Below are 113118 nucleotides of genomic sequence, written 5' to 3'. Positions count from 1 at the left end.
TTCTGCGCATCCAGCACTTGCTGGTACAGCGCTTCGGTCTGGGTCTTGCTGGCCGCGCGGTCGGCTGCCACGGCAGCTTGAGTTTTCAGCTGCTTGAGTTCTTTTTCCAGGCGGTCTTTCTGATCGCGCAACGCTGCGCGGTCAGCCAAGGCTTGCAGGGCTGGTGGCTCGATGTGCGAGATGTCGATGGACAGGCCCGGCACTTCGAAACGCTCGCCTTTGAAGCCATCAAGGATCAGCTCCATGGATTTGACCCACTGACCATCCTCGTCCAGCGTAATGCCATGCTCGCCCAGCGGGAGGCTGAACAACGCGCTGTTGAACAGGCGCATCAGGCGCTCGACGTCCTGCTGCGAGAATTCTTCGCGCAAACGGGCGTAGCTGTTGTTGTCGGCATGATCGAGTTGTTGCTTGACCGACTTCAGGCGTTTTTCCAGATCCCGCAGGCGCTCTTCCAGGTCTTCGGCGCTGAACTGCCGCGACTGGGCCAGTGCACCGGCCAGTTCGTCGTGCGCGTCCTTGGCGGCCAGCAGTTGCTGCTCGAGGACTTTGACGTCATCGACCAGCGCGAAGCGATGCTTGAGCACCGACAACTCGCCGAGCCATCGCTGGATACCGGTGATTTCCCGCTCCAGACGCATCAGCTCCTGAGTGCCACCACGCTGATCGTTTTGCAGCGCGTCCTGCTCGTTGCGGTAGTGCTCGGCCTGAATCGTCAGTTCTTCCTTGCGCGCACTGGCGTAGTCCGACCAGGTGCCGAGCAAGGAATCGAGCAGCGGCGAGATCCGGTGCAGTTTACCGCGCAGGATATTGCGCTGGGCCACGCCAGCGGCCAGTGCTTCAACCAGCGGGCCAGCGGTGACCAGCGAGTTGTAATCCTGCTCCATGCGACGTACATCGCGGAACGCTTCTTCACACGCTGCGATGTAATCGACGCTACCGGAACGCAGGCTGTGTTCGAAAGCATCGAGGAACAACTGCTTGAGTTTGGCCGCGGTGATTTCGCGCATGTGCAGCAAGTTGATAAACAGGGCCCGGAAGGTCTTCAGGCTCTGCTCGCTGGTGGAGCGCAGCGGGATCAACGTCAGGTCCAGCGGAATCGAAGTGTGGCCGCCAACCAGCAAACGACGCAGTTCATCCGGCTTGAGTTCGTAGGCTTTCAGGCCTTCGCGTTCGAGGTTGTTGAACAGCTCTTTCTGCCGCAGGCAGGTGTCGTCTTTCTGGTAATGGGCCAGATCGAGTTTGCCGGCATAGGCAAAGAACTGGTGACCGAAACCGCCGCCCGGGCCGCGGCCGACCACGCCGATTACGTGCGGGCCGTGGGGCAGGGAGACTTCCACCAGGATGTAACTGGTGTCCGAAGCGAAGTAGAACCGACGGGATTGCTCCAGGCTGTACTTGCCGAAACTCATGTCCGACATGCGCGCCAGAATCGGGAACTGTAAGGCGTTGATCGAAGCGGATTTACCGAGGTTGTTCGCGCCGTAAACCGACAGCGGCTCTTCCAGCGGGAACAGGCCGAGGCTGTAACCGGCGGTGTTCAAAAGGGCAAAGCGGCGAATGCCGTAGCGTTCCTTGCTCATGCGTCAGTCTCCTGTTCTTCGGCAATGGCGCGGGCCATGGCGTCTTCTTCGCTTTCTTCCTCGAAGTCGCTGAGGTCTAGCGGATCATCGGTTTGCAGCAGCTTCTCGTCGCTGTCGTCATCGATCAATACCGGAACTGGCAATGGCAGCACGCTGTGCAGGCTGGCCGCCAGATCGCGGTCCTGCTGAACCGACAGGCAAACATCGAGGAAGCGGTGCATCGGCGGCAGGAAGCGGTAGATGCCAGGCTCTTCGCTGGCGAAACCGAGTTGGGTCATGCGACGCATGATCTTTTCTTCCAGTTCGTCCTGAGTCTGGACCTCGGCCTGGATGAACAGGTCGCGGTACTTTTCCAGCAACGATGGCAGTTCATCTCGGCCGAGACTGCCGCCGTCGAGCACGGAGATCGGGTCGCGGCCCTGGTCGGCCAAGTGCTCGACAAGGATGAAGGTGAACAGCGCCAGACGTTGCGCGGTCTTGTTTACTGCCGCCGCAGCGAGGTCCGGCACAAAGTAGTAGAAACCCCGGGTGTCGCAGACCAGTTCAAAGCCCAGTGCCTTGAACAGCGTGCGGTACTGGTCCTGGAAGTTCGACAGTTGCGCGTACAGCTCCGGATCGCGGCGGCTGACGTGGTAGCCCTTGAACAGCTCGCGAAAGATCGGTGCCAGATGGGACAGTTCGGATAGATCAAGATGCATTTGGAATGCTCGCAGAATTCTCGGCGGCGGTGTCACCGGACGAGAGCAGGGCGAAGGAGCGCAGGCTGACCTGATGCTCGTGAGTGTGGTAATCGCGGCGTTCCAGACGCTCGCGTTTGAAGCGTTTTTCCCGCGACAGACGCGAGAACCAGTAGAGCAATTCGTCGGTGGCGCCGTCCGGCTCCTGCTCCAGCAGCCAGGTCATCAGGTCCGGCATCGGCAGGGCGTCTTCGCAGCGTTCGAGCATTTCCCGAACCGTGCGTGGCGCGCGTGGGGCTTCGCCTTTCTGAGTCTTGTGAGCCTTGGGAAAGCGCGCCGGTTTCGGCTCGAAACGGGCCAGGGCGTACACGTAGGCTTCGACCTGACTGGCGCTGCCGAGGAAGGTGCTTTGCGGCCGGGTGAACATCGGCATCGCGGCTTGCGGTACCGCATCGATACCTTTACGACGAATGGCCGACAAGGCCAGCGCCGCGCCACGGGTCACGGCGTTGTGCCGGCGCGCTTCTTCACGCAACGGCAGCAGCAGTTCACGGGCATGACGCAAGGTCAGTTGGGCACTGGTCTGCATTTCGAGAATGCGCGCGTGGGTGCGCAGCAGCATGTCGTCGTCGACCAGATGGCCGAGGCGCTGCTGTTCAGTGAGCATCTTCAGCAGGACGTTTTCGACCTTGCGCACGCCTTGTTCGAAGGCGCCGTCAGCGTTCACCAACTGGATCATCGGCTCGACGTATTCATCCCAGGTCGCCAGTACTTCAGCGTAGCGTTGACGCAATGGGATCTGCCGGTCGCTGGTCTTGGCCCGCTCGGCGACGGCCACCAAGGCCTGTTCGTCGTTGGCAAGCTTCTTCAAAACGTCTCGCACGCGCATGTCGAGCAGACGCAACTGGCGCGCCAGATCGTTGCCGTCGCGAATCTCGAAGGCGTCCTGAATGTAACCGGCCAGGCGCTCGAGATGGCGCAAATAGGCTTCGATTTCCAGACACAGGCCCAGACGGTGCTCACGGCGCAGGTAAGCGAGGAAATCGTGGATCTGCGCATTGAGCTCGAAACGGTTCGGGCTTTTCGCCACGGGAACCAGAATATCGAGGCGGATCCACACGTCCAGAAGGCTGGTGATGTCCTGCGGTGTACTGTCGAGTTGCTGGGCGGCCAGTTGCGTGCGCAGTTCGTTGAGGCTCAGGGTGCCTTGGTCGAAGTGCTCGCACAGTGGCTCCAGAAGTGCCCAGTGTTCAGCGAGGGCGCGCAAGACGCGCTTGGGTTCGATCATCGGAATGGCCGGCTGGTTGGCGATTAAAAGCCGCGATTGTACTGCATCGCAGCCGTGTCGATTCACTCTCGGGATGGGCTGTCGCCATTTTTCATAGGTGGAAAGACTATCGGTGAAGTCTATCGATCAACAGCGCGGGCGATCTTGAGCGAAGGGCGGTAGAATCACTGCACTTTAGTTATCCACAAGTGGCCGACCTTTGCTTATCGAGTCCCGTCGCCGCGCTTATTTGACCGCCATGCAGGTGGTCAACTGGCTGCCGCGCACCGAATTGCCCTTTGCTGCGCCCTCGCGGCCTGAACTGCTGGAGATGCCCGAGCCGTTGGTCATCGCCAAGGTTGTACACGCTCCTGTGGCTGAGACGCCCGTGGAACCGGTGGTCAAACCTGCTGAACGGGTAAAGATCGAGGTGCCACGGCCATCGTTGGCCAGCACGCGCACGAACGCCAAGGTCGAAGAAGAGGAAGCCCCGGTCGCGGTTAGGGCGCCGGTCGTTCCGCCACCGCGCTTCGCCCTGCAATTACTGCGTGCAGGTCGTTGCCTGTTGCTGGTGGAGTTACCCACAGGCGAAAGCTTCCAGACCCGCGATCCGGCCTATCTGTTGCTCAAAGACATGCTGCGCGCCGCCGGCCTGCCAGACAGCCCGCAAATCATCGGCGAGCCGGTGCGCTGGCCGCTGCTGGCACGCGGCACCATGGATCAAGGGCCGGAAGCGGCTCGGGATTTCGTACAAGGCTTTCTGTCGGCCCGTCTGGAAGACGCTCCATGCGTCTGCCTGTGGCTGATCGGACTGCCGGCGGTGCGTTTTGCCGGTGAGGCCAACGCCGAATCCTTCAACCGTGAACTTCAGGTCGAAGGCCTGGGGTCGGTCTGGGCCCTGCCGGGTCTGGAATTATTAATGGAAGAGCCACAGCGTAAGGCTGATGTCTGGCAAGCCATGCGTCGGCTGATGGCGCGCTGGAAAGAATCGAATGAGTGACGCTGTATCGTTCCGCCCGATGATCGAGGCGGACCTGGACACTGTACTGAAAATTGAATACGCGGCTTACAGCCATCCCTGGACCCGCGGGATTTTTCTCGATGGCCTGGGCAAGTACCAGATCTGGCTGATGTTCGAAGGGCAGCAACAGGTCGGTCATGGCGTGGTGCAGATCATTCTCGATGAGGCGCATCTGCTGAACATCACCGTCAAACCGGAAAATCAGGGACGAGGCCTGGGTTTGACGCTTCTGGAGCATTTGATGTCGATTGCCTACAAGGCAGAGGCGCGGGAATGTTTTCTGGAAGTGCGCGACAGCAACCGGGCGGCGTTTCGGTTGTATGAGCGGTATGGGTTCAACGAAATCGGACGTCGGCGGGATTACTACCCGGCGGTTGGCGGGCGCGAAGATGCCGTGGTAATGGCCTGCACTTTGGTTGACTGAAACACTTTGAGCTGCCGAAGGCTGCGATCTTTTGATCTTTCCATGTCGCGGCAACAAAAGATCGAAAGATCGCAGCCTTCGGCAGCTCCTACGTTGGAATCCGGTCAGACCTGTAGATCAACGCTTGCCATCCATTGGATCGCGCCGCGCCATCTCTGCCTCGTCCAGCCCATTGCCCCCGCCGATATCGTCTTCATCGACAATGCTCAAATCCCAGTCTGCCTGGTCGCCTTCTCCCGCTTCGTGGGCATCTCGGGCACCATCTTCACGGATCAGGTTTTCCGGGCTCATGTCGTCGTCGGTGGGCTCGTGGTCATCGGTCGAGGCCCCGGTCATGCCGGCTTCACGGACGCGCTCGCTGGGCATCTTCTGCGTCCGTTCGTGTTCAGGGATCAGGTCGCCAATTCTGGCGCCAGACTCTTCCTCGTCGAAATCCAGTTCATGCACCGAACCCATGCGGTCTTCGTCGTCGATGGGCTCGGGTTGCACTGTATCGGACGGCCGTCGTGAATCAGTCATGGCAATACCTCATACTGTAGGCCTTACTACGGTTGACCCTATTGTACTCCTGAGAATTCCGCCGGCATGGACTCCGGGTATCTGCATCTCGCGCGTGACCCCGACAGGCGGTTGTCTGTCAAAGCAGCGCATCATTCTCGAGGCTTCATTGCATGAACGAATTACAAGATCTGATTGATAACAACGAGCGCTGGGCTGACGCGATCACCAAAGAAGATCCTGACTTCTTCGCCAAACTGGCCCGTCAGCAAACGCCAGAATTCCTGTGGATCGGCTGTTCCGATGCGCGTGTGCCGGCCAATGAAATCGTCGGCATGCTGCCGGGCGATCTGTTCGTGCACCGCAATGTGGCTAACGTTGTATTGCACACCGACCTCAACTGCCTGTCGGTGATTCAGTACGCGGTTGACGTACTCAAGGTCAAACACATCCTGGTCACCGGCCACTATGGTTGCGGCGGGGTACGCGCCTCGATGCAGGACCGTCAGTTGGGTCTGATCGACGGCTGGCTGCGCTCGATTCGCGATCTCTATTATGAAAAGCGCGACGAACTGGCCAAGTTGTCCACTGAAGAAGAACGGGTCGACCGCCTCTGCGAACTCAACGTGATCCAGCAAGTGGCCAACGTCGGTCATACCAGCATTGTGCAAAACGCCTGGCACCGCGGGCAGAGTCTGTCGATTCATGGTTGCATTTATGGCATCAAGGACGGTCGCTGGAAAAGCCTGAACGCCACCATCAGCGGTTTCGAACAGTTGCCACCACAGTATCGTTTGCGTCCGGTCGAAACCTTGTAAAACTTTTTCAGCGTCGACTTCGTCGACGCCACTGTTGAAAAAACTGTTCTCCACTGGCGTTCGGCGACTCGTCATAGCCGATGATCCAGCCACGGCAGCACGGGCAACCGCAGCGGCAGGCGAACTGCCGCAGCAGTTTGTCTTCTGTGGTGGCGAAGTCCATTGTCAATCGATCACCCTTTTTGATGTCTTTGAGCGCCCATAACCACAGCTCGCTCATGTCGAGAAAGACGTTGGGGTCGCAGGAGTGGCTCAGCAAGCTGCAGAAGCGCGGATCGTAGACATGGATTTCGGGTGCCAGCTGCCGGGTGTGTTGGTTGCGGTAGGGCAATAGATGCCCGGAAACCCGGCAGATTCGGCTGATGCGGGGGAACTCGCGCAGCGCCATGACAGCTATTGCGGATCCCTCTGCGTTGTTGAGAATTTCAAAGTCATCGCTGGAGGGGAATCCAAGGCGAAGGGGCAATTCTTCAAAGGGATAGATGCCATTGGATGGCGGTGGGGGTATTTTTTGTTGGTTGTGGGCTCTCATAACAATCCTTGTCAGCTGGGTGCTACAACCTCCGTCAACTGACCTCCGGTCAGCTTTGCAGCACATGGGTACGCCCCAAGCCTCTCCCAAATGAAACAACCGGTCTACTGTCAGATATGACAGGCGTAAAAGGCTCTTTCCCGCGTCAGCCATGGCTGACACGGGAAAGGCGTTCATCGTTTACAAGTGTGGCGCAGGAGCAGAGGTCGCAAGGGATGGGGTCTTCAGTTGTTTCAACTGAGATTTGACTGTCGTTGTTGCGCATTTGGCCACAGCTTGTTCGGGCGTCAGGTTGCGGATCGAGGTGTAGAACAGTTCGCAGGTTTTTTCTTTCTGGGTCACTTGCCAGGTCTGAGTACAGCTTTTCAGCTGAACGGTAGGGTCAGTACCCGGTTTGCTACCCATCCCCGCCTGCCAGCACGCGGCGCTCAAATCCTGCCCCATGACTTTCAACCCTGCGGCATCGGCTTTGGCCTGGGCATCGCTGCCGCTATAAGCCTCGGGGTCGGCGGCGTACCAGATGTAGCTCGGATGATTGGAACCCAGTACTGGCACCTTCACACCCTCGCTCGGGCTGATGGTTGCCAGGCCCAGTATGTCCACGGTCTGCCCGTATTGTTGCTTGATCCAGTTACGCACCGGTGCGCCGAAGGCAACCATTGGCAACGCCGCGCCGCTGGCGTTCTGGCTGACTTCCTTGACCATGGTGGTCTGGTAGTCCGTGAAGTAGCCGTAGACGCCTTCCAGGTCCTTGCCGGCACTGGCCGGCGCGGCAATCGGCGCGATGTCGATGATGGTTTGATAGGCCGGTGTCTGGTCGACGGGGATGCCGTTGACGGTCAACAACGTGGCCCAACGGTCGGTGGTCTTGGACTCCAGGTAATCCTGGGCCTGGGTCAGCGAGTAATCCGGCGGGAAGTGCAGCAACTCGACACTTTTGCGGTTTTCCAGCGCCATGCCCAGCGGCAGGAACAGGTACCAGTTATAGGTCCATTTACCATCGGTCCTCAACTTGCTGGCGCCGTTGTAGGCCAGATCCCCAGCCTTGAGCAAGGCGGTCAATGGCTTGTCATAACCTTTGGGCACGCCGCTGATATTGGCGTAGAGCTGCTTATTATCGGTTTTGACCAGCACTTTTGCGGTTTTGTAGCCATCGCGTTGTACGCTTTGAGTCAGGTAGTGCTCGACTGTCTGTTCCAGTGTCCAATTGCGATAGCAGATGACATTGCAGTTATTGGGATAGGCGAACAACTGGGTGACACGTTCGGTACTGCCCAGATTCAGATCGACATCGGCTTGGGCGGTGGCACTCAGGGTGAGTGCGGCGAGGGTGAGTCCTGCGAGTTTGAACATGCTCAGATCCTTTTCAGCGTGAGCCCTCGGAGGCGGGGCGAGTACATACTGAAACTACTTGTGTCGAGCGGTCCAGTGCCCTTGTGAAAAGAGTGCCAGTCAGAGCGCATCTACGGTAGGAGGCTGTCATACCGCCACTATTTTTGTAGGACAACCCTGCAAGGCTCTTAAGAAAATATCTCCAAGGCCGATGGTTAGGCTGTAAGCCGCTTTCTACCTACTGTCCATCGGTACTTTCCCATGTTCAACAAACGCTTGAAGCAGGAGCTGTCGGCTCTTCGCGAAGAACTCTTCAGCCTTCAGCAAGTCAAGGAGAGCCTGGACAGCGAGATGCTGGTCCTGACCCTTGACCCCGATGGCCGAATTCAATCGGCCAACCGGAATTTCATGGGTGAAATGTTCTACAAGGGCAACGATCTGGTCGGCAGGCACATCGAAGACATCGTCCCGGTCCATGTTAAATCGGACGAATTTCACCATCGCTTCAAGGCTGCATTGACCCGTGGCGAGCACTTTGCCGGCGCGATCCGCTTGTTGCGCGGCAATGGTGCCGAAGCCTGGTTGCGGTCGATCATACAGCCGGTGCGGTCCTCGGATGGTCGAATCAGGCACTTCGCGATTTTCTCCAGCGACCTGACCCGTACCATCGAGGCGTCCCGTGAACATGAGAACCTGATCGGCGCACTGGTACGCTCGACGGCGGTCATCGAGTTCGATCTCAATGGCAACGTACTGACGGCCAACGACCGGTTTCTCAATGGCATGGGTTACAGCCTGGCGCAGATTCAGGGTAAACATCACCGCACCTTCTGCGCGCCAGAGGAACACCACAGCGACGAGTATCAGAATTTCTGGCGCCGTCTGAACGCTGGCGAGTTCGTGGCCGACCGTTTCAAACGTATCGACAGCCATGGTCGTGTGGTCTGGCTGGAGGCGACCTATAATCCGGTGACCGATGCCAACAATAAGCTCTACAAAGTGGTGAAATTCGCCACGGTGATTACCGATCAGGTCAATCGGGAGCAGGCTGTCGCTGAAGCCGCCGACATTGCCTACAGCACCTCGCAGCAAACCGACAATAGCGCCCAGCGCGGTACCACTGTTGTCACTCAAGCGGTAAACGTCATGCGTGATCTGGCCAGGCATATGCAAACCGCTGGCGAAGGCATCGAAGCGCTGAACGAGCAATCATTGGTCATTGGTACCATCGTCAAAACCATTAGAGGCATCGCGGAGCAAACTAATCTTCTGGCGCTCAATGCGGCCATCGAAGCGGCTCGCGCGGGTGAACAGGGTCGAGGTTTTGCCGTGGTGGCTGACGAAGTCCGGCAATTGGCCTCGCGCACCAGTCAGGCGACCGACGAAATTGTCGGCGTCGTACGCCAGAACCAGGACATGGCGCGCAATGCGGTGGCCCTGATGACCGATGGCAAACTCCAGGCGGAACAGGGGCTGGCGCTGGCGGCGGAGGCGGGCACGGTGATTGTCGAGATCCAGGACGGGGCGCAGAAAGTGGTGAACGCGGTTGGGCAGTTTGCCAATCAGTTGGCGATTTAGTGCTATCTGTCCGGCTGCATAGCCCTAAAAAGGTCAGGCCTGCTTCTGCGGCTTGATCAGGCTTTCAGCGGGTATCCCGAATAGATCATGAAGCTTCCAGATCATCGGAAGCGTCAACGCGCGCTTACCGTTGAGCACTTCATAAACCCGGTTTGTCCGGCCAATGGCTGGTGCTAGATCAGCTGCGGACAGGCCGGACTGCTCCATGCGAAATTTGATCGCGTCGATAAAAACGGTTTTCATACTCTATCTAAGGGGTAGCAATTTGAGGGTAGGAAAAGGCTGCGCGAGATACCTGATCGAGATTGTTCGCTAATAAAAAAGGCCTACCTCCCGGTAAGCCGTTTCTCATTCCTGCGTACGACTCAATCCCCCAACGCTTCTCCCTCACGTCGCGGATCAGCCCCACCGTCCAATGCCCTTTTCCCTTGCGCATCCTTGACCTGAACAATTGCCTGGGTTCCGCTGGTCATGTCGATCTCGTTTACGCGGTGCCCTTTTTCCTTCAGTGCCTGAATCAGCGTCGGGCTGAACTGCCCTTGTTCCAGTTCCGTCGGGCCGTTGCGGCTGCCGAAGTTGGGCAGGTTGATGGCCGCTTGCGGGTCGAGGTTCCAGTCGAGCAGGCCAATGGTGGATTTGGCCACGTATTCGATGATCTGCGAGCCGCCGGGGGAGCCGACGGTGGCCAGGAACTCGCCGTTCTGCCGGTCGAAGATCAGCGTGGGCGCCATGGACGAGCGCGGGCGTTTACCCGGTCCGACGCGGTTGGCGACTTTTTGTCCGTTCTCTTCGGGGATGAACGAGAAGTCGGTCATTTGATTGTTGAGCAGAAAGCCCTGGACCATCAGGTGCGAGCCAAACGCTGCTTCCACGGTGGTGGTCATGGACACAGCGCCGCCTGCGTCATCGACCGCCACCACTTGTGACGTGGAAATGCGCAGCGGCGAGCGGTCGGGCGCATAAGCAACCTGAATGCCCGGCGGGGTGCCAGGTTTGGCCTGGCCCATGCTGCGCTCGCCAATCAAGGCGGCGCGGCTGCTCAGATAAGACGGGTCGATCAGACCTTTTACCGGCACGGGCACGAAGTCGGTGTCGGCGACGTACTGCGCGCGATCGGCATAAGCCAGGCGCTCGGCTTCGGCGATCAGGTGCACGGCTTCGGGGGCTGGTTCCAGGCCCGCCGGTTTTCCGGTCCTGACCGGTTTGAGCGGCGCCAGGGCAAAGCGCGGGTCGCGGGTTTCCAGGGCCTGCAAGGTGCCGAGGATTTGCGCCACGGCGATCCCGCCCGATGACGGTGGCGGCATGCCACAGACTTGCCAGCGTTTGTAGTCAGTGCACAGCGGCGTGCGTTCCATGGCCTTGTAGCCTTGGAGGTCGTTCAGCGACAGGCTGCCGGGGTTGGTATGGCCCTGAACCCTGGCGACGATCTCTTTTGCGATCGGTCCTTTGTACAGGGCATCGGGACCTTCCTTGGCGATGCGCTTGAATACTGCGGCGAGTGCCGGGTTTCTCAACGACGTACCGATGTCTTTCGGGCTGCCATCGGCATTCAGAAAATAGGCGGCCATGTCCGGTGAGCGCGGTATGAACGCGTCTGCCGCGATCAACTGATGCAGTCGTGGCGAAATGGCGAAGCCTTGTTCCGCAAGCTTGATGGCGGGCTCGAACAACTTCGCCCACGGCAGGCGACCGTGCTTCTGATGGGCCAGTTCCAGCACTCGCAACACACCCGGCGTCCCCACCGAGCGCCCGCCGATCTGTGCCTGGGTGAACGGCATCGGTTTGCCATCGGTTTGCAGAAACAGTTTCTCGGTGGCGCCGGCCGGAGCGGTTTCGCGACCGTCGTAGGTGTGCACAGTCTTGCCATCCCACAGCACAATCAACGCGCCACCGCCGATACCCGACGATTGCGGCTCGACCAGCGTCAACACCGCTTGCATGGCAATGGCTGCATCCATCGCCGAGCCGCCCTCACGCAACATCTCGCGCCCGGCTTCGGCTGCCAGCGAGTTGGCGGCTGCGGCCATGTGTTTGGAGGCGTGCCGGGTCTGCAGGTTGATGCGATAACCAGAGACAATTTCCGGCGCGGCCGGCAGGGTTGGGAGCGAAGGCGAAGAGGGCGGGGCATTACAGGCGACGAGAGTTAAAGCGGTGGCGATCAGCGAAAAAGCTGACAGGCGATAGCGACTCAAGTGGGAGGCTGAGAACACGCGGGGCACTCCGTCCATGGGATAAAAGGTCTGGGGACTTTATCGGCCGATGGAGTGGTGCGCAAATCAGGGATTTCCCATCACTCTCCTCAAGGCATAAAAAAACGGCCTACCTTTCGGTAAGCCGTTTTTAGTACTGGGTAGCTATTTTAATAGAGTTTATACGTACATATGGGCATGTACAGTGGCTTCCCTTGCCCCTCCCAAGCGTTCGATAGGGCTTCAGCCATTCGAGGTTGACCTACTCGCTCGTGTGGCATCGATTGGAGCAGTGGTAGCCTCCGATGGTTGTTCGCCTCAAGAAAGCTGCGCCAGGCGTGCAGCCGTATGCGACAGACGCCTAAGGATTCTACGAAAAATCAAACTGCGCTTCTCACTCGTGCGGCCAGGAAATAGGATTGACTGCATGATGAAGGAGATATCTGATGAAACTTATTGGCATGTTGGATTCCCCCTATGTCCGCCGTGTGGCCATCTCGCTTGATCTGATGGGCGTCTCGTTCGAGCATGCCGCACTGTCGGTATTCAGTGCGTTCGAGATGTTTTCCGCGATCAACCCGGCAGTGAAGGCACCAAGCCTGGTCCTGGATGACGGTACGGTGTTGATGGATTCGACCCTAATCATCGACTACTTCGAGGCGTTAATCCCTCCTGGTAAAAAGCTGATGCCACAGCAGGCCGTGCCCCTGGCAGCTTCGCTGCGAATTTTGGGGTTGGCTTTGGCTGCCTGCGAGAAGACGGTGCAGATCGTCTACGAATACAAGTTGCGACCTGAGGAAAAACGTCACCAGCCATGGCTGGAGCGGGTAACGGGGCAATTGCTGGCAGCGTGCCGCGAGTGGGAAATACAGCTGGTGCGGGGGCAGCCCGACGTAAAAAGCAGGCCGGATCAGGCCGACATCACCAGTGCAGTCGCCTGGTCGTTCATTCAGTTGATGGTCGCCGATGTCGTCAGGGCGGACGATTTTCAGACGTTGCATGCTCATGCGGCACGGTTGGAAGGCACCGAGTTGTTTAAACGCTATCCCCAGGTTTGAGGGCAGCGTGGCGCGCTCAGCACTCCCGGGACGATCCCCAGGGAGTGCTGTTTTTAGCTATCGGCGCATGCGTTGAGTATTAGTTGAAAATGCCTCGCTCAACATGTAACACACCGACCACTTGATGATGCTGGAAGACCCGGACGGTTTTGCGCAACGTGTGGCCGGGATCCTCGTGCAACTCGAACAACAGTCGACGCTGGCCTAGCGAACTTTGGGTGCGGGCATCAACTGCAGAGTGCTTTTCGTGTACCGGGCAATGTCCGTCGGTGAAAAGTGCAGTGCTTGATATTCGCCTTGCACGAAGGGCAGGGCCTGGTCCTGATAGTGGCTGTTGAACGGAACACCGCTTTGACCCACTGGAAGTATCCCCACCGCCTTGTCCGGCATCGCCAGGTCAATCACCCGGCGCGTCGAGGGACCGTAGGTGACCGACCAGGGCGCCGCGCTCAGCGGTGCGGAAAAATTGTTCGGAACTTCGTGGCTCCCTGGCACTGAGTAAGGGCCTACGTTGAGCAGCGGTGCCAATAGCTTTTGACTGCCCAGCGGGTGCATCTGTGTCAGGTGATGCGCCTTGCCCCATTGCCACTGCGCGGAGTCGTTGCCCAGGGTGTCGCGCAGATGCGCGATGCTGGTGTTCCAGGCACGAACGACGACATCAGCCCGCTGCTGCACCCCGGGTTGTGTCCTGTCCTTCCACCAGGGCGAATGCTCGTCGGCAGCCAGACGCGGCAACGCAGCGTCCAGCACGCGGGTGGCCAGCAGGTTCTGGAACATCACATCGCCCAGTTCATCGTGCAAGGCGCCATAGTTGAGATCATAGAGGAACTGGTTGAACAGCGTGGCGTTGATCGAGTCCAGCGGGTAATCGCCTTGCCATTTCGCAAGCCCCTCCAACCACTGTCGTTGTTGCGGATCTTCAATCGCAGTGCGCAGGATCGGTAGCAGAGGTTGCAACACGCGCTGGGCATAGCCGGTCCGGGTATCAAGCTGCAACTGCTTACTCTTTTCGATACTCCACTGACCGTCCAGGCCCAATTGCTGGTTCAGGCGTTGGCCGCGGTCGGACAAGTTGTAGTAGCCCGGTATCACCGCGCCGTCGGGTGAGACGGGCTGGGCGTTGGCGGAGACGATGTAACCCCTGGCCGGGTTTTCTTCATGGGGGTTGGCACTGAACGGGTAGTAGCCGAACTTATCAGCCTGGTCGGTGCTGCCATCGAGGATGAAGTCCGGGGTGACTTGCGGGCCACGCTTGGGCAATCCCGCGGCGGCCCACCAGGCAATGTCGCCTTGGGCATTGGCATACACAACATTGAGCCCGGGGGCCTTGATCAGGGAGGCCGCCGCGCGGGCCTTGTCCAGTGTGTTGGCGCGGTTGAGTTGATAGAACGCATCCACCACAGGGTTGGCGCCGTCCAGGTACGACCACCAGAGCGCGATGGGCCGGCCGGGGGCATTCTCGCCCAGCGCATCGTTGATGATCGGGCCGTGGGGGGAGCGCCGCAGGCGCAGCACGACGGATTCGGCATCACGCACGTCAATCCGCTGCTGTTCTTCCTTCAGGGCTACCCAGTGACCCTGATACCAGACTTCATCGGGATTGTCGGGGTTGGTGGTTTCGGCAATCAGGTCGATGTCGTCGTTCTGGAACATGGTGAGGGTCCAGGCGAAATCGTTGTTGTGTCCCAGCAAGGCGAACGGCACCAGGCTTTCATAGTCGCCGTAGAGTTCGAAACCGGGTGCGTTGAGGTGGGCTTCGTACCACACCGACGGCACGGAAAAGCGGATGTGCGGGTCACCCGCCAACAGCGGCTTGCCACTTTGCGTGCGCTGGCCGGAAATGGCCCAGGCGTTGCTGCCTTCCATTTGCGGCAACCCGGCATTGCTCACGGCCTGTTCGCTAAGCCGCGCCAGCGCGGCCATCGACTTCCAGTCGGCAGCGTTCAGTGTCTGGCTGGCAAGGGCGCCGTTGGGATTCCAACTGCGATCAAAAATGGCCAGGTAGGGCTCACCCAGAGTATCCCTGACGTAGGTCAGCAAGGGTTCGGTACGAAACGCCGCGGCAAAACTGTAGGCCATATAGCCGACCACGCTATAAACGTCCTGTGCAGTGAACGGTCTCTTTTCAATACCAAGCAGGTCGAATTCAACGGGGCCTGGGGCCTGCAGCTGATAGGCGTTGATGCCTTCCAGATAGGCCTGCAAGGCTTGCCACGCGGGGCTGTTGTGATCGGCGTGCGTCACCTGCCAGTCCGCCTGCTCACGGATACGCAGGGTCCGAAAGAGTTTGTCGGTGGGTAGCAGCTTACTGCCCAGTACCGCGGCCAGTTCGCCGCGGGCCAGACGGCGCAGCATCTCCATCTGGAACAAGCGGTCCTGGGCATGCACGTAACCCAAGGCACGGTATGCATCCGGCTCGCTGCCCGCAGCGATATGGGGTACGCCACGCTCATCGAAATGCACGTTTACCGGCGACTGTAGCCCTGGCAGATTGGCCAGGCCTTGGCGCTGCGGTTGTTTGCCGTAGAGGTAGATGGCGACGCCGGCAGCGCAGATCAGCAACACTGCAATAAGAAAAACGCCAATACGTTTGAACATGCGTGACCTTACAGCGGGAGCGGGGGGTAACGAAACGTTGATGGCTGTCATTGCATGTCCAGCCTTTGGCGAGCGAGACGCAGCCTGTCCAGCACATTGAGCAAGGGGCCGGTCATGACCGTCGTCACGACGGTCATGATGACAAAGAGGGTAAAGAGCTCCTTGCCGATGATCCCCAGGTCGAGGCCAATTTTCAGCACCACCAGTTCCATCAGGCCTCTGGCGTTCATCAGCACCCCGACACGCATGGCAACCGGTGTCGAATAACCGGCGAAGCGAGCACCCAGTGCACCGCCCAGCAGTTTCCCGATAATTGCCACCAGCAGCACCAGGCCCAGCAGGTTGACACCGACCCCGGAGAACGTTGCGGCGGTGGTATTGAGCCCGGCCAAGGCGAAGAAGCTGGGCATCAGCACGATGACCGCGATGTGCTCCACGCGTTCGACCAACATGTTCAGCAGCCGTTGGTCCCGCGGCAAGCAAGCACCGAAGAGGAAGGCGCCGAACACCGCATGTACTTGCAACCATTCGGTGATGCTGCCGTAGATCAGGGCGCCACACAGCAGTACCGCCAGCAAGGTCAGGGTGTTCGTGCCCTCAAGATGGGCGATCCACCGACTCAGCAGTGGGCGGACGCACCAGAAAGAGGCTGCGCACAACGCCACCAGGCCACACAGCCTCAAGGCCAGATCCTGCCATTGGCGATCAAGTTGCAAGCTCATCGCCGTGATGGCCAGCAACACCCAGGCGCAGACATCACTTACGGCGGCGGCCATCAGCGAGAGGGCGCCGACTTCGCTGTCGAGCATCTGCCGCTCCTTGAGAATGCGCGCCAGTACCGGAAATGCAGTGACCGAGAATACCGTCGCAATGAACAGGTTGAAGCCCAGGTGGGGGGTGCCGACAGGCGCGAAGGTGCTGTAGAGAAGGGGGGTGATCGCGATCCCCAGAGCGAAGGGCAGGGCAATGGCGCAACCGGCAACCAGCAACACTTTGCCCTGAGCGAAAGGGGTGCGCTGTTCGGGCATTCGGAATTCGGCGCCGACGACAAACATAAACAAGAGAATGCCCAAGTCACTGAGTACTTTCAGTTGTGTAACAGCGTCGCCCTGAAACAGTGCATGGTGAGCGCCGGGAAAGAAGAAGCCGAGAACTAAGGGGCCCAATACAAAACCGGCGATCATTTCGCCAACCACTTCCGGCTGCCCTAACTTTTTGAGACAGGCACCCGCAACCTTGGCCGTTAATATTATAAAAACGATTTGCAGGAAAAGCATGTGGTTACCTTGTTCAGGGAGTTGAAGGTGCGCTGCCACAAGCGTCTATTTATCGCGTGCTTGCTGGTTGGCGTTGGATCTTAGCGGAGCGCTCGGCGTTAAAAAACTACCTGATCTGATAGTTTTTTTTGTCGAGATGGACCTGTTAGATTTTGCTCACTACCGTTGTGGCACGGCTTTTAACCGCGCCCGACTCACGCTGAGTAATAATCCGGAAGGTCGATTATGAGAGACGCGATATTTACCATCATTCATACAGCGTTGATTGAAGTTAATGCCACGCGTAAAGAAAAGATTGATTTGCACAGTGTCGACATATTGGCACTTTATGGTGCCACGGGTGTATTCGACTCTATGCAACTGGTTAGTTTTCTCGCCGCGGTGGAAGAGGGGCTGGATGATGAACTTGGAATTGAAATTTCGTTGACCTCGGAAAAGGCAGTGTCACAAACCATCAGCCCGTTCAGCAGTGTGGCCTGTTTGATTGACTTTATTGTCGCCGAGCAACAGGCGCCGCTGTTGGCATCTGCCTGAACGAGCGCCACGCAGGGAGCAATAACGTGAACGTGACCGTTCGTAGAGCGCTTAGCGGTGATATGTACCCCGTGTGCAAGTTGTTGCGCGAGTCCACATTGAACTCCAACTGGATTGGCGTAAATGTGCGCAAGCGTATGTTTGCCGATGTGTGGTCTGGCGGTGAGGATTACTTCGGCTATGTGATGCTTGATGGCGACACGGTGGTCGGCTTTCTCGGTTTGCTGTTTACCACCCAGCCTTGTAACGGCCAGCAGCGTTTTTGCGAACTGCACAGTTGGTATGTGCAGGCCGAGTACCGCAAGGAAAGCCTGAAGTTGCTGCTGCCGGTATTGTCGATGCGCAAAGTGACGTTGCTCAACTACACGCCCACACCCGATGTGTATGAGATCAGCAAGAAGTTCGGTTTTACCGATCTGGAAACCGAGTTGTTGCTGATGTACCCGTTTCCCAACCCACTGAAAATGCGCCGGCGCTATCGCCTGGAAACCGACATTCATCGGGTCGGTGGCTGGTTGAATGAGCAAGAAGCCGTGATCTTCCAGGACCACGCCGAGCTTGAGTGCCGGCACCTGATGATTGTCGATTCGCAGACCTCAGAGTCCTGCTACCTGATTGTGAAGCGTATGACTCGGCGCTGGTTCGAGCCGCTCGGTCGGGTGCTCTATATCGGCAACCCTGCGTTGTTTGCGCGCAGCCTCGACAGCTGGCGATTGTCCTTGTGCCTGCGTATGCGGGTGCAATGCCTGGTGAGCAATGCCGAGGAATTGGCCGGGTTCTCCCTGAGCGGCACGCGGGTGATCAAGCGCGAAGTACCGTCGCTGGTAAAACCCGCCTCGGGCAGTTTGGCAACAACACGGATCAAACCACTTTATAGCCTGCCGTTACTCATCGGATATAAGTTGCATTGACATGATTATATTGCTGACAGGCACCCGCAAAGGTGTGGGTAAAGAAGCGGCGCTGTACTTTCTCGAACAGGGCCATGTGGTCGTGGGCTGTAGTCGTGGCGAAGGCTCAATAGAGCATGAACGGTACACGCACTTCTGCCTTGATCTGAATGATGCCAGTGCAGTAAGGAAGATGATCAAACATATCCGCTTAAACCATGCACAGTTGGATGTGCTGATCAATAACGCGGGTGAGGCGAATATGGCGCCGTTCCAGTTGACCCCGGCCGAAACGGTTCAGGGAATATTTTCCAGTAATGTTTTCGGGCTGATGAATGTTACCCGTGAAGCCGTCAAGTTGATGCAAAAGAACGAGTGCCCCGGTGTCATCGTGAACATCTCCACTGTGGCGACGCACTGGGCCATTCCTGGCCAGTCGATATATGCCGCCAGCAAGGCCGCCGTCGAACAACTGACACGGACATTGAGCAAGGAACTTTCCGGCTTTGGCATTCGCGTCAATAACTTGGTGCTGCCGCTGTACCGGAGCTCCTTGACTCGCACACTTCCTCAAGAGATCAAACAGAAGATGATTGAGCGCCAGACAATTGCCAGGCCGTGTGTGTTTGCCGACCTGATCGGGCCATTGAAGTTTCTCATCTCCAGCCAGTCGGCATTTGTGACCGGCGAAACCCTTTGCCTGGGCGGTGTGCAATGAGCCGCGAAGCCTTGCTGGCAACGCTGGCTGAATCTGCACAGCGCACGGCCTTGCTGTACGGCGAACAACGGTGCACTTACGGCGAACTGCATGCCAAGGTGCAACAGTGCCTTGCCTGGCTGGTCGATCAAGGTATTAAGCCGGGCGATGCCGTGATTCTCAACAGCGATTACGGCGTGTCTGCTGTCGCCGCGTTGCTGGCCATGTACCTGAATCGCAACATTGTCGCGCCGCTGGTGGATCTCAGTGAGCGTGCCCTGCTGACCTTGCAAGGCGCCGCACGCTGTCAGCACCGCGTCGAGATTGTCGACGATGCCTGGGTCCATCACGCGTGGGCACCGCAGGCAGCCGATGATAGCCCCGCGTACTACAACGCCCTGCGTGAGAAAGGCCGGGCAGGCCTGGTGCTGCTGAGCAGCGGCAGCACCGGCGCGCCCAAAGCGATCCTGCACGACCTGGATGACCTGATCGACACCAAGCTGGGCAAGGAGCGCAAGAAGCCTATGTCGATTTTGATGTTCCTGCTGTTCGACCACATTGGCGGGTTGAACTCGCTGTTCAACACTCTGGCAGTCGGTGGGTGCGCGGTGATGCCGGTTGATCGGGCCCCCGAGGCAATCTGCGCGCTGATCGCGCGGCATGGGGTCAAGGTGGTGCCGGTCAGCCCGACTTTTCTCAACCTGATCCTCATGGGGCGGCATCACGAACAGCACGATCTGTCGTCGGTGCGGCTGATTACCTATGGCACGGAAAGCATGCAGCAAAGCCTGCTCAAGAGGGTCCAGCAGGCGTTCCCCAAAGCCAAGATGCTGCAAACTTTCGGCACCAGCGAAACCGGTATCAGTGCGACGGTCAGCCAGTCCTCGGCCAGCACCTTCTTCAAGCTGGCCGATGCGAACACCGAATTTCGTATTGTCGACGGCGAGTTGCAGCTCAAGACCCGCAGCCAGTTCGTCGGCTACCTGAACCAGGACACCGATAACGTCACCGAAGACGGCTGGTTTCGCACCGGCGACCTGGTGGAGCAGAACGAAGAAGGCTACCTGCGCATCCAGGGGCGGCAAAAGGAGCTCATCAACGTGGGGGGGCTCAAGGTTCTGCCCACCGAGATCGAGGACGTGATGCTGCGCAGTGCGCTGATTGACGATTGCGTCGTGTACGGCATGCCCAACGCCATCACCGGCCAGGCTGTGCACATGGATGTGAAGGCCACAGGGTTCGAGTGCAAGAAGGCCCTCAAGCAGCATGTCCTTGAGCATCTGGCCAGTTGCTTGGAGGCCTACAAATTACCCGTCAAAGTTAACAAGGTCGATGAGATCGCCTTCTCCAACCGCTTCAAGAAAACCCGTGCGGTGGCTTCATGAGCGATATCGTCATCCTCGGTGCCGGGCGCTTTGCGCTGGAACTCGCCACCTACCTGCAAGACATCGAGCCGTCGGCAGTGGTGCGCCATCTGGCGGTGCAGGGGGAGGCCGAGGGCAGCGCCGCCCCCGCCCGGTCGTGGCCCGCGCAGGGCCTGGAAAGCCGATACCGCTATGTTCTGGGTGTTACCGATATTGCCTTGCGCCAAACACTGATTGACGCGTATTTCAGCGATGGTCGCTTGTCGGCACCCAACTTCATTCACCCCTCCGTCCGCCATCGGCTGGACCTGCGCGCCAGTCGCGGCAATGTCATCGCCGCCGATTGCCATGTGGGTATTAATACCCGAATCGGCTCCTGGAACATGATCAATTACCACTGCAGCGTGGGTCACCACTCGCAGTTGGGCGACAACAACTTCCTGTCACCACATTTCAATGCCGGCAACAGCATCACGCTCGGCAGTCGCTGTTTCATCGGGCTCAGTACGGTGGTCACGCCCGAAACGGTGATTGAAGACGATGTCACGGTTCAAGCCGGATGCACCCTCAGCGAGTGCATCCCGGCACATTCGCATTGCACATCTACAGCCCGCCAGAAAATCCTTCAACTGGTCTAAAGGAGTAGTACCCGCATGAACAAGTCTGCACACGTCATTATCATGGGCGGTGGTCCAGCTGGCAGCATCGCCGCGTTGACCTTGCAAAAGCTTGGGCACCAGGTGACGGTGTTCGAGAAAGAGAAGTTCCCCCGCTATCGCGTGGGCGAGTCTTTCCTGCCTGGCACATTGTCGATCCTGCATCGCCTGGGGTTGAGCGACAAGATCGAGCAAGCGGGCTATGTCCTCAAGCCTTCGGCCACCTTCCTGTGGGGCAAGACCGAAGCGCCGTGGACCTTCTCCTTCAATACGCCCAAGACCGAAGATTGGGTGTTTGACCACGCCATCCAGGTGCTGCGCTCGGACTTTGACCAGATGCTGCTCGACACCTGTCGCGAGCGCGGCGTGCGCGTGTTCGAGGAGGCCGCTGTCATCGACGTAGACACCGAGCATGCCGACAAGGTCAGTGTGACGGTACGGCACAAGGACGAGATCAGCGAGTTCACCGGCGATTATGTGATCGACGCCTCGGGCAGCAACAGCCCGCTGGTGCGCAAGCTGGAGTTGCGCGAGTACGACGAGTTCTACAAAAGTGTGGCTTTGTGGTCGTACTTCAAGACGCCTGACCCGTTCAAGAACGACCTCAATGGCACCACTTTCTCGATTACTTTCGAAGATGGCTGGATCTGGATGATCCCGCTCAAGGACGGTATTTACAGCGTGGGTACCATTGTCGATCAGAGCAAGCTGGCCGACATCAAGACCATGGGGCTGAACGCGTTCTATGACAAGACCCTGGCCAAAAGTGAACGCGCCCTGTCGATCCTCAACGGTGTAGAGCGTTCGGAGGACGTGAAGCTGGTGCGTGACTGGTCCTACGAGACCAAATGCTTCTCCCGCAACCGCTTTTTCCTCTGCGGCGATTCGGCCTGCTTCACCGACCCACTGTTCTCACAGGGCGTGCACCTGGCCTCGCAGTCGGCAGTCAGCGCCGCCAGCAGCATCGACTACCTGATGCAGCACCCCGAGCAGAGCGAAAAGGTGCATGCCTGGTACAACCGCAGCTACAGCGAGACCTACAACCAGTACCACGAGTTTCTGGCGTCCTTCTACACCTTTGCCTCGTTCACTGAACCAGCGTCCGAGTTCTGGACCAAGCGCCGCATCAGCGAGTCGGCTGACGAGCGCTTGAAGCGCAAAGAATGGTTTGAGCAACTGGTCAATGGCGAAAAACAGAATCGCCCTCAGATTGGTGATTTCAAGGACCGCGCCTCGACCATGATCGCCATCGGCCGGCACCAGCGCGATGGGTTGACCGACGAGTTCATGGACGCCGAGCTGAACCCGGCCCGCGTTCGCTGGATCTCCGACTTGACCAAGCAATTGAACCGCATTGTCAGTTTCAGCTGGTTAGGCGATCAGGTCGAGACCGCCGACTATTTCAAGATCGAGCCACTGAGCTTCAAGCTGAGCCTCAAGCAGATCCTCTCCAACGGTGCTGGCAAGGACATGACCAAGTACACCGTGAGCGGCGCCCTGGTGCAGTTGTTCAAGGACCTTAACGAACAACGCTTCGGCTACAAGGAGTTGATGGTGCGCCTCAATGAAGTGGGTGAAGTGAACTCGTCGCAGTTCGTTATCCGCCTGATGGAGGCCGGGTTGCTCGATGGCTTTGACAAGCAAGGGCAGAAAGTGTTGGTGCAGGATCGTCTGCGTTTCGATGGGGTAGGTGTCGAATATGAAGTGTGACGAGGCATTCGATTGGTTGTTCCTGGCGGGTGTCGGCAACTCCGGCGACACCCATTGGCAGCGACACTGGAGGGCCGAGCATCCTGAATCATTGTGGCTGGAGCACCGCGACTGGGATCACCCCGACTGCGAGGAGTGGGTAGTCGACTTGCAGTCGCTGCTGTCCCGCCAGCAGCGGCCGGTAATAGTCGTCGCCCACAGCCTGGGTTGTCTGCTGCTGCTGGAGTGGGCGGCGCGCTATCGCTCGGACCTTGTTTGGGGGGCGTTTCTGGTAGCCGTGCCGGACCCCGAGAGTGCCCAGTTCCCGGCAGAGGCTCGGGGCTTTCGACCGGCGGACCAACTGGCGATTGATTTTCCGATCACGATAATCACCAGCGAGAACGACCCCTACGGTGACCTTTCCTACGCACAACGCAGTGCGCGCAAGTTGGGGTGCGCATGCGCGAACCTCGGCGACTTGGGTCACATCAATGGTAAGTCACAGTTGGGCTATTGGGACCAGGGCTACAACCTCCTGCAATCCTTCGCGCGGTCACTGAGCCATTGAGTGACGATTGCACACGGGTCGCCCATGGCGGCCTGTGTTTCGTTTATCCATTAGGACGATGCTATGTCAGCGAATACTGCGTCTATGCTGCCGGGCGATGAGCTTGGCGCCACATTATCGCCGTTGATTCAAGGGGTAGCGCAGGGGCAGTGTCACCGCATACCAGTGCATGCCCGATTTGAGGGGCGCAGTGTGCCGGCCATGTTGGCGGTTCAGGGTGAGACACATTGCGTGCTTGAGTTGCCGGCGGGGGCGTACGGTTTCAGCCCCGAGCCGGTCACCGTGGCGCTGTATTTCCAGCAGTGCCTGCATCGCCCGGTCGTGCCGGTGAAAATGCAGGGGCGGTGGACGAGCACTGGCCGTCCTTGCCTGGAACTGGTGAGCAGCGGTGCCAGGCCCAGCCATCTGGACGAGCGGGAGCGCGCCGCAGGGTCACTCATGGCCTCGGCGCGAAGCCCCGTGCTGTTCAATCGTCGCCTGACCGTACAACTGCATTACCTCAGCCCGCTCAAGGGCGTGTTCGAGGTACTGGATCGGGATGTTGTAATCGTGCCCGGCATGGACCTTGAGCTGCAATTCAACTGCTCGTGGAGTGGCCTGGCCATCGTGCGGGTACAGGTGCTAGGGCGTTTCGAGGAGCAGGGTCACTTCCTGTGTAATTTCCGTGTGCTGGACAAACCATCGAGCAACTCCATTGCCTTGATGCTGTTGTGTCAGCATCGGCACTTCACGTTTGACCGCCTGCCGGCCTCGCTGCGCAAGTGTTCGGCGGTCGATCGCTTGATCAATGTCGCTATTGTCGAAGGGGCCAATGCACTGGACGAGGTGCTGGCCTGTCGCTTGGCCGCCAACCGACACTATGGACGTCTGGAGGACGTGCAGGATCCGCAAGCCTTGTGGGACGAGTGGGACCCCTATGCCATTCAGGTCTGCGCGCGTCTGGGCAACAAGTGTGTGGGGGCCGGGCGTGTGGTTGTCAACAGCAGCCACCGGGAGCGGTGCGAAATCGAAATGTCGACGCCGTTGCCAGACTGGTTGTGGGCGGCGGGGTTCGTCGAGATGTCCCGGGTTGCCGTTTTGCCCGAGTACGCCGGGCACCGCGTGATGTTGGCATTGCTACGCGAGCTGGGCAGGATCACCCTGCACCTGCAAAGCCGGTACATCGTGCTGGATGCCATCGAGATCCTGGTGCCGGTTTATACACGGCTAGGTGCGCAATGCCTGCCAATAACCAAAAAACATCCGTACAGCGGTGAAACCGTGCGCGTGATGTATTTCGATGTGGGCCATCTGCTCAGCAGCCTGAACTGGCACTTGCCCCAGTGGCTGTATGTTTTTGGGCCCGCCATCGAGCACAGTGTTCATCGTCACCAGATAACCGGCCTCGCAGCTCAATTTCGCGTGTCGTCCATGCGTATGCGGGTCAAATGGGGGATTGCGCGTGCGCTCAAGAAATTCATGGGTTAGCCCTTCGGTTGTGAGGCTTGTCAGCTCCATCGCGTCCGCCACCCTGTACGCCGGTTGGGTGGCCTTCTGTGCACGTCACCTGCCCTGGACGGCCATGGCGCAATCAGCCCTTGCGCAGTGGCTGCTCAGCTTCGCGGCGACCTTCGCGTTCTCGGCATTCATCAGTCGCCGGATCGGCAGCAGCCTCCGCCAGGCGGTTGCAGTGCGCGTAGCAGGGGGAGCGATTCTGATCTATGCGGTCGTACTGCTGAGCGTACACATCATGATTGGCACGCCAGCCCCGGTGCTGACCCTGCTCCCTGTGTTGAGCCTGGCGGGGGCTTACGCGTTGTTGTTCGCACGACTGCAAGTGCGTCATAACCTGCGTGAACAATCTGCGTGAGCGCATCGCGGCTGGTTATCTTCCCTGTGCATGCACAGGCTGATGCCGTTTGGCATTCACTGTTGGAAGCGGGGCAGCTTCAGCATGCCGCGACATTGTGCGAGCGTCGACGTGCCCGCTATATCAATGCTCGCGTTGCCTTGCGCCTGACGATAGCCGAGCTTCTGCACTGTGACCTGCAGCAGGTGGTTATCGAGCAGGAGGCAACGGGGCAGTTGCGCGTTTGTACCGAGCCGCCGCTGTTCGCCAGCGTAACTTACGCGCAACATCTCGGCCTGTTGGTTGTGGGGTCGTCCCGTTTGGGCCTTGATTATGAGGACGGCGTCGCCCCGGTATTCTGGCGCAGTGTTGTGCGCCGATACTTCTGCGACAGCGAACGCCACTGGCTCCAAGGCCGCGACAACCGCTCGCAAGAAGCCGACTTTGTCTGGCTGTGGACACGGCGCGAGAGCCATCTCAAGTACCGCGGTTCCGGGATTCGCGGGGATACGCGGTGCTTATGCCGCCTTGACGGTGCCGCCCCGCCTTACCAGCACAGCTTCAATCTGGCAGGCGGGGTGGGCACACTCACAGGTGAGGCGATGACAGTCGATCTGTCGCCCTCATTGTTGGCATTGTGTGGTGAGTGGTCGTTTGACCCTGATTTCAGTTGGCGCAAAGCGCCTGGCGGGATGGTTTGCTGCGTCAGATCTGAATGAGCTGCATAGACAGAGCCTGCACAACGGCCGCGCTACGCGTCGTCACACTGAACTTGCGTCGAATATTCTTGAAGTGAAAGTCCACATTGGCTTCCGAGCAGCAGCAGATATTCGAGATCTCCCAGCTGGTTTTGCCAAATGCACTCCAGCGCAGTACCTCCTTTTCACGTTGTGTCAGCTTGATCAGGGTAGGGGGCACCACCGGCACCACCGGCACCACCGGCATCACCAAGGTCAAGGCTGCTTGCAGGGCAGCGTCCCTGAGCATCAACAGTGTTCCCATCTGACGCCTGATCAGCGATTGGGCTTGGTCAATGTCACTCGCCTGGAGATTGAGGTTCAGTGTGCCGAACTCGCCCTGTGGGCCGTGCAGTGCGAAGGTCACGCCATATTCGAGGCCGTGCGTCAGGGCCAGCACACGCAAGCTGTGGTGCTGCGGTGAACTGTACAGCTGCTCGGTCCAGACAATCGGCGTGACATTCTGCATACAGTGCAGCAGCACGGGGTCGATCTTGGCGTAGTCGGCGTGTTCATAAGCGTCGCGCCAGGCTTGTGGGTAATCGCCAATGACCAGCTCGTTGCGCACGTGTGCGTTTTTGCTTGGGCTCAGGCACAACTGAAAGCGGCTGAAGCCTAGCTGCAGCACGCGTTCTTTCAAACAATCCATCAGATCATTGCTGGTAGTAATGCAAAGCAGGTCCAGGAAGGGCTCAAGCGCTTGCGAAATCATCTTTCATTCCTTATCAGTGATTGCCAGCTCAGCCCGGAAGGTGCTGATCAACGATTCATCAGCCATATCGAAGCCGCGACCAGCCCCCCCCCAAAACATTGCCAAATGGAGAGTTGGGTGTTCAGTACGACCCAGGACAACAGCACCGCGAACAATGGCGTCAGGAACAGAAAGCCACTAGCGCTGGCTGCATCTGCTCGTTTCAATGCAACGAACCACAGCCCGAACGAGCCGGTTGAAGCCGGTATGGCAAGCCAAACAAACCAGCCCCCCTGTTGCGCCGTGATGTGGGCTGGCCACTGTTCGCCGGTCAGGGCGGCGCAGGCGAGCGCTCCCAGGGCGCCGATGAGCATTTGCCAGAAACTTAAGGCCCACGTGCCGACCGGCAGAGGGTTACGCTTGTTGATCAGGGTCGCGGCGGCCCAGCTCAGGGCCGCACCCAGCGCCAGGATCACACCGATCCACGCACCAGGCTGCGAGCCCTGCGCAAGGTCGGCGCCAACGGCCAGCGATACTCCGATCACGCCCATGACCAGGCCGAACAGGCGAATGACCTTGAGCGGCTGCGCGTAGAGCAGCCGATTGCCCACGGCAACCCACACGGGGTTAGTAAAAAGCAGGATCGCGGCAGTGGAGGCTGAAACGTGGCGCATCGCCAGGAACAGCAGGCTCATCACGGCGGCGGTCTGGGTGAGGCCAATGACGGCGATCACCAGCATTTGTCGGGCATTCAGATGGCGGGGAAGCAGAGCGGCCCAGGAACGACCTTCCAGCATCACCAATGGCAAGGTCGCCAGCGCAGCCAAGAGGAACCGCGCGCCCACCAGCATCAAGGGTTCGAAACCCTGATTGAGCAGCACCTTGCCTGACACGAAGCTTGAACCCATCAGAAACGTGGATGCCAGGATCGTGACGGCAAAGCCCAAGTGGTTGCGGGCGCCGGTCGCGCCGGCAGTCATTGACAAGGCCATCAGCGGATTTCAATCCGCAATGGTTGGGCGTAACTTGGCAGGAACGGCGCGATCCATTTTCCCAAGCGTCTGACTGACTCCTCAGGCGCTGAAGCCAGGGCGATCTCCAAGACACCGGCGCCATCGATCAGTGCTGTGCCAGCGGTCAACCTGAGGGTCTGGTTCTGCTCCAGAAACAGGTCGCAACCTTCCCAGCTCACCCAATGACTGCCGCTTAGCGAGCGAGCAATGATGTCCTGACTGAAGCGCAACGACATCAGCTCTGCCGGGCTCAGATGGATGTAAACCCAATCCGGCTCGCAGTCTGGAGGATTGGTGCTGAAGGATACCGATAACGTACGCATCCTGATTTCCTTCTGGAAAAGTCGATGGGATGCGTTCGATACCTGAAAACTGTGGTGAATGCACCTGCGCTTACATTAAATTGGCATACGATTTTAATATATCGGTCATTTTTTTTAGTATTTGTTAGAAGGGCTTACATGTCGGTCATTCCCCCCCTTAGCTGTCTGCGCAGCTTTGAAGCCGTCAGTCGCTTGTCCAGTGTCACCCTGGCGGCGACGGAACTGCACGTCACTCATTCGGCTGTCAGCCAGCAGCTCAAGGTGCTGGAAGAGCTGTTGGGGGTGACGCTATTCGTGCGTGAGGGACGCACCTTGCGTGTCTCTGAAGACGGTCGGTTGTACTCACTGCAAGTGCGTGAGTCGTTGAAGAACATCGCTGATGCGACACGTCAGGTTAAAGCGCAGCCCAAGGCCTCGGAGTTGGTGGTTGCGGTCATGCCTTCCTTCGGCTTCTCCTGGATGCTGCCGCGCATTGGTCGATTTCAGGCGCGTTACCCGCATATCACGGTGCGTTTGCAGGCCAGTCTCGCCGTGACCAACCTGGCTCAGGAGGCAATTGACATCGGCGTACGCATGGGGCGTGGCGATTGGGATAACGTGCAACAGTTCATGATGTTCCACGACGAGATGATTGTTGTTGCAGCCCCAGGTTTCAACGGTGGGCAGTTGCCTGAAACGCCAGCACAGATCGTCGCGAGCCCGATCATTTTCACCATGGACTCGTGGCAGCCCTGGTGTGAGGCAGCGGGGCTGGACATCGAGGTCACGCGTAAAGGGTTGTGCAGCAACGATTCGAACCTGGTGCTGGAGGCCGTGCGACTCAAGCAGGGTATTGCATTGGTGCGCCGCAGTCTGGTGCATGACGCTATCGGGCGCGGTGAGCTGGTGCAGTTGAGCGAGTACGCGGTGCCGTATGCTTATCCGTACTGGCTACTGCTGCCAGACCGCGAACGCGTCGAGGCCAAGAGGCAGCAGTTTGCCGAATGGCTGGGCGAGGAGGTGGAACTGTATCTGCAAGAGGTCGAGCAGGTGCGTCAGCGGTCTGCGTACTGATTGGCAAGTGTTGATGGATTTCCAGATACAAGAAAGCCCGCACTAGGCGGGCTTCTTGAGGTGATTTATAGACATCCGTAGATCTCTATAAATCGGTACTTGGTGGCTACACAGGGACTTGAACCCCGGACCCCAGCATTATGAATGCTATGCTCTAACCAACTGAGCTATGTAGCCAAGTGGCGCGCATTATTCACCTGGAACGAAGATGCGTCAAGCGTAAATTAAAAATATTTCTCCACACTTTCAACCGCTTATCCCGCTGGCCCGAAAAATCGGGCCAGCGGATGGCGTCAACTGAGCTGAAATCTTCCGGTATTCGCACTCAAGGCCTTGCTGCCCTGGCTCAAGGTGTCCGCCGCCAGGTTCACCGCCCGTGCGCCTTCAAGCAAGCGTACCGCCGCCTGATCGACTTGCTGGATGTTGCCGCTGACTTCATCGGCGGTGCTCGCTTGCTCTTCGACAGCGGTGGCGATCTGCGCCAGGGTGTCGGTGACGCTCTGCACCGCGCTGGCGATTTCCCCCAGTCGCTCGCCGAGACCGGTGACGGCTTGCGCGTCCGATTGTGCCTGGTCGCAGGCGGCTTCCATCAGGCTTACGGCTTCGTTGACGGTGCTGCGCAGGCTGTCGACGGTGCCGGCGATTTGCGCGGTGGAGGACTGGGTACGTTGCGACAGGCTGCGCACTTCATCGGCCACCACGGCAAAGCCACGACCCTGTTCGCCGGCCCGTGCGGCCTCGATGGCGGCGTTGAGGGCCAGCAGGTTGGTCTGCTCGGCGACGCCGCGAATGGTATCGACCACCAATTGAATCTGCTGCCCTTGTTCGCTGACCCGACCCAATGCCGCTGCTGTGTCGTTCAAGCGCTGATTGAGCTGCTGAATGCTCGCTGTCGTGCGTTGACTGTCGCGGCTGCTGTCGGCGGCGATGCGCTGGGTGTGCTGAGCGCTGCCTGAGGCCTGTTCGCAACTTTGGGCGACCCCTTGAGAGGTCGCGGCCAATTGCGTGGCCGCAGCGGCAATCTGGCTGATCTGCAACTGCTGAGCCTCGACTTCGCCAAGCGCGCCGCTGGAGTGATCGTTGAGGGTGCGCACCGCATTGCTCAGTTGCAGGGTTTCGTGATCGACCCCCTGCAGGCTATTGCGCAATTGCACCACGGCGACATTCAGGGCGGTGCTGATCGCCGCCAGTTCATCGCGGCCCTGCACTGGTACTTGCAGGCTCAGGTTGCCGTCACGCAGTGCTTCGGCCAACAGCGTGATGCCGCTGGCGCTGCGACGGATCGAGGCCTGCAAACAGATGAACAGATACAACGCGGCCAGTAGCAGGCAGCCAAAAACTGTCGCCACCAGGATGAATTGGCGGATGGCCGAGCCGTGGTAGTAATCCAGCCGTTGATCCAGAGAAACCAACGATTGCTGACGCAACGAGGCGAGGTCGCCGAGGAGGGCGTCGAGACTGCGTTCAAAGTCTTCCGGCTTGAGGTTGATGCTGCCGCCGAAGACGCCGTCGTCCAGCACTTTCAAACTGGTGTCCAGGTGCTTGAGGCTGTCGTGGTATTGCCCGGCCCAGGTCAGTAACGCGCTGGGCAGACGCGCTTCCAGCAGGCCAGCCGTTTTAACAAGCTGTTCCCGGGCATCGCCGATGCGGCTGCGCAAGTCCCGCAGCTGCAGACGGCTTTGCAGGGTGAACTGCCCGGACACTACTGAGGCCTGACCGACCGCGGCGAGGCGACCGACCCGTTCGATCAGGTCCGGTGCATGCTGGGTGGAAATCTGCGTCAGCAGCCAGGTTTCCAGCCATGGGGCGAGGGTCAGGCGATTGTCCATCGCGATCTGTTCGCGCAAGGCTTGCAGGGTACTCAAGGCATGGGTGAAGCGATCGTAACCGTCCGGCCACCAACCAACGCTGCTCAGGCTCTTCGAGTCCAGGCCGGTGAGGGCGGTTTGCAGGGCTTGATAGCGGCTGAGGACTTGATCCTCGGCGCCTTCGGTTTTCAGGGCATTACCCAACTCCGTGATGGCTTGGACGACGGCCGGTTGAACCGCATCGAATGCTGCCATCGCCGCGATGGTTGCGGGTGTCGGCTGGCGATTGGTTTCGGTGGCGCGCCAACGAGCGGCGCGGTCACGCTGGGCGGCGAGCAGGTTGTCGAGCGCGTCGAGGGCGAGCAATTGACGAACCCCGGCGCGTTCGCCCGAGATCAGATTCAACTTGTCACGATAATCTTGACCGATCATCCACAGACTGCCCGCGAGTGGCAGGATAAACAGCAGAAACAGCAGCTGAAATTTGCGCGCGAAGCCGAAACGCCCCAGCAGCCCGATCCCTGGTGATAAAAAAGCCAGCATGCCCCATGACTCCTCTGGACACCACGCACCATTGGCGTGCGTCGAGATCATTGCGACCGCGACTCGTGCCCTTCTAAAAGGCCTCGAAAGTTCACCTTGGTCCGCTCTGTAGGCTGACTCTGTAGCGAAACTTCCCATTCTCGGTTCCCTTTGTAAGGGGCCGCGTTGAAGTGGATAAGCAAGGCAAGATTCAGACCATGGCGTTGCGCTACCACCCTTCTTTTCTTGAAGTCGTTAGCAGGCTAAGGGGATGGCGCAACTGCACCGAAAAATGGCACATTGACCGACCCGCCAGTGCGCCCCCATCCGCAGTACGGAAACTCTCATGGCCATCAGCAACGTTCAGTCCGCCGCAACAAAGGCGCCCGCCACTTCACAAAGCAGCCCGCTGGTCATGCGCATCATCGGCGCGGTGGCGCTGGCGCATTTGATCAACGACTTGATTCAGGCGGTATTGCCCTCGATCTATCCGATGCTCAAGGCCAGTTATGGCCTGACCTTCACCCAGATCGGTCTGATCACACTGACCTTTCAACTGACGGCCTCGCTGTTGCAGCCATGGGTCGGTTACCACACTGATCGTCATCCAAAACCCTGGCTGTTGCCAGCCGGTACTGTCTGCACATTGATCGGCATTCTGATGATGTCCGTGGTCGGTAGCTTCTCGATGATTCTGCTGGCGGCGGGGTTGATCGGTGTCGGCTCATCGACCTTTCACCCGGAAGCTTCTCGTGTGGCGCGACTGGCCTCGGGTGGGCGCTTCGGCTTGGCACAGTCGACCTTTCAGATCGGCGGCAATGCGGGCTCGGCTTTTGGGCCGTTGCTGGCGGCGGCGATCATCATTCCCTACGGTCAGAGGCATGTGGCCTGGTTCGGATTGTTCGCGCTGTTTGCGCTGTTCGTGCTATATCGGATCAGTCGTTGGTACGCCAACCACCTGAACCTGTTCAAGCTCAAACAAGGTCAGGCAGCGACTCATGGCTTGTCGAAAGGCCGGGTGATCAGCGCACTGGTGGTACTAGGGTTACTGGTGTTCTCCAAGTATTTCTACATGGCCAGCCTCACCAGTTACTTCACGTTCTACCTGATTGAAAAATTCGACCTGTCGGTGGCCAGCTCGCAGCTGCACCTGTTCCTGTTTCTCGGTGCGGTAACGGCGGGGACTTTCTTCGGTGGGCCGATCGGCGACAAGATCGGGCGCAAGGCAGTGATTTGGGTCTCGATCCTCGGTGTGGCGCCGTTCACGCTGCTGCTGCCCCATGTGGACCTGTTCTGGACCAGTGTGTTGAGCGTGGTGATTGGTTTCATCCTGGCTTCGGCGTTCTCGGCCATTGTGGTGTATGCGCAAGAACTGGTGCCGGGGAATGTCGGGATGATTGCCGGGGTGTTCTTCGGCCTGATGTTCGGCTTCGGCGGGATTGGCGCGGCGTTGCTCGGGCATCTGGCGGATATTCACGGCATTGAGTACGTGTACTTCCTGTGTTCGTTCTTGCCGCTGCTTGGGGTGTTGGCGATCTTTCTGCCACGCACGGCGGCATCGGACCGCAACGCTCGGTGTCATCCATGAATCATCAAGTCCCAAGGAATATAGGCCCATGAGCCTCTACAGTCAGTATGCGTTGGCCTGCGTGGGAATGATGCTGCTGTACATTTGCGTAAGAAGCTACGTACTCAGGAAATGGCTGGGTATTGCTCTGGTCGGTTTGGGCTTTGGCGTGATGTTTGTGCTGCCGCCCTACATTGGCGGCATCGATGTCGGGATCTTTGCAATCGCTGGAGTGGGGGCGGGATCTTCGATGTTCTTCAATCGGAGTAAGTCCCGAGTGTGAACATAGCGGTGGCGGTTCCTGATAAAGGAGCCGCCATAGCATTTGTTGTGCTGGTTTTACCCATAGGTTCAGGCGCCCGTAACCACCGAAACATCAGCCGAGGACGATGAGTGAAAACCGTAGAACAATGCCATCAGGGCCCCGACGGTGCCCATGATGACGCAATAGCCTACGCAAACCCAAGGGCTCCATGGCATCAGCCCGATCAGCAGCAGCGGCGTGGTACTGGCCCAGAGTGCATAGGCAATATTGTAAGTAAACGAGATGCCGGACACCCGGATCCGAGTCGCAAACAACCCCACCATTACCGAGGGTACGGCGCCCACCACGCCGCAGGTCAGGCCAGCCAAGGCATAGGCCCCGCCGATCCAGTAGCCGCCATTGATCAGGCTGGCGTAGAGCACCGCCGTCCCTACCGGCAGCAGCAGGCTATAAACCAGCACCGCGCGCCAGGCGCCGATTCGATCAACCAGTAATCCCGCCAGCACACAGCCGATATTCAGGAACACAATGCCCAGGCTGCTCAGCGCGAATGTATGGCTGGCACTCATGCCGAAGCTTTTCTGCATGACGGTCGGGGTAATCACCACCAGCACCACCACCGCCGAGGTCAGCACACAGGTCAAAAGCATCGCCGGCAGGATGGACTTGCGGTGATCGCGCAACACCGTCAGCAATGGCAACTCCGCATCCATCTCGCGTCGCGCCTGCAAGGCTATGAACACCGGAGTTTCGCTCAACCAGCGCCGTAACCAGACCCCGATCACCCCGAATACTCCGCCGAGCAAGAAGGGGAAACGCCAGGCAAAGTCGAGGATTTCGGCGGGGCTGTAGATCCGCGCGAGGAGGGTCGCGGTCAGTGCTCCCAGTAAATAGCCGAACGTCAAACCGGCCTGCAATACACCCAGTGCATAGCCACGATGGCCGTCCGGGGCATGCTCGGCCACGAACACCCAGGCGCTCGGCACTTCACCCCCCACCGCGGCACCTTGCAGCACCCGCAATAGCAGCAGGATCAAGGGCGCCCAGTAACCGATCTGATCATAGGTCGGCATGATTCCGATCAACAGGCAGGGCAAAGCCATCATCAGAATGCTCAGGCTGAACACCCGCTTGCGACCCACCCGATCAGCGAAATGGGCCATCAGAATGCCGCCCAGCGGGCGTGCCAGATAGCCGGTAACGAAAATCCCGAAGCTTTGCAGCAAGCGCAGCCACTCAGGCATCTCTGGCGGAAAGAACAACTGGCTGAGGGTCAGGGCAAAGAACACAAAGATGATGAAATCATAGATTTCCAGCGCACCACCCAATGCCGCCAGTCCCTGGGTCTTGTAATCAGCCCGGGAAAAGCGACCGGGTTGTGGATAAATATGGGCTGTCATAAAAGGACTCTAAACAGGTAATCATTAAAACGCTCGACTAAACAGCATGCGGCATCACTGAGAATCGATGCGGGTGCGTTGCTTGTTCGGCCAACGAGGATGCTGGTCATCGATGACATAGGGATGTCGATGATCGGTGCCACCGTACTCCCTCAGGTGTATGTGATTGTCCGGGAGGTCCTCATGGGTATGTTTGATTGATTCCAGATCATGCGCTGGACGCCAGATCACCATGCTGACCAACAATGCGCTACCTGCTAACAGGGCGAGCCCGATAAACGATGCAGTCAGGCTGATATCGGCGCCCAGCCATCCCGCCAATGGGTAGGTAATCAACCAACAAGCGTGGGACAAGGAAAATTGGGCGGCAAACAGTGCAGGGCGGTCCTCGGCATGCGCCGAGCGACGCAACAGGCGACCGCTCGGGGTCTGGGCCAGCGAATAGCCTATGCCCAGCAGCACCCACAACGGCAGCAGAAAGTTGTAGGTGGTCAGGTTGATGCCAATGGCCAGGCCGACAACCAGTATCCCTGCGCCAAACAGCATTGCCGTTCGGTCCTTGATGCCTTTCAACAAACGAGGCAACACCAGGGCAGCGATCATGGAGCCACCGCCGAACGCGGCCAGCGCCAGTGCTGTGAAGCTCTGAGGCAAAGCGAAGCGCGATTGGACCAGCACCACCGTATTGACGATGACCATGGCACTGGCGGCCGCTACCGTCAGGTTCAGCGCCAACAATCCACGCAAACGAGGCGTCGCCAGGAAGATGCGCATGCCGCGGGTCGTTCGCTCGTAAATACTGCGCCGTGGCGTCTGCTTCGCCTTCGGCAGCAGCACTGTCGAGACCAGCGCTGCCGAGGCAAGAAAACCGATGACCGTGCCGACGAACAGGCTATGGAAGCTGACCACGGTCAGCAACGCAGCGGCAAGCATTGGACTGGCGACGCTCTCGAGATCGTAGGCCAGGCGCGACAGTGACAGTGCTCGGGTGTAGTCGTCCTCATCCGGCAGTATGTCCGGAATGGTCGCTTGAAATGTCGGGGTGAACGAGGCCGAGGCCGATTGCAGGACGAAAATCAGCACGTAGACCTGCCAGATCTCTGTCACGAACGGCAGAGCAAGCGCGACCAGGGCCCGTACCAAGTCCAGTGAGACCAACATCGCCTTGCGTGGCAAGCGCTCTGCAAAAGCCGCGGCGATCGGCGCAACGCCGATATAGGCCGTCATTTTGATCGCTAGCGCTGTGCCGAGGACTGCACCCGCTTGGGCGCCTGCAAGGTCGAAGGCCAGCAGCCCCAATGCGACGGTCGCAAGGCCTGTACCTACCAACGCAATCACTTGGGCGAGGAAAAGATGACGGTAGGTTTGGTTGGTGAGGATTTTCAGCATGGCATCTCATATGGCAAGGCGTTTGATCACTTGGTTGTCGAATGTTTCTTGAAGAAAGAGAGTGACTCGTTTGCAGGTGATCTGATATCCCCCCAGGGGGGTGTTGGATCAGCCTAAACCAGGGCAGTGGCAGCTCAAGAAATAGGCGCGCAGGCTTTCATCGAATGGTGGGGAGATCACTGACTGCTTGCTGGATAAAGGCAGCGCCCTAACGCAGCAGATGCACCGCCAAACCGACGAGCGCGCAGGCCATCAGTACCTGAATCACGCCGCGCTTGAAGCGGAACAAGGCAATCGCCGCCGCAATCGCTATCAGGGCGGAAGGCCAGTCCAGACCGCCGCTGAAACCTGTTGGCCACAGCACATGGTAGCCGAAGAAACACGCCAAATTGAGGATTACCCCGACCACCGCAGCCGTAATCCCGGTCAGCGGCGCGGTGAACTTGAGTTCATTGTGGGTCGACTCCACCAGCGGGCCGCCGGCGAGAATGAACAGGAATGAAGGCAGGAAGGTGAACCAGGTCACCAGGCTGGCCGCAATGGCACCGGCCAGGAACACTTGATCGGCGCCGAACACTTGCGAGACATAGGCCCCGACAAAACCGACGAAAGCCACCACCATGATCAGCGGCCCTGGAGTGGTTTCCCCCAGTGCCAGGCCGTCGATCATCTGGGTCGGGGTCAACCAGCCATAGTGGCCGACGGCGCCCTGATAAACGTAAGGCAGCACGGCATATGCGCCGCCGAACGTCAGCAACGCGGCCTTGGTAAAGAACCAGCCCATCTGGGTCAAGGTACCTTCCCAACCAAAGAGCGCGGTCAGGGCCCCATCGGCAAGGCCCACAGCACTGCGCCGATGAGTGCCAACAGCACCAGTTTCAGCCAGCTGAAGCGGGCATGTTCGGGAGAGGGGGGGCGTCATCGATCAAGGCCGGGCCGAAGGATTTTTTGGCGGCATTATGCCCCCCGACTGTGAACTTCTCCGGCGCCAGGCGTCCGCCGACATAACCGATCAAAGCTGCTCCCAGCACGATCAGCGGGAACGGGACATTGAAGGCGAAGATGGCGGTAAACGACGCCGCCGGCATGGCCCACAGCCAGTTGTTCTTCAGCGCCCGTGAGCCAATTCGATGAGCCGCCTGCACGACGATGGCCGTCACCGCAGGCTTGATGCCATAGAAGAGTCCGGCCACAACAGGCACTTCGCCGAAGGCAATGTACATCCAGGATAAAGCGATCAGGATGAACAGCGAGGGCAACACGAACAGCGCTCCGGCGATCAGGCCACCCCGGGTTCGATGCATCAGCCAGCCAATGTAGGTCGCCAACTGCTGGGCCTCGGGCCCAGGCAGCAACATGCAGTAATTGAGGGCGTGTAGAAAGCGCCGCTCGGAAATCCAGCGCCGGCGTTCCACCAGCTCTTGATGCATGATCGAAATCTGCCCCGCTGGCCCGCCGAAGCTGATGAAGCCGAGCTTCAGCCAGAACCAGAACGCCTCACGCAAACTGATCGCTTCGGGCCTCGACAGATCCACTTCAACCGCTGATTCGCAAACCTTACTCATTGGGTTGTTCCTCTTTTACAAACTCGGCGAGCAGGCCGTCGAAGATGGCGCTTGCAGCGGCCAACAAGGTGATCGTCATGGGTAGTGGTTTTGCGCAATTCTGCCAGACCTAAAAACGGTCTGCCCAAGAATCATATACACCGGTGTAGTCGTTTTTTTCTGCATGCTGCTGCAATCTCATGCATGCCATAGAAACGCGAAAGCCCCCATAAATGGGGGCTTTCGGGATGATTAAAGGACTGTCTCGCAACCCTAAGCAATCACCTGCAATGCCAGCTACAAGTTAGACGTTGAAACGGAAGTGCATCACGTCGCCATCTTTAACGATGTAGTCCTTGCCTTCCAGGCGCCATTTACCGGCTTCTTTGGTGCCGGCTTCGCCCTTGTACTGAATGAAGTCGTCGTAGGCGATGACCTCAGCGCGGATGAAGCCTTTTTCGAAGTCGGTGTGGATCACGCCGGCGGCTTGTGGTGCGGTGGCACCGACGCGGACGGTCCAGGCGCGGACTTCTTCGACACCGGCGGTGAAGTAGGTCTGCAGGTGCAGCATGTCGTAGCCGGCGCGGATTACGCGGTTCAGGCCAGGCTCTTCGAGGCCCAGGGCTTCGAGAAACATGTCTTTCTCTTCGCCGTCTTCCAGTTCGGCGATTTCAGCTTCGATCTTGTTGCAGACCGGAACCACCATGGCGCCTTCTTCTTCGGCGATGGCTTTGACGATGTCCAGCAGCGGGTTGTTCTCGAAACCGTCTTCAGCGACGTTGGCGATGTACATGACCGGCTTGGTGGTCAGCAGGTGGAAGCCACGAATCACCGCTTTGTCGTCGGCGCCCATGTTCTTCATTAGCGTGCGCGCTGGCTTGCCGAGGGTGAAGTGAGCGATCAGCTGTTCCAGCAGGCCTTTCTGGACTACGGCGTCCTTGTCACCACCCTTGGCGTTGCGGGCAACTTTCTGCAGCTGCTTCTCGCAGCTGTCGAGGTCGGCGAAGATCAGTTCCAGGTCGATGATTTCGATGTCGCGTTTCGGGTCGACGCTGTTGGAGACGTGAATCACGTTCTCGTCTTCGAAGCAGCGGACCACGTGGGCGATGGCATCGGTCTCGCGGATGTTGGCGAGGAATTTGTTGCCCAGGCCTTCACCTTTCGAAGCGCCAGCAACGAGGCCAGCGATGTCGACGAATTCCATGGTGGTCGGCAGGATGCGCTTGGGATTGACGATGACCGCCAGGGCATCCAGGCGCGGATCCGGCATCGGCACGATACCGGTGTTCGGCTCAATGGTGCAGAAGGGAAAGTTTTCGGCCGCGATCCCGGATTTGGTCAGGGCGTTGAACAGGGTGGACTTGCCGACGTTAGGCAGGCCGACGATGCCGCAATTGAATCCCATGGTGTTTCCCCTCGGGTAAAAGTCAGGCCTTCTGGCTGTGCAGGTTTTTCATCGCGCGGTTCCATTCACCGGCGAGGATATCCGGCAGCACGCCGAGGGCAAAGTCGATGCTGGCATCGAGTTTTTCCTGTTCGGCGCGTGGCGCACGACCCAGGACGAAATTTGAAACCATACTGGCAACGCCCGGGTGGCCAATGCCAAGCCGCAAGCGGTGAAAGGTATTCTGATTGCCCAGTTGCGCGATGATGTCGCGCAACCCATTGTGACCGCCATGGCCGCCGCCCTGTTTGAGCTTGGCAACGCCCGGGGGCAGATCGAGTTCGTCATGCGCCACCAGGATTTCTTCAGGCTTGATGCGGAAGAAGCCGGCAAGTGCCGCGACGGCCTGGCCGCTGCGGTTCATGTAGGTGGTGGGAATCAACAGACGAACATCCTGACCCTGATGCGAATAGCGCCCGGTCAGGCCGAAATATTTGCGATCGGCCACAAGGTTGACACCCTGCGCGTGCGCGATGCGCTCAACAAAAAGGGCCCCTGCGTTATGCCGGGTCTGTTCGTATTCAGCACCTGGATTTCCCAGGCCAACGATCAGTTTGATGGCAGTCACGATAGGGGCCCTTCCTTGGAGTGGTGGATAACGTCGCCGCAATCAGGGAGTGCGGCGAAAGTGGACGACAAGTGCTCATTTACCATTATGTAAACTCCGCGTTCTCGCCCGCTTTCTCGCTACGCTCTAGTCCGCGATGTTTCCGGTCACTCCGGCGAACAGAGTGAAATTACTCTGCTGCGCCTTCAGTAGCTTCTGGAGCAACACGTGGAGCGTGAACGTTGGCAACAGCCAGGTCGTTACCGTGAGCCAGAGCAACAAACTCAACGCCTTTAGGGGCGGTGATGTCGGACAAGTGAATGATCGCGCCGACTTCGGCGTTAGCCAGGTCAACTTCGATGAATTCAGGCAGGTCTTTTGGCAGGCAAGACACTTCGATCTCAGCAACAACGTGCGAAATCTCGCCGCCTTTCTTCACCGGAGCAGCTTCGTTGATGAAGTGCACTGGAACGATAGCGGTCAGCTTTTGGCCGGCAACTACACGTACGAAGTCAGCGTGCATCACGTGGCCTTTGGCCGGGTGACGCTGCAGAGCCTTGATGATTACGTTTTGCTTGGTGCCGCCAACGTTCAGCTCGATGATGTGGCTGTAAGCCGCTTCGTTTTCGAGCAGTTTGGCAACTTCTTTAGCCAGCATGCTGATGGATTCAGGGGCTTTTTCGCCACCGTAAACTACAGCTGGAACCAGGCTTGCGAGACGACGCAGGCGGCGGCTCGCACCTTTCCCCAGGTCGGAACGCACTTCAGCATTCAGAGTAAAATCGTTCATGTTGTATCTCCAAAATAACCACATTCGCCCCAGCGTTTGCGACCAGCGCTAAAGGCGATATGGGCAAAAAAGCCCCGCCCCGACAGGAATGCCGGGGCGGGGCGCTTTTCGTCAACGAGATGTAATGAAAAGGGCAGGGCCCTTAACGGAACATCGCGCTGATCGATTCTTCATTGCTGATGCGGCGGACCGCCTCGGCAACTACCGGTGCGATATCCAGTTGACGGATACGTGCACAGGCTTGTGCTGCAGCGGACAGCGGGATGGTGTTCGTCACCACCAGCTCATCCAGCACGGAATTTTCAATGTTTTCGATCGCCCGACCCGACAGCACAGGGTGCGTGCAGTAGGCGAAAACCTTGGCAGCGCCATGCTCTTTCAGGGCCTTCGCCGCGTGGCACAGAGTGCCGGCGGTATCGACCATGTCATCGACCAGAATACAGGTACGCCCTTCGACATCACCGATGATATGCATCACTTCAGAGTGATTGGCTTTCTCACGGCGTTTGTCGATGATCCCGAGATCCACGCCCAGGGATTTGGCAACAGCCCGTGCACGCACGACGCCGCCAATGTCCGGGGACACGATCATCAGGTTTTCGAAGCGCTGATCTTCAATGTCATCCACCAGTACCGGGGAGCCGTAGATGTTATCTACCGGAATATCGAAGAAACCCTGAATCTGGTCAGCATGCAGATCAACCGTGAGAACACGGTCGATGCCGACTACGGTAAGCATGTCAGCGACAACCTTCGCGCTGATAGCCACACGTGCGGAACGCGGACGGCGATCCTGACGGGCATAACCAAAGTAAGGAATAACAGCAGTGATACGAGTAGCCGAGGAGCGGCGGAAGGCATCAGCCATCACTACCAGTTCCATCAGATTATCGTTGGTCGGAGCGCAAGTCGGCTGAATAATGAAGACGTCTTTACCGCGGACGTTTTCATTGATCTCGGCTGTAATTTCGCCGTCGGAGAATTTACCGACAGAGATGTCACCGAGAGGGATATGCAGCTGACGTACAACACGCCGAGCCAGATCGGGGTTAGCGTTCCCCGTAAAGACCATCATCTTGGACACGCGCAGTACCTGAAGGCTGAGGGTAACCTGGATGAGTATAGGAAAATGGCAGGGGCGGCTGGATTCGAACCAACGCATGGCAGGATCAAAACCTGCTGCCTTACCGCTTGGCGACGCCCCTGTATCTGTTGCAACGAGTACCCAGTACTCGATTCCTTTTAGAGCAGACTTTGCAGCTTGCGATGCAACATCGAAATGTTGCTTCCTTTTGCTACAAACCCTGTAAGGGTCTCTGTCAGAAGGGCCGAGACTTTATCAGCTTCAGCTTTGCTTGGGAAGCCCCCAAACACACAACTTCCAGTTCCGGTGAGTTTTGCTTCGGTAAATTTACCTAACAAATCCAATGCGTTACGTACATCTGGATAACGCCTTGCGACTACCGGTAAGCAGTCATTTCGACTGTTTCCCTTGGGAACGGGGCGCACTTTAATGGGAGGAGTGTTGCGTGTCAACAGTGGATCTGAAAAAATTTCTGCTGTACTTACAGATACTTGCGGCACCAGCACGAGATACCACGGCTCGATGGGCTCTACAGGGGTGAGTTTCTCCCCCACGCCCTCGGCGAAAGCCGCGTGACCGCGCACGAAAACCGGGACGTCGGCGCCAAGTGTAAGGCCCAGTGCGGCCAGCCGATCCTCATCCCAGCCCAGTTGCCAAAGATGATTGAGGCCCAGCAATGTGGTCGCCGCATTCGAGCTGCCGCCACCGATTCCACCGCCCATGGGCAGGATTTTTTCGATCCAGATGTCGACACCCAGCGAACAGCCGGATTGTTCCTGAAGTTTTTTTGCGGCTTTGACGATCAGGTTGCTGTCGTGAGGGACGTCGGCGAATTCGGTGTGCAACCGAATCACACCATCGTCGCGAACGGCGAAGGTGATTTCATCGCCGTAATCGAGGAACTGAAAAATCGTCTGCAACTCGTGGTAACCGTCTTCACGGCGACCCAGGATATGCAGCATCAGATTGAGCTTGGCGGGCGAGGGCAATGTCAGGCGTGGCGCAGTCATGTTCATTGCCCCAGTTTGCGTGGTTGCCATTCCTTGATCACCAGCGTGACATCAAGGTCGGTGCCATGCAGTTTGATTCGCTCGGGCAACCAGTAGCCGTTTTGCTCGGCATAACTGAGGTATTCGACCTTCCATCCGTCCTGTTCGAGATTGGCCAGGCGGCTGTCGACGTCGAGGGTCAGGCGACTTTTGCTGTCCGGGGCCGGGAGCCCGCGAACCCACCACGCCAAATGGGACACCGGCAATTTCCAGCCCAGTTGTTCTTCAACCAGGGCTTCCGGGGTTCGCGCGTCATAGCGGCCCTGATTGGCCACTTCCAGCGAGACTTTGCCGGGGCGACCGGTCAAGCGGGCCGCGCCACGGCCCAGTGGTCCGGAGAGGCGGATGTCGTAGTAATCCTGGCGTTGCAACCAGAACAACGTGCCGCTGCCCGAATCTTTTGGCGCGCGGATGCCGATCTTGCCGTTGATCTGCCAGCCGTCGAGGCCGGTCAGTTGCTGTTTGTGCTCGCGCCATTGGGCCGTGTTGCCTTGGCCCTGGACCGACTCACGGGCGCCAAAACCCGCGCAACCGGCGAGCAAGGCGATGAAACTGAAAATGATGAAGTGGCGCAAAAACATAATCTTAAAGAGTCTCTGATCCGGTCAGGCGCTTAATGGTGCCGCGCAGGGTAGGGCTGTCGGGCTGTTCCTTGAGGAACTTGCTCCAGATTTTCTTGGCTTCGCGCTGTTTGCCATTGGCCCACAGGACTTCACCCAAGTGAGCGGCGACTTCCTGATCGGGGAAGCGTTCCAGCGCCTGGCGCAAATACCGTTCGGCTTCATCGAGGTTGCCCAGGCGGAAATTCACCCAGCCGAGGCTGTCGAGCACTGCCGGGTCTTCCGGGTTGAGCTGGTGCGCCTGTTCGATCAAGGCCTTGGCTTCGGCGTAGCGCGTAGTGCGGTCGGACAACGTGTAGCCAAGGGCATTCAATGCCATTGCGTTGTCCGGGTCGCGTTTGATGATCAGTCGCAGGTCTTTTTCCATCTGCGCCAGATCATTGCGTTTTTCTGCCAGCATGGCCCGGGTGTACAGCAGATTCAGATCATCCGGGTATTGTTGCAGCGCTTGCTGCAAGACTTTCCAGGACTGGTCGCCTTGTTTATTGGCAGACAAGGTTTCGGCTTCGATCAGGTACAACTGGATCGCGTAATCGGGTTGCTCGCCGCGCTCGGCGGCCAGGCGCTTTTGGGCTTCGGCGGTCTTGCCATTGCTCATCAGGATATCGGCCTGACGCAATTGCGCCGGCAGGTAATCGTTGCCCGACCCGACCCGGGCATATTCGATCAGCGCGCCTTGGGGATCGTTACGCTCCTCCGCAATGCGCCCCAGGTTCAGGTGTGCCGAATCGACATGGCTTTCCCGGGCGATCAAGTCTTCGAGGTAACCTTTGGCCTCATCCCAGGCCTTGGCTTCCAGGCAGACCAGGGCCAGGGAATAACGCAGTTCGTCATCTTCGGGGTATTGCTGCACCAGGCTCGAGAACTCGACTTTGGCGTCGTCCATGCGATCCTGCTCAACCAGCATGCGCGCATAGGTCAGGCGCAGACGTTTGTCGTCCGGGTATTTCTTGATGCTTTTTTGCAGCAGCGGCAAGGCTTCATCGCCACGGTTCAGCCCTTGCAGCAGGCGCGCGCGCAGCAGGATCGGCGCTATTTCACCCTCGTCTGGCGGGTTGTCTTCGAGCAGGCCCAAGGCGCTCTTGGCATCGCCGTCCTGTTGCAGCAGCAAGGCCTTGCCGAAAATCAGCTGATTGTTATGCGGGTGGCGCTGCAACAGCCGGTCAAAACCTTTCATCAGACCGTTGCGGGTTTCCTGGTCGGTATCGGCTGCCGACAGGGCGAGGAAGTCGAAATGCGTGTCGCCTTTGCCTTGCAGGACCTTCTCCATATAAACCATGGACTCGTCGTAACGTCCGCCGCGGGCGAGTTGCACGGCAGCCGCTCGTTGCGCCTCGAGATCGTCCGGGGCGTTTTTCGCCCAGGCCAGTGCGGTGTCGAGGGCGGCCTGATCGGCGCCCAGGTACTCGGCAATGCGAAATGCCCGCTCGGAGATGCCCGGATCCTGGGTGTTGATGGCCTGGGTCACGTAGTTGTCCAGGGCAATGTCGTAACGATTGCGCTGGCCAGCCAGTTCGGCGCTCAACAGGCTGAAGATGGTTTCTTCACTGAACGAGCTGTAAACCTTGGGCTTTTCAGGGGCCGGAGTGCTGTCTTCGACCGGCGGCGTACCGTCCGACGAAACGGGTGCCAAGGCCTGGCAGCCGCTGAGGAAGACTAAAGCGAGGAGCAACGCGGAAGATCTATTCATATAGGAGGAGGACGACTAACCTGCGGTCGGATCATCATGACACAAGCCTTCGGCCAAACATAACCGCCCGGCCAATTTACCCGTGCGGGCAATCCCCATAGGTCCGGCGCTCTTGTAAACGAGAACGGATCGCAGCCTTCGGCAGTTCTTATAGAAACGATAGAGATCGAGTGGTTGTTCTGGCTCTGTCGAAGTAGGACAATTACCGGCTTCACGTCACCATCAGCGACTTTGAATGGCCTTCCTTGCACTCGGTATTAACCACAAGACTGCTTCAGTAGACGTCCGCGAGCGCGTGGCCTTTACCCCTGAGCAGCTGGTTGAGGCCTTGCAGCAGCTCTGCCGACTCACCGACAGCCGCGAAGCTGCGATCCTCTCCACCTGCAATCGCAGTGAACTGTACATAGAACAGGATCATCTTTCGGCTGACATCATATTGCGCTGGCTGGCCGATTATCATCATTTGAGCCTCGATGAGCTGCGCGCGAGCGCTTATGTGCACGAAGATGATGCGGCAGTTCGTCACATGATGCGGGTCGCCTCCGGGCTCGATTCGCTGGTGTTGGGCGAACCGCAGATTCTCGGTCAGATGAAGTCGGCCTACGCCGTAGCGCGAGAAGCCGGCACCATCGGCCCACTGCTCGGGCGGCTGTTCCAGGCCACATTCAATGCGGCCAAACAGGTGCGAACCGACACCGCCATCGGTGAGAACCCGGTGTCCGTGGCGTTTGCCGCGGTCAGCCTGGCGAAACAGATTTTCAGTGATTTGCAACGCAGCCAGGCTTTGCTGATCGGCGCCGGCGAGACCATCACCCTGGTCGCCCGCCATCTGCATGAGCTGGGAGTGAAGCGAATCGTGGTCGCCAACCGCACCCTGGAGCGCGCGAGCATTCTGGCCGAGCAGTTCGGCGCCCACGCGGTGCTGCTCTCGGACATTCCGGCAGAACTGGTGCGCAGCGACATCGTCATCAGTTCCACCGCCAGCCAGTTGCCGATTCTCGGTAAAGGCGCGGTGGAAAGTGCCTTGAAATTGCGCAAGCACAAGCCGATTTTCATGGTGGATATCGCCGTTCCTCGGGATATCGAGCCGGAAGTCGGCGAGTTGGACGACGTTTACCTGTATAGCGTCGACGATCTCCACGAAGTGGTCGCCGAGAACCTCAAGAGCCGTCAGGGCGCAGCCCAGGCCGCCGAAGAGATGGTGTCGATTGGCGCCGAAGATTTCATGGTTCGCCTGCGCGAACTGGCGGCGGTGGATGTGCTCAAGGCCTATCGTCAACAAAGCGAGCGTCTGCGCGACGAAGAATTGCAGAAAGCCCAGCGTATGCTTGCCAATGGCAGCAGCGCTGAAGACGTATTGGTGCAGTTGGCCCGCGGCCTGACCAACAAACTCTTGCATGCTCCGAGCGTGCAATTGAAAAAGCTCTCTGCCGAAGGCCGCCTCGATGCGCTGGCCATGGCCCAGGAACTCTTTGCCCTCGGTGAGGGCTCATCGGATAGCTTTTCGGATAAAAAACCGCAATGAAAGCGTCACTGCTCAATAAGCTGGACATCCTCCAGGACCGTTTCGAGGAATTGACCGCCCTGCTTGGCGACGGCGAGGTCATTTCCGATCAAAACAAGTTCCGCACCTATTCCAAGGAATACGCGGAAGTCGAGCCGATCGTCGGCACCTATAAACAGCTGCTTAAAGTGCAGGGCGACCTCGAAGGGGCTCAGGCGCTGCTCAAGGACAGCGACCCGGACATGCGCGAAATGGCCGTGGAAGAAGTCCGCGAAGCCAAAGAGCAGTTGATCGAAATCGAAGCCAGCCTGCAACGCATGCTGCTGCCCAAAGATCCCAACGACGGGCGCAACGTATTCCTCGAAATCCGTGCCGGCACCGGCGGCGATGAAGCGGCGATTTTCTCCGGCGACCTGTTTCGCATGTATTCGCGTTACGCCGAGCGACGTGGTTGGCGGGTAGAGATTCTCTCGGAGAACGAAGGCGAACACGGCGGCTATAAAGAAGTCATTGCCCGGGTCGAAGGCGAGAACGTTTACGGCAAGCTGAAGTTCGAATCCGGTGCGCACCGCGTACAGCGGGTTCCGGCCACTGAATCCCAGGGCCGCATCCACACCTCGGCCTGCACCGTGGCCGTGTTACCCGAGCCGGACGAGCAGGAAGCGATCGAGATCAACCCGGCGGATCTGCGAGTCGACACCTACCGCTCCTCCGGTGCCGGTGGTCAGCACGTCAACAAGACCGATTCGGCGATTCGTATCACGCACTTGCCGTCCGGTATTGTCGTCGAGTGCCAGGAAGAACGTTCCCAGCACAAGAACCGCGCCCGGGCGATGTCCTGGCTGTCGGCCAAGCTCAACGACCAGCAGACCAGCGCCGCCGCGAACGCTATCGCGAGCGAGCGTAAATTGCTGGTAGGTTCAGGGGACCGCTCCGAGCGGATTCGTACGTATAACTTTGCCCAGGGCCGGGTTACCGACCACCGGGTCAACCTGACCCTGTATTCCCTCGACGAAATTCTCGCCGGTGGCGTGGATGCGGTGATCGAACCGTTGCTGGCCGAGTACCAGGCCGATCAACTGGCGGCGATAGGTGAGTAAATGACGATTATCGCCAGTTTGCTGCGCGCAGCCGATTTGCCCGACTCGCCCACCGCGCGTCTGGATGCCGAATTGTTGCTGGCGGCGGCCTTGGGCAAATCCCGCAGCTTTCTGCACACCTGGCCCGAGCGTATCGTCCCGAGCGAAGCGGCACTGAAGTTTGCCGAGTACCTACAGCGCCGCCGTAGCGGTGAGCCGGTGGCCTACATTCTGGGGCAGCAAGGCTTCTGGAAACTCGACCTGGAGGTCGCACCCCACACGCTGATTCCGCGTCCCGATACCGAATTGCTGGTAGAGACCGCGCTGGAACTGTTGCCGGCCACACAGGCCTTGGTGCTCGATTTGGGCACCGGCAGTGGCGCCATCGCCTTGGCCTTGGCCAGCGAACGTCCGGCCTGGAAAGTCACCGCCGTGGATCGCGTGTTGGAAGCCGTAGCCCTGGCCGAGCGCAATCGCCAGCGGCTGCACCTGAACAACGCCACAGTGCTGAGTAGCCATTGGTTCAGCGCTTTGGAAGGTCAACGCTTTCAATTGATCATCAGCAATCCGCCCTACATTGCTTCGACCGATCCGCATCTGGCGGAGGGCGACGTGCGCTTCGAGCCAGCCAGTGCCTTGGTGGCCGGTGTCGATGGGCTCGACGATTTACGTCTGATCGTCGATCAGGCACCGGATCATCTTGAGGCGGGTGGCTGGTTGATGCTCGAACATGGTTACGATCAAGCCGAGGCCGTGCGCGATTTGCTGCTGACCCGCGGCTTTGAAGAGGTCCACAGCCGCACCGATCTGGGCGGTCACGAACGCATCAGTCTGGGGCGCTTGCCGTGCTGAATGATCAGGAATTACTGCGCTATAGCCGGCAGATTCTGCTGCAACACGTCGACATCGATGGCCAGTTACGGCTCAAAGAAAGCCGCGTGCTGATTGTCGGCCTCGGTGGTCTCGGCTCACCGGTTGCGCTGTACCTGGCGGCGGCCGGTATCGGTGAGTTGCATCTGGCGGACTTCGACACGGTTGACCTGACCAATCTGCAACGCCAGATCGTTCACGACACCGACAGCGTCGGCCTGAGCAAGGTCGATTCGGCGATCCGTCGCCTGACCGCGATCAATCCCGAGATTCAGCTGATTGCCCATCGCACCGCCCTGGATGAAGATTCCCTGGCGGCAGCCGTTGCGGCGGTGGATCTGGTGCTGGACTGTTCCGATAATTTTTCCACCCGCGAGGCGGTCAACGCCGCGTGTGTGGCTGCGCGCAAACCGCTGGTCAGCGGTGCGGCGATTCGGCTGGAAGGGCAATTGTCGGTCTTCGACCCTCGTCGTCCGGAAAGCCCGTGCTACCACTGTTTATATGGGCACGGCAGCGAAGCCGAGCTGACCTGCAGCGAGGCCGGTGTACTGGGTCCGTTGGTGGGCCTGGTCGGTAGCTTGCAAGCCCTCGAAGCGCTGAAATTGCTGGTGGGATTCGGTGAACCGCTGGTGGGGCGTCTGTTATTGATCGATGCCTTGGGCACACGCTTCCGTGAATTGCGGGTCAAGCGTGATCCGGGTTGCAGCGTCTGCGGGTCAAGCCATGCGTGAAGCGCCGATTGGAGTGTTCGATTCCGGTGTCGGTGGGCTGTCGGTGCTGGCCGAGATCCAGCAGTTGCTGCCCAACGAATCTTTGTTGTACCTCGGCGATTGCGGGAATATTCCCTACGGTGAGAAATCCCCGGCATTCATCAGTCAGCGTTGCAGTGTCATGGCGCAGTTCTTTCAGCAGCAGGGCGCCAAGGCGCTGGTGCTCGCTTGCAACACCGCGACCGTCGCGGGTGTTGCGGACTTGCGGCGCGATTTCCCCGAGTGGCCCATCGTCGGCATGGAGCCCGCGGTCAAGCCGGCTGCAGCGGCGACGCGCAGCGGTGTAGTTGGCGTACTCGCCACCACCGGCACATTACAGAGTGCCAAGTTCGCCGCCTTGCTCGACCGTTTCGCCGCCGATGTGCGAGTCATCACTCAGCCATGCCCTGGGTTGGTGGAGCTGATTGAAAATGGCGATTTGCACAGCGAGGCATTGCGTCAGTTGCTGCAAGGGTATGTCGATCCGCTGCTGGCTGCAGGTGCAGACACGATCATTCTTGGCTGCACGCATTATCCCTTTCTAAAACCGCTGCTTAAGCAGATGCTCCCCCCGAGCATCAGCCTGATCGATACCGGTGCCGCTGTGGCCCGGCAGCTTCAACGATTGTTGGCAGAGCGTGAGTTGCTAGCCGAGGGACCTGCTCGCGCTGCCCGGTTCTGGACGAGTGCGGATCCGGAGCGTTTCAGAAATATCTTGCCGGTTTTATGGCATTCGACGGGTGTTGTGCAAAGCTTCGACTTGTAGATAAAAAAGAGATCACACGAATAATTGAGCTGAGCTTCTGATCAAGCTTCAACTTCTATAGCTTTGTCTGTTGGGCAGCATAAAAACCATACGAAATTGTTCGGAAAAGGATGTTTCTAATGAAGCGACTATTCTGCTTGGCCGCGATTGCGACCGCATTGATGGGGTACAGTTTTACCGCGCAGGCAGCAGGGGTGGAATTCGGGGTTGGCCAGACCAGCGATTCGACCATGACTTACCGATTGGGCATGCAATTCGACTGGGACAAGAGCTGGTTGCAGAGTGATATCGGTCGCTTGACCGGCTACTGGAGCGGCGCTTACACCTATTGGGAGGGCGATGAAACGTCGAGCAATCACAGTTTGTCATTCTCGCCGGTGCTGGTGTACGAGTTTGCCGGTCAGACCATCAAACCCTACGTTGAAGCGGGTATCGGTATCGCGGTGTTTGCCAACACCGAAGTCGAAGACAACAAACTGGGTAGTGCCTTTCAGTTCGAAGACCGTTTCGGGTTTGGTCTGCGCTTTACCGGCGGACATGAAGTCGGGATTCGCGCCACGCACTATTCCAATGGCGGGATCAGCAGCCCGAACGATGGTGTAGAGAGTTACTCGCTGCATTACACGATGCCGTTGTAACGTCAAAAATCGTGGCGAGGGAGCTTGCTCCCGCTGGGTCGCGAAGCGGCCCCACTCTCTTCCTAAAAGAACGGGACTGCTGCGCAGTCCAGCGGGAGCAAGCTCCCTCGCCACAGGTTCAGTGTTTTGACTTGCTACCTGAAATGCATCGATGCGGATTACCGATACGCCGTCGCAATCCCCTGGCGTTCGGCGATGCATTCCGGTGCGCCCATTTCGAACTCCCGGCAGATCAGCGGACGTTTTTCGTAGATGGTGCACATCATGCTGTTGCGATCCAGCGCAGCGCACCAGCCGTCATCCAGTCGCAGCATGACTTCCCCACCCCAATCATCGGTATCGATAAAACGCTCGGGCACACCGGTGTCGGTGATCAGCATGACCTCAAGCTGACAGCAGCAGGCAGCGCACGTCGAGCAGGTGACCGCAGGTTCGGCAATTTGCGTATGGGGAATGGTTTTCATGGAGCGCAGTGTAAGGCAGTGGGTCTGCGCTGTGTGAAAGGTCTGACGGACGCTCAGACTCTATGGCAAGTCTTCGATCGGCGGAATGCTCGCCCGTTCGTCGATTGCCAGACCTGTCTGGTCGAGCAGTGGCGACAAGGGCCAAAGGACGGGCATGAGTAGCTCCGGTAAAGGAAGCTCCAGTGGACGATGCTTTAACATATCGAAGAGGTATCGTGCGGCGTCGTCTGCCGACCAGTCGAGGTATTCTGAAATTCTGTTGCTCAGGGGCATATCAATAAGCCCTGGACTGACCACGGTCATTTCGATGTTTTCCGGCGCCACTTCGCTGCGCAAGGATTCGAATAGATGATGCAACCCGGCCTTGGAGTTGCCATAGGATTCGGCCCATGGCAGGGGCAACCAGGTCACCGAGCTGGCCATGCCCACCAGATGTGGCGCAGTGCCTGCTCGCAATAGAGGCCGAGCAGCTTCGATGCAATAGCTACTGACCAGCAGGTTGGTACGCACGATGTGCTCGATGATTGATGCGTCGAACTGATGGGTTTCGACGTATTCGCAGGTGCCAGCGTTGAGGATTATGGTATCTAGAGAACCCCATTCCAGGGCAATCTGCTCGCCGATTTCGCGCACCCGTTGGCCGTTGGTCAAATCGCCCGCGAGCACCAGCACTTGTCCGGGATAACGCTCAGACAAGGCTTTCAATGGCGCCAATGAGCGGGAACTGACAGCCAGATGGGCACCGGCTTTCAGTATTTCTTCGGCCAGCGCGGCACCAATACCGTTGCTGGCGCCGGTCAACCAGTATCGCCTTGGAGGTGTGTGACTCATGCCGATCCCCTTGTTAACCCGATAATTTTTCCGGGCAATACCGTGTTCATTGCGATAAACCTCGTCGTGATGGCAGGTTCTTGAAGGCGGCCAAGGCTCGTTCGCGCGAAGCGCTCAGGTTGACGATCGGCAATGGATAATCCGTCATACCGAACAATCCGTCGAGTCTCGCGGGATAGTGCAGGTCTTTTTTGTTCATTTCATTGATCTGCGGCAACCAATGCTTGATGAAAACCCCTTCGGCATCGAACTTTTCCGACTGGCTCAGTGGGTTGAAAATCCGGAAGTAGGGTGCCGAATCGGTGCCGGTGGACGCACTCCACTGCCAACCACCGTTGTTCGCCGCCAGATCGCCGTCAATCAAGTGCCGCATGAAGAAACGCTCGCCTTCACGCCAGTCGATCAGCAGGTTTTTGGTCAGGAACATTGCCACGACCATGCGCAAGCGGTTGTGCATCCAGCCGGTCTCCAGCAATTGGCGCATGGCGGCATCAATGATCGGCAGGCCGGTACGGGCTTGCTGCCAGGCTTTGAGGTCTTCCGGGGCGTCACGCCAGGCGAGGGCTTCGGTTTCCGGGCGAAAGGCGCGGTGCCGAGAGACCCGTGGGTAGCCCACCAGAATGTGCTTATAGAATTCGCGCCACAGCAACTCGTTGATCCAGGTGACGGCACCGACCTTGCCGCTTTCGAACTCCCCCTGATTGCTTCGCAACGCAGCGTGCAGACACTGACGAGGGGAGATGACCCCGGCGGTGAGATAGGCCGAGAGCTGGCTGGTGCCGGGTTTTGCCGGGAAATCGCGCTCGCTGTGGTAATAGTCGATCTGTGCGTCGGTAAAGGTCTCGAGGCGGCGTCGGGCTTCGGTTTCGCCGGCCGGCCAGAGAGCACGTAAACTGTCGCTGGGCGTGTCGAAACCCTCGACACGGGAGGGCGGTTCGTCGCTGGCGATACCCAGTGGAGCCTGGACGGCGGGGGCGGTAACCAATCTCGGCAATGATGCATGCAAGCGTTCGTAGCAGACCTTGCGGAACTGGCTGAAAACCTGGAAATAGGTGCCGGTTCTGGTCAGCACGGTGCCGGGCTTGAACAGCAGTTGATCGAGGTAGCGGTAAAAGTCGATGCCTTGGGCTTTCAGGGCTTGGGCCACCGCGACATCACGACGGGTTTCATGAATGCCGTATTCCTCGTTGGCATGCACTGCGTCGATCTTCAATTGCTGGCACAACTCGAGCAGGACCTTCGGTGCCTCATCCCAGCGGGACGCCTTGCGAATCAGCAGCGGGATGTTCAGGGCGCCCAGCGCATGGCGCAATTCTTTCAGGTTGCGCAACCAGAAATCCACTTTGCACGGCGCATCGTCATGCGCCAGCCATTGCTGCGGACTCAGCAAATACACCGCCACACTCGGGCCGCGGGCTGCGGCGGCCGAGAGGGCGGTGTTGTCGTGTAGACGCAAGTCGCTGCGCAGCCAGATCAATTGCATGGTGGTATCCGCACGATCCATTAAAAATGTGCCATTAAATAAGCCCACGCTGAATCAGGCCCTGATGGGCCGACAACGGGTCTTCGGCCAGGGACAAGTCAGCAATGGCGGCGGTTCTTGCGGACAACTCGGTGTGGTGAATACGCACCGTTGATCCGGCAATCATTTTTGGGCAGCTGACACCATTCAAAAGTTTCGTCAGCTGCGAAAGATTCATGGCTTTGCTGGAATACAGCAGTACGCCGCGGGCTTGCAGGTGATCGACCGCCAGCGCAAGTTCGCCAGCGGGGAGTGGCCAGTCGAAGACTTCCACTGGGCAATCGACGCTGCTGATCAGCCAGGCGGTGAGCCATAAATGAGGCTCCAGCGGCAGGTCCGAATGATTGATCAGCAGCAGCGGCGCGGTGCGCAACTGACGATTGTTAAGGTAGACTCTCGCGCCGAATTTGCTGCGCAGCCAGGAATAAACAAACACCCGCTCCATCTGTGCGCCGAACTGGCCTTGCCAGCGCTGCTCCAGTTCTGCCAGCAACGGCATCAACAATCGTTCACACAAGGTGCGTGGCGGATACAGCGCCATCGCCTGGTTCACCGTGTCATCGAGGGTGCGTTCGGCCAGCTGAGTGACCGCCTGCAGCAGTGTCTGGCGCAGCACCAGCCAATCGTTCCCGACGGGGTCGGTAAGCCCCTGAGGCGTGTCGAGCAGTTGTTTGACCTGGCTGACAGCCACGCCGCGATTGAGCCAGGTAAGGATGGTCAGAATCCGTTGAACGTGTTCGGCACAGAACAGTCGATGCCCCTTGGGCGTACGCTGAGGCACGATCAACCCATAGCGCCGTTCCCAGGCGCGTAAGGTGACGGCATTGACCCCGGTCTGCCGGGACACTTCACGAATGGGCAGCCAGCCAGCGTCGAGGGCCTTCTTGAAGTCGATGCCGAGGTCTTCGCTGGCGCTGGTATCCGGTGGATTTTTCATTAAATCGCGTTTCGCAGGCTGAGGTTTTCCGGGTGCGGTTGCAGGTAAACCTGTTGCGCAATGTACGGGTCCGGGTGTTGGCGAAAGTAGTGTTTGAGCAATGTCAGTGGTACGACCAGCGGCACGATGCCATGGCGGTACTGCCCGATGACGTGCTGCACTTCCTGTTTGTCTTCAGCGCTGACGGCGTGTTTGAGATAGCCGCTGAGGTGTTGCAGTACGTTGCTGTGGGTGCCGCGTGTGGCGCATTTTTTCAGGGCCGCCATCAGTTCGCTGAAATAGCGCGGGCCCAGCACTTCGGGATCGATCTGGCCCATATTGCCCAACAAATTGCCCAGGGTTTTGTATTGCACCGGGTTGTGGGCCATCAACAGGTATTTGTAGCGCGAGTGAAAGTCAGTGAGGCCGCGCGGGGTCAGGCCTGTGTGCAGCAACTGCTGCCAGGCGCTGTAGACGAACACACGGGTGAGGAAATTTTCTCGCAGCACCGGGTCGTTGAGGCGGCCGTCTTCTTCCACCGGTAGATCAGGGTGCAACGCGCAGAAGGCCTGGGCGTAGATACCACGGCTACCGCCGTCCACTGGCGCGCCGTTGGCGTGGTAGACCTTGACTCGCTCCAGCCCGCACGAAGGGGATTTCTGCATGAAGATATAGCCGCAGATGTCGCCCAGTTCCACCGCCATTTTCTGAGCATAGTCGGCCAGCGGCCGGGTGACGTTGATCTCAGGGTGGAGGGAGCCGACAGCCTCCGGCTGTTCGGGGTTGCCGACCAGACGGATCGGTTCGCGAGGGATACCCAGGCCAATGGCGACTTCCGGACATACCGGGACGAAATCGAAATAATCGGTGAGGGTAATGCTGCACAGCCGCGAGGCTTTGTGCCCGCCGTTGTAACGCACTTCGGCTCCCATCAGGCAGGCGCTGATGGCGATTTTGGGTTTCATGGCTGTGTGGGGCATCGGAGCGCCTCGAATCCAGACCTGTACAGATTACTAGATCTGTACAACATGACTTCATCATAGATTCAAAGGCGTACAAGTCAATTTTTTTGTATAAGTTTTTGCGGGGCTGCTGCCCATGTCGACAGCAGCGATGGGCTGGACTTGAATCAATTCACTGCAGGTGTTCATGCAACCGGCGGGCTGCTTCCTGACCACTGAGCCAAGCACCTTCGACACGGCCAGACAGGCACCAGTCACCGCACACATACAGGCCCAGATCGGCATCGGCCAGGGCACCCCATTCATGGCTGCTGGCCGGCCGGGCGTACAGCCAGCGGTGAGCGAGGCTAAAGGTCGGAGCAGGCATGGCGTCGTGCAGCAGTTCGGCAAAGGCACCGTGCAATTGCTCGATCACCGCTTCCTTGGGCAGGTCGATGTGCTGCCGGCTCCAGGCACTGGTAGCGTGCAGCACCCAGGTATCGAGGGTGGTGTCGCGTCCCGGCTTACTGCGGTTGCGCGCAAGCCAGTCGAGGGGGCTGTCCTGCACAAAGCAACCTTCGATGGGGGTTTCCAGTGGTGTGTCGAACGCCAGCGCGACAGCCCAGGTAGGTTCCATTTTTACCCCGGCGGCGGCACCGGCGAGTTTCGGTGCGGCCGCCAGCAGCGCGGTCGCCTGAGGGGCGGGCGTGGCAATGACGACATGACTGAACGGACCATGGGTGAAGCCTTCGGCGTCTTGCAGATGCCAGTGCTCTTCACCGCGATAGACCTCGGTGATGCGGCAAGCGAAATGCACTTTCAGATCACCGAGCAGGCCGCGCGTGATCGCGCTCATGCGGGGTGTGCCGACCCAGCGTGTCTGTTCGTCCGGTGACAAATTGAGTTGGCCACCGTGGAAGGTATAGAGCTGTGGCGTCCACTCAGCGACCCAGCCGTTGGTTTGCCAGCGCTGGACTTCGGTGACGAAGCGGCGATCGCGAGCAGTGAAATACTGCGCGCCCATGTCCAGAGCACCCGCATCGCTGCGCTTACTCGACATGCGTCCGCCACTGCCACGGCTTTTATCGAAAAGTTGAACGACATGCCCCGCTTCCGTAAGGGCCTGGGCGGCTGAGAGTCCGGCGATGCCGGTGCCGATGATTGCGATAGGTACAGTCATAGGGGCCTCGTTTACCTGTCTGTACAGACTACGCCGTGGTTCAAACCTGTACAATATTGTTTTTTGGTATAACTTTTAGCGTCCTCGTTCTGACAGCTTGGCCTATTGTTAAGCACAGAGCCTGCCCAATACCAAAGATCCCTGCTTATAAAAATAGACTAGTGATCAGGGTAAAACGCCACGCGAGGAAGAAGTCATGCACATATTGCTGACCGGCGGTACTGGTTTGATAGGACGTCAACTCTGCCGACACTGGTTGAGCCAGGGGCATCACCTGACGGTATGGAGTCGCACGCCTGCCAAGGTCACCGATGTCTGTGGCACTCAGGTACGGGGAATCGCACGGCTTGAGGACCTGGGTCAAGAACCGGTGGATGCCATTATCAACCTCGCGGGGGCACCGATTGCCGATCGGCTCTGGACCCACAAACGCAAAGCGTTGTTGTGGAGCAGCCGGATCACCCTGACCGAAACCCTGCTGGCCTGGCTCGAAAGTCGGGAGCAGAAGCCTCAGGTGCTGATCTCCGGCTCAGCCATAGGTTGGTACGGCGACGGTGGCGAGCGAGAGTTGACTGAAAAGTCTCCACCGGTCATCGATGATTTCGCCAGTCAGTTGTGTATTGCCTGGGAAGAAACCGCGCAGCGCGCCGAGGCTTTGGGCATACGCGTGATCCTCATTCGTACCGGATTGGTGCTGTCCGCCGAGGGCGGCTTTTTGTCGCGGTTGCTGTTGCCGTTCAAACTGGGGCTGGGCGGGCCGATCGGCAATGGTCGGCAGTGGATGCCGTGGATTCATATCAAGGATCAAGTCGCCCTGATTGATTTTCTTCTGCATCGCAATGAAGCCAGCGGTCCCTATAATGCCTGCGGGCCCAAACCTGTGCGCAATCGCGAATTCGCCCAAACGTTGGGTAGCGTGTTGCATCGTCCGGCGTTCATGCCGATGCCGACTCTGGTGTTGAAGGTGTGCCTGGGTGAGTTGTCATTGTTGCTGCTGGGTGGCCAGAAGGCCATGCCGGCTCGCTTGCTGGAAGCGGGCTTCACTTTCCAGTTCACTGATTTGCGCGCGGCATTGGACGATCTGTCCAGCCGCCTTTGAAATAGGATGTTGCATGACCGATCACGCGTTGCTTCTGGTCAACCTGGGTTCACCTGCTTCCACCTCGGTGGCGGATGTGCGCAGCTACCTCAATCAATTTCTGATGGACCCGTATGTGATCGACCTGCCATGGCCGGTGCGGCGTTTGCTGGTGTCGTTGATTCTGATCAAGCGCCCGGAGCAATCGGCTCACGCTTACGCGTCAATCTGGTGGGAGGAGGGTTCGCCGCTGGTGGTGCTCAGCCGTCGTCTGCAACAGGCCATGACCGCGCAGTGGACCCACGGGCCGGTGGAACTGGCGATGCGTTACGGCGAGCCGTCGATTGAATCGATGTTGGTTCGTCTGGCGGCTCAGGGCCACAAAAAAGTCACTCTTGCGCCACTCTATCCGCAGTTTGCCGACAGCACCGTGACCACGGTGATCGAAGAAGCCAAGCGAGTGGTGCGGGAGAAGAAGCTTGATCTGCAGTTCTCGATTCTCCAGCCATTCTACGATCAACCGGAATACCTCGAGGCCCTGGTGGCCAGCGCCAAACCTTATCTGCTGCAGGATTACGATCACCTGCTGCTGAGCTTCCACGGTTTACCGGAACGGCACCTGAAGAAGCTCAACCCGGGTCACAGCTTCGAAGGTGGCGGCGATTGCTGCGCCGGGGCGCCGCCGGAAGTGGTCGCGACCTGTTATCGCGGTCAGTGCCTGCGCACCGCCGCAGAGTTTGCCAAGCGCGTGGGCTTGCCGGACGGCAAGTGGTCGGTGTCGTTCCAGTCGCGTTTGGGCCGGGCCAAGTGGATCGAACCCTACACCGAAGCGCGCCTTGATGAGTTGGCCAAAAGTGGCGTGAAGAAAGTCCTGGTGATGTGCCCGGCGTTTGTCGCCGATTGCATCGAAACACTGGAAGAGATCGGTGATCGCGGGAAGGAGCAATTCCGCGAAGCGGGAGGGGAGGAGTTGGTGCTGGTGCCGTGCCTCAACGAGGATCCGCAGTGGGCGCGGGCGTTGAGTGCCTTGTGCGAAAGAGCGCCGATAGCCCTGTAGTCATGATCAGTTCACTCAGAGCAGCGATTCATCCGCCTTCTTGTGCTTCGAGCTGTTTGCCGGGCAACAACAGGTTCAGCACAATCGCCACCACCGCCCACAGCGCGGTACCCTTGAGGCCGCTACCGGAACAATGAACAGAATCGCCTGCCAATTGAATTCCGGCGCGGTGAAGTTTGGAATCGCTCAAGCGTCCTTCTGCTTGGTGCCGAAGATCTTGTCACCGGCATCGCCCAAGCCTGGGATGATGTAACCGTGTTCGTTCAGTTTCTGATCAATGGAGGCGGTATAGATCATCACGTCCGGGTGAGCCTTCGCAACGGCGGCGATGCCTTCAGGAGCGGCTACCAGCACCATGGCGCGGATGTCCTTGCAGCCGGCCTTTTTCAGCAGGTCGATGGTGGCGACCATCGAACCACCGGTGGCGAGCATCGGGTCGATGATCATTGCCAGGCGCTCGTCGATTTCCGGCACCAGTTTTTCCAGGTAGGTATGGGCTTCGAGAGTTTCTTCGTTGCGGGCCACGCCCACGGCGCTGACTTTGGCGCCCGGGATCAGGCTCAGCACACCTTCGAGCATGCCGATACCGGCACGCAGGATCGGCACCACGGTAATTTTCTTGCCGGCGATTTTCTCCACCGACACCGTGCCGCACCAGCCTTCGATGTCGTAGCTTTCCAGCGGCAGGTCTTTGGTGGCTTCATAGGTCAGCAAGGCACCGACTTCCTGAGCGAGCTCACGGAAATTCTTTGTGCTGATGTCGGCGCGGCGCATAAGGCCAAGTTTATGGCGGATCAGCGGATGGCGGATCTCGAGAATGGGCATGGAAAGGCTCCGGGGGCGGGCAAAAAACGGCCCAGATTAATCTGTCCGAGAGTGTTGTCCTATAGACATATAGAACGTTAGTCCACAAACGCTTGATCTGGTCGTGCGGGATGCGTACCTTTGCCCGCTTTTCCCTTTTCCTCTGTCCGTCCCCCTTGGAGAGCGCCATGTCCGCTGATCTCGAGCATATCCGTCAAATCATGCGAGAGGCTGACTGCCTGTACACCGAAGCTGAAGTCGAGGCGGCCATCGCCCGCGTCGGTGCACAAATCAACGATCAGCTGGCCGAGAGCAATCCGGTAGTGTTCTGCGTGATGAACGGTGGGCTGATTTTCTCCGGCAAGCTGCTGACGTATCTGAATTTCCCGCTGGAAGCGTCCTACCTGCATGCCACCCGTTATCGCAACGAAACCAGCGGCGGCGACCTGTTCTGGAAAGCCAAGCCGGAAGTCTCGTTCATCGACCGTGACGTGCTGATCATCGACGATATTCTCGATGAAGGTCACACCTTGGGCGCGATTATCGACTTCTGCAAACACGCTGGCGCCCGCGCCGTGCACACCGCCGTGCTGATCGACAAGGACCACGACCGAAAGGCTCGCCCGGACCTGAAAGCCGATTTCGTCGGCCTGCCGTGCATCGACCGTTACATCTTCGGTTACGGCATGGACTACAAAGGCTACTGGCGTAACGCCAACGGGATTTTTGCCGTTAAAGGCATGTAACCAGGATGACTGTCTCGGGGCGATTGGCCGTCAGGCACGTTGAGGCTTGAATGCAAGGCCTCACCTCGGGATGCGTGCGCAGTTTGCTTGAACTACGTGCTCAGTTCTGTCCGGCAAGCCAGCGTTCGCTTTTGCGTCGAGCCTGTTCCAGGTTATTCACGTAGGCCAACTTGCGCTGTTCCCGATGGATGCCCGCCCGCCTGAGTTTCAGGCGTACCCGTGGAGCGGTTCCGACCAGAATCAGGCCGATGCCGTCGGTAAGGTAATCCCTGAGGATATTGTCGAAGGCAGCCAGCGCTGTCATGTCCAGCATGGGCACGGCGCTCATCTCGACGATCACCACTTTGACCTCGGGGCTGAATTTGCGCAGTACGCCCAGGGCTTTTTCCGCCGCGCCAAAAAACAGCGGCCCACGTATCGCATAGCAACGAACATGCTCCGGCATATCCTGCAAGGCTTGATGGAACTCGCGAGGCAGTTCGGCGGTGTCCGTGAGGTCGCTCATGCGTTTGATGAACAAGCCGGCGGCCAGCAACAGGCCGACGGCGACGGCCAGCACCATATCGAACAGCACCGTCAGGCTCAGGCAAGTCAGCAAGACCAGTACATCGCTGCGTGGTGCGATGCGCAGGGTATGCACGACGTGCCGGGCCTCGCTCATGTTCCATGCCACCATCACCAGCAATGCCGCCAGCGCCGCCATCGGCAAGTAGCTGAACAGGGGCGCGAGGGCGAGTATCGCCAGCAATACCACTGCGCTGTGGATAATCGCCGCCAATGGTGAAAACGCCCCGCTGCGCACATTGGTGGCGCTGCGGGCGATCGCCGCGGTGGCGGTAATGCCGCCGAACAGCGGTGCGACCAGGTTACCCAGGCCTTGACCCAGGAGTTCGGCATTGGGGTCGTGTTTGCTGCCCGTCATGCCATCGGCCACCACCGCGCACAATAACGATTCGATGGCGCCGAGCATGGCAATGGCGAAGGCTGGTGCCATTAATTGGCGGATCAAGTCGTAAGACAAGTGCAGCGGCTGGCCGTAGGGCCCCGGCAGATTCCACGGCCAGTCGAAGCTCGGCAGAAACGGCGGTATGCCGGGATGGCTGACGCCATCGACGATATAGCTGAAGCGCTCCCCCAGCGTCGCAACCGGTAACCCGCCGCTTTCCAGCGCCACCCCCAGCAATGCGCCGACGGCCAGCGCCACCAAATGCCCCGGAATCCTCGGCACAAAACGCGGCCAGACGATCAGAACCGCCAGGCACATGGCACCGATGATCCCGTCCCCCAGACGAGCGCTGGGTAACGCCTGGAGCAGTCCGCCTAATTGCTCGATGTAATGTTCGGCATGCCCGGTGGTACTCAGGCCCAGCAAATCCTTTAATTGAAGGGTGGCGATAACAATGCCGATCCCGGCGGTAAAGCCCAAGGTCACTGGATAAGGGATGTACTGAATCAGCCGTCCGGCCCGAATCAGCCCCAAGGCAATCAGGATTGCCCCGGCTAGCATGGTGCAGAGCAGCAGGCCACCCAGACCATATTGTTGGGTGATCGGCAGCAGTATCACTACGAATGCGGCTGTCGGCCCGCTGACATTGAAGCGCGAGCCTCCCGTCAGGGCGATCAGGGGCGCGGCGATCAGCACCGTATACAGACCTTGCTGGGGCGCTACCCCCACCGCAATCGCCAGGGCCATGGCCAGAGGGATGGCGATAATCCCGACCGTCACTCCGGCACTGATGTCGCCGCGCAAGCGTCTGAGGCTGTAACCTGCGCGCCAGGTCTGGCGCCAGGCGGCGAACAACGGGGGCATGGAGAATGACATGGGTACTCCACAATAGAAGGCGCACTGTTGAAATAGGGCTGAAAGCTCTTTCAGTATGCCCAGCCTTGTCTTCCAGAGTATTGACCTGGATCGGTTATTCGCCCGGTTGATCCTCATGCTAGAGTGCTCGGCCCCGCCCCCGGAGCCATCCATGAGCCTATTGATCCGCAGCTGCGCCGCCCTGTTGCTGACCGTCAGCCTGCCCCTGGCCGCCGCCCCGTCGCCGATGCACGCGCAGTTTTTGCCTCCGGACGACCTGACCCTGCGTGACGCCGAGCCCGAGCAGCAGCAACTGTTGCAGATCACCGAGTACTCAGTGGTGATCGGCAGCCAGCGCCAGTCCAACCAACAGCCGATCCCGGTCACATCGCCATTGCTGATCCGCCTCAAGGGCAAATCCTTGAACAAGGGCGCGACCATCAGCCAGGTACTGGTCAACTTCGATGGCGAAAGCAAAAGCCTGAAAAAGCCGATCTACGACGAAAAAAGCAAAACCCTGACCCTCTATTACCCGCTGGCTCAGTACCGGGTGGTGATCGATTTGCTGCGCAATGACACGGTGTATTGCCAGTTCCTCAGTTACGCCAACGGCCATATCTGGGCCGATTTGCACACAGGCAGCGTTCGTCCGCGTTGAGCCTGGCGCCTGCGCAGGGGTAAACTGCCCGCCCCGTGAAATGTCTGCGAGCTGGAGTCGGCAATGCGTAAAGATAAGAAGCAAGTAATTGGTGACGAGATCGGCGATGCGCAAATCAAACTGTTCCTCGATTTCGAACCGGTTGACGCCACTTCACCGTCGCTGCACAAACTGATCAAGGCGTACCGTGGTCTGCGTATCGATGACTTCGAGCGTTTTCTGATGTTTTTTGTCGAGGCCGGCTACGATCTGAACGGCAAGGATGAGCACGGCAATGACTTCGTCGCCCTGATCAAGGATCAGCGCAATGCCCCGGATTACATTGAGCTGATCGAAAAAGCTCGTGGCTGACCGCCTGCGCGGCATGTGAACGCCGCGTACCTTGTAGGAGCTGGCTTGCCAGCGAAGGCGGTGTCATTGGCACACCACGACGTCCCCTTCGCTGGCAAGCCAGCTCCTACGACGGTCATAAAAAAACGCCCCGCCCTCAATGAGGACGGGGCGTTTTTTATGTCACCGAATCAAGCGTAGCTTTCGGTCTCGTTACTGGCTTCAACCAGTTCCAGCGCGACGTTGTTGTGCGCGTTGATCTTGCGATACAGCGCAGCATCGGTTTCCAGGACCTTTTCCCGAGCCGGGAAGATTTCCGCGAGCTTGGCAGCCCACTCGCCATGGGCTTTGTTCGGGAAACATTTCTCGATCAGCTCAAGCATGATCGAAACAGTCACCGAAGCGCCTGGCGAGGCGCCGAGCAGGGCGGCAAGGGAACCGTCCTTGGCCGCGACGAGTTCGGTACCGAACTGCAGAACGCCACCTTTCTTCGGGTCTTTCTTGATGATCTGCACCCGTTGGCCGGCCACTTCCAGGCGCCAGTCTTCGGCTTTCGCCTGTGGATAGAAGCGACGCAAGGATTCCAGGCGCTGTTCCATCGACTGCATCACTTCGCTGACCAGGTACTTGGTCAGGTCCATGTTGTTTTTGGCCACGGCCAGCATCGGGCCGATGTTGCCGGCGCGAACCGACATCGGCAGGTCCATGAAGGAGCCATACTTGAGGAACTTGGTGGTGAAACCGGCGTAAGGTCCGAACAGCAGGGACTTCTTGCCATCGACCACGCGGGTGTCCAGGTGCGGCACGGACATCGGTGGCGAACCTACCGCAGCCTGGCTGTAGACCTTGGCCTGGTGGTGCTTGACCACTTCCGGGTTGTCGCAACGCAGCCATTGGCCACTGATCGGGAAACCGCCGAAGCCTTTGCTTTCTTCGATGCCCGAAGCTTGCAGCAGTGGCAGTGCCGCACCGCCGGCGCCGAGGAATACGAATTTCGCATCGACGTCACGGGTATTGCCGCTGTTGACGTCCTTGATGCTGACAGTCCAGCCACCGTTGTTACGCTTCAGCCCCGTCACACGCTTGCAGTACTTGACCTGGGCATCGGGTGCGCTGGTCAGGTGCTGGAGCAATTGGTTGGTCAGGGCGCCGAAGTTGACGTCGGTGCCGTTCATCACACGGGTGGCGGCGATGACTTCGTCAGCCGGGCGGCCTGGCATCATCAGCGGCATCCACTCGGCCATTTTGGCTTTGTCTTCGGTGTATTCCATGTCGGCGAAGGCGTGGTGTTTGCTCAGCGTCTTGAAACGTTCCTTGAGGAAGGAGACGCCGTCGTCGCCCTGCACGAAGCTCAGGTGCGGCACCGGGCTGATGAACGACTTGCACGAGCCGAACGTGCCTTTCTTGGTCAGGTAGGACCAGAATTGCTTCGACACCTCGAACTGGGTGTTGATGTGCACGGCTTTCTTGATGTCGACGGTGCCGTCGGCGGCCTGTGGCGTGTAGTTCAGCTCACACAGCCCGGCGTGACCGGTACCGGCGTTGTTCCACGGATTGGAACTCTCCGCGGCACCGGAATCCATCAGCTCGACGACTTCCAGCTTGATCGCGGGGTCGAGCTCTTTGAGCAGTACAGCCAGGGTGGCACTCATGATGCCGGCCCCAACCAGTACTACGTCGACTGCTTCGTTATGCGCCATTTAACGCGTCTCCAAAATCTGCAGCACCAAATTGTCGGCATGGCTGCCAGGCGTTCCGGGGCGTGTCAGTGATGCCCCAGGTACCCATGGCCAGGATCGCCATGTCCGAATCTTCGCAATTTTTTGCAACTTCGACGGATGCATGCGGCCTGGCCTCAAGAGTCACATGAACTCATTTCGGCACCCGGCTGGCAATTCGACTTATGGTCGAGACATCCGTTCGTGCAACCAAATCCGTAGCGGACAGGCTTCAGGCTCCGGTGTTCGAGGAATACTCGGTCCTGTGTCGTTGGGCTGTTGTAGACGCTAATGGTGCATGTTCAGACGCAAAACTATTCATTTGCTCGCCACACTCTTGTGAAGTTGTGAAAACCCGTTTTTTTCACGCTCTTTTGAAGACGTGAACCTCAAAAAAGGGCTGTCCCAGCCTGGCACCGTGCCCGAATGGATTGCCGCCATGGGGACATGGCAGGCAAAACGGGCAAACAGCTCAGTGACCGAGCGTAATGACAGCTCTGCAGATTCGCGAGAAGTGGGGTTTTGCTTAAAGAAACAGCAAGCGCGCCAGCCTCACTCGATCTGTGTGGGCGGCTCTCTGTGGGCGGTGCGGGGTGTCAATACCGAGGCATTGACGATGCTGCGAGGCCCGATCAGGAGACGTCCTTATAATCGGGGGGAGATTGTAACGAAGAAACGCAGGGAAATGGTCGTGTTTAATGACTTTTATTAGGCGTCCGGTCAGGTGGCCAACAGTTGTTGTGCGCGCGCACGTGGCTGGCGCTGGTTGATACGGGCACTGGCGGGCAGGGGATGGTGCAGCCAGTTGAGGCGGATTTCTTCGATTTCGACCCAACCATCGCCCATTGGCTGCAGGCTGCACTGTTTGAACGCCTGGCAGCAGCCATTGCGGTCGAGCAAGGCAAAGCAGCGATGCAGTGGGCGTGGCGCGAACAGCGAGATGAGAAAACGCATGGCAAAGTACCTTGTGGGGTGACTGCTGTGCAGGTTGCCAGAGAGCCATGACGTGCATGTGTATGGGCGGTGACAGATGTGTGACAGGAACCGCGCTGCGCCGGGTTTGTCAGAGATTTCAGTAATCGTTGCGCGACGCTAGTTCGCCGCAGTGGCGCACCGCTATACTGCGGGTCTGTTTGTGCCTGATTCTGGAGAGAAGAGCATGTTGCAACGCCTGTTGTTCGGTTTGATCACTGTGACCAGTTTGACCCTCGTCGGCTGTGCCCACAGCCCGCAACAACTGAACCCGGAACCCAAGCTGACGGCTCAGCTGGCGCCGGTCGGTCGCGGTCAGCCGGTGGTGGTGCGTGTGGTGGACGGTCGTCCGTCGCCAACCCTGGGGACTCGTGGTGGTCTGTATCCGGAGACCAGTGCAATCACCGTGCAGGGCGCGCAGATTCTGCCGAAGTTGCAGGCTCAGGCTGAGGCGGCCGTGCGCTTGTTGGGCTTTACCCCGACGACCAATGCGCTGAATGCACCGCAATTGACGGTGACCCTGGCCGAACTGAAGTATCAGTCGCCCAAGGAAGGCCTGTATGTGACTGAGGCGACGATTGGCGCGACGTTCCGTTCGGATGTGCAGAATGCCAACCGTCGTTACAGCGGTCGTTACGGTGCGTCGCTGGATCAGCGTTTTGGCATGGCGCCGAATCAGGAAACCAATACCAAGCTGGTCAGTGATGTGTTGAGTGACGCGTTGACTCGCTTGTTCAAGGACCCGACGATTGGTCAGGTGCTGGCCGAGTAACGGTTTGCTTCTTGTTTAAGGAACCCGGTGTCAGTGATGGCACCGGGTTTTTTGTGCCTGCCGCTTGTAGGCTCGAGGCTTGCCCGCGAAAGTGGCGTGTCAGACGACAATGTTGAATGTGAAATCGCCTTCGCGGGCAAGTCGGATCGCCGCACCGCTCGCTCCTACAAAGGAAATCAAGCCGCCTCTGAATAAAAATCCAGAACACTCACCCCCGTCAGCAAGTCTGTTTCCGGCAAATCCGCATGTTGATGCCCTCCCAGCGCGCAATACACCAGCCAGTGGCGGTCCTGAACGTTGAAGGCGAGGCTGCCGACTAAGGTTTGTTGTTCGTCGCTCTGGGCAATGAGGTAGAGGCGGTCCTGGTTTTCGGCGTGGAGCATGACGGGGTCCGTGTCGGTTTCGAGGGGCGACAGACTGGCGGATTTCAGATGACGGCACCGTGACACAGGACAGTCATCAGCCAAATGGTTTCGTTATTTGTCGGAAAGCCGGGGCAGGTCGGAGCGCTTTCGGTAGAATCCGCGCCGTGGTCGTCGGTCCGGCGTCTGCTATACCGGTTTGCCTGAGGTTTGTGATGTCGCTGCATTTGATTTCGCTCTTTACCGCTCATCCCGCCAAATTGATCAATTTGCTGGCCTTGCTGTTCGCCTTCCCGGGCGGCTGGTTACTGCACGCCACCCGTCGTCGCGAACAACGCGCCCTGGCCAGTATCGAGGCGCAGCGCCAAAGTCGCCCCAGTGAAGAGCCAACGCTGGATTGGGCAACCCTGCGCATGAACCGGTTTTTCTACCGTTTCGGTTTCGCCTGCCTCGGGATGGCCTTGCTGGTGTCGTGGATCAGCACCCGCGTCTGAAGATCTGACACAAGCCCCTGTGGCGAGGGAGCTTGCTCCCGCTGGGCTGCGCAGCGGCCCCAACCGGCCACCCCTTGTTGTGTCAGACACACCGCGAGCGCTGGCTTTACGACTGCTGCGTCCGGGCGCGGATCGGCCGACGGGAGCAAGCTCCCTCGCCACAGGTACAGTGCCTGACTGTCTTACCGCATCAAGACAAACAAAAACGGCGCCCCGAAAGCGCCGTTGTCGTATCCAGCCAAAATCGCTTACAGCGGCAACCGGGCCTTCACCCGATACTGATTGCGCACCGGCGTCGCATATTGCAGCACCAAAAACGGACGGTGCTCCTCAGGGCAAGCCTCCAGTCGACGCTGCCATTCTTCCTGAGCCTTGGCCAGTTCGTCAGCCGCAAACACCTCGGCCGCTTTCGGCACCTGCAGTTGCGGGTCGGCGTCTGTCCACTGCGCGTACGCCAGGTAGTGCACTGGGAACAACCGGTAACCACCAAGGATCTGCTTGTCCATTTCGATCGCCAATTGCTTGGTGTCGTCGAACAGCTCGGTGATCGGCGCGGCGAAGTTCACGTGGACCCGGCCTTTGTAACCGGTGATGCCCTTGGCGATGCTGACGTCATCCTCGCCCGGCGCTTTGGTGTAGCTGCCGGTGGTGGCGCGGATGTACAACTCGCGGGCCTTGGCCTGGTCGCACGGGTCATATTCATAGCTGATCGACACCGGGGTGAGGTTCAGCGAGCGAATGACTTCGCCGAATGGCTCGTCCTTGCGACTCATGTGGAACATCTTGAGGATCGCCGACTCGGTGCGGTCGTCGCCGTCCTTGGCTCGGCCTTCCGCCTGGGCGATCCAGATCGAGGCGCAGTCGTTGCGGATCGAGTGGTTGATGTACGCTGACAGCAGCTGATACGCCGCCATTTTTTCCCGGCGACCGGTGATCGAACGGTGCACGATGAAGCTCTTGTTCAGGCGCATCAGATCGCTGACAAAAGGCTTTTGCAGCAGGTTGTCGCCAATGGCGATGCGCGGGGTCGGCAGGCCGGCGTGGTACACGGCATAGTTGACGAAAGCCGGGTCCATCACGATGTCGCGGTGGTTGGCGATGAACAGGTAGGCGCTACCGGATTTGAATTGCTCCACGCCGGTGTAGGTCACCCCGTCCGTAGCCCGCTCAATGGTATGGTCGACGTAAAACTCGACTTTGTCCTGCAAGGTGGCCACCGACGTGATGCCGGCGAACTCACGGCGCAGCCGATGCGCTATAAGAGGTTTGAGCATCCAGCCGAGGGCACCGGCATAGCGCGGGAAACGGAAGTGGATGAGGGTATCTAGAAACGCCTTGTCGCCGAGCAGCCGGTTCAGCACTGCCGGGACTTCGCTGTCGTCGTAAGGTCGGATGGCATCGAATTCGCCCATCATGCTCTCTTGTTAGAAACGGCTAGGGTAAGTAAAGGTTTTGATCGAAAACCAACGGGGCACGGTCTGAACAGGTAGTCAGACGAAAATAGCCCTGCAAATAGACCGGCGATTATACGCACAAGTCACCTGGGAGGCCGCGATGCTCGAAACTGCGCAGTATGAATGTCCGTATTGTGGTGAAGTGGTTGAGACTTCTGTAGACCTGTCAGGAGGCGATCAGACCTATATCGAGGACTGTCAGGTGTGTTGTCGGCCGATTACGTTTGTATTGCAGGTTCACGGCGAGGAATGGCATCTCGAAGTGTTCAGTGAAAACGAGTGAGGGTCTATGCAGCGCATCTACGAACCGGAAAACCTGATGGAAGGCGAACTGCTTCAAAGCATGCTCGCCAGCGAGGGTATCGAGGCGCATTTGGCAGGTCGGGATTTGATCGGCGGTACCGGGGAGTTACCGATCTTCGGCCTGCTGGGCTTATCGGTCGATAACGATCAGGCTGAATACGCCCGGGAGCTGATCACCGCGTACAATGCCGCGCTGCCGTTGTCGGGCGATGAATCGGACAGTTTTCCCGGCACGCTGGTCTGTTAGGCTGACGTTCGTTTGATCAAGAGTCGTATTGCCCCATGTGTGGACGTTATGCCCTGTTTCGCTGGAACCCCGCCTTTGCGGCCCTGCCCGGATTCCCCGCCGATCAGCAGGCCCAGTGGAATATCTCCCCCAACGATTCGGTGTTGATGCTGCGTGCCGGCGCAGACGGGCAACGTGAGTTGGCCCGCGCCCGCTGGGGGCTGACGCCGCCGTGGCTGACCGACCTGTCCCGCACCCCGGCCCATGCCCGCGCCGAAACCGTTGCCGAACAGCCTATGTTTCGCGAAGCGTTACGCCTGCGTCGTTGCCTGCTGCCGGCCAATGGTTTCTACGAATGGCGCGGCACCACCCGCAAACGTCCGTACTGGCTGACCCCGGGGGAGGGTTCGGCGCTGTTCTTTGCGGCGATCTGGGAGGCGTATCCGGTGCAGGAGCAGGTGTGGCTGAGCACGGCGGTGATCACCCAGCCGGCTTCGAGTCAGCGTCGACCGTTGATTCTGGATGCGGCGGGGCAGGAAGCCTGGCTCAACCCGCAAACGCCGTTGCATGCCTTGCAGGCGTTGCTGGCCAGCGAGCCTGCGGCGTTGCGCGAGCGGGTGCTGGCGAACCTGGTGAATGATCCGAAGCTCAATGGGCCGGAGTGTTTGACGCCTGGTTGAGCGCGTAATGATCGTTCCCACGCAGAGCGTAGGAACGATCATTGAACCCTAAACCTTGAACTGATTGATCAACCGCCGCTGCTGTTCGGCCAACTGGGTCAAATCCGCACTGGCCGCGCTCGACTCATCCGCCCCACCGGCCACTTCGTTGGCCACTTGCCCGATGTTGATCACGTTGCGGTTGATGTCGTCCGCCACCGCGCTCTGTTCCTCGGCCGCGCTGGCGATCTGGGTGTTCATGTCGTTGATCACCGACACCGCCTGCGTAATGGTCTCCAGCGCCTCGGCCGCTTTCGCGGCGTGCTGCACGCTTTCGTCGGTGCGGTTCTGGCTGTCTTCCATGACCCGCACCACATCGCGGGTGCCTTGCTGCAGATGTTGGATCATGGTCTGGATTTCTTCAGTGGCCTTCTGGGTTTTCTGCGCCAGGTTGCGCACTTCATCGGCCACCACCGCAAAGCCACGGCCCTGTTCACCGGCCCGCGCCGCTTCGATGGCCGCGTTCAAGGCCAGCAGGTTGGTCTGCTCGGCGATGCCGCGAATGGCCGTCAGGATCGCGTTGATGTTTTCGCTGTCCTTGGCCAGGGTCTGCACCACGCCGACGGCTTTGCCGATTTCGATGGCCAAAACGCCAATCGAGTTCGACGTATCCCGGACGATTTGCATGCCTTGCGCCGCTGCCTGATCCGCATGGCTGGCGGCTTGCGCGGCCTGGGTCGCGTTGCGCGCGACATCCTGGGCGGTAGCGGTCATTTCATGCACGGCGGTCGCGACCTGATCGATCTCGGCCATTTGTTTGTGCACGCCGATGTTGGTGCGGATGGCGATGTCGGCGGTGTGTTCCGAGGAATCGCTGACGCTCTGCACCGACGTCACCACCTGAGTAATCATCGCCTGCAACTTGGCGAGGAAGGTGTTGAAGCCTTTGGCAATCGAGCCCAGTTCGTCGGTGCGGTCACTGGTCAGACGGCGAGTCAGGTCGCCTTCGCCCTGGGCAATATCGTCGAGCATCGCGACCATTTGTTTGAGTGGGCGAGCAATGCCATGGCCCACCAGCCAGATCACCAACAAACCGATAGCGGCAATCAACAGGCCGACCATGGCCATGCCAAAGGTATCGGATTTGCGCTGTGCGTCCAGATCACCCTGAAGTTTTTGCAGATCGGCCATCACCGCGTTCAGCGGCAATTGCAGCATCAAGGTCCAGCGGGCATCGGTTTGGCCAATGCCGAAGGGCAGGTACAACTCGATTCGGCCCTGGGCCTTGTCGACGGTGTAAGTGACTTCGCCGCGCTTGAGGTTGGCCATGTTGGCAATTTGTTTGCTGTCGAGAATGTCGCTGACTTTCTCGCCGAATTTACTCGGGTCTTTGGTATAGGCGACGATCCGGCCGTTACTCCCGATCAACGTCATATCCCCGGCGCCGCTGTACAGTTTCTGATTCGCCGCCAGGAGCATTTCCTGGATGAAGTTCACCGACAGGTCGGCGCCGACAACGCCCTGGAACGCGCCGTTGAGCATGATCGGTTCTATGAAGGAGGCGAGCATGACGATTTTGTCGCCGACCTTGTAGGGCGCCGGATCGATCACGCAGGATTTTTTGGTTTCCTTGGCGCACAGGTAGTACTCGCTGGCGCGCACACCGGTGGACAGGGTTTTCTGGTCGTCGACGTCCACCAGTTTGTCCAGGCCCAGGCTGCCGTCTTCGTTGCGGAACCACCACGGCAGGAAGCGCCCGTTGCTGGCGTCGATGCCGACCACTGGGGTATCGACGTAGGCCGCATCGTTGTGGTCGAGTGCGTTTTTTTCCCAGGCGATGTAGGTGCCGAGAATTTTCGGGTTGCGGGCGACGTTTTCCTTGATCAGGCTGATCAGTTGCTCACGGCTCAGGCTCAGTTGCGGCTGGCCGTCGGCACCGGGGGTACCGATCAATGCGTTGACACGAACCAGGCCGCCGGCAATCAGCAGCGGTGCTTCGAGTTCGCGCTGGATCTGGCTGACCTGGGTTTGCGCCAGCGACGTCAGGCGCTGTTCGATGACTTGCTCGAACTGCGCCTGAGTCCGTTGCTGAACCATGTCTTGGGTCCGGGCACCGGAAAACAGTGCGTACAGCACCAGGGCGGCGACGACGCTGAGCACAATGGCACCGGCCAGGGCGGCAACGGAAAACTGGATCGATTTGAATTTCATGGGTGCTCCGCACGCAAGAGAACATCTGCGGTGCTGTATCGGCAGGGCGGTGCAGGGTCATGAGCGCGGTGTCACGAATTGGCTGTTCTGGAGTGCTGGATGTCGCAAATGAACCATCGCTGCCCTGTTCGGTCGTGGCGTGCGGCGAGAAATGAAATTTTTCTTACGCGTTGAAGGGATTTATCTGAAAGTGCGTGCTGCACGTCTGTTGTATCTGGCGCCGATACCTTTCACCGCCTAGGATACGCGGCATGTTTCCAGGGAGCTTTTTGATGAATAAGACATTGGTTTTGTGTGCACTGAGCGCAGGTCTGCTGCTCGCCGGTTGTCAGTCGGTCAACACCACCAGCGGTGGCGCCGTGGGCGTTGAACGCAAGCAATATATGTTCAGCATGTTGTCGACTGCCGAGGTCAACCAGATGTACGCCCAGTCTTATCAACAGACCATCGGGGAGGCGAGCACCAAAGGCGTGCTGGACAAAACCAGTAACGATGCGAAACGCGTCCAGGCGATCTCCAGTCGGCTGATTGCCCAGGCACCCGTGTTCCGTCCGGACTCAGCCCAGTGGCAATGGGAAGTGAACCTGATCAAGAGCGACGAGCTGAATGCCTCCTGCGGGCCTGGCGGCAAGATCATTTTCTATAGCGGGCTGATCGACACCCTGCAACTCACCGACGACGAAATCGCTGCCATCATCGGCCATGAAATCGCTCACGCCTTGCGCGAGCACGGTCGTGAAGCGATGTCCAAGGCTTACGGTATCGAAATGGCCAAGCAGGGCGCCGGTGCGTTGCTCGGTCTGGGTCAGGACAGCCTGGTCCTCGCGGACACCGTGGCCAAATACGGCATGACCTTGCCCAACAGTCGCGGCAATGAAAACGAGGCAGACCTGATCGGCCTCGAACTGGCGGCCCGCGCCGGCTACAACCCGAACGCGGCGATCACCCTGTGGAACAAAATGAGCAAAGCCTCGAATGGCGCGCCGCCAGAGTTCTTGAGCACGCACCCGGCGTCGGCCAGTCGGATTGCTGCCTTGCAGGCGGCGATTCCGAAGGTGATGCCGCTTTACAACAGTAGCAAGCACTAAGCTGCAAGCGTGAAGCAAGGCACACTCTGCTTCAGCTTGCGGCTGATCACTTGCAGCTTGCCGCTGCTTTAAACCCATCCACTACTCTGCATCGCCTTGTACACCGCGACCATCGCCAGGACGAAGAACGCCGACGCCGCCAGGCGACGGATCAGGGTCAAGGGCAGCTTTTCCGCCGCAAAATTACCTGCCAGTACCACCGGCACGTTGGCAATCAACATCCCGGCGGTAGTACCGATAATCACCAGCCACAGATCGGGGTATTGCGCGGCGAGCATTACGGTGGCGACTTGGGTCTTGTCGCCCATTTCCGCAAGGAAGAACGCAATCAGCGTGGTCAGGAACGGCCCGAACTTGCGGGCGGTGCTGGCTTCGTCTTCGTCCATCTTGTCCGGCACCAGCGTCCACAACGCGGTGGCGGTGAAGCTCGCGGCGAGGATCCAGTGCAACATCGCATTCGAGAAGAAACTGCCGAACCAGGCGCCTACCGCACCGGCTGCCGCGTGATTGGCCAGGGTCGCGGCGACGATGCCGGCGATGATCGGCCAGGGTTTGCGAAAGCGGGCTGCGAGAATGAGCGCGAGCAGTTGCGTCTTGTCGCCGATTTCGGCCAAGGCAACGATTGCGGTAGGAACGAGCAGAGAGTCCAGCATCATCAGGGTTTTCCTAAGGGGCGGGTCGACACGGCTATGACACGTACAGCCTTCCCGCCCCGGGTAAGGTGTTCGTGTCATAGGTCTTGTCAAACCCTGCGATCCGTCTGGTGCGGACGCTTGGGTCGCATACGCCATGGTCTGAGGACCAAGTATGTTGACGTATGCCGGACGAGCATGGCGCTCGTGGGAGACTACTCCCCTAGGACGGAGCGGATTCTGCCTAGGCAAATCCGATTGGGCAAGCCCCATGAGCCGTTTTTCGTAGGAGCCAGCGGTGCGGCGATCCGACTTGCCCTTCAAAAATATCTTCAGCCGCGCTTGGCCCGATAGATTCGGAAACCCTGTCCTTCAGCCTTGATCGCGCACACGCCCAAGTGCTCTTCGATCAGCGGTTGATACTTCAGGAAGCTGTTCGCTACCAAGCGCAGTTCCCCGCCGTTTTTCAGATGTTTGGCCGCTTTTCGCAGCAGGTTCTCGGTGGCGAAGTAGTCGGTGTGTACGCCGACATGGAACGGTGGATTACTCAGGATCGCGCTCAAACCCATAGGCGCGGCATCGATGCCATCTCCGGTCATCACTTCCGCGTCCAGACCATTGGCGGCCAAGGTCAGGCGACTGCTGGCGGCGGCAAACGCGTCGACATCGAGCAGGGTGACCTGGTTGTGTGGATAACGCCGCTTGACCGCCGCCCCCAACAGACCCGCGCCGCAACCGAAGTCCAGCAAGTGGCCGCTCGGCAGTTTGTCCAGATGCTCCAGCAGCAGGGCGCTGCCGCGATCCAGGCGACCGTGGCTGAACACGCCCGGCAGGCTGATGACTTTCAACGGGCCTTCGGCCAGTGGCAGTTCATATTCCTGGGCCAGGCTTTCCAGCGACTTGGCTTCTGGTGCATTGGCCACGGTGACCTGCCAGAGCTGGCAATGCCGTGCGCTGTCGAGCTTGCGTGGTTTACCGAAGGGGTTCAGCTGTTTGGCTGCGCCTTCGATGCCACTGCGTTTTTCGCCCACCAGGTACAACTCACGGCCGGCCAAACGAGAGGCGAGGGCGTTGAGGATGTAGTCGGTCAGGTCTTTGGATTTGGGCAGAAACACCACGGCGCTGTCGAACTCGCGCTCCGGTGCATTCACGCCGAAATGGCTGCGCTCGGCGAAACGGGCGTCCAGTGCCGCTTGATCGCCGGCGTGCCAGCACCAGCCGTGGGCATCGGGCAAGCGGCCCAGCAAATCATCGGCGGGCAAACCGGCCAGCAGCACCGAACCCTGGAATAACTCAGCCTGACGAAGCAGTACTTCACTGCGCGGATCCATACTCTGCTCCTGGAAAAAAAGTGCCGCAGTTTATCAACTGACGACTCGCAGCGCTTGACCGCTGAAGTAGCCTTGGGCGTTTTCGGTCAACTGGCCAACGATTCGCTGCCGCGCCTCGCGACTGCCCCAGGCGTTGTGCGGCGTCACGATCAACCGGGGGATATCCTGGGCCAGCAGCGGGTTGCCGGCGCTCGGTGGTTCGACGCTCAACACGTCAGTGGCCGCGCCGCCCAAGTGACCGTTGCGCAGGGCGTCGGCCAATGCTTGCTCGTCAATCAAACCACCGCGCGCGGTGTTGACCACGAAAGCACCGGGTCTCATCGAGGCCAGTTCGCGGGCGCCGATCAAGTGGCGGGTGTGTTCGTTGAGCGGGCAGTGCAGGGTCAGGGCGTCGATTTGCGGCAGCAGTTCATTCAGCGGCAAGCGATCCGGCCGGGCAGGGCGCCCCGGAATCTGCCCCAGCAACACGCGCATACCGAACGCCTCGGCCAACCGCGCCACGGCACTGCCCAGTTCACCGTGGCCAAGCAGGCCGAGGGTTTTGCCTTCGAGTTCGACGATCGGGTAATCGAGCAGGCAGAACTGTTTCGCCTGCTGCCAGCGACCTTCGGCGACAGCTTTTTGATAATCGGCCAGGCGCGTCGCCAGGTTCAGCAACAACATGATCGTGTGCTGAGCCACCGACGGTGTGCCGTAACCCTGGCAGTTGCAAACGGTGATCCCGTGAGCACGGGCAGCGGCGAGATCGATGTTGTTGGTGCCGGTGGCGGTGATCAGGATCAGCTTCAACTCGGGGCTGGCCGCCATGGCCGCCGCATTGATCAGGATTTTGTTGCTGATGGCGACAGTGGCGCCCTTGAGGTGTTCGACCACCTGATCCGGCGTGGTCTGGGCGAACAGCTGCAAGTCGCTGAAGCACTCGCGTAGCGGGTCGAGGTCGAGATCGCCGAGGTCCAGGGACGGATGGTCGAGAAAAACGGCGCGGCGAGAGTTCGTCATCAACTGTACCTTTTGTGCAGTGAACTGAAGGCGTAATCTGTCGAGCCTACCAGATGAAACAAATAGCTACTTACTGCTTGGTCTGGCCCAAAACCTGTGGCGAGGGAGCTTGCTCCCGCTGGGTTGCGCAGCGGCCCCAACCCAGGCGACCGTGTATTTTCAGACATACGTGTCATGCGGTTTACGACTGCTTCGCCCGGGCGCGGATCGGCCGACGGGAGCAAGCTCCCTCGCCACAGAGGTGAAGTCGGCCTCAGAATTTTTTATTGATCGGCCTGCACAAAAGGAGCCCCAATGTACTGGACAGAGTTCTTGACCGTTGCCCTGATTCACCTGCTGGCCGTCGCCAGCCCAGGCCCGGATTTCGCCGTGGTGGTGCGTGAGAGCGTGACCCACGGTCGCCGTGCCGGGACCTGGACGGCGCTGGGTGTCGGCTCGGCGATTTTCCTGCACGTCGGTTATTCGCTGCTGGGAATCGGGCTGATCGTGTCTCAGTCGATCGTGCTGTTCAACGCCTTGAAGTGGGCCGCCGCTGCGTACCTGCTGTATATCGGCTACAAAGCCCTGCGCGCGCAACCGGCCAAACCGGTGGCGGATGATCTGCACCAGGAAGCCGGCGAACGCACCGCGCGCGGTGCCTTCACCTCGGGCTTCGTTACCAATGGTTTGAACCCGAAAGCCACCCTGTTTTTTCTGTCGCTGTTCACCGTGGTGATCAACCCGCAAACACCTTTGGCGGTACAGGCCGGTTACGGGATTTATCTGGCCGCAGCGACGGCGGCCTGGTTTTGCCTCGTGGCGATGCTGTTCAGCCAGCAGCGCGTGCGCGCCGGTTTTGCCCGCATGGGCCACTGGTTCGACCGGACCATGGGCGCGGTGCTGATCGCCATCGGCGTGAAACTTGCGTTCACCGAAATGCATTGATCGCGCTGAACGCCTACGGGGGATTGAGTTTGCTCAATGTGTTCAACGCGCTCAGGTATTCCCGAGGGTTTTCCCCGAGTAAACGGCGAAACATCGCGCTAAACGCCCGAGCACTGCCATAGCCCAGATTACACGCCACGCTCTGCACGCTTTCTCCGGCGAGCAGGCGTGGCAGGGCTTCCATCAGGCGCAGTTGCTGACGCCAGGCATTGAAATTCATCTTCAATTGTTGCTGAAACAACCGCGCCAAGGTTCGAGAGCTGGCGCCGACTTGCTGTGCCCAGTCTTCCAGGGTATTGGAATGGTCCGGTGCGCGCAGCAGCGCCAGGCAGATGCCCAGCACGCGTCGGTCCTCGGGCATCGGAATGTGTAGCGGAAGGTTTTCCAGGCTGGCGATCTCTTCCAGCATCAACTGCTGAATCAATGAATTTTCCGCGTGTTGCGGACCTTGCACCGCGCGCAGGATCAGCTCGCGCAGCAACGGCGTGACGGCCAGCACGCAGCACTGCTGCAGCGTTGGCGGCGACAGTTCGGCGGCAATGAACAGCGACCGCATGCGTACCTCGCCCGACATGAAAATCTCATGCGCCACCCAGGGCGGAATCCACACGGCTCGGGTCGGCGGAATGACCCAGGCACCTTGTGCCGTGACCACTCGCATGGTGCCGCGAACGGCGTACAGCAACTGCGCTTCGCGGTGTTGATGCAATTGCTGGTGAGCACCGTCCACGTAATCTCGCGGGTAGGCGCTGACCGGCCCGTGCAGGAAATGGCTGATTAACATGTCAGATCCAATGACTTTTTTGTCAGGAATACGCTTTTTCGCCAACTTAGCATAAGCCGCTCACTACAACGTAAAGCGTGCCGCGATGAACCAGTCCAGAAATGTCCTCCGCTACATAAACGCAGCCCATGTGATCGATCACATGTTCATGCTTATTTTTCCCGCCGCCATTCTCGGCATGACCCAGGCCTTCGCGCTGGACTATGCCGCGCTGATCAGCCTGTCCCTCGGCGGTTTCATTGCCTTTGGCGGTTGTTCGCTGCCTGCCGGTTGGCTGGGGGATCACTGGAGCCGACGGAAAATGATGCTGGTGTTTTTTTTCGGCATTGGCGCCTCGGCGATCTTTACCGGCGTGAGCAGCAGCGCACCGATGTTGGTACTCGGCCTGACGCTGATCGGGGTTTTCGCCGCGATCTATCACCCGGTGGGCACAGCGATGCTGGTGGCTTATGCACAGAACCGGGGCCGGGAAATCGGTATCAACGGCATGTGGGGCAACCTCGGCGTGGCGTTTTCGGCGCTGATCACCGGGTTGCTGGTGACGCAGCTCGGCTGGCGCTCGGCGTTCATTTTGCCGGGCGTGGTGGCGATTGTGCTAGGCATCGGTTTCGCGCTTCAGGTGCGTGAAGAGCCCATCCCGAAGCGCCCGCACACACCGCTCAAAGGTGCGGCTGGCCAGCGGATTTCCATGGTCGTGGTGTTCGGCGTATTGGCCTTGGCTACCGCCACCGGCGGTGTGGTGTTCAACGCCACGACCATGACCTACCCGAAACTGTTTCAGGAACGCCTGCACGATTTGTTCGCTTCGCCGCAAATCCTTGGCGTCGTGGTCAGCCTGGCGTATGCCTTCGGCGCCGTGGCGCAGTTGAGCATCGGCCGGGTCTTGCATTGTTTCAGTCTGAAATGGCCGTTCATCGTGTTGACGCTGTGCCAGGCGCCGCTGTTGTTCGGGTTGGCCTATGTCGAGGGCTGGGCTGTGATAGCGCTGGGCGCGGCGTTCATGTTCGTGGTGTTTGGCCAGGTCACGGTGAATGATGCGATGGTCGCTAACTTCGTCGCACCGCAATGGCAATCCCGAGTCTTCGCGCTGCGTTACTGTTTATCGTTCGGTGCCAGTGCCAGTGCGATTCCGCTGATTTCGTTCGTCGAACCGCGCCAAGGTTTTGTAGGCCTTTACCTGATATTGGCGGGTTTTGCAGCGTTGACCTTCGTAGCCGCAGTGTTTTTCCCCCGAACGCCATCCGAGGCTGTCGTAGGAAAAACGGCGTAACGGCTGACGAATTCCTGCAAATGCTGGCGCAACGCTAGCATTTGTACGGCTGTGCAAATCATCCCTTTGGCTGATTTGACTGGCGTTCAAGGGCTCTAGAGTGCTTAGCTTTAAAAGCCAAGACCGTGCAGTCAGAAAAGGGACTCTTATGTTGCAGACTCGCGTTATTCCTCCAGCCGAGGGCGCTTACCGGTATCCGCTGTTGATTAAACGGCTGCTGATGTCCGGCGCTCGTTATGAAAAAACCCGCGAAATTATCTACCGCGATCAATTGCGCTATGGCTATCCGACCCTGATCGAGCGGGTCGCGCGGCTGGCCAACGTGCTGACGGCGGCCGGCGTGAAGGCCGGGGATACCGTGGCGGTGATGGACTGGGACAGCCATCGTTACCTGGAATGCATGTTTGCCATCCCGATGATCGGCGCGGTGATCCACACCATCAACGTGCGCCTGTCGCCAGAACAGATTCTTTACACCATGAACCACGCCGAGGACCGCTTCGTGCTGGTCAACAGCGAGTTCGTCGGGCTGTACAAGGCGATAGCCGGGCACCTGACCACCGTGGAGAAAACCCTGCTGTTGACGGACTTGCCGGAAAAAACCGCCGACCTGCCGAACCTTATTGGCGAGTACGAGCAATTGCTGGCCGCGGCGAGCCCGCGGTACGACTTTGAAGATTTTGACGAAAACTCGGTCGCCACCACGTTCTACACCACTGGTACCACCGGTAATCCCAAAGGCGTGTATTTCACCCACCGGCAACTGGTACTGCACACCATGGGCGTGTCGACCATCATGGGTTCCATCGACAGCGTACGTCTGCTGGGCACCAACGACGTGTACATGCCGATCACCCCGATGTTCCATGTGCACGCCTGGGGGTTGCCGTATGTGGCGACCATGCTCGGGCTCAAGCAGGTCTATCCCGGCCGTTACGACCCCGAATACCTGGTGGAATTGTGGCGCAAGGAGAAGGTGAGCTTTTCCCATTGCGTGCCGACCATTCTGCAGATGATCCTCAATGCCAAGTCGGCGCAAAATACCGATTTCGGCGGTTGGAAAATTGTCATCGGCGGCAGTGCGCTCAACCGCGCGCTGTACGAAGCGGCCAAAGCCAAGGGCATTCAGTTGACCGCCGCTTACGGCATGTCGGAAACCGGGCCATTGGTATCGTGCGCGCACCTTAACGATGAGTTGATGGCCGGCACCGAAGACGAACGCACAACCTATCGGATCAAGGCGGGTGTACCAGGGCCGTTGGTCGAGGCGGCGATCATCGACACCGAGGGCAATTTCCTGCCTGCCGATGGCGAGACTCAGGGCGAACTGGTACTGCGCGCACCGTGGCTCACCGAGGGTTATTACAACGAGCCGCAGAAGGGCGCCGAGCTCTGGGCCGGGGGCTGGCTGCACACCGGCGACGTGGCGACCCTGGACAGCATGGGTGTGATCGACATTCGCGATCGGATCAAGGACGTGATCAAGACCGGTGGCGAGTGGATTTCCTCCCTGGACCTGGAAGACCTGATCAGCCGCCATCCGGCGGTACGCGAAGTAGCAGTGGTGGGCATCGCCGATCCGCAGTGGGGCGAGCGGCCATTTGCGCTGCTGATAGTCAGGGAAGGGCATGAGATCGGGGCCAAGGAACTCAAGGAGCACCTTAAGCCATTCGTTGAACAGGGGCACCTGAGCAAGTGGGCCATCCCGAGCCAGATCGCCATTGTTACTGAAATTCCCAAGACCAGTGTCGGCAAGCTCGACAAGAAGCGTATCCGCGTCGACATCACCGAATGGCAGGCTAACAACAGTACCTTCCTCTCGACGCTTTAAGCGTTCGCTGGCGCGCCGAAAACGGCGCGCCAGACCCACCAAGCAAGCGCTTGACTTGTGAAATCCGAATTTTCAGCCATCCTTGCCGGGCCGACGTGTGTCGGACTGGCGAAGGACTGTTCCAGAGTGGCCGGCAGCTGCAAATCACACTTTAGAGGGATCAAGCACTACTACCTGCTGGCTATAGTCCGCTCAAGGATTTTTAAGAACGGAGCGCACGCACAAAACGGGGCGATGCAATTTTGGCGTGACGTCGGAACCACTTGGCTTGCGGTCACCCACAACGTTTTTAAAAGTACTCAGCCATAACAATAATGCACATGGAGTAGCGTCGATGACATCAGTAAACCAGTTCTGGCGCCGGGCAAAATTGCCTTTGGCGGTCAGTCTCGCCTCTTCGCTCGCCGGGCCTGCATTCGGCGTCAGTTTCAACGTCGGTGAGATCGAAGGTCAATTCGATTCATCCCTGTCGATCGGCGCCAGTTGGTCTACTCAGAGTCCCAACAAGAACCTCATCGGCGTCAATAACGGGGGCCACGGCCTGTCCCAGACGTCCGATGACGGTCACAACAACTTCAAGAGCGGCGAAACCTTTTCGAAGATCTTCAAGGGCATCCATGACCTTGAATTGAAATACGGCGATACCGGTGTCTTCGTCCGCGGCAAATACTGGTACGACTTTGAACTCAAGGATGAAAGCCGCGAGTTCAAGGACATCAGCGACAACAACCGCAAGGAAGGCGCCAAGTCCTCCGGCGGCCAGATCCTCGATGCCTTCGTCTACCACAACTACGCCATTGCCGATCAGCCGGGTTCCGTGCGTCTGGGCAAACAGGTTGTGAGCTGGGGTGAAAGTACTTTCATCGGCGGTGGCATCAACTCGATCAACCCGATCGACGTGTCCGCATTCCGTCGTCCCGGTGCCGAGGTCAAGGAAGGTCTGATCCCGGTCAACATGTTCTACGTGTCCCAGAGCCTCACCGACAATCTGTCGGCCGAAGCCTTTTATCAACTGGAATGGGACCAGACGGTTGTCGATAACTGCGGTACCTTTTTCTCCCAGCCAGACATCATTGCCGACGGTTGCGACAACAACCTGCGCGTGCTGAACAAGCGCTCGACCATTCCGGCCGCGGCATTGCCTACATTGGGCAGGCTGGGCGTCGACGTAAACGAGGAAGGTGTGCTGGTACGCCGTGGTCCGGATCGCGATGCGCGGGACAGCGGCCAGTGGGGCGCGTCCTTGAAGTACATGTTCGATCCGCTCGATACCGAGTTTGGCGCGTACTTCATGAACTACCACAGCCGGGCGCCGATCTTCAGTGCCACCGGGGCTCCACAATCGGTCTACAACGGCGTGGCGGCTTTGCCGGCGGCGTTCCGCGCGCTGGGGCCACTGGTGGTCGCGGGTAATTCCCAGTACTTCGTCGAGTACCCGGAAGACATCCGCCTCTATGGCTTGAGCTTCTCCACCACCTTGCCTACCGGTACGGCGTGGAGCGGTGAGCTCAGCTACCGTCCGAACGCGCCGGTGCAGCTCAATTCCACCGATATCCTGTTCGCTGGCGTGCGCCCATTGGGCGGTGCCCTCACCAACGCTTCGTTGCTCCCCGGTGTACCGGGTCAGGATCTGCACGGCTATCGCCGTAAGGAAATCACCCAGTTCCAGACCACCCTGACGCACTTCTTCGATCAGGTCATGGGCGCCAGCCGTATGACCCTGGTGGGTGAAGTGGGCGTGACCCATGTCGGCGGCCTGGAAAGCAGTTCCGACATCCGTTATGGCCGTGACCCTGTCTACGGGCCTGGTGAACTGCCGTCTACCGGCGGCCTCAACACCTGCTCGGCGATCCTCAACACCGGCACCATCAACGGTGCCGGCGCAGGTACGGCTACCAACAACCGCAGCCGCAATTGTGAAGACGACGGCTTTACTACGGCCACTTCGTGGGGTTATCGCGCTCGTGCCATCTGGGATTACAACGACGTATTTGCCGGTGTGAACCTCAAGCCGAACGTGGCCTGGTCCCACGACGTGAGCGGTTACTCGCCTGGCCCTGGTGGCAATTTCGAGGAAGGTCGTAAGGCGGTGAGCCTGGGTCTGGATGCCGAATATCAGAACACCTATACCGCGAGCCTGGCGTACACCAACTTCTTCGACGGCAAGTACACCACCGTGGATGATCGCGACTTCGTTGCGCTCAGCTTTGGCGTGAACTTCTAAGCATTGCATTTTCAGGACGAACACATTTATGAAACTAACAAAGAGTCTGTTCCACGTTGGCGTTCTGGGGCTTTCGATGCTGGCGACCGGTGTCATGGCAGCGGTCCCTGCGGCCGAAGCGGACAAGCTGGGCAAGAGCCTGACCCCGATGGGCGCCGAGATGGCAGGCAACGCCGACGGTTCGATCCCGGCCTGGAAACCCATGCCGAAAAACGCCGGTGCCGTAGACAGCAAAGGCTTCCTGGCTGACCCGTTCCCGAATGAAAAACCGCTGCTCACCATCACCGCGCAGAACGTCGACCAGTACAAGGACAAGCTCGCGCCGGGTCAGTACGCGATGTTCAAGCGCTACCCGGAAACCTTCAAGATGCCGGTCTACCCGTCTCATCGCGGCGCCACCGTGCCGGATGAGGTGTTTGCCTCGATCAAGAAGAACGCCACCAACACCAATCTGGTATCCGGCGGCAACGGTCTGGAAAATTTCGAAACCGCGATCCCGTTCCCGATTCCGAAAAGCGGCGTTGAAGTCATCTGGAACCATATCACCCGTTATCGCGGCGGCAGTGTGACCCGTCTGCTAACCCAGGCCACGCCACAGCCGAACGGCTCGTTCAGCCTGGTGTACTTCGAGGACCAGTTCGTGTTCCGCGACAAGATGAAGGATTACGACCCGAAGAACCCGGGCAACATCCTGTTCTACTTCAAGCAAAAAGTGACCGCGCCGGCTCGTCTGGCCGGTGGCGTGCTGCTGGTACACGAAACCCTGGACCAGGTTAAAGAGCCGCGTTCGGCATGGGTCTATAACGCCGGGCAACGCCGTGTACGTCGTGCGCCGCAGGTGTCCTATGACGGGCCAGGTACCGCGGCCGATGGCCTGCGTACCTCTGACAACCTGGACATGTACAACGGCGCGCCGGATCGTTACGACTGGAAGCTCGAAGGCAAGAAAGAGATGTACATCGCCTCCGACAGCCACAAGCTCGATTCGCCACAACTGAAGTACGCCGACATCATCAAGGCCGGTCACATCAACCAGGACCTGGCTCGCTATGAACTGCGTCGGGTCTGGCATGTGGTCGCGACCCTGAAGGAAGGTCAGCGTCACATCTACGCCAAGCGTGACTTCTATATCGACGAAGACACCTGGCAAGCGGCTGTAGTCGACCACTACGACGGTCGCGGGCAACTGTGGCGGGTCGCCGAGGCTCACGCCGAGAACTACTATGACAAGCAAGTGCCGTGGTACGCCCTCGAAACCCTGTACGACCTGCAATCGGGCCGCTACCTGGCCCTGGGCATGAAGAACGAAGAGAAGTCGGCGTATAACTTCGGCTTCACTGCCAGCACCGCAGACTTCACCCCGGCAGCTTTGCGTCAGGAAGGCGTTCGCTAATACGTTGTAAACCGAGGCCGCATCCTCGAAAGAACGCCCCGACTGGTTCGGGGCTTTTTTTTTTGGAATTGTGTATCAGGGTGCACTTGACGCGGGGCGACACGGTCTGTCGGAGAAAACTGAACCTCTGACTTGGCAACTTCTGCGCGTAGTCTTTTTGTAGCCATTTGTAGCAACAACCTTCAATAGCTCTTCGTTTACCGCTAGGCTGCGGACAGCTGTAACGCCGCCATCATGCATTTCAAACAAGAGCCGGCCATGACTGATCTGTCCCCATTTTCGGGCCCTGCAAGCGTTGCCGTCGCCGCATTGGACGGGCGCTTTTTCCGGCCTCCGCTGCCCGACGGCCATGTGCTGCGGCCGCGTTTGTGCGAGCGCCTGAGCGCCGGCCTCGGTGGCAGGCTGTTGCTGGTCAGCGCACCGGCGGGGTTCGGCAAGAGTTCATTGGCGGTGGAGTTTTGCCAGGGGTTGCCGGATCACTGGCAAAGTCTGTGGCTAGGGTTGAGCCCTCGGGACAGCGATCCCGGTCGTTTTCTTGAACGCCTGCTTGAAGGACTTCAAGAGTATTTTCCGCAACTGGGCAGCCAGGCGCTGGGGTTGCTGAAAATGCGCCAACGTCATCAGCCATTTGCCTTCGAAGAATGGCTGGACGGTTTGCTCGATGAACTGGCTGTGCACCTTTCACCCGTTACACCGCTGTTGCTGGTACTTGATGATTATCATCTGGCCCAGGGCCCGGTGCTTGATCGTTGCCTGCAGTTTTTCCTCAATCATTTACCCGATGGCCTGCTGGTCATGGTCACCAGCCGGCAACGTCCCGACTGGCATCTGGCACGCCTGCGACTGTCGCGGCAACTGCTCGAGTTGCATGAGCAGGATCTTCGGCTGACCCATGATGAAGCTCTGACCCTACTCGATCGGCACAGCATTTCATTGCGTGGCGAGGCGCTGGAGAGTTTGATCCAGCGCAGCGAAGGCTGGGTGGCAGGGCTGCGTTTCTGGCTGCTGGCGGCCTCCGAAGCGGGTAGCGAAGGCGCAATGCCCCAATCGTTGTACGGTGGGGAAGGGCTGATTCGCGACTATCTGCTCGAGGAAGTGATCGATTGCCTGCCTGCCGAGGTGCAGTCATTCCTTTACGACACCGCCCCTCAAGAGCGCTTTTGCAGCGAATTGTGCGACGCCGTGCGCGAAGCCCATGACAGCGCCGAGATCCTGCGCTTCCTGCTGGCGCATCAGGTGTTTCTGGTGCCGCTGGACGAACACGGTCATTGGTATCGCTATCATCATCTGTTTTCCGACCTGTTGCGCAGCCGGCCCACCGCCCAGGCGATGGTACCCACGGCCAGCCTGCATCTGCGTGCCTGCCGCTGGTTCAATGCCCAAGGGTTACTCGATGAGGCGGTAGAGCAGGCGTTACGTGCCGGGCATCTGGACGTTGCAGCGAATCTGGTACAAAACCTCTCTGAAGAACAGCTGCTGGCCGAGCAGAACGTTGGCATGCTGTTGCGCTGGAAAATGGACTTGCCCGACAGCCTGCTGATCAGCACGCCAAGGCTGATCGTGCTCTACAGTTGGGCATTGGGGCTGGCCTGCCAACTGGACGCCGCCGAGGAACTGGCCAACCACTTGAGCCGCTTCTTGCCAGCCCCGTCGGCCACCGCGCAAAAATCCATGTTGGCGCAATGGCTGGCCCTGAGCGGCATCATCGCCCGGGGGCGAGGCAATCGCGAGCTGACGTTGCGCTATTGCACCGAAGCGCTGGAAAGCCTGCCGGCCAAACGCTATGGACAGCGCCTGATATGCCTCTCGACCTTGTCCAATCTGGCCATTGCCGACAGTGATCTCTGGCGTGCACGGGGGTTGAATCGTGAATCCCTTGAGCTGGCACAACGGGTCGGCAATCCGCTGTTCGAGGCGCTGGCCCATTACGACCGCGCCCGCGTGCTGCAAGCGCGCGGGGAGATTCTTCGCTCACTGGACGAAGTCCGCCAAGGGCTGCAACGCCTGCAAGGCTTATCCCCGCAACGGCTTTATGCGGTGCGCGCACGGTTGACCTTATACGAGGGATTTTTGCTGGCGCTGCGCTTGCAACCCCAAGCCGCACGGGCACGTTTGCTCGCGGGTCTGGGCGAAGCGCGGGCCTGTCGCGACATCAGCGTGCTGATCGGCCACTGCGTGATTGCCCGTCTGGAGGGCAGCAGCGGCGAGTTCGCCAAAGCCTTCGCCGAACTCGCCGAGGCCGAACGCCTGATGCACATCTGGGACGTCCCGCCGATTTATTACCTGGCGATGATCACCCAGGTCAAATGCGAACTCTGGCTGGCCCAGGGCCGCACCGACCTGGCCGAAGCCTGGCTCGCGCGCCTGGGCCAGACCTACAACGGAGAAAAACCGGCAGCCCCCCCGGAATTCCATCCACAACTGCCGCTGCACATTGAACTGCAACAAGCCGTGCTGGACATGATGAAGGGGCAGCCGATGCTCGCCGAAGGACGCTTGAACGCGTTGCTTGAACACGGTCAGCGTAGCGGCCGACAGATGCTCAGCGTGATGGCGCTGAGTCAGAAAATCAGGCTGTTGCTGGCGGGCGGGCGCGAATCCGAGGCCCGCAAGGCGCTGGCCCAGGCTTTGGAAGCGGCCGCCGGTGGTGTCCTGCAACCGTTTGACCCATTGTTGACCGAACATCCGGATTGGCTACGCGGGCAACTTCAACTCTGTGCGTCGACGGCCGTTTCGCAGAGTCTCTCGGAAAAACTTCCGGTCATGGCCTCTCGACCGGTGATGGAGTCGTCTCCTGCCGCCGAACAACTCAGTACGCGTGAACTGGCCGTTCTGCGACTGATCGCCCAAGGGTGTTCGAACCAGGAAATCAGCGATCAGTTGTTTATTTCGCTGCACACGGTGAAGACCCATGCCAGTCATATCAACAGCAAGCTTGGGGTGGAACGGCGAACGCAAGCGGTCGCCAAGGCGAAAGAATTGGGTGTGTTGCAGTAATCGCCGTTTGAAGACCTCCAATTCAATGCGGGGTTTGTGATCAGAAGGTTTTCGGTCATTTTTTCTCGGAGACAGTCATACCGGGTGTGAACCCCCATCGATGGAGTGCTTCAGGATCGACAGTAATCCTATGGAGCAATCATCGCCGGTTTTAGTGGCGATGGACTGTTGAAGGTTGTCGCCCAACACGGTTCTCATTTTTTTTCTGGGTAACGTTGCATTCCATTCCAGCAGCTTTTGGATCGCCGGAGCGGGGACGCCGCTGGATTTGTGGTAGAGGCTTTCTGCGGTGCCGTCGCTCATGATCGCAAAGCCTGTCGTGGCTTCAATCTGTCCACGATATAGCCTGAGCCGCGACGCCGCTTTATGGTCGGTCAGAAACAGCGTGGTGTTGGCGAACTCGCCGTTTTCCGGATGAGAAAGGGCCTGAAGTTGTCCGTCCACATTAACGCTTGCGATGACTCCGTCGCCCAGGTGGCCTGCCAGATAGCGGCCATGAGAGTGAGCGACGAACGACAAGGTACAGGCCAGATCGTTGAGGTCGCAGCCAAGCTTTTCAGATTTGCGTCTGAACGCGTCCAGACAACGATTAACCAGTCGCTGCGCTGCCTTCGCGTTGTGTTTGTCCATGTTTTGCCAGAGGCTTTCAAAGTTTTTGCAGACAAAGGCTAGGGTCGCAGTGACCGCGATTTGGGCGCCGATTTCGGATCTGGCTCTGGAGCCAGCCCCATCGGCCAATGAAATGCAGGTCACCTCGTTCGACTCTCTGGCCGCGACATAGTCCTGGCAAGGCGTTTGAGTTTTGAGGTGTGAGCGTCCTGTCACAAAGGCGCAAGCCGTTTTACAGCGCAAGTCTACCGGGATGTCAGGCATGGCTCAGACCTGTCCCCAGGCTTCGATACCTTTAATATCCAGTGCCACCGCATCACCCGGTGTCGATTGAGATGCGCGCGAAACACTTCGGCTCAGCCAGTCAAAGAACTCATTGAAGCGCAGGCCTTTGAGGCGCAGAGGCGGGCGCGACGGGGAAAACCGGGCTAGCGATTGCACGTTCGCTGCCTCACCGATCGCGATCGGGAAAACAGTCAGTTTTCGGTTGTTGATCATGCTGGTTGCGCGAGCGGCCGCCTCACCAATGTCGTCGGTCGGCTCCCCGTCGGTCATGAGAACCATCCAGGGTTGGAAATAATCAACGCCGGCACGTTGATAATCTTCCTTGCGTGCTTCCAGCAAGTCCAAAGCGATGCCCACGGCGTGCCCCATGGGTGTCATGCCTGATGCCACCAGCGGGGGGACGTCCTGACGACTGATGGAACTGAAATCCAGCACTTTTTGCGCCGTCCCGCCGAAGGTCACGATGCAAATTTCAGCGGCATATTGCGCCACCTCATCGTCACGAATCGCCTCGAAAAACATCTGAACGCCTGAATGCAGTTCCGCAATAGGCTCGCCTTCCATTGATCCGCTGACGTCTAGCACCAGGCAAACCGGCACGCGTGTGGTCGGGTTTTCCGCGAGGTCTTCCTGACGAAGGAGAAAGTCGTCTTGCATGGGATTATCCTTTTGAGTTGAGCATTACAAAAAATGCTTCAAGAGTCGTTTGAACCAGCGCACCACCATGCCCTCTTGGTTGGGCGCGTGCGTTGGCATGGATCTATAAGGTTGTGGTCGGGCGGAAGTCGGCTGCTGTTGCTGCGGTCTTGTCGATGCCTGGCGTACGGTGGCAGTGGCCGGCGCAGTGCGTCTAGGTGCAGGTGCAGGTGCCGCTATATTACGTACCGGCGTTGGATTCGGCTGAGGCGTGGTGGCCGCCGGAGGTGGCGCCGCACGCTGTTCTGCCAGCTTGGTTTTCTTTTGGCTTTCACGGGCCAGTTTTTTCAGTTTGGATGCCTTCTGACAGTCTGCGCATTGAGTTGATCCACCCACGGCTTGTCTTTTCTTAAGCCAGGCCTTGGATTCGGTGTAAGTTTTTTTGCAACTACCGCAGACAGCCTCGACCGGGTTGTTGATATGGAAAGCGGCGGGGAACAACTCATCGCTATGCTTGCCCTTGAGCAACTCTTCGCCGTACTGAGTCAGTAGCGTCAACCAATCACCGATCGGTTGTCGCTGATTATCTTCGAACGTGTTGCTGAAGGCCTGCTTGAGCGGATACGGCAAATGACTCCAAATGTGCTGCCAAGCACCCACCGGCGTGACGCTTACCTTGCCTTTGCCACTGTCTTTTTTAAATCGATAAGGGAAATTCATGTTCTTGATGTTGTCGGCCGCCGTTCCGCCACCCTGTTGGGAATAGGGTGGTTTACCTGGCAGCATGATCATGAACAGCATGGTGGCAATGGCAAACAACTCGTGATCTTTGGTACGCAGGTAGTTGCCGTACTTTTCTCCCTGGATCTCTGGAGCGGTGAAAGGCACGGTGCCAACTTCGCAGGGAAAATGATCGATCTGAAAGCTGTCTGTATCGACCATCCAGACCTTAGTACTGTCGGGTGTCACAAGCAGGTTGTTCGGGTTGATGTCGCCCACAATGATGTTCAGCGAATGCAGGTATTGCACCTGTTTCAGAAACGCAACCGCGACATTCACCAGATCTCGTCGCGTCCAGCGCGGAAACGTTCTTGCCAACAAGGGTTTGACAAATACCGTGGCCTGAAGGGTTTTCCCCTCCGCACGAGGCATGACATAGCCGACGAACTCTTTCTGCGTATTGAAAACCAGCTCATTCGGCCAACAAATACCAGGCTCAACGACTCGGCGCGTCACCATAAGCTCGACCTTCTTGCGGCGGCGTTCAGTGAGCTTCTCCGGGTGATAGATCTTGCATACTTCTGCATTTCCTGCCACTGCGTAGATCGTTCCTTCGCCACCGGAGCTGATGGATTTGTTCAGGGTCAACCGGCGGCCGCTAGACGTCGTTACCACCGAACTTTCCGTGACGCTTGCGCCTTTGTTATGGATACGACTGTCGGCGGTAGTGAGAGGCTTTTGGGGGAGTTCGAAAGGCATGATCGGCGGCAAAGTGCCTTCCCCGTTTTTTTCCGCACGGCCGATCCAGCGTTGAGCTCTGGCGTCAGTGGCTTTGCACTGAGTAAGTTGCGCCTCATCGCAAGTCAGTAACAACAGGTCGTAGTGACGGCAAAAATCGACGGCATCACCGGAAGGAGTCTGGTCCTGTGGCTCTGTCGTTCGCTTTAGGAAGAAGATCGGATGGCCATCAAACGCGCATTCAGCCAGCAAATCACCGGGACGCAGTGCTGTACCTTTAGGGAGTGCGCGGTGCGATCGGGAAGGCTGACTGGCGAAGAATTGGAAAAACTGTCGAGCGTTTTTGTGGACCTGCTCAAGCCCTTTGGTCAGGGACTGAAGCTCTAGAAGATCGGAGTGGGAGATAAAAGGCAGTCCATTTTTGCCGCGAATGCGGTTGATAATGTCCGGGTCCAGGAAAAGGACGCTTTTATCGACAAGTACGTGTTCCATTGGAGGGGGCATTGGCTTCCTGCCATCTTGTTTCAAAATAGGCTCGACGCGAGCATAACCTACCATTTTTGCGGATCACAACCGCAGTACAGAGCCTTGGCAGTAGGATTTAACCCATGGAAACCCCGAATACGGTCCTCATCCGCGAAACCTTCCCCGTCGGCCCTTTGCAGTGCAACTGCACAATCATCGGCGACCCCATCACCAAGAAGGCCATCGTCGTCGATCCAGGCGGCAACCATGAACTGATCCTCGCGCGCCTCGACGCCCTGGGCCTGAAGGTGGTCAGCATCATTCATACTCACGCACACCTCGATCACTTTCTGGCCTCTGGTCAGTTGAAGGAAAAGACCGGCGCGACCCTGCACCTGCATAAAGAAGATCAATTCCTCTGGGACAATCTGGAGATGCAATGCCAGATGTTCGGCGTGCCTTACACGCCGGTGCCATCGCCGGATCGCTGGTTGGCCGACGACGAAGAGCTGGCTTGCGGGTGTGGCGTGGCGTTGCACACGCCGGGTCATACGCCGGGTTCCATGAGCTTTTGGTTTTCAGAGGCTAAGCTGCTGATTGCCGGTGATACGCTGTTCAAGCGCGGGGTAGGGCGCACAGATTTATGGGGCGGCGATCAGGCGACACTCGTGCGTTCGATCAAACAACGGTTGTATACCCTCGATGAAGAGGCAACGGTGGTGACCGGTCATGGTCCAGACACGCGTCTGGGCGATGAAATGCGCGGTAACCCCTTTGTGCGAGCCTGAGGATGCAGTTGTGAAGGCACGACGGAATTTTTGGCGTTGCGGATGATCCAACACCCGCAAAGGTTCATTGCTTAAGTCCGCTGCACCACAGAATGCAAAAAAAGTAGGAGCTCTCCATGTTCACCTCGCGTCGTTTGATTATTGTCGCTACTGCTGTGGCTCTGCTGTCCGGTTGCGCATCGCCGAACCCTTATGACAACCAGGGGCAGGCTGATAGCGGCTCTACGGGTATGAGCAAAACCGCCAAATACGGTGGCCTTGGCGCCTTGGCCGGTGCGCTGGCCGGTGCTGCCATTGGTCACGATAACCGTGGCAAGGGCGCGCTGATTGGCGCCGCCGTGGTGGGAGCTTCCGCCGCCGGTTACGGTTACTACGCCGATCAGCAGGAGAAAAAACTGCGAGCCAGCATGGCCAATACCGGGGTTGAAGTGCAGCGCCAGGGTGATCAGATCAAGCTGATCATGCCGGGCAACATCACGTTCGCTACCGATTCGGCGAACATCGCGTCGAGCTTCTACCAGCCGCTGAACAACCTGGCGGGCTCGCTCAAGGAGTTCAACCAGAACCAGATCGAGATCGTCGGCTACACCGACAGCACCGGCAGTCGTCAGCACAACATGGACCTGTCCCAACGTCGTGCCCAGAGCGTAGCGACTTACCTGACCTCCCAGGGTGTCAGCGGCGCCAACCTGTCGGCACGTGGTGCCGGGCCGGATAACCCGATTGCCAGCAATGGTGATGTGAATGGCCGGGCGCAGAATCGTCGCGTCGAGGTCAACCTGAAGCCGATTCCGGGTCAGGAATATCAGCAGCAGGGCCAGGTTCAGCAGTATCCGTAAGCGTCTGATTGAACCCCTGGATGTAAAAAAAACGCCCGGTCCTCACATGATCGGGCGTTTTTTTATGTCGCCTGTTCTGACGCCTTCGCGAGCAAGCCCTGACAGCCACCAGAGATACCGATGAGAAACAAAAAAGCCCTCGAACAGTCGCTTGTCCGAGGGCTTTTTGTGTCGCGCGAAACCTGATTACTTCTTCAGGCCGTAATGCTCATCGAGCATGCCCGGCGCGTTCGGCATTTTAGGGGCGTAGTCGCGAGGCGGTTCCTGATCGCGCGGTGGCGTCAGGCGTTCCCGTGGAGACTGCGCCGCGTCGGCGTGCAGGGCCGCCAGCAAGCGTTGGCGAGTCTGCTCGTCCAGGGCCAGACGGTTGGCGCCCTCGGCGAGATGATCCTGCACTTCCTGATAGCTCTGAGTCAGCTTCTTGACCAGTGTTGCAGTGCTGTTGAAGTGGGTGACCACTTCGTTCTGATAACTGTCGAAACGTTCCTGAATGTCATCCAGCTGACGTTGCGTGCGGTTAGGCGCGGCATTCGGCACCAGGCGAGCGATCAGGAATCCAATGGCGACACCCACAACCAGGGCAAGAGTCGGCAACAACCAAACTAAGAGCGAGTGTTCCACGAGTCCTTCCTCTATAAACGGCTTTGCTTTACGTTAACGGCTCGAACCTGCGCTGTATACCGCGATTCACTCGCAATAGAATTGGCACAGACAATTGGCTAGACGAATCGACCCGATTCGAGGTCACGGAGTTCCTTCCTTGCTTATGCGCGAAACCCCTGTAGTGATTGATGGCCCGGTCGGCCAGTTGGAAGCCCTTTACCTGGATAACGACCAGCCCCGCAGCCTGGCGCTGATCTGCCACCCGAACCCGGTGCAGGGCGGCACCATGCTCAACAAAGTCGTTTCGACTCTTCAGCGCACCGCGCGCGACGCCGGTTTGATTACCTTGCGTTTCAACTACCGTGGCGTCGGTGCCAGCGAAGGCACGCATGACATGGGCACTGGCGAAGTCGACGATGCCCAGGCGGCGGCCGAGTGGCTGCGAGCCAAACATCCTGACTTGCCCCTGACCCTGTTCGGTTTCTCCTTCGGCGGATTTGTTGCAGCAAGTCTCGGCGGGCGTCTGGAAGCCAAGGGCGAGCAGCTCAAGCATTTGTTCATGGTCGCCCCGGCCGTCATGCGCTTGGGCGAACAGGATCAACTGCCGCAGCATGGCGAACTGACCCTGATCCAGCCAGAAACCGACGAAGTCATCGATCCGCAGCTGGTTTACGAGTGGTCCGACGTACTCGATCGCCCCCATGAGCTGCTGAAAGTGGCAGAATGCGGACACTTTTTTCATGGCAAGCTGACCGATCTCAAGGATCTGATCCTGCCGCGTCTTTCGAATTGATTGCAGTCTGACAAGCGATTACCCATGACGACTCGTACCCGTATCCTCACCGGCATCACCACCACCGGCACGCCGCACCTGGGCAACTACGCCGGTGCTATCCGTCCGGCGATCATCGCCAGCCGTGACAGCAATGCCGATTCGTTCTACTTCCTGGCCGACTACCACGCCCTGATCAAATGCGATGACCCGCTGCGCATCCAGCGCTCGCGTCTGGAAATCGCCGCGACCTGGCTGGCCGGTGGCCTGGACGTAGATCGCGTGACGTTCTATCGCCAGTCCGACATCCCGGAAATCCCTGAACTGACCTGGCTGCTGACCTGCGTGGCCGCCAAGGGCCTGCTCAACCGCGCCCATGCCTACAAGGCCTCGGTGGACAAGAACGTCGAAACCGGCGAAGACCCGGACGCCGGCATCACCATGGGCTTGTATAGCTACCCGGTGCTGATGGCAGCGGACATTCTGATGTTCAACGCCCACAAGGTGCCGGTCGGTCGTGACCAGATCCAGCACGTGGAAATGGCCCGTGACATCGGCCAGCGCTTCAATCACTTGTTCGGCCAGGGCAAAGAGTTCTTCACCATGCCCGAAGCGCTGATCGAAGAAAGCGTCGCCACCTTGCCGGGCCTCGACGGTCGCAAGATGTCGAAGAGCTACGACAACACCATTCCGTTGTTCAGCAGCGCCAAAGAGATGAAAGACGCGATTTCGCGGATCGTTACCGACTCCCGTGCCCCGGGCGAAGCCAAAGATCCGGACAATTCGCACCTGTTCACCTTGTTCCAGGCCTTCGCTACACCGGCACAATCCGATGAATTCCGCAGCGAATTGCTCCAGGGCCTGGGTTGGGGCGAGGCGAAGAATCGTCTGTTCCAACTGCTCGACTGCGAATTGGGCGAATCCCGCGAGCGTTATCACCAGCTGATCGAACGTCCGGCGGATCTGGAAGACATGCTGCAGATTGGCGCCAAAAAGGCCCGTTCGGTTGCGACGCCGTTCCTCCACGAACTGCGCGAGGCGGTCGGCCTGCGTTCTTTCGTCGCTCAGACCCAAGTCGCAGCAACCACCAAGAAGAAAGCTGCGAAAGCCGCGCGCTTCGTCAGCTTCCGTGAAGACGACGGCAGTTTCCGCTTCCGTCTGCTGGCCGCCGATGGCGAACAACTGCTGCTGTCGCGCAACTTCGCCGATGGCAAAACCGCAGGGCAAGTGACCAAGCAACTGCAATCCGGTCAAGCCTTGGACGTGCGCAGCGAAGACTTGAGCTTCAGCGTCTGGCTGGAAGGCGAGTGCGTTGCCGACAGCCCGGCCTTCGCCGACACCGCGGCTCGCGATGCTGCCATCGACGCGCTGCGGGTTGCCCTGACACCGGCTCAGGAATAAACAACGGTTCGGTCCGACCAAGGGCCGATTGCCATTCCCACGGGCCGTCGCTACAGTGACGGCCCGTTTTTGTTGCCTTGCTAACGAATTATGACGCCCCTAGAACGATATCAAGCTGATCTGAAACGCCCGGAATTCTTCCACGATGCTGCCCAGGAAACGGCGGTGCGTCATTTGCAGCGCCTGTACGACGATCTGGTCGTTGCCTCGCAGAACAAACCGGGCCTGCTCGGCAAACTGTTTGGCAAGAAGGATCAGACACCAGTCAAGGGCCTGTACTTCTGGGGCGGCGTGGGTCGCGGCAAGACTTACCTGGTCGACACCTTCTTCGAAGCGCTGCCGTTCAAGGAAAAGACTCGCACTCACTTCCACCGCTTCATGAAGCGCGTGCATGAAGAGATGAAGACTCTGGGCGGTGAGAAAAACCCGTTGACCATCATTGCCAAGCGCTTCTCCAACGAGTCGCGAGTGATATGTTTCGATGAGTTCTTCGTCTCCGACATCACCGACGCCATGATTCTTGGCACGCTGATGGAAGAGCTGTTCAAGAACGGCGTGACCCTGGTCGCGACCTCGAACATCGTGCCGGACGGCCTGTACAAGGACGGCCTGCAGCGTGCGCGTTTCCTGCCGGCGATTGCGCTGATCAAGCAGAACACCGAGATCGTTAACGTCGACAGCGGCGTCGATTACCGTCTGCGTCACCTTGAGCAAGCGGAACTGTTCCACTTTCCGCTGGATGACGCTGCCCAGGAAAGCCTGCGCAAGAGCTTCCGGGCCCTGACGCCGGAATGCACGGCAGCCATCGAGAACGATGTACTGGTGATCGAGAACCGTGAAATCCGTGCCGTGCGCACTTGCGATGACGTGGCCTGGTTCGACTTCCGCGAACTCTGTGACGGCCCACGCAGCCAGAACGATTACATCGAACTGGGTAAAATCTTCCACGCGGTGTTGCTCAGTAATGTCGAGCAAATGAGCGTCACCACCGACGATATCGCCCGACGCTTTATCAACATGGTCGACGAGTTCTACGACCGTAACGTGAAGCTGATCATTTCTGCTGAAGTCGAGCTCAAAGACCTCTATACCGGCGGTCGCCTGAACTTCGAGTTCCAGCGCACGCTTAGCCGCTTGCTCGAAATGCAGTCACACGAATTCCTGGCCCGGGCGCATAAGCCGTAGGGCGATTCGGAAAATAAAAAAGGGCCTGCATATGCAGGCCCTTTTTTGTGCACCGTATGATCGTTCCCACGCTTCGCGTGGGAATGCCATCCCGGGACGCTCCGCGTCACATTCAGAAGCGGAAGCAGAGCGTCCATGGCGGCATTCCCACGCGGAGCGTGGGAAAGATCATTAGGAGCGGATTACGCCGCTTGCTGAAACTGCTGCCGATACTGGTTCGGCGATAACTCTGTGTGCTGGCGGAACAGCCGCGCGAAGAAGCTCGCGTCGTCGTAACCGACTTCATAGCTGATGGTCTTGATGCTCTTGCGGCTGCCGGACAACAAGCCCTTGGCGGTTTCGATGCGCAGTCGCTGCAGGTAATGCAGCGGTTTGTCGCCAGTGGCAGTCTGGAAACGACGCATGAAGTTGCGGATGCTCATGCCGTGCTCGCGGGCCACGTCTTCGAAGCGGAACTTGTCAGCAAAGTGCTCTTCGAGCCAATGCTGGATCTGCAGAATGATCACGTCTTGGTGCAACTTCTGCCCGCCGAAACCGATCCGCCCCGGCGTATAGCTGCGCTGCACTTCGTAAAGAATGTCGCGGGCCACGGCCTGGGCCACGTTGGCGCCGCAAAAGCGCTCGATCAGGTAAATGTAGAGGTCGCAGGCCGAGGTGGTGCCGCCGGCGCAATACAAGTTGTCGGCATCGGTCAGGTGTTTGTCCTGATTGAGCTGCACTTGCGGGAAACGCTCGGCAAACGCATTGAAGAAGCGCCAGTAGGTCGTCGCTTCCTTGCCATCGAGCAGCCCTGCCTCGGCCAGCCAGAACACACCGGTGGCCTCGCCGCATAACACGGTGCCGCGTGCATGCTGCTGACGCAGCCACGGCAGAACCTGTGGATAACGTTTGCAGAGGGTGTCGAAATCGTCCCAGAAGGCGGGAAGGATGATGATGTCGGCGTTTTCCAGGCCGCCGTCCACCGGCATGATCACATCGCTGAAGCTGTTCACCGGTTTGCCGTCGGGGCTGACCAGTCGGGTTTCAAACGCCGGTGTCAGGCCGTGGCCCAGTTGTTTGCCATAGCGCAGGCTGGCCAGATGGAAGAAATCCTTGGCTTGCATGAGGGTGGAAGCGAAAACCCGGTCGATAGCCAGGATGCTGACGCGCCGCAAGGGCGTGGAGACTTGGTTAGACATAATTCAACTTTATTCTTATAGGGGAAAGTGGTCACCAGACGGCTGGATCGTCTTATTTTTTGTCGGGTGTGTCCAGTGTCCTGTATCGGAAGCGAGGCTTAGTCTCTAGAGGTCAATTCCGCCTAACAATAACCACAGGTGTCGCATGATCCCCAGAACCTTGTTCAGCCCCGAGCACGAACTTTTTCGCGACAGCGTGCGAACGTTCCTCGAAAAAGAGGCCGTGCCGTTCCATGGGCAATGGGAAAAACAAGGCTATATCGACCGCAAACTCTGGAACAAGGCGGGGGAGGCGGGGATGCTCTGTTCGCATTTGCCGGAAGAATACGGCGGGCTGGGGGCCGACTTTCTCTACAGTGCAGTGGTGATCGAGGAAATCGGTCGTTTGGGGCTGACCGGCATTGGTTTTTCCCTTCATTCGGACATTGTGGCGCCTTACATCCTGCATTACGGCAGTGAAGCGCTGAAACACAAATACCTGCCAAAACTGGTGTCTGGTGAGAGGGTCACCGCGATTGCCATGACCGAGCCGGGTGCCGGTTCCGACCTGCAAGGGGTAAAAACCACTGCCGTGCTGGAGGGCGACGAATACGTGATCAACGGTTCGAAGACCTTCATCACCAATGGCTTTCTGGCTGACCTGGTGATCGTCGTGGCCAAGACCGATCCGAAGGCCGGGGCGAAGGGCATCAGTCTGTTTCTGGTCGAGGCCAACACGCCAGGCTTCGCCAAGGGCAAGCGTCTGGAAAAGGTCGGCATGAAGGCTCAGGACACCTCGGAGCTATTCTTCCAGGACGTTCGGGTGCCAAAGGAAAACCTGCTGGGCCAGGCCGGGATGGGCTTCGCTTACCTGATGCAGGAATTGCCGCAGGAGCGTCTGACGGTCGCGGTGGGGGGCTTGGCGTCAGCCGAAGCGGCGTTGCAATGGACGCTGGATTACACCCGTGAGCGCAAGGCGTTCGGCAAGGCCATCGCCGACTTCCAGAACACCCGCTTCAAACTCGCTGAAATGGCGACCGAAATCCAGATCGGCCGGGTCTTTGTCGATCGCTGTCTGGAACTGCATCTGCAAGGCAAACTCGACGTGCCAACTGCGGCGATGGCCAAGTACTGGGGCACCGACCTGCAATGCAAGGTGCTCGATGAATGCGTGCAACTACATGGCGGTTACGGATTCATGTGGGAATACCCGATCGCCCGGGCGTGGGCAGATGCGCGGGTGCAGCGGATTTATGCCGGGACCAATGAGATCATGAAGGAGATTATTGCGCGGTCACTGTAATTTGCAGGGACTGGGTGGACGCCATCGCGGGCAAGCCACAGGTTTGTGATTTCCCTATGGGAGTGTTGCTTGCCCGCGATTGGGCCTTGAATCAATCAGGGGGCAGGATTCGGCTGATCCTGGTGAATCGCCTCGATCCCCGCCAACACTTCATCGGAAAGTTTCAGGTCGAAGCTCGCTAAATTGCTTTCAAGCTGCTCAAGCGTGGTGGCGCCAATGATGTTGCTGGTGACGAACGGTTGCTGTGTGACGAATGCCAGTGCCATCTGTGCCGGATCCAGGCCATGTTCACGAGCCAGTGCCACATAACGGCTGCACGCGGCTTCCGATTGCGGATTGAAATAGCGGCTGAATCGGCTATAGAGACTCAGTCGCCCTTTGGGCGGACGCGCGCCACCTTCGTACTTGCCCGACAGGAAGCCGAACGCCAGTGGCGAGTAGGCGAGCAGACCGCACTGTTCGCGGATGGCAATTTCCGCCAGGCCGACTTCGAAGCTGCGATTGAGCAGGTTGTAGGGGTTCTGGATCGACACCGCCCGCGGCCAGCCACGGGCTTCGGCGAGGGCGAGGAAACGCATGGTGCCCCACGGAGTTTCGTTGGACAGGCCGATGTGGCGGATCTTGCCGGCCTTGACCTGTTCGTCCAGTGCTTCGAGGGTGTCTTCCAGCGGGGTGAGGTTGACTTCGCTCCTGTGCTTGTAACCCAGTTGGCCGAAGAAATTGGTGCTGCGTTCCGGCCAGTGCAATTGATAGAGGTCGATATATTCGGTCTGCAAGCGCTTGAGGCTCGCATCTACGGCCTGGACGATGTGCTCGCGGTTGTGCTTGAGGTTTTTGTCGCGGATGTAGTCGATGGTATTGCCCGGGCCGGCGATCTTGCTCGCCAGGATCCAGTCGGCGCGATCGCCGCGGCTTTTGAAGTAATTGCCGATGTAACGCTCGGTGGTGGCGTAGGTTTCGGCCTTGGGCGGCACCGGGTACATTTCGGCGGTGTCGATGAAATTGATCCCGGCGCTCTTGGCCCGTTCGATCTGGGCGAAGGCTTCAGCCTCGCTGTTTTGCTCACCCCAGGTCATGGTGCCGAGGCAGATTGCACTCACGTTCAGATCGGTACGGCCTAGCTGGCGATAGTCCATCGGGTGCTCCTTGGGCAAAACAATCATAAAAGCAGGTTGAAATATTTTTCGCAATCTGCATAATTGCGCACCTCTTTCTGCAGTGGAAGTGATGCGCCGCCGCCGAAGAATCTTGCCGTTGAACGGACGCGCCGACCCGAGCCCCCGAAAGCGTCTGTATCCGGCTGCCTTTGACTTGTCAAAGTACGCACTATTCAGTAAGATCCGCCGTCTAATTTACAGGGCGGCCCCTGAGGCTATAAAGAATGAAAACTTTTACTGCTAAACCGGAAACAGTACAGCGCGACTGGTTTGTCGTCGACGCTGCAGGTCAGACCCTGGGTCGTCTGGCCACCGAAATCGCGAGCCGTCTGCGTGGCAAGCATAAAGCTGAGTACACTCCTCACGTTGACACCGGCGATTACATCGTCGTTATCAATGCCGAGCAGATTCGTGTAACCGGTGCTAAAACCACCGACAAAATCTACTACTCCCACTCCGGTTTCCCGGGCGGCATCAAGTCGATCAACTTCGAAAAGCTGATCGCTAAAGCCCCTGAGCGCGTGATCGAGACCGCGGTCAAAGGCATGCTGCCTAAGAACCCGCTGGGTCGCGACATGTATCGTAAGCTGAAAGTCTATGCGGGCGCTGTACACCCTCATACTGCTCAGCAGCCCCAAGAACTGAAGTTTTAACGGAATAGTTCATTATGTCGGCGACTCAAAATTACGGCACTGGCCGTCGCAAGACCGCAACCGCACGCGTTTTCCTGCGTCCGGGTACTGGTAACATCTCCATCAACAACCGCTCGCTGGATAATTTCTTCGGCCGCGAAACTGCCCGCATGGTAGTTCGTCAGCCGTTGGAATTGACTGAGACTGTCGAGAAGTTCGACATCTACGTCACCGTGATCGGCGGTGGTGTAAGTGGTCAAGCTGGCGCAATCCGCCACGGTATCACTCGCGCACTGATGCAGTACGACGAAACCCTGCGTGGCGCTCTGCGCAAAGCTGGCTTCGTTACTCGCGATGCTCGTGAAGTTGAACGTAAGAAAGTGGGTCTGCGTAAAGCGCGTAAGCGTCCGCAATACTCGAAGCGTTAATTCGCTTTCACGTTCAAAAAAAACGCCCAGTTTCCTCACGGAGCTGGGCGTTTTTTTATGGGCGCGATTTATCAGAGAATTGTGCTGTGACAACTTGCCACATCCGCAGAGCCCCTATACTGCAAGGCTTGGCAGTGGAGCCCCTCGGTAATTACCTTGTCAGAATTGGGGCTTTTCATTACCATTCGGCAAAATTTTTATAAGTTCAGATTTTTACTTAGTAGACGCCTGATTTAACAGGCCACAAAGCTGATGGGAGAGGACTGAATGAGCAATGACGGCGTGAATGCAGGCCGGCGTCGCTTCTTGGTAGCAGCCACATCCGTGGTGGGTGCTGCAGGAGCGGTGGGGGCTGCGGTCCCGTTCGTGGGGTCATGGTTTCCCAGTGCCAAGGCGAAAGCTGCAGGTGCACCGGTGAAAGTGAATGTCAGCAAAATCGAGCCAGGTCAGCAAATGATTGCTGAGTGGCGCGGTCAGCCGGTGTTCATTGTCCGCCGTACCGAGGAAATCCTGGGGAATCTGAAAAAGATCGAGGGCCAGTTGTCTGACCCGACCTCCAAGAACTCGACGCAACCCACCTATGTCGATCCGGAAACGCGCTCGATCAAGCCAGAAGTTCTGCTGCTGATCGGTATCTGCACTCACCTGGGATGCTCACCGACCTTTCGCCCGGAAGTGGCGCCCGCGGATCTGGGCAAGGATTGGGTCGGGGGTTATTTCTGCCCTTGCCACGGTTCTCACTACGATTTGGCTGGCCGCGTCTACAAGTCGCAACCCGCGCCTTTGAACCTGCCAGTTCCCCCGCATTCCTATGAGACCAATGACATCATTGTCATTGGCGTCGATACGGAGAAAGCGTGATGAGCAAGTTCATGGATTGGGTTGATGCGCGCTTCCCAGCGACCAAAATGTGGGAAGACCATCTCAGCAAGTACTACGCCCCGAAGAACTTCAACTTCTTCTATTTCTTTGGCTCCCTGGCGCTGCTCGTTCTGGTCAACCAGATCGTTACCGGTGTCTGGCTGACCATGAGCTACACCCCGTCGGCGGAAGAAGCGTTTGCTTCCGTCGAATACATCATGCGCGACGTCGAGTACGGCTCGATCCTGCGTCTGCTGCATTCCACCGGCGCTTCGGCGTTCTTCATCGTGGTCTATCTGCACATGTTCCGTGGCCTGCTCTACGGTTCGTACCAAAAGCCGCGCGAACTGGTGTGGGTGTTCGGCATGCTGATCTACCTGGCGCTGATGGCTGAAGCGTTCATGGGGTATCTGCTGCCGTGGGGCCAGATGTCCTACTGGGGTGCCCAGGTGATCATCTCGCTGTTCGGTGCGATCCCGGTCATCGGCAACGACCTGACCCAGTGGATTCGTGGTGACTACCTGATTTCCGGTATTACCCTGAACCGCTTCTTCGCCTTGCATGTGGTTGCCCTGCCGATCGTGATTCTCGGTCTGGTGGTGGTGCATATTCTGGCGCTGCACGAAGTCGGTTCGAACAATCCGGATGGCGTCGACATCAAGAAGCACAAAGACGAAAACGGTATACCGCTGGACGGCATTGCCTTCCACCCGTACTACACCGTGAAAGATATCGTCGGCGTGGTGGTGTTCCTGTTCATCTTCTGCTCGATCGTGTTCTTCTTCCCTGAAATGGGCGGCTACTTCCTCGAGAAGCCGAACTTTGAAGTGGCGAACGCCTTCAAGACCCCTGAGCACATCGCTCCGGTCTGGTACTTCACACCGTTCTACGCGATTCTGCGGGCGATTCCGGACAAGCTCCTGGGCGTTATCGCCATGGGCGCGGCCATCGCTGTGCTGTTCGTCCTGCCATGGCTGGATCGCAGCCCGGTCAAGTCGATGCGCTACAAAGGCTGGCTGAGCAAGATCTGGCTCTGGGTGTTCTGCATCTCGTTCGTGATCCTGGGTGTGCTGGGTGTTCTGGCTCCAACTCCAGGCCGTACGTTGCTGTCGCAGGTATGTACCTTCCTGTACTTCGCCTACTTCATTCTGATGCCGTTCTACACCAGGCTCGAGAAGACCAAACCGGTTCCGGAAAGGGTGACTGGCTGATGAAAAAGCTATTTGCTGTACTGATTCTTGCGGCGATGCCTGTGCTGTCTTTCGCATCGACATCGAGTGGCCCGGAGCTGGAAAAGGTCGATATCGACGTTTCTGACAAGGCTGCCATGCAGGACGGCGCACGTACGTTCGCCAACTATTGCATGGGCTGCCACAGCGCCAAGTTCCAACGCTACGAGCGTGTCGCCGATGACTTGGGCATTCCTCATGAGTTGATGCTCGAGAAGCTGGTGTTCACTGGAGCGAAGATTGGCGATCACATGAGTATCGGCATGGAGCCGGCTGATGCCAAGACCTGGTTCGGTGCGGCACCGCCCGACCTGACGCTGGTGGCTCGTGTTCGTGGCACCGACTGGCTCTATGGTTACCTGCGTTCGTTCTATGAAGACCCATCGCGTCCTTGGGGCGTGAACAATAAGGTGTTCCCGAACGTCGGCATGCCTAACGTTCTGGTCGGCCTGCAGGGTCGTCAGGTGGTAGGCTGTAAACAAGTTCAAATCGTTGAAGACGGCAAGAAGCAATATGATCCGCTGACCGGTACGGGTTTGACCCATGAAGCCTGCGATCAACTGACTGTATTGCCGAAAACCGGCACGCTGAACGAAGAGCAGTTCGACGAGAAGGTCAAGAACCTGGTGACCTTCCTGGCCTACTCGGCCAACCCGGTGAAGCTGCAGCATCAGCGCATCGGTACCTATGTGTTGCTGTACCTGGCGTTCTTCTTTGTATTCGCTTACTTGCTCAAGCGTGAATACTGGAAAGACGTCCATTGATAAAGCTGTAAGCCATTGCTGTTAATCGCGCGCGCCCAGGGGCGTCTCTGAAGGTGTAACGAGTCTGGTGACCCAGGCGTTACGGGAGGCGCCCTCTGGGCGCGCGTGTTTTTCTGTTTCCGATAATTTCAACAAGCGAGGAGGACCGCCATGGGCGTGACCAATCGGTTGGCCTGTTACTCCGACCCCGCCGACCACTATTCCCACCGAGTGCGCATCGTACTTGCAGAGAAGGGTGTCAGCGCCGAGATCATTTACGTGGAGGCTGGTCGCCAGCCGCCTAAACTGATTGAGGTGAACCCTTACGGAAGCCTGCCCACCCTGGTCGATCGTGATCTGGCGTTGTGGGAGTCGACCGTGGTGATGGAATATCTGGATGAGCGTTACCCGCACCCGCCATTGCTGCCGGTTTATCCTGTGGCGCGTGCCAACAGTCGTCTGCTGATTCATCGTATTCAGCGCGACTGGTGTGGCCTGGTGGATCTGATTCTGGATTCGCGGACCAAGGAGGCCGCCCGTGTCGTGGCTCGTAAAGAGCTGCGCGAAAGCCTGACCGGCGTGTCGCCGTTGTTCGCCGACAAGCCGTTTTTCCTCAGTGAGGAACAAAGTCTGGTGGATTGCTGCCTATTGCCAATACTCTGGCGATTGCCGATTTTGGGTATTGAACTGCCGCGGCCTGCCAAGCCGCTGCTTGATTACATGGAGCGCTCGTTTGCGCGTGAGGCTTTCCAGGCGAGTCTGTCTGGTGTCGAACGCGATATGCGCTAAGGCTTAAGGAGCCGCTATGAACTCCAGTCGACCTTATCTGGTCCGTGCGCTCTATGAGTGGATTGTGGACAACGATTGCACCCCGCACATGCTGGTCAATTCCGAGTATCCATCGGTGCAGGTGCCTCAGGGTTTTGCCAGTGACGGACAGATTGTTCTGAACGTTTCCCCGGCGGCCGTGCGTCATCTGCACATGGACAACGAAGCGGTTAGCTTCGAGGGGCGCTTCGGTGGCGTGCCGCACACCCTGTACGTGCCTATCGCCTCGATCCTGGGCATTTACGCTCGGGAGAACGGTCAGGGCATGGTGTTCGATATGGAATCGCCTCTAGAGGACGAGGAAGAGATCGAGCCGGATGATGATGTTCCGCCACCCGACAGCGAGCCGCCGCGTCCCAGCGGTCGGCCGAGTTTGAAGGTGGTGAAGTAATAAAAAAGGCGATCCGGATGGATCGCCTTTTTTATTGCTGGAGCCAGGCTTGCCGGCGAAGGCGATCTCAAGGACGCCACCGCCAGCAAGGAAGTATCAGTCAATGTACTCAAACAACTTCACAATCTTCTGAACCCCGGAAACACCCTGCACCAGATTGGTCGCCTGGGCCGCTTCCTGTTTGGTCAAAAGACCCAGCAAGTAGACGATGCCGTTTTCAGTCACGACTTTGATGCGCGAGCCCGGAATGGAGGGGTCGGTGAGCATCTGGGTTTTGATCTTGGTGGTCAGCCAGGTGTCATTCTGGCGTGCCAGCAGCGAGGACGGTTGCAGTACTTGCAGCTCGTTGTGCACCTTCTTTACCCGCTGAACGGCGGAGGCAACCTGTTCGGCCTTGGCCTTGAGGTCGGCGCGAGGGGTTTGTCCGGCGAGCAGTACCACGCCGTTGAAGCTGGTGACAACGATGTGCGAGTTGTTGTCCAGGTCCGGATCGGCCTTGGCGATGTTTACACCCGCCTTGGTTTCGATCAGGGAGTCGTCGATCTTGCTGCCGAAGGTGCGGGTACCACGGTCATCGTCGATCGGTGCTTCACGGCTGGCGTTAACCACCGAGGTGCAGCCGCTGATGCCAAGGCACAGGGTCAAGGCCAGAAGGGCTAGGCGATTAGGGGTCATTCTTCACTCCCGAACAGTTGGCTGTCGATCAAATCGCAAAGGCAATGGATCGCCAGCAGGTGGACTTCCTGAATACGTGCAGTGACGTTGGCCGGTACGCGCATTTCGACGTCCTCAGGCAATAGCAATGACGCCATGCCGCCGCCATCACGACCCGTCAATGCTACGACAATCATTTCGCGATCATGTGCGGCCTGGATCGCTTGAATTAAGTTTGCCGAGTTGCCGCTGGTGGAAATCGCCAGCAATACGTCACCCGGCTGGCCGAGGGCGCGGATCTGTTTGGAGAAAATCTCGTTGTAGCTGTAATCGTTGGCGATCGAGGTGATCGTCGAGCTGTCGGTGGTCAGCGCGACGGCCGGCAGGCTCGGGCGCTCGCGCTCGAAGCGGTTGAGCAGCTCGGACGAGAAGCGCTGTGCGTCACTGGCGGAACCGCCGTTGCCGCAGGACAGTATTTTGCCCTCGTTGAGCAGGGCGTTGACCATGACCTGGCTGGCTTGCTCGATGTGCGGTGCAAGTACGTCCATCGCCTGTTGCTTGGTGTCGATACTGGCCTGAAAAAGCTGGCGAATTCGCGATTGCATGTCCATCTGTGTGACCTTAATTAGCGCGGCTACTCGGCACATGAATGTGCAGCCCGCAAAGCAAAGAGCAAAAGTGTTGGGTGAAGGTGTCCGGTTCGGGGTGCAAGCGATCAGCTGTCGAAGGCATTCTGCAACCAGTTCAGCTGATCAAGGTTGCTGTCGATGGCAACCACGTCGAAGCGGCAGGGGGAGTTGGCCCAACGCGACTCGCGCTGAAGAAAATACTGCGCGGCAAAAATCAGTTTCTGCCGTTTGCGCCCATCGATGCTATCGAGCGCACCACCCCATTGGGTGTTTTTTCTGTAGCGGACTTCGACGAATACTACTGTATCGCCATCAAGCATGACCAGATCAAGCTCGCCGCGTTTACACAACCAGTTCTGCGCCAGCAGGCGCAGACCTTGTTGCTGAAGATGCTCGAGCGCATGACGCTCGGCATCTTTACCGCTTTGCTGGCGTGACCTGTCAGGCATCAGCGCGAGGTGTCCGGCAGGCGTTGAACCTGGCCGTTGGCGAACTCTGCCCATGGCAGCTGACGCTCGACCCGTTGATTGCGATTCATGCCCAGGCTGCCCGATTGACCCTGGATGCGGCTGTCCGGCAGGGCCTTGAGTTGACCAAGGCGCGGTGCCAGACGATAGGCGTCGACGCCCATCGCGTACAGGCGGCCCAGGCTGCCGCCGGCTTGTGGCCATTGTGCAGTGACCTGTTTACGCAGCGGGTCGTTGGCATCCAGCAGCCATGGGGTTTCGCAGAAGCGAATACCGTTCATGTCGTTGTACTGGTTCTGGTCGCCGCTGGCGCTGAACACGTGGGAGGTGGCGTAAACCGGCACGTCACCCGCGTACTGGAAGTTCAGGGTTGGTTTAATCTGTTGAGCCTGTTGCGGTGTCGCGGCCAGGAAGATGAACTCGATGTCCTGACGACGCGAAGGTTGTGCGGCCACCTGTGAGCCGACGGTGCTTTGCAAGCTCTTGGCGCGGCCTTCGCTCTGGCGCAGCTGGAACATGTCGGCAATCTGTTGGGCCAATTGGACCGGTTGGTCGACGCGTTGAGTCGCAACGATGCTGCCACCATTGGCTTGCCAATCCTGACTGAACGCTCTGAGTACACGGTCGCCCCATTCGCCTTTTGGCACCATGATGGCGGCGCGGTGCAGGCCATCGGCGCGTGCACGACGGGACACTTCGCGGGCTTCGTCTTCAGCGGCAAGGCCGAACTGGAACAGCTGGGCCGGACCTTGTTCGCCTTCGCTATAGTTCAGCGCCAGGGTCGTGATCGGCAGTTGCGGGCGCGCGCTGAGCTGTTTGACCAGCGGCTTTTCCAGCGGGCCGACCACCAGTTGCACGCCATCGGCCTGGGCCTTGCGATAGAACTCGTCGAGAGAGGTCAGGCGCGAGCTGTCATAGAACTCGATGGCTGGCGGCTTCTGCCCGGCTTGTTGCGCCTGGTAGTGAGCGGCCATGAAGCCTTCGCGCAGTGCTTTGCCAACCGTCCCCAGCGGGCCGTCTTGCGGCAGCAGCAGGGCGATCTTGCTCAGGGGCTGGCTGGCCAGTTCCTTGAGTTTGGTCAGTGGCAACGGCAGCTGGATGGCAGCCGGGTGCTTTGGATTCTGTTCGCGCCAGGTGTCGATCGCGGCTTGCTGCTGTTCCAGGGTGCCGGCTGTTTTCACTGCCAGCGCCAGACGTATCCAGCCGCCGAGGTCGTCGTCGGTGGTCGGCTGCAATTGATCGGTCGGCAGCGAAGCGATCAGGGTCCAGATCGCTTCGTGGTTTTTGCTGGCTGCTTCACCTTCAAGCATCGGGGCAATAAAGATGCGCTCCCGTGCGGCGGCCAGGGTCTGGCCGTCGGCCTCAAGGGCGCGAGCATGAACGGTGCCGGTGCGAACCTGTTGTTCGACGGGCAGTTCGCTCAGGCGTTGCAGGCTCGGATGGCTCAGGGCAGTCAGCGCCGCTTTGGGCTGATTGCGGGTCATGGCCAGTTCAGCCGCCAGGGTGTTGGCGAAAACTTGTTGGCCAGGCTTGAGTTGTTCCATTGGTACTTGTTGCAGGATTTGCGCGGACTGGCCGGCATTGCCCTGACGATAAGCCAGGTCTGCCGCGCTCAAGCGCAGTAGAGCGGCTTTTTCCGGATCCTTGCTTTGAGTGGCCTGTTCGAGCAATTGCTCGATACTGGCGTCCGGGGTCCGTGGAAGTTCGCCAAGGCTGGAGGAGGGCGAGCTGGCGCAAGCCGCCAGCAAGGCAGCGAGGCAGAGGGCAGTGAGCAGCCGCAGGCAAGCGATCATGTAAGTGTTCCTGATACTCGATCAAATTAGCGTGGAATTGTACCCAAGCACTGGCCGGGGCGCGATGTTACTGGCGTGAATCGATCAATTTAGCTCGTACAAATGTTGCAGCACTGCACAAACGGCTGGAAAACCCGGGCAAGTCGAGGCGTATCGCAAGCGCTGCTACGCGCTACAATGTCGCCTTTTACCGATCATGAGGTGTGCGCTTTGACTGCTCCAGGTGCTTTGAATTCCGCTGCTGGCTCGCTTTATGTGGTGGCGACGCCCATCGGCAACCTGGACGATATCAGTGCGCGTGCACTGAAGATCCTGCGCGAGGTCGCCTTGATCGCGGCCGAAGACACGCGCCATTCCCAGCGATTAATGCAGCATTTCGGCATTTCCACGCCGCTGGCGGCCTGCCATGAACACAACGAGCGGGAGGAGGGTAACCGCTTTATCACGCGTCTGCTGGCGGGCGACGATGTGGCGTTGATCTCCGACGCCGGGACGCCGCTGATTTCCGATCCGGGTTATCACCTGGTGCGTCAGGCCCGTGCCGCGGGGGTCAATGTCGTGCCAGTTCCCGGCGCCTGTGCATTGATCGCGGCGTTGTCGGCGGCGGGACTTCCATCCGACCGTTTCATCTTCGAAGGTTTTTTGCCGGCCAAGGCTGTCGGTCGACGTGCTCGTCTGGAGCTCGTAAAAGAAGAGCCGCGCACGCTGATTTTCTATGAGGCACCGCACCGCATCCTCGAATGCCTGCAAGACATGGAGCTGGTATTGGGTGCCGAGCGTCCGGCATTACTGGCGCGGGAACTGACCAAGACCTTCGAAACCCTCAAAGGCTTGCCGTTGGCCGAGTTGCGCGAGTTCGTCGAATCAGACAGCAATCAGCAACGTGGCGAGTGTGTGGTGCTGGTGGCGGGCTGGTCCGCCCCTGAGACCGAAGACGCTGTCAGCAGTGAAGCCATGCGTATTCTCAACTTATTACTCGAAGAGATGCCGCTCAAGCGTGCGGCGGCATTGGCCGCGCAAATTACCGGCGAGCGCAAGAATGTGCTCTATCAGATCGCGCTGGATAAACAGAAGGGCGAGTAAACCGACATGCAGCGCCGGCCAGAGGCTTTTAACGCTTGTTCTTCGCTCGCTCTACCGTTAACCTTCGCGGCGGAGAGTCGATCGGACAGTCGCTGCCCTCTATGAAAATTAGGGGGGGGAGGAAAGTCCGGGCTCCATAGGGCGAAGTGCCAGGTAATGCCTGGGAGGCGTGAGCCTACGGAAAGTGCCACAGAAAATAACCGCCTAAGCGCTTCGGCGCCGGTAAGGGTGAAAAGGTGCGGTAAGAGCGCACCGCACGTCTGGCAACAGTTCGTGGCTAGGTAAACCCCACTTGGAGCAAGACCAAATAGGGTCCCAAGGCGTGGCCCGCGCTGGGACCGGGTAGGTTGCTAAAGATGTCCAGTGATGGCCATCGTAGACGAATGACTGTTCAAGACAGAACCCGGCTTACAGATCGACTCTCCACCTTTTTTTCTCTCTGCTGAATCCTTGGCTGCGATGTGTGCAAGGGCAAATTCCCTCCCTGCTAAATCAATAGCAGAAGCGTTTTTGTAATACCGAAAAAATCTTACTCTTAACAAACTACTTTAACTTCTGAGCGCAGCCTTCTGTGCTGATTCAAGTTATTGAGCGAACTCATCCGTCAGATTCTCGTTAACCCTCCTTTTACGCTCCTAAATCTCCGTTCTGTAAGGCTTTTCCTTTAATCCGCGCCTTGACGGTGTGGTGGGCGCATTCCTATAGTGTGCACAAGTGGCGGAAAGTGGCATGAAGTGGGTTTTTTGAACGCAAAACGCTAATATTTGGAGAAACGCTGACGTGTTTCGCGGAGCTAACGCTATCAGTCTCGATGCAAAAGGCCGTCTCGCCATGCCGAGCCGGTATCGTGACGAGCTTGTTTCGCGAAGTTCCGGTCAATTAATCGTCACCATCGATGCCGTTGATCCGTGTTTGTGTGTTTATCCCCTCGATGAGTGGGAAATTATTGAAACCAAACTGCGCGCACTGCCTTCGCTTCGCGAAGAGAACCGCCGCTTGCAACGTTTACTGATTGGTAATGCCGTCGACCTCGAGCTCGATGGCAGTGGTCGTTTTCTGGTTCCACCACGTCTTCGCGAATATGCCAGGTTGGATAAGCGCGCAATGTTGGTAGGCCAACTGAACAAGTTCCAATTGTGGGACGAGGATGCCTGGAATGCGGTTTCTGCCGCTGACCTAGCTGCTATTCAACAACCGGGCGCCATGCCTGATGAACTGCGTGATTTGATCCTGTGACTATTGATAGCGGCTTTAACCACATCACCGTATTGCTTGACGAAGCCGTCGAGGCTCTCGCCGTACGTCCTGATGGCTGCTATCTGGACGGTACGTTCGGACGTGGCGGACACAGTCGGTTGATCCTCAGCCAGCTCGGGCCTGAGGGTCGGCTGCTCGGATTCGACAAAGATCCCCAAGCGATTGCCACCGGGCAAACGCTAGCGGCCGAAGACGGCCGCTTTGTCATTGTGCAGCGCAGCTTTGCCGAGCTCGGTTCGGAAGTCGCTGAACGTGGTCTGACCGGTAAGGTCAGCGGTATTCTGCTTGACCTCGGCGTGTCTTCCCCGCAACTCGATGACCCGGAGCGCGGTTTCAGTTTTCTCAACGACGGTCCGCTGGACATGCGCATGGACCCGTCCCGCGGGATCAGTGCAGCCGAGTTCGTCAACACCGCGCCGGTGGAAGAAATCGCCCGTGTGTTCAAGGAATATGGCGAAGAGCGGTTCTCCGGTCGCATGGCGCGTGCCGTGGCCGAGCGTCGCGACATCAGGCCGTTCGAGCGCACTGGCGATCTGGCTGAAGTGCTGAAAGTTGCCAACCCGGCATGGGAAAAGGGCAAGAACCCGGCCACCCGTGCGTTCCAGGGGCTGCGTATCCACGTCAACAACGAACTGGGCGATCTGGAAGCCGGTCTCGAAGCCGCGCTGGAATGCCTGGAAGTGGGCGGCCGTCTGGTCGTCATCAGCTTCCACTCGCTGGAAGATCGCATCGTCAAACTGTTCATGCGCAAACTGGTGAAAGGCGAAGCCGACAACCTGCCGCGCAACCTACCGGTCCGTCACGTTGCTTTCGAACCGATCATCAAAATCCATGGCAAAGCGCAGACGGCCTCCGACGCCGAACTGAAGGCCAACCCGCGTTCCCGTAGCGCTGTCATGCGCGTTGCGGAGAAGCTGCGGTGAGTAAACTTTTCGCCAAGCCACTTCCCGGCGGAAGTTTTTTCATGCTGCTGCTGTTTATCGGCGTTCTCGTGTCGGCCATCGGCGTGTCTTATAGCGCACACTGGAACCGCCAGTTGTTGAATTCGCTGTACAGCGAATTGAGCGTGCGCGACAAGGCGCAGGCAGAGTGGGGTCGGTTGATTCTCGAACAGAGCACCTGGACTGCCCACAGCCGTATCGAAGTCCTGGCCAGCGAACAACTGAAGATGCGCATTCCCGGCGCCGCTGAAGTGCAGATGGTGGCGCCATGATGAAACTCGAAGGCGCGCTCTTCCCATGGCGGTTCCGTTTGGTGGTGGGTTTACTCGGTATCATGGTGGCGGCGATCTCTTGGCGCATCATCGATTTGCAAGTGGTCGACCGTGCCTTCCTTAAAGGTCAGGGCGATGCGCGCAGCGTTCGTCATATTCCAATTCCGGCTCACCGAGGTCTGATCACCGACCGTAACGGCGAGCCTTTGGCCGTGAGTACGCCGGTCACGACCCTGTGGGCCAACGCCAAGGAAATGCAAACGGCCAAAGAGAAATGGCCGGCACTGGCGGCTGCCCTGGGGCAGGACCCGAAAGCCCTGGCCGAGCGTCTCGAGGCCCAGGCCAATAAAGAATTCATTTATCTGGTGCGCGGGCTGACCCCCGAGCAAGGCCAGGCTGTGCTCGACCTGAAAGTGCCGGGCGTTTATGGCATCGAAGAGTTCCGGCGTTTCTACCCGGCCGGCGAAGTCACCGCCCACATGGTCGGCTTTACCGACATCGACGATCACGGGCGCGAAGGCGTCGAACTGGCCTACGATGAATGGCTGGCCGGCGTGCCCGGCAAGCGGCAGGTGATCAAGGACCGGCGCGGCCGGCTGATCAAAGATGTCCAGGTCACCAAAAACGCCAAGGCCGGCAAGCCCTTGGCGTTGTCCATTGACCTGCGTTTGCAATACCTGGCTAACCGTGAACTGCGCAACGCGATCATCGAGAACGGCGCCAAGGCTGGCAGCCTGGTGATCATGGACGTGAAGACCGGCGAGATCCTCGCCATGGTCAACCAGCCGACCTACAACCCGAACAACCGTCGCAACCTGCAACCGGCGATGATGCGCAACCGTGCGATGATCGACGTGTTCGAGCCGGGTTCGACCATGAAAGCGATTTCCATGAGCGCCGCGATTGAAACCGGTCGCTGGAAGCCCACCGATACCGTCGAGGTGTATCCAGGCACCTTGCAGATTGGCAAGTACACCATCAAGGACGTATCGAAGACCGAAGGCCCGGTGCTCGACCTGACCGGCATTCTGATCAATTCCAGTAACGTCGGCATGAGTAA

Annotated in this window: 109 protein-coding genes, 2 tRNA genes, 1 other RNA gene, 5 pseudogenes and 1 riboswitch (2 of these 118 running past the window's edge); of the genes and pseudogenes, 61 read left to right on the top strand and 56 right to left on the bottom strand. The window is 58.7% G+C overall.

Annotated elements, in window-relative coordinates:
• The 3 genes in view from mksF to mksB are tightly spaced (each overlapping or abutting the next) and all read right to left on the bottom strand, a layout consistent with a single transcriptional unit that may run on beyond the window.
• Positions 1-1583: the 5' portion of an Mks condensin complex protein MksF gene (mksF, locus tag LOY56_RS22185; protein ID WP_258617124.1), read on the bottom strand. Its footprint begins 1258 nt before the window's first position; the window shows 1583 of its 2841 coding nt (coding positions 1-1583); it begins with the start codon at positions 1581-1583; the stop codon falls past the left edge of the window.
• The gene (gene mksE, locus LOY56_RS22180) at positions 1580-2281 is read right to left on the bottom strand and encodes an Mks condensin complex protein MksE (protein ID WP_048397727.1); all 702 of its coding nucleotides are present in this window, start codon (positions 2279-2281) and stop codon (positions 1580-1582) included. The genes mksF and mksE overlap by 4 nt, the downstream gene beginning before the upstream one ends.
• Positions 2271-3548 carry an Mks condensin complex protein MksB gene (gene mksB / locus LOY56_RS22175; protein WP_048397728.1) on the bottom strand — a complete coding sequence of 426 codons (1278 nt, stop codon included), beginning with the start codon at positions 3546-3548 and terminating at the stop codon, positions 2271-2273. Before mksB ends, mksE begins: the two co-directional genes overlap by 11 nt.
• Positions 3549-3786: 238 nt before the next feature.
• On the opposite strand from mksB, the gene LOY56_RS22170 reads away from it, so the two are divergent.
• A complete protein-coding gene (locus LOY56_RS22170; RefSeq protein WP_258622836.1) occupies positions 3787-4527 on the top strand; it encodes an energy transducer TonB in 741 nt (246 codons plus the stop codon).
• Complete coding sequence (rimI, locus tag LOY56_RS22165; protein WP_048397730.1) at positions 4520-4972, top strand: ribosomal protein S18-alanine N-acetyltransferase; 453 nt, start codon at positions 4520-4522, stop codon at positions 4970-4972. The genes LOY56_RS22170 and rimI overlap by 8 nt, the downstream gene beginning before the upstream one ends.
• Positions 4973-5089: 117 nt before the next feature.
• On the opposite strand, the gene LOY56_RS22160 is transcribed toward rimI, so the two are convergent.
• Positions 5090-5491, bottom strand: coding sequence for a serine kinase/phosphatase (locus tag LOY56_RS22160; RefSeq protein WP_258617123.1), 402 nt, complete (start codon positions 5489-5491; stop codon positions 5090-5092).
• Positions 5492-5643: 152 nt separating this feature from the next.
• Between LOY56_RS22160 and can the strand changes: the two genes are divergently transcribed.
• Positions 5644-6288 (top strand): carbonate dehydratase, encoded by a 645-nt coding sequence (can, locus tag LOY56_RS22155; RefSeq protein ID WP_258617122.1) that lies wholly within the window; start codon positions 5644-5646, stop codon positions 6286-6288.
• 7 nt (positions 6289-6295) lie between these two features.
• Here the strand turns inward: can and LOY56_RS22150 are convergent, their stop codons facing one another.
• Positions 6296-6820, bottom strand: coding sequence for an SET domain-containing protein-lysine N-methyltransferase (locus tag LOY56_RS22150; protein WP_258617121.1), 525 nt, complete (start codon positions 6818-6820; stop codon positions 6296-6298).
• A 180-nt stretch (positions 6821-7000) separates the two neighbouring features.
• A complete protein-coding gene (locus tag LOY56_RS22145; protein ID WP_258617120.1) occupies positions 7001-8173 on the bottom strand; it encodes a hypothetical protein in 1173 nt (390 codons plus the stop codon).
• Positions 8174-8413: 240 nt separating this feature from the next.
• Here LOY56_RS22145 and LOY56_RS27090 point away from each other — a divergent pair.
• Both LOY56_RS27090 and LOY56_RS27085 read left to right on the top strand, forming a co-directional pair.
• Positions 8414-9142 (top strand): annotated as a pseudogene (locus LOY56_RS27090) (PAS domain-containing protein); the annotation flags it as partial.
• Positions 9122-9730 (top strand): methyl-accepting chemotaxis protein, encoded by a 609-nt coding sequence (locus tag LOY56_RS27085; protein WP_408980396.1) that lies wholly within the window; start codon positions 9122-9124, stop codon positions 9728-9730. The pseudogene LOY56_RS27090 and the gene LOY56_RS27085, both read left to right, overlap by 21 nt.
• Positions 9731-9763: 33 nt before the next feature.
• Here the strand turns inward: LOY56_RS27085 and LOY56_RS22135 are convergent.
• Positions 9764-9958 (bottom strand): annotated as a pseudogene (locus LOY56_RS22135) (type II toxin-antitoxin system HigA family antitoxin); the annotation flags it as partial.
• A 137-nt stretch (positions 9959-10095) separates the two neighbouring features.
• A complete protein-coding gene (gene ggt, locus LOY56_RS22130; protein WP_258617118.1) occupies positions 10096-11940 on the bottom strand; it encodes a gamma-glutamyltransferase in 1845 nt (614 codons plus the stop codon).
• Between the two features lie 425 nt (positions 11941-12365).
• Between ggt and LOY56_RS22125 the strand changes: the two genes are divergently transcribed.
• Complete coding sequence (locus LOY56_RS22125; protein WP_258617117.1) at positions 12366-12977, top strand: glutathione S-transferase; 612 nt, start codon at positions 12366-12368, stop codon at positions 12975-12977.
• Positions 12978-13181: 204 nt separating this feature from the next.
• Here LOY56_RS22125 and LOY56_RS22120 read toward each other — a convergent pair whose 3' ends face one another.
• On the bottom strand, positions 13182-15575 hold the full coding sequence (locus tag LOY56_RS22120; RefSeq protein ID WP_258617116.1) for a penicillin acylase family protein: 2394 nt from the start codon (positions 15573-15575) through the stop codon (positions 13182-13184).
• A 47-nt stretch (positions 15576-15622) separates the two neighbouring features.
• Positions 15623-16852, bottom strand: a complete 1230-nt coding sequence (locus tag LOY56_RS22115) for a cation:proton antiporter (RefSeq protein ID WP_258617115.1) — start codon at positions 16850-16852, stop codon at positions 15623-15625.
• Between the two features lie 225 nt (positions 16853-17077).
• Between LOY56_RS22115 and LOY56_RS22110 the strand changes: the two genes are divergently transcribed.
• From LOY56_RS22110 to LOY56_RS22065, 10 genes are all read left to right on the top strand, one after another.
• Positions 17078-17386 carry a hypothetical protein gene (locus LOY56_RS22110; protein ID WP_258617114.1) on the top strand — a complete coding sequence of 103 codons (309 nt, stop codon included), beginning with the start codon at positions 17078-17080 and terminating at the stop codon, positions 17384-17386.
• A 26-nt stretch (positions 17387-17412) separates the two neighbouring features.
• Positions 17413-18297 (top strand): hypothetical protein, encoded by an 885-nt coding sequence (locus LOY56_RS22105; protein ID WP_258617113.1) that lies wholly within the window; start codon positions 17413-17415, stop codon positions 18295-18297.
• 1 nt (position 18298) lies between these two features.
• Positions 18299-18994, top strand: coding sequence for an SDR family NAD(P)-dependent oxidoreductase (locus tag LOY56_RS22100; RefSeq protein ID WP_258617112.1), 696 nt, complete (start codon positions 18299-18301; stop codon positions 18992-18994).
• Positions 18991-20358, top strand: coding sequence for a class I adenylate-forming enzyme family protein (locus tag LOY56_RS22095; protein WP_258617111.1), 1368 nt, complete (start codon positions 18991-18993; stop codon positions 20356-20358). The genes LOY56_RS22100 and LOY56_RS22095 overlap by 4 nt, the downstream gene beginning before the upstream one ends.
• Positions 20355-20975: a hypothetical protein gene (locus LOY56_RS22090; protein WP_258617110.1), complete on the top strand. Its 621-nt coding sequence runs from the start codon at positions 20355-20357 to the stop codon at positions 20973-20975. Before LOY56_RS22095 ends, LOY56_RS22090 begins: the two co-directional genes overlap by 4 nt.
• A 15-nt stretch (positions 20976-20990) precedes the next feature.
• Entirely contained in the window at positions 20991-22703 is a 1713-nt protein-coding gene (cmlS, locus tag LOY56_RS22085) for a chloramphenicol-biosynthetic FADH2-dependent halogenase CmlS (protein WP_258617109.1), read from the top strand.
• On the top strand, positions 22693-23250 hold the full coding sequence (locus LOY56_RS22080) for an alpha/beta hydrolase (RefSeq protein ID WP_258617108.1): 558 nt from the start codon (positions 22693-22695) through the stop codon (positions 23248-23250). The genes cmlS and LOY56_RS22080 overlap by 11 nt, the downstream gene beginning before the upstream one ends.
• A gap of 63 nt (positions 23251-23313) precedes the next feature.
• Complete coding sequence (locus tag LOY56_RS22075) at positions 23314-24717, top strand: hypothetical protein (RefSeq protein WP_258617107.1); 1404 nt, start codon at positions 23314-23316, stop codon at positions 24715-24717.
• A 94-nt stretch (positions 24718-24811) separates the two neighbouring features.
• On the top strand, positions 24812-25099 hold the full coding sequence (locus tag LOY56_RS22070; RefSeq protein WP_258617106.1) for a hypothetical protein: 288 nt from the start codon (positions 24812-24814) through the stop codon (positions 25097-25099).
• Positions 25096-25797: a 4'-phosphopantetheinyl transferase superfamily protein gene (locus LOY56_RS22065; RefSeq protein ID WP_258617105.1), complete on the top strand. Its 702-nt coding sequence runs from the start codon at positions 25096-25098 to the stop codon at positions 25795-25797. Before LOY56_RS22070 ends, LOY56_RS22065 begins: the two co-directional genes overlap by 4 nt.
• Here LOY56_RS22065 and LOY56_RS22060 read toward each other — a convergent pair.
• From LOY56_RS22060 to LOY56_RS22050, 3 genes are read right to left on the bottom strand one after another with little or no spacing between them, the layout of a single operon-like run.
• Positions 25784-26527, bottom strand: coding sequence for a LuxR family transcriptional regulator (locus tag LOY56_RS22060; protein ID WP_258617104.1), 744 nt, complete (start codon positions 26525-26527; stop codon positions 25784-25786). The genes LOY56_RS22065 and LOY56_RS22060 overlap by 14 nt on opposite strands.
• A 47-nt stretch (positions 26528-26574) precedes the next feature.
• On the bottom strand, positions 26575-27453 hold the full coding sequence (locus LOY56_RS22055) for a DMT family transporter (RefSeq protein WP_258617103.1): 879 nt from the start codon (positions 27451-27453) through the stop codon (positions 26575-26577).
• Between the two features lie 44 nt (positions 27454-27497).
• Positions 27498-27842: a DUF2917 domain-containing protein gene (locus LOY56_RS22050; protein ID WP_258617102.1), complete on the bottom strand. Its 345-nt coding sequence runs from the start codon at positions 27840-27842 to the stop codon at positions 27498-27500.
• A 138-nt stretch (positions 27843-27980) separates the two neighbouring features.
• On the opposite strand from LOY56_RS22050, the gene LOY56_RS22045 reads away from it, so the two are divergent.
• Complete coding sequence (locus tag LOY56_RS22045; protein ID WP_258617101.1) at positions 27981-28895, top strand: LysR substrate-binding domain-containing protein; 915 nt, start codon at positions 27981-27983, stop codon at positions 28893-28895.
• A gap of 100 nt (positions 28896-28995) precedes the next feature.
• Here the strand turns inward: LOY56_RS22045 and LOY56_RS22040 are convergent.
• Positions 28996-29072: transfer RNA gene (locus tag LOY56_RS22040), tRNA-Met, on the bottom strand.
• Positions 29073-29188: 116 nt separating this feature from the next.
• Positions 29189-31246 carry a methyl-accepting chemotaxis protein gene (locus tag LOY56_RS22035; protein ID WP_258617100.1) on the bottom strand — a complete coding sequence of 686 codons (2058 nt, stop codon included), beginning with the start codon at positions 31244-31246 and terminating at the stop codon, positions 29189-29191.
• Between the two features lie 325 nt (positions 31247-31571).
• Between LOY56_RS22035 and LOY56_RS22030 the strand changes: the two genes are divergently transcribed.
• Both LOY56_RS22030 and LOY56_RS22025 read left to right on the top strand, forming a co-directional pair.
• Positions 31572-32813 (top strand): MFS transporter, encoded by a 1242-nt coding sequence (locus tag LOY56_RS22030; RefSeq protein WP_258617099.1) that lies wholly within the window; start codon positions 31572-31574, stop codon positions 32811-32813.
• Between the two features lie 28 nt (positions 32814-32841).
• Positions 32842-33075 (top strand): hypothetical protein, encoded by a 234-nt coding sequence (locus LOY56_RS22025; RefSeq protein WP_258617098.1) that lies wholly within the window; start codon positions 32842-32844, stop codon positions 33073-33075.
• Between the two features lie 68 nt (positions 33076-33143).
• Here the strand turns inward: LOY56_RS22025 and LOY56_RS22020 are convergent, their stop codons facing one another.
• The 12 genes and pseudogenes from LOY56_RS22020 to LOY56_RS21965 form a co-directional block, all read right to left on the bottom strand.
• On the bottom strand, positions 33144-34457 hold the full coding sequence (locus LOY56_RS22020; protein ID WP_258617097.1) for an MFS transporter: 1314 nt from the start codon (positions 34455-34457) through the stop codon (positions 33144-33146).
• 54 nt (positions 34458-34511) lie between these two features.
• Positions 34512-35846 carry an MFS transporter gene (locus LOY56_RS22015; RefSeq protein WP_258617096.1) on the bottom strand — a complete coding sequence of 445 codons (1335 nt, stop codon included), beginning with the start codon at positions 35844-35846 and terminating at the stop codon, positions 34512-34514.
• Positions 35847-36054: 208 nt separating this feature from the next.
• Positions 36055-37411, bottom strand: a pseudogene (gene chrA, locus LOY56_RS22010) (chromate efflux transporter).
• Positions 37404-37518 (bottom strand): annotated as a pseudogene (locus LOY56_RS22005) (chromate resistance protein); the annotation flags it as partial. The pseudogenes LOY56_RS22005 and chrA, both read right to left, overlap by 8 nt.
• A gap of 176 nt (positions 37519-37694) precedes the next feature.
• Entirely contained in the window at positions 37695-38795 is a 1101-nt protein-coding gene (gene ychF / locus LOY56_RS22000; RefSeq protein WP_258617095.1) for a redox-regulated ATPase YchF, read from the bottom strand.
• Positions 38796-38817: 22 nt separating this feature from the next.
• A complete protein-coding gene (pth, locus tag LOY56_RS21995) occupies positions 38818-39402 on the bottom strand; it encodes an aminoacyl-tRNA hydrolase (RefSeq protein WP_007905795.1) in 585 nt (194 codons plus the stop codon).
• A gap of 169 nt (positions 39403-39571) precedes the next feature.
• Positions 39572-40171, bottom strand: a complete 600-nt coding sequence (locus LOY56_RS21990; protein WP_258617094.1) for a 50S ribosomal protein L25/general stress protein Ctc — start codon at positions 40169-40171, stop codon at positions 39572-39574.
• Between the two features lie 142 nt (positions 40172-40313).
• Complete coding sequence (locus LOY56_RS21985) at positions 40314-41255, bottom strand: ribose-phosphate pyrophosphokinase (protein WP_003171603.1); 942 nt, start codon at positions 41253-41255, stop codon at positions 40314-40316.
• A 46-nt stretch (positions 41256-41301) separates the two neighbouring features.
• Positions 41302-41376 (bottom strand) — tRNA-Gln (locus LOY56_RS21980).
• 37 nt (positions 41377-41413) lie between these two features.
• Positions 41414-42265 carry a 4-(cytidine 5'-diphospho)-2-C-methyl-D-erythritol kinase gene (ispE, locus tag LOY56_RS21975; RefSeq protein WP_258622834.1) on the bottom strand — a complete coding sequence of 284 codons (852 nt, stop codon included), beginning with the start codon at positions 42263-42265 and terminating at the stop codon, positions 41414-41416.
• 2 nt (positions 42266-42267) lie between these two features.
• On the bottom strand, positions 42268-42885 hold the full coding sequence (gene lolB / locus LOY56_RS21970; protein ID WP_258617093.1) for a lipoprotein insertase outer membrane protein LolB: 618 nt from the start codon (positions 42883-42885) through the stop codon (positions 42268-42270).
• A gap of 4 nt (positions 42886-42889) precedes the next feature.
• Positions 42890-44614 carry a tetratricopeptide repeat protein gene (locus LOY56_RS21965; protein WP_258617092.1) on the bottom strand — a complete coding sequence of 575 codons (1725 nt, stop codon included), beginning with the start codon at positions 44612-44614 and terminating at the stop codon, positions 42890-42892.
• A 235-nt stretch (positions 44615-44849) separates the two neighbouring features.
• Here LOY56_RS21965 and hemA point away from each other — a divergent pair, with 235 nt between their 5' ends.
• The 6 genes from hemA (at position 44850) to LOY56_RS21935 (ending at position 50220) form a co-directional block, all read left to right on the top strand.
• Positions 44850-46139 (top strand): glutamyl-tRNA reductase, encoded by a 1290-nt coding sequence (hemA, locus tag LOY56_RS21960; protein WP_258617091.1) that lies wholly within the window; start codon positions 44850-44852, stop codon positions 46137-46139.
• Positions 46136-47218, top strand: a complete 1083-nt coding sequence (gene prfA, locus LOY56_RS21955; RefSeq protein WP_030129716.1) for a peptide chain release factor 1 — start codon at positions 46136-46138, stop codon at positions 47216-47218. The genes hemA and prfA overlap by 4 nt, the downstream gene beginning before the upstream one ends.
• Positions 47219-48049, top strand: a complete 831-nt coding sequence (gene prmC, locus LOY56_RS21950) for a peptide chain release factor N(5)-glutamine methyltransferase (RefSeq protein ID WP_038981578.1) — start codon at positions 47219-47221, stop codon at positions 48047-48049. It begins immediately after the preceding gene.
• Positions 48043-48798 carry a molybdopterin-synthase adenylyltransferase MoeB gene (locus tag LOY56_RS21945; RefSeq protein ID WP_258617090.1) on the top strand — a complete coding sequence of 252 codons (756 nt, stop codon included), beginning with the start codon at positions 48043-48045 and terminating at the stop codon, positions 48796-48798. Before prmC ends, LOY56_RS21945 begins: the two co-directional genes overlap by 7 nt.
• The gene (murI, locus tag LOY56_RS21940; RefSeq protein ID WP_258617089.1) at positions 48791-49582 is read left to right on the top strand and encodes a glutamate racemase; all 792 of its coding nucleotides are present in this window, start codon (positions 48791-48793) and stop codon (positions 49580-49582) included. The genes LOY56_RS21945 and murI overlap by 8 nt, the downstream gene beginning before the upstream one ends.
• A gap of 119 nt (positions 49583-49701) precedes the next feature.
• Positions 49702-50220: an acyloxyacyl hydrolase gene (locus LOY56_RS21935; protein ID WP_258617088.1), complete on the top strand. Its 519-nt coding sequence runs from the start codon at positions 49702-49704 to the stop codon at positions 50218-50220.
• Positions 50221-50378: 158 nt separating this feature from the next.
• On the opposite strand, the gene LOY56_RS21930 is transcribed toward LOY56_RS21935, so the two are convergent.
• From LOY56_RS21930 to LOY56_RS21905, 6 genes are all read right to left on the bottom strand, one after another.
• A complete protein-coding gene (locus LOY56_RS21930; RefSeq protein WP_258617087.1) occupies positions 50379-50684 on the bottom strand; it encodes a YkgJ family cysteine cluster protein in 306 nt (101 codons plus the stop codon).
• A 60-nt stretch (positions 50685-50744) separates the two neighbouring features.
• Positions 50745-51515 (bottom strand): SDR family oxidoreductase, encoded by a 771-nt coding sequence (locus LOY56_RS21925; RefSeq protein ID WP_258617086.1) that lies wholly within the window; start codon positions 51513-51515, stop codon positions 50745-50747.
• Between the two features lie 46 nt (positions 51516-51561).
• Positions 51562-52998 carry a deoxyribodipyrimidine photo-lyase gene (gene phrB, locus LOY56_RS21920; protein WP_258617085.1) on the bottom strand — a complete coding sequence of 479 codons (1437 nt, stop codon included), beginning with the start codon at positions 52996-52998 and terminating at the stop codon, positions 51562-51564.
• A gap of 34 nt (positions 52999-53032) precedes the next feature.
• Positions 53033-53974 carry a MerR family transcriptional regulator gene (locus LOY56_RS21915; protein WP_258617084.1) on the bottom strand — a complete coding sequence of 314 codons (942 nt, stop codon included), beginning with the start codon at positions 53972-53974 and terminating at the stop codon, positions 53033-53035.
• Positions 53974-54933: a DUF523 and DUF1722 domain-containing protein gene (locus tag LOY56_RS21910; protein ID WP_258617083.1), complete on the bottom strand. Its 960-nt coding sequence runs from the start codon at positions 54931-54933 to the stop codon at positions 53974-53976. The genes LOY56_RS21915 and LOY56_RS21910 overlap by 1 nt, the downstream gene beginning before the upstream one ends.
• 154 nt (positions 54934-55087) lie before the next feature.
• Positions 55088-56074, bottom strand: coding sequence for an NAD(P)/FAD-dependent oxidoreductase (locus LOY56_RS21905; RefSeq protein ID WP_258617082.1), 987 nt, complete (start codon positions 56072-56074; stop codon positions 55088-55090).
• 196 nt (positions 56075-56270) lie between these two features.
• On the opposite strand from LOY56_RS21905, the gene LOY56_RS21900 reads away from it, so the two are divergent.
• Both LOY56_RS21900 and hemH read left to right on the top strand, forming a co-directional pair.
• Positions 56271-57173 (top strand): TIGR01777 family oxidoreductase, encoded by a 903-nt coding sequence (locus LOY56_RS21900; RefSeq protein WP_258617081.1) that lies wholly within the window; start codon positions 56271-56273, stop codon positions 57171-57173.
• Between the two features lie 13 nt (positions 57174-57186).
• Positions 57187-58209, top strand: coding sequence for a ferrochelatase (gene hemH / locus LOY56_RS21895; protein ID WP_258617080.1), 1023 nt, complete (start codon positions 57187-57189; stop codon positions 58207-58209).
• Between the two features lie 28 nt (positions 58210-58237).
• Here hemH and LOY56_RS21890 read toward each other — a convergent pair whose 3' ends face one another.
• Complete coding sequence (locus LOY56_RS21890) at positions 58238-58399, bottom strand: hypothetical protein (protein WP_258617079.1); 162 nt, start codon at positions 58397-58399, stop codon at positions 58238-58240.
• Positions 58396-59034 (bottom strand): uracil phosphoribosyltransferase, encoded by a 639-nt coding sequence (gene upp, locus LOY56_RS21885; RefSeq protein WP_258617078.1) that lies wholly within the window; start codon positions 59032-59034, stop codon positions 58396-58398. Before upp ends, LOY56_RS21890 begins: the two co-directional genes overlap by 4 nt.
• 167 nt (positions 59035-59201) lie before the next feature.
• Here upp and LOY56_RS21880 point away from each other — a divergent pair, with 167 nt between their 5' ends.
• Positions 59202-59759 carry a hypoxanthine-guanine phosphoribosyltransferase gene (locus tag LOY56_RS21880; protein WP_033061274.1) on the top strand — a complete coding sequence of 186 codons (558 nt, stop codon included), beginning with the start codon at positions 59202-59204 and terminating at the stop codon, positions 59757-59759.
• 100 nt (positions 59760-59859) lie between these two features.
• Here LOY56_RS21880 and dauA read toward each other — a convergent pair whose 3' ends face one another.
• Complete coding sequence (gene dauA, locus LOY56_RS21875; protein WP_258617077.1) at positions 59860-61581, bottom strand: C4-dicarboxylic acid transporter DauA; 1722 nt, start codon at positions 61579-61581, stop codon at positions 59860-59862.
• A 151-nt stretch (positions 61582-61732) separates the two neighbouring features.
• Here dauA and LOY56_RS21870 point away from each other — a divergent pair, with 151 nt between their 5' ends.
• Positions 61733-62218, top strand: coding sequence for a hypothetical protein (locus tag LOY56_RS21870; RefSeq protein ID WP_123719506.1), 486 nt, complete (start codon positions 61733-61735; stop codon positions 62216-62218).
• 63 nt (positions 62219-62281) lie between these two features.
• A complete protein-coding gene (locus tag LOY56_RS21865; protein ID WP_258617076.1) occupies positions 62282-62569 on the top strand; it encodes a PA4642 family protein in 288 nt (95 codons plus the stop codon).
• A gap of 170 nt (positions 62570-62739) precedes the next feature.
• Here the strand turns inward: LOY56_RS21865 and mqo are convergent, their stop codons facing one another.
• Both mqo and LOY56_RS21855 read right to left on the bottom strand, forming a co-directional pair.
• Positions 62740-64248: a malate dehydrogenase (quinone) gene (mqo, locus tag LOY56_RS21860; RefSeq protein ID WP_258617075.1), complete on the bottom strand. Its 1509-nt coding sequence runs from the start codon at positions 64246-64248 to the stop codon at positions 62740-62742.
• Positions 64249-64986: 738 nt separating this feature from the next.
• Complete coding sequence (locus LOY56_RS21855) at positions 64987-65220, bottom strand: hypothetical protein (RefSeq protein ID WP_258617074.1); 234 nt, start codon at positions 65218-65220, stop codon at positions 64987-64989.
• Positions 65221-65425: 205 nt separating this feature from the next.
• Here LOY56_RS21855 and LOY56_RS21850 point away from each other — a divergent pair, with 205 nt between their 5' ends.
• A complete protein-coding gene (locus LOY56_RS21850; protein ID WP_258617073.1) occupies positions 65426-66010 on the top strand; it encodes a YajG family lipoprotein in 585 nt (194 codons plus the stop codon).
• A 176-nt stretch (positions 66011-66186) separates the two neighbouring features.
• On the opposite strand, the gene LOY56_RS21845 is transcribed toward LOY56_RS21850, so the two are convergent.
• The gene (locus LOY56_RS21845; RefSeq protein ID WP_007939788.1) at positions 66187-66393 is read right to left on the bottom strand and encodes a hypothetical protein; all 207 of its coding nucleotides are present in this window, start codon (positions 66391-66393) and stop codon (positions 66187-66189) included.
• A gap of 194 nt (positions 66394-66587) precedes the next feature.
• On the opposite strand from LOY56_RS21845, the gene LOY56_RS21840 reads away from it, so the two are divergent.
• Positions 66588-66866, top strand: a complete 279-nt coding sequence (locus tag LOY56_RS21840; RefSeq protein ID WP_217858836.1) for a hypothetical protein — start codon at positions 66588-66590, stop codon at positions 66864-66866.
• Positions 66867-67114: 248 nt separating this feature from the next.
• Here LOY56_RS21840 and LOY56_RS21835 read toward each other — a convergent pair whose 3' ends face one another.
• Positions 67115-68281 carry a 1-acyl-sn-glycerol-3-phosphate acyltransferase gene (locus LOY56_RS21835; RefSeq protein WP_258617072.1) on the bottom strand — a complete coding sequence of 389 codons (1167 nt, stop codon included), beginning with the start codon at positions 68279-68281 and terminating at the stop codon, positions 67115-67117.
• Between the two features lie 139 nt (positions 68282-68420).
• On the opposite strand from LOY56_RS21835, the gene LOY56_RS21830 reads away from it, so the two are divergent.
• From LOY56_RS21830 to LOY56_RS21820, 3 genes are read left to right on the top strand one after another with little or no spacing between them, the layout of a single operon-like run.
• The gene (locus LOY56_RS21830; protein ID WP_095051188.1) at positions 68421-68603 is read left to right on the top strand and encodes a CPXCG motif-containing cysteine-rich protein; all 183 of its coding nucleotides are present in this window, start codon (positions 68421-68423) and stop codon (positions 68601-68603) included.
• Positions 68604-68609: 6 nt separating this feature from the next.
• Positions 68610-68870: a DUF2007 domain-containing protein gene (locus LOY56_RS21825; RefSeq protein WP_258617071.1), complete on the top strand. Its 261-nt coding sequence runs from the start codon at positions 68610-68612 to the stop codon at positions 68868-68870.
• Between the two features lie 35 nt (positions 68871-68905).
• Entirely contained in the window at positions 68906-69529 is a 624-nt protein-coding gene (locus tag LOY56_RS21820; protein WP_258617070.1) for an SOS response-associated peptidase, read from the top strand.
• Positions 69530-69577: 48 nt separating this feature from the next.
• Here the strand turns inward: LOY56_RS21820 and LOY56_RS27080 are convergent, their stop codons facing one another.
• Both LOY56_RS27080 and LOY56_RS27075 read right to left on the bottom strand, forming a co-directional pair.
• A complete protein-coding gene (locus LOY56_RS27080) occupies positions 69578-70321 on the bottom strand; it encodes a methyl-accepting chemotaxis protein (protein ID WP_408980395.1) in 744 nt (247 codons plus the stop codon).
• Between the two features lie 111 nt (positions 70322-70432).
• Positions 70433-70630: pseudogene (locus tag LOY56_RS27075) on the bottom strand (HAMP domain-containing protein); the annotation flags it as partial.
• A 1361-nt stretch (positions 70631-71991) separates the two neighbouring features.
• Here LOY56_RS27075 and LOY56_RS21810 point away from each other — a divergent pair.
• Entirely contained in the window at positions 71992-72807 is an 816-nt protein-coding gene (locus tag LOY56_RS21810) for a M48 family metallopeptidase (protein ID WP_258617068.1), read from the top strand.
• A gap of 68 nt (positions 72808-72875) precedes the next feature.
• Here LOY56_RS21810 and LOY56_RS21805 read toward each other — a convergent pair whose 3' ends face one another.
• From LOY56_RS21805 to LOY56_RS21795, 3 genes are all read right to left on the bottom strand, one after another.
• Positions 72876-73460 (bottom strand): TMEM165/GDT1 family protein, encoded by a 585-nt coding sequence (locus LOY56_RS21805; RefSeq protein ID WP_258622832.1) that lies wholly within the window; start codon positions 73458-73460, stop codon positions 72876-72878.
• Between the two features lie 92 nt (positions 73461-73552).
• Positions 73553-73675: riboswitch (yybP-ykoY riboswitch) on the bottom strand.
• A gap of 96 nt (positions 73676-73771) precedes the next feature.
• Entirely contained in the window at positions 73772-74770 is a 999-nt protein-coding gene (locus tag LOY56_RS21800) for a class I SAM-dependent methyltransferase (protein WP_258617067.1), read from the bottom strand.
• A gap of 33 nt (positions 74771-74803) precedes the next feature.
• A complete protein-coding gene (locus LOY56_RS21795) occupies positions 74804-75769 on the bottom strand; it encodes a 2-hydroxyacid dehydrogenase (protein ID WP_258617066.1) in 966 nt (321 codons plus the stop codon).
• A 294-nt stretch (positions 75770-76063) separates the two neighbouring features.
• Between LOY56_RS21795 and LOY56_RS21790 the strand changes: the two genes are divergently transcribed.
• Positions 76064-76693 (top strand): LysE family translocator, encoded by a 630-nt coding sequence (locus tag LOY56_RS21790; protein WP_258617065.1) that lies wholly within the window; start codon positions 76064-76066, stop codon positions 76691-76693.
• A 13-nt stretch (positions 76694-76706) separates the two neighbouring features.
• Here the strand turns inward: LOY56_RS21790 and LOY56_RS21785 are convergent, their stop codons facing one another.
• The gene (locus LOY56_RS21785) at positions 76707-77477 is read right to left on the bottom strand and encodes a helix-turn-helix domain-containing protein (protein ID WP_258617064.1); all 771 of its coding nucleotides are present in this window, start codon (positions 77475-77477) and stop codon (positions 76707-76709) included.
• Positions 77478-77562: 85 nt separating this feature from the next.
• Between LOY56_RS21785 and LOY56_RS21780 the strand changes: the two genes are divergently transcribed.
• From LOY56_RS21780 to LOY56_RS21760, 5 genes are all read left to right on the top strand, one after another.
• A complete protein-coding gene (locus LOY56_RS21780; protein ID WP_258617063.1) occupies positions 77563-78747 on the top strand; it encodes an MFS transporter in 1185 nt (394 codons plus the stop codon).
• A gap of 148 nt (positions 78748-78895) precedes the next feature.
• Positions 78896-80578 carry a fatty acid--CoA ligase gene (locus LOY56_RS21775; protein ID WP_258617062.1) on the top strand — a complete coding sequence of 561 codons (1683 nt, stop codon included), beginning with the start codon at positions 78896-78898 and terminating at the stop codon, positions 80576-80578.
• A 334-nt stretch (positions 80579-80912) separates the two neighbouring features.
• Entirely contained in the window at positions 80913-82802 is a 1890-nt protein-coding gene (locus LOY56_RS21770) for a DUF1302 domain-containing protein (protein ID WP_258617061.1), read from the top strand.
• A 28-nt stretch (positions 82803-82830) separates the two neighbouring features.
• Positions 82831-84195 (top strand): DUF1329 domain-containing protein, encoded by a 1365-nt coding sequence (locus LOY56_RS21765; RefSeq protein ID WP_258617060.1) that lies wholly within the window; start codon positions 82831-82833, stop codon positions 84193-84195.
• A gap of 258 nt (positions 84196-84453) precedes the next feature.
• Positions 84454-87192 (top strand): LuxR C-terminal-related transcriptional regulator, encoded by a 2739-nt coding sequence (locus LOY56_RS21760; protein WP_258617059.1) that lies wholly within the window; start codon positions 84454-84456, stop codon positions 87190-87192.
• Between the two features lie 75 nt (positions 87193-87267).
• Here the strand turns inward: LOY56_RS21760 and LOY56_RS21755 are convergent, their stop codons facing one another.
• From LOY56_RS21755 to LOY56_RS21745, 3 genes are read right to left on the bottom strand one after another with little or no spacing between them, the layout of a single operon-like run.
• Positions 87268-88065: a PP2C family serine/threonine-protein phosphatase gene (locus LOY56_RS21755; RefSeq protein WP_258617058.1), complete on the bottom strand. Its 798-nt coding sequence runs from the start codon at positions 88063-88065 to the stop codon at positions 87268-87270.
• A gap of 3 nt (positions 88066-88068) precedes the next feature.
• Positions 88069-88743, bottom strand: coding sequence for a VWA domain-containing protein (locus LOY56_RS21750; RefSeq protein ID WP_258617057.1), 675 nt, complete (start codon positions 88741-88743; stop codon positions 88069-88071).
• A gap of 24 nt (positions 88744-88767) precedes the next feature.
• Positions 88768-90672 (bottom strand): protein kinase domain-containing protein, encoded by a 1905-nt coding sequence (locus LOY56_RS21745; protein WP_258617056.1) that lies wholly within the window; start codon positions 90670-90672, stop codon positions 88768-88770.
• A 116-nt stretch (positions 90673-90788) separates the two neighbouring features.
• On the opposite strand from LOY56_RS21745, the gene LOY56_RS21740 reads away from it, so the two are divergent.
• Complete coding sequence (locus tag LOY56_RS21740) at positions 90789-91433, top strand: MBL fold metallo-hydrolase (RefSeq protein WP_258617055.1); 645 nt, start codon at positions 90789-90791, stop codon at positions 91431-91433.
• A gap of 116 nt (positions 91434-91549) precedes the next feature.
• Positions 91550-92272 carry an OmpA family protein gene (locus tag LOY56_RS21735; RefSeq protein ID WP_258617054.1) on the top strand — a complete coding sequence of 241 codons (723 nt, stop codon included), beginning with the start codon at positions 91550-91552 and terminating at the stop codon, positions 92270-92272.
• A 186-nt stretch (positions 92273-92458) separates the two neighbouring features.
• Here the strand turns inward: LOY56_RS21735 and LOY56_RS21730 are convergent, their stop codons facing one another.
• A complete protein-coding gene (locus LOY56_RS21730) occupies positions 92459-92893 on the bottom strand; it encodes a YhcB family protein (RefSeq protein ID WP_258617053.1) in 435 nt (144 codons plus the stop codon).
• 145 nt (positions 92894-93038) lie between these two features.
• Between LOY56_RS21730 and LOY56_RS21725 the strand changes: the two genes are divergently transcribed.
• From LOY56_RS21725 to zapE, 3 genes are all read left to right on the top strand, one after another.
• Positions 93039-93668 carry an alpha/beta hydrolase gene (locus tag LOY56_RS21725; protein WP_258617052.1) on the top strand — a complete coding sequence of 210 codons (630 nt, stop codon included), beginning with the start codon at positions 93039-93041 and terminating at the stop codon, positions 93666-93668.
• Positions 93669-93692: 24 nt separating this feature from the next.
• A complete protein-coding gene (locus LOY56_RS21720) occupies positions 93693-95048 on the top strand; it encodes a tryptophan--tRNA ligase (RefSeq protein ID WP_258617051.1) in 1356 nt (451 codons plus the stop codon).
• Positions 95049-95138: 90 nt separating this feature from the next.
• Positions 95139-96233, top strand: coding sequence for a cell division protein ZapE (zapE, locus tag LOY56_RS21715; protein WP_258617050.1), 1095 nt, complete (start codon positions 95139-95141; stop codon positions 96231-96233).
• Between the two features lie 182 nt (positions 96234-96415).
• On the opposite strand, the gene LOY56_RS21710 is transcribed toward zapE, so the two are convergent.
• Complete coding sequence (locus tag LOY56_RS21710; RefSeq protein ID WP_258622831.1) at positions 96416-97312, bottom strand: GlxA family transcriptional regulator; 897 nt, start codon at positions 97310-97312, stop codon at positions 96416-96418.
• Between the two features lie 244 nt (positions 97313-97556).
• Between LOY56_RS21710 and LOY56_RS21705 the strand changes: the two genes are divergently transcribed.
• The gene (locus LOY56_RS21705) at positions 97557-98693 is read left to right on the top strand and encodes an acyl-CoA dehydrogenase family protein (protein WP_258617049.1); all 1137 of its coding nucleotides are present in this window, start codon (positions 97557-97559) and stop codon (positions 98691-98693) included.
• Between the two features lie 95 nt (positions 98694-98788).
• On the opposite strand, the gene LOY56_RS21700 is transcribed toward LOY56_RS21705, so the two are convergent.
• Positions 98789-99829: an NADP(H)-dependent aldo-keto reductase gene (locus LOY56_RS21700; protein WP_258617048.1), complete on the bottom strand. Its 1041-nt coding sequence runs from the start codon at positions 99827-99829 to the stop codon at positions 98789-98791.
• Positions 99830-100074: 245 nt separating this feature from the next.
• Here LOY56_RS21700 and rplM point away from each other — a divergent pair, with 245 nt between their 5' ends.
• From rplM to LOY56_RS21665, 7 genes are all read left to right on the top strand, one after another.
• Positions 100075-100503, top strand: coding sequence for a 50S ribosomal protein L13 (gene rplM / locus LOY56_RS21695; RefSeq protein ID WP_007905295.1), 429 nt, complete (start codon positions 100075-100077; stop codon positions 100501-100503).
• Positions 100504-100517: 14 nt separating this feature from the next.
• Positions 100518-100910, top strand: a complete 393-nt coding sequence (rpsI, locus tag LOY56_RS21690; RefSeq protein WP_002555064.1) for a 30S ribosomal protein S9 — start codon at positions 100518-100520, stop codon at positions 100908-100910.
• 267 nt (positions 100911-101177) lie between these two features.
• Positions 101178-101771, top strand: coding sequence for a ubiquinol-cytochrome c reductase iron-sulfur subunit (gene petA, locus LOY56_RS21685; RefSeq protein WP_223488265.1), 594 nt, complete (start codon positions 101178-101180; stop codon positions 101769-101771).
• Positions 101771-102982 (top strand): cytochrome bc complex cytochrome b subunit, encoded by a 1212-nt coding sequence (locus LOY56_RS21680; RefSeq protein WP_258617047.1) that lies wholly within the window; start codon positions 101771-101773, stop codon positions 102980-102982. Before petA ends, LOY56_RS21680 begins: the two co-directional genes overlap by 1 nt.
• Positions 102982-103764, top strand: a complete 783-nt coding sequence (locus tag LOY56_RS21675) for a cytochrome c1 (protein ID WP_258617046.1) — start codon at positions 102982-102984, stop codon at positions 103762-103764. Before LOY56_RS21680 ends, LOY56_RS21675 begins: the two co-directional genes overlap by 1 nt.
• A gap of 150 nt (positions 103765-103914) precedes the next feature.
• Positions 103915-104532 carry a glutathione S-transferase N-terminal domain-containing protein gene (locus LOY56_RS21670; RefSeq protein ID WP_007905304.1) on the top strand — a complete coding sequence of 206 codons (618 nt, stop codon included), beginning with the start codon at positions 103915-103917 and terminating at the stop codon, positions 104530-104532.
• Between the two features lie 16 nt (positions 104533-104548).
• Positions 104549-104962 carry a ClpXP protease specificity-enhancing factor gene (locus LOY56_RS21665; RefSeq protein ID WP_008004998.1) on the top strand — a complete coding sequence of 138 codons (414 nt, stop codon included), beginning with the start codon at positions 104549-104551 and terminating at the stop codon, positions 104960-104962.
• Positions 104963-105058: 96 nt separating this feature from the next.
• On the opposite strand, the gene LOY56_RS21660 is transcribed toward LOY56_RS21665, so the two are convergent.
• From LOY56_RS21660 to LOY56_RS21645, 4 genes are all read right to left on the bottom strand, one after another.
• Complete coding sequence (locus LOY56_RS21660) at positions 105059-105637, bottom strand: BON domain-containing protein (RefSeq protein ID WP_258617045.1); 579 nt, start codon at positions 105635-105637, stop codon at positions 105059-105061.
• Entirely contained in the window at positions 105634-106227 is a 594-nt protein-coding gene (locus tag LOY56_RS21655) for a phosphoheptose isomerase (RefSeq protein WP_258617044.1), read from the bottom strand. The genes LOY56_RS21660 and LOY56_RS21655 overlap by 4 nt, the downstream gene beginning before the upstream one ends.
• A 104-nt stretch (positions 106228-106331) precedes the next feature.
• Positions 106332-106694, bottom strand: a complete 363-nt coding sequence (locus LOY56_RS21650; protein ID WP_007904371.1) for a YraN family protein — start codon at positions 106692-106694, stop codon at positions 106332-106334.
• Entirely contained in the window at positions 106694-108505 is a 1812-nt protein-coding gene (locus LOY56_RS21645; protein WP_258617043.1) for a penicillin-binding protein activator, read from the bottom strand. The genes LOY56_RS21650 and LOY56_RS21645 overlap by 1 nt, the downstream gene beginning before the upstream one ends.
• A gap of 177 nt (positions 108506-108682) precedes the next feature.
• On the opposite strand from LOY56_RS21645, the gene rsmI reads away from it, so the two are divergent.
• From rsmI to LOY56_RS21615, 6 genes are all read left to right on the top strand, one after another.
• Complete coding sequence (gene rsmI, locus LOY56_RS21640; RefSeq protein WP_258617042.1) at positions 108683-109588, top strand: 16S rRNA (cytidine(1402)-2'-O)-methyltransferase; 906 nt, start codon at positions 108683-108685, stop codon at positions 109586-109588.
• A gap of 73 nt (positions 109589-109661) precedes the next feature.
• Positions 109662-110015, top strand: an RNA gene (gene rnpB / locus LOY56_RS21635) — RNase P RNA component class A.
• 353 nt (positions 110016-110368) lie between these two features.
• Complete coding sequence (gene mraZ / locus LOY56_RS21630) at positions 110369-110824, top strand: division/cell wall cluster transcriptional repressor MraZ (protein ID WP_186530428.1); 456 nt, start codon at positions 110369-110371, stop codon at positions 110822-110824.
• The gene (rsmH, locus tag LOY56_RS21625) at positions 110821-111768 is read left to right on the top strand and encodes a 16S rRNA (cytosine(1402)-N(4))-methyltransferase RsmH (protein ID WP_408980345.1); all 948 of its coding nucleotides are present in this window, start codon (positions 110821-110823) and stop codon (positions 111766-111768) included. The genes mraZ and rsmH overlap by 4 nt, the downstream gene beginning before the upstream one ends.
• Positions 111765-112058 (top strand): cell division protein FtsL, encoded by a 294-nt coding sequence (gene ftsL, locus LOY56_RS21620; protein WP_258617041.1) that lies wholly within the window; start codon positions 111765-111767, stop codon positions 112056-112058. The genes rsmH and ftsL overlap by 4 nt, the downstream gene beginning before the upstream one ends.
• Positions 112058-113118, top strand: partial view of a penicillin-binding protein 2 gene (locus LOY56_RS21615; RefSeq protein ID WP_258622829.1) — the 5' portion only. The gene runs 679 nt beyond the window's last position; 1061 of the gene's 1740 nt are visible here — the first part of the coding sequence; the start codon lies at positions 112058-112060; the stop codon falls past the right edge of the window. The genes ftsL and LOY56_RS21615 overlap by 1 nt, the downstream gene beginning before the upstream one ends.

Source organism: Pseudomonas sp. B21-048, from assembly GCF_024748615.1.
Lineage (GTDB): Bacteria > Pseudomonadota > Gammaproteobacteria > Pseudomonadales > Pseudomonadaceae > Aquipseudomonas.
The sequence above is the reverse complement of the archived record's forward strand: the minus strand, read 5'-3'. Positions and strand labels throughout refer to the sequence as shown.

Bases quoted from the DNA above. Each gene is read 5' to 3' on its own strand.
- mksE (WP_048397727.1), bottom strand. From the start codon at position 2,281: ATGCATCTTGATCTATCCGAACTGTCCCATCTGGCACCGATCTTTCGC.
- mksB (WP_048397728.1), bottom strand. From the start codon at position 3,548: ATGATCGAACCCAAGCGCGTCTTGCGCGCCCTCGCTGAACACTGGGCA.
- LOY56_RS22170 (WP_258622836.1), top strand. From the start codon at position 3,787: ATGCAGGTGGTCAACTGGCTGCCGCGCACCGAATTGCCCTTTGCTGCG.
- rimI (WP_048397730.1), top strand. From the start codon at position 4,520: ATGAGTGACGCTGTATCGTTCCGCCCGATGATCGAGGCGGACCTGGAC.
- LOY56_RS22160 (WP_258617123.1), bottom strand. From the start codon at position 5,491: ATGACTGATTCACGACGGCCGTCCGATACAGTGCAACCCGAGCCCATC.
- can (WP_258617122.1), top strand. From the start codon at position 5,644: ATGAACGAATTACAAGATCTGATTGATAACAACGAGCGCTGGGCTGAC.
- LOY56_RS22150 (WP_258617121.1), bottom strand. From the start codon at position 6,820: ATGAGAGCCCACAACCAACAAAAAATACCCCCACCGCCATCCAATGGC.
- LOY56_RS22145 (WP_258617120.1), bottom strand. From the start codon at position 8,173: ATGTTCAAACTCGCAGGACTCACCCTCGCCGCACTCACCCTGAGTGCC.
- LOY56_RS22125 (WP_258617117.1), top strand. From the start codon at position 12,366: ATGAAACTTATTGGCATGTTGGATTCCCCCTATGTCCGCCGTGTGGCC.
- LOY56_RS22120 (WP_258617116.1), bottom strand. From the start codon at position 15,575: ATGTTCAAACGTATTGGCGTTTTTCTTATTGCAGTGTTGCTGATCTGC.
- LOY56_RS22115 (WP_258617115.1), bottom strand. From the start codon at position 16,852: ATGCTTTTCCTGCAAATCGTTTTTATAATATTAACGGCCAAGGTTGCG.
- LOY56_RS22110 (WP_258617114.1), top strand. From the start codon at position 17,078: ATGAGAGACGCGATATTTACCATCATTCATACAGCGTTGATTGAAGTT.
- LOY56_RS22100 (WP_258617112.1), top strand. From the start codon at position 18,299: ATGATTATATTGCTGACAGGCACCCGCAAAGGTGTGGGTAAAGAAGCG.
- LOY56_RS22095 (WP_258617111.1), top strand. From the start codon at position 18,991: ATGAGCCGCGAAGCCTTGCTGGCAACGCTGGCTGAATCTGCACAGCGC.
- LOY56_RS22090 (WP_258617110.1), top strand. From the start codon at position 20,355: ATGAGCGATATCGTCATCCTCGGTGCCGGGCGCTTTGCGCTGGAACTC.
- cmlS (WP_258617109.1), top strand. From the start codon at position 20,991: ATGAACAAGTCTGCACACGTCATTATCATGGGCGGTGGTCCAGCTGGC.
- LOY56_RS22080 (WP_258617108.1), top strand. From the start codon at position 22,693: ATGAAGTGTGACGAGGCATTCGATTGGTTGTTCCTGGCGGGTGTCGGC.
- LOY56_RS22075 (WP_258617107.1), top strand. From the start codon at position 23,314: ATGTCAGCGAATACTGCGTCTATGCTGCCGGGCGATGAGCTTGGCGCC.
- LOY56_RS22070 (WP_258617106.1), top strand. From the start codon at position 24,812: ATGGCGCAATCAGCCCTTGCGCAGTGGCTGCTCAGCTTCGCGGCGACC.
- LOY56_RS22060 (WP_258617104.1), bottom strand. From the start codon at position 26,527: ATGATTTCGCAAGCGCTTGAGCCCTTCCTGGACCTGCTTTGCATTACT.
- LOY56_RS22050 (WP_258617102.1), bottom strand. From the start codon at position 27,842: ATGCGTACGTTATCGGTATCCTTCAGCACCAATCCTCCAGACTGCGAG.
- LOY56_RS22045 (WP_258617101.1), top strand. From the start codon at position 27,981: ATGTCGGTCATTCCCCCCCTTAGCTGTCTGCGCAGCTTTGAAGCCGTC.
- LOY56_RS22035 (WP_258617100.1), bottom strand. From the start codon at position 31,246: ATGCTGGCTTTTTTATCACCAGGGATCGGGCTGCTGGGGCGTTTCGGC.
- LOY56_RS22030 (WP_258617099.1), top strand. From the start codon at position 31,572: ATGGCCATCAGCAACGTTCAGTCCGCCGCAACAAAGGCGCCCGCCACT.
- LOY56_RS22025 (WP_258617098.1), top strand. From the start codon at position 32,842: ATGAGCCTCTACAGTCAGTATGCGTTGGCCTGCGTGGGAATGATGCTG.
- LOY56_RS22020 (WP_258617097.1), bottom strand. From the start codon at position 34,457: ATGACAGCCCATATTTATCCACAACCCGGTCGCTTTTCCCGGGCTGAT.
- LOY56_RS22015 (WP_258617096.1), bottom strand. From the start codon at position 35,846: ATGCTGAAAATCCTCACCAACCAAACCTACCGTCATCTTTTCCTCGCC.
- ychF (WP_258617095.1), bottom strand. From the start codon at position 38,795: ATGGGATTCAATTGCGGCATCGTCGGCCTGCCTAACGTCGGCAAGTCC.
- LOY56_RS21990 (WP_258617094.1), bottom strand. From the start codon at position 40,171: ATGAACGATTTTACTCTGAATGCTGAAGTGCGTTCCGACCTGGGGAAA.
- ispE (WP_258622834.1), bottom strand. From the start codon at position 42,265: ATGACTGCGCCACGCCTGACATTGCCCTCGCCCGCCAAGCTCAATCTG.
- lolB (WP_258617093.1), bottom strand. From the start codon at position 42,885: ATGTTTTTGCGCCACTTCATCATTTTCAGTTTCATCGCCTTGCTCGCC.
- LOY56_RS21965 (WP_258617092.1), bottom strand. From the start codon at position 44,614: ATGAATAGATCTTCCGCGTTGCTCCTCGCTTTAGTCTTCCTCAGCGGC.
- hemA (WP_258617091.1), top strand. From the start codon at position 44,850: ATGGCCTTCCTTGCACTCGGTATTAACCACAAGACTGCTTCAGTAGAC.
- prfA (WP_030129716.1), top strand. From the start codon at position 46,136: ATGAAAGCGTCACTGCTCAATAAGCTGGACATCCTCCAGGACCGTTTC.
- prmC (WP_038981578.1), top strand. From the start codon at position 47,219: ATGACGATTATCGCCAGTTTGCTGCGCGCAGCCGATTTGCCCGACTCG.
- murI (WP_258617089.1), top strand. From the start codon at position 48,791: ATGCGTGAAGCGCCGATTGGAGTGTTCGATTCCGGTGTCGGTGGGCTG.
- LOY56_RS21935 (WP_258617088.1), top strand. From the start codon at position 49,702: ATGAAGCGACTATTCTGCTTGGCCGCGATTGCGACCGCATTGATGGGG.
- LOY56_RS21930 (WP_258617087.1), bottom strand. From the start codon at position 50,684: ATGAAAACCATTCCCCATACGCAAATTGCCGAACCTGCGGTCACCTGC.
- LOY56_RS21925 (WP_258617086.1), bottom strand. From the start codon at position 51,515: ATGAGTCACACACCTCCAAGGCGATACTGGTTGACCGGCGCCAGCAAC.
- phrB (WP_258617085.1), bottom strand. From the start codon at position 52,998: ATGCAATTGATCTGGCTGCGCAGCGACTTGCGTCTACACGACAACACC.
- LOY56_RS21915 (WP_258617084.1), bottom strand. From the start codon at position 53,974: ATGAAAAATCCACCGGATACCAGCGCCAGCGAAGACCTCGGCATCGAC.
- LOY56_RS21910 (WP_258617083.1), bottom strand. From the start codon at position 54,933: ATGCCCCACACAGCCATGAAACCCAAAATCGCCATCAGCGCCTGCCTG.
- LOY56_RS21905 (WP_258617082.1), bottom strand. From the start codon at position 56,074: ATGACTGTACCTATCGCAATCATCGGCACCGGCATCGCCGGACTCTCA.
- LOY56_RS21900 (WP_258617081.1), top strand. From the start codon at position 56,271: ATGCACATATTGCTGACCGGCGGTACTGGTTTGATAGGACGTCAACTC.
- hemH (WP_258617080.1), top strand. From the start codon at position 57,187: ATGACCGATCACGCGTTGCTTCTGGTCAACCTGGGTTCACCTGCTTCC.
- upp (WP_258617078.1), bottom strand. From the start codon at position 59,034: ATGCCCATTCTCGAGATCCGCCATCCGCTGATCCGCCATAAACTTGGC.
- LOY56_RS21880 (WP_033061274.1), top strand. From the start codon at position 59,202: ATGTCCGCTGATCTCGAGCATATCCGTCAAATCATGCGAGAGGCTGAC.
- dauA (WP_258617077.1), bottom strand. From the start codon at position 61,581: ATGTCATTCTCCATGCCCCCGTTGTTCGCCGCCTGGCGCCAGACCTGG.
- LOY56_RS21870 (WP_123719506.1), top strand. From the start codon at position 61,733: ATGAGCCTATTGATCCGCAGCTGCGCCGCCCTGTTGCTGACCGTCAGC.
- LOY56_RS21865 (WP_258617076.1), top strand. From the start codon at position 62,282: ATGCGTAAAGATAAGAAGCAAGTAATTGGTGACGAGATCGGCGATGCG.
- mqo (WP_258617075.1), bottom strand. From the start codon at position 64,248: ATGGCGCATAACGAAGCAGTCGACGTAGTACTGGTTGGGGCCGGCATC.
- LOY56_RS21855 (WP_258617074.1), bottom strand. From the start codon at position 65,220: ATGCGTTTTCTCATCTCGCTGTTCGCGCCACGCCCACTGCATCGCTGC.
- LOY56_RS21850 (WP_258617073.1), top strand. From the start codon at position 65,426: ATGTTGCAACGCCTGTTGTTCGGTTTGATCACTGTGACCAGTTTGACC.
- LOY56_RS21845 (WP_007939788.1), bottom strand. From the start codon at position 66,393: ATGCTCCACGCCGAAAACCAGGACCGCCTCTACCTCATTGCCCAGAGC.
- LOY56_RS21840 (WP_217858836.1), top strand. From the start codon at position 66,588: ATGTCGCTGCATTTGATTTCGCTCTTTACCGCTCATCCCGCCAAATTG.
- LOY56_RS21835 (WP_258617072.1), bottom strand. From the start codon at position 68,281: ATGATGGGCGAATTCGATGCCATCCGACCTTACGACGACAGCGAAGTC.
- LOY56_RS21830 (WP_095051188.1), top strand. From the start codon at position 68,421: ATGCTCGAAACTGCGCAGTATGAATGTCCGTATTGTGGTGAAGTGGTT.
- LOY56_RS21825 (WP_258617071.1), top strand. From the start codon at position 68,610: ATGCAGCGCATCTACGAACCGGAAAACCTGATGGAAGGCGAACTGCTT.
- LOY56_RS21820 (WP_258617070.1), top strand. From the start codon at position 68,906: ATGTGTGGACGTTATGCCCTGTTTCGCTGGAACCCCGCCTTTGCGGCC.
- LOY56_RS27080 (WP_408980395.1), bottom strand. From the start codon at position 70,321: ATGGCCGAGATCGATCAGGTCGCGACCGCCGTGCATGAAATGACCGCT.
- LOY56_RS21810 (WP_258617068.1), top strand. From the start codon at position 71,992: ATGAATAAGACATTGGTTTTGTGTGCACTGAGCGCAGGTCTGCTGCTC.
- LOY56_RS21805 (WP_258622832.1), bottom strand. From the start codon at position 73,460: ATGCTGGACTCTCTGCTCGTTCCTACCGCAATCGTTGCCTTGGCCGAA.
- LOY56_RS21800 (WP_258617067.1), bottom strand. From the start codon at position 74,770: ATGGATCCGCGCAGTGAAGTACTGCTTCGTCAGGCTGAGTTATTCCAG.
- LOY56_RS21795 (WP_258617066.1), bottom strand. From the start codon at position 75,769: ATGACGAACTCTCGCCGCGCCGTTTTTCTCGACCATCCGTCCCTGGAC.
- LOY56_RS21790 (WP_258617065.1), top strand. From the start codon at position 76,064: ATGTACTGGACAGAGTTCTTGACCGTTGCCCTGATTCACCTGCTGGCC.
- LOY56_RS21785 (WP_258617064.1), bottom strand. From the start codon at position 77,477: ATGTTAATCAGCCATTTCCTGCACGGGCCGGTCAGCGCCTACCCGCGA.
- LOY56_RS21780 (WP_258617063.1), top strand. From the start codon at position 77,563: ATGAACCAGTCCAGAAATGTCCTCCGCTACATAAACGCAGCCCATGTG.
- LOY56_RS21775 (WP_258617062.1), top strand. From the start codon at position 78,896: ATGTTGCAGACTCGCGTTATTCCTCCAGCCGAGGGCGCTTACCGGTAT.
- LOY56_RS21770 (WP_258617061.1), top strand. From the start codon at position 80,913: ATGACATCAGTAAACCAGTTCTGGCGCCGGGCAAAATTGCCTTTGGCG.
- LOY56_RS21765 (WP_258617060.1), top strand. From the start codon at position 82,831: ATGAAACTAACAAAGAGTCTGTTCCACGTTGGCGTTCTGGGGCTTTCG.
- LOY56_RS21760 (WP_258617059.1), top strand. From the start codon at position 84,454: ATGACTGATCTGTCCCCATTTTCGGGCCCTGCAAGCGTTGCCGTCGCC.
- LOY56_RS21755 (WP_258617058.1), bottom strand. From the start codon at position 88,065: ATGCCTGACATCCCGGTAGACTTGCGCTGTAAAACGGCTTGCGCCTTT.
- LOY56_RS21750 (WP_258617057.1), bottom strand. From the start codon at position 88,743: ATGCAAGACGACTTTCTCCTTCGTCAGGAAGACCTCGCGGAAAACCCG.
- LOY56_RS21745 (WP_258617056.1), bottom strand. From the start codon at position 90,672: ATGGAACACGTACTTGTCGATAAAAGCGTCCTTTTCCTGGACCCGGAC.
- LOY56_RS21740 (WP_258617055.1), top strand. From the start codon at position 90,789: ATGGAAACCCCGAATACGGTCCTCATCCGCGAAACCTTCCCCGTCGGC.
- LOY56_RS21735 (WP_258617054.1), top strand. From the start codon at position 91,550: ATGTTCACCTCGCGTCGTTTGATTATTGTCGCTACTGCTGTGGCTCTG.
- LOY56_RS21725 (WP_258617052.1), top strand. From the start codon at position 93,039: ATGCGCGAAACCCCTGTAGTGATTGATGGCCCGGTCGGCCAGTTGGAA.
- LOY56_RS21720 (WP_258617051.1), top strand. From the start codon at position 93,693: ATGACGACTCGTACCCGTATCCTCACCGGCATCACCACCACCGGCACG.
- zapE (WP_258617050.1), top strand. From the start codon at position 95,139: ATGACGCCCCTAGAACGATATCAAGCTGATCTGAAACGCCCGGAATTC.
- LOY56_RS21705 (WP_258617049.1), top strand. From the start codon at position 97,557: ATGATCCCCAGAACCTTGTTCAGCCCCGAGCACGAACTTTTTCGCGAC.
- LOY56_RS21700 (WP_258617048.1), bottom strand. From the start codon at position 99,829: ATGGACTATCGCCAGCTAGGCCGTACCGATCTGAACGTGAGTGCAATC.
- rplM (WP_007905295.1), top strand. From the start codon at position 100,075: ATGAAAACTTTTACTGCTAAACCGGAAACAGTACAGCGCGACTGGTTT.
- rpsI (WP_002555064.1), top strand. From the start codon at position 100,518: ATGTCGGCGACTCAAAATTACGGCACTGGCCGTCGCAAGACCGCAACC.
- petA (WP_223488265.1), top strand. From the start codon at position 101,178: ATGAGCAATGACGGCGTGAATGCAGGCCGGCGTCGCTTCTTGGTAGCA.
- LOY56_RS21680 (WP_258617047.1), top strand. From the start codon at position 101,771: ATGAGCAAGTTCATGGATTGGGTTGATGCGCGCTTCCCAGCGACCAAA.
- LOY56_RS21675 (WP_258617046.1), top strand. From the start codon at position 102,982: ATGAAAAAGCTATTTGCTGTACTGATTCTTGCGGCGATGCCTGTGCTG.
- LOY56_RS21670 (WP_007905304.1), top strand. From the start codon at position 103,915: ATGGGCGTGACCAATCGGTTGGCCTGTTACTCCGACCCCGCCGACCAC.
- LOY56_RS21665 (WP_008004998.1), top strand. From the start codon at position 104,549: ATGAACTCCAGTCGACCTTATCTGGTCCGTGCGCTCTATGAGTGGATT.
- LOY56_RS21660 (WP_258617045.1), bottom strand. From the start codon at position 105,637: ATGACCCCTAATCGCCTAGCCCTTCTGGCCTTGACCCTGTGCCTTGGC.
- LOY56_RS21655 (WP_258617044.1), bottom strand. From the start codon at position 106,227: ATGGACATGCAATCGCGAATTCGCCAGCTTTTTCAGGCCAGTATCGAC.
- LOY56_RS21650 (WP_007904371.1), bottom strand. From the start codon at position 106,694: ATGCCTGACAGGTCACGCCAGCAAAGCGGTAAAGATGCCGAGCGTCAT.
- LOY56_RS21645 (WP_258617043.1), bottom strand. From the start codon at position 108,505: ATGATCGCTTGCCTGCGGCTGCTCACTGCCCTCTGCCTCGCTGCCTTG.
- rsmI (WP_258617042.1), top strand. From the start codon at position 108,683: ATGTCGCCTTTTACCGATCATGAGGTGTGCGCTTTGACTGCTCCAGGT.